Origin of the sequence: Nocardioides sp. CER19, from assembly GCF_029846275.1 — a bacterium.
Lineage (GTDB): Bacteria > Actinomycetota > Actinomycetes > Propionibacteriales > Nocardioidaceae > Nocardioides.
Genome location: NZ_JARVWS010000003.1, coordinates 169498 through 283574, shown reverse-complemented (window position 1 = coordinate 283574; position 114077 = coordinate 169498). Strand labels below are relative to the sequence as shown.

At 70.7% G+C, this 114077-nt stretch carries 108 protein-coding genes (2 of these 108 only partly in view); 58 read left to right on the top strand and 50 right to left on the bottom strand.

Going from position 1 to position 114077, the window contains the following annotated elements:
* Positions 1-73: the beginning of a LysE family translocator gene (locus QDS12_RS16860; RefSeq protein WP_279881060.1), read on the bottom strand. Its footprint begins 560 nt before the window's first position; the window shows 73 of its 633 coding nt (coding positions 1-73); its start codon is at positions 71-73; its stop codon lies off the left edge, out of view.
* A gap of 97 nt (positions 74-170) precedes the next feature.
* Here QDS12_RS16860 and QDS12_RS16855 point away from each other — a divergent pair, with 97 nt between their 5' ends.
* Positions 171-482, top strand: coding sequence for an Lrp/AsnC family transcriptional regulator (locus QDS12_RS16855; RefSeq protein WP_279881058.1), 312 nt, complete (start codon positions 171-173; stop codon positions 480-482).
* Between the two features lie 9 nt (positions 483-491).
* Positions 492-626 carry a hypothetical protein gene (locus QDS12_RS16850; RefSeq protein WP_279881056.1) on the top strand — a complete coding sequence of 45 codons (135 nt, stop codon included), beginning with the start codon at positions 492-494 and terminating at the stop codon, positions 624-626.
* Between the two features lie 7 nt (positions 627-633).
* Here QDS12_RS16850 and QDS12_RS16845 read toward each other — a convergent pair whose 3' ends face one another.
* Positions 634-1197, bottom strand: coding sequence for a dienelactone hydrolase family protein (locus QDS12_RS16845; RefSeq protein ID WP_279881054.1), 564 nt, complete (start codon positions 1195-1197; stop codon positions 634-636).
* 87 nt (positions 1198-1284) lie between these two features.
* Here QDS12_RS16845 and arfB point away from each other — a divergent pair, with 87 nt between their 5' ends.
* On the top strand, positions 1285-1740 hold the full coding sequence (arfB, locus tag QDS12_RS16840) for an alternative ribosome rescue aminoacyl-tRNA hydrolase ArfB (RefSeq protein WP_279881052.1): 456 nt from the start codon (positions 1285-1287) through the stop codon (positions 1738-1740).
* Between the two features lie 15 nt (positions 1741-1755).
* On the opposite strand, the gene QDS12_RS16835 is transcribed toward arfB, so the two are convergent.
* Entirely contained in the window at positions 1756-3024 is a 1269-nt protein-coding gene (locus QDS12_RS16835; protein ID WP_279881050.1) for an MFS transporter, read from the bottom strand.
* A gap of 58 nt (positions 3025-3082) precedes the next feature.
* On the opposite strand from QDS12_RS16835, the gene QDS12_RS16830 reads away from it, so the two are divergent.
* Both QDS12_RS16830 and QDS12_RS16825 read left to right on the top strand, forming a co-directional pair.
* Positions 3083-3661, top strand: a complete 579-nt coding sequence (locus QDS12_RS16830; protein WP_279881048.1) for a helix-turn-helix domain-containing protein — start codon at positions 3083-3085, stop codon at positions 3659-3661.
* A 72-nt stretch (positions 3662-3733) separates the two neighbouring features.
* Positions 3734-4300, top strand: a complete 567-nt coding sequence (locus QDS12_RS16825) for a YbhB/YbcL family Raf kinase inhibitor-like protein (protein WP_279881046.1) — start codon at positions 3734-3736, stop codon at positions 4298-4300.
* Here QDS12_RS16825 and QDS12_RS16820 read toward each other — a convergent pair.
* Entirely contained in the window at positions 4293-5957 is a 1665-nt protein-coding gene (locus tag QDS12_RS16820) for an acyl-CoA dehydrogenase family protein (RefSeq protein WP_279881044.1), read from the bottom strand. The two genes, QDS12_RS16825 and QDS12_RS16820, sit on opposite strands and share 8 nt — an antisense overlap.
* Positions 5958-5974: 17 nt before the next feature.
* Here QDS12_RS16820 and QDS12_RS16815 point away from each other — a divergent pair, with 17 nt between their 5' ends.
* Positions 5975-7090: a potassium channel family protein gene (locus QDS12_RS16815; protein ID WP_279881042.1), complete on the top strand. Its 1116-nt coding sequence runs from the start codon at positions 5975-5977 to the stop codon at positions 7088-7090.
* A 167-nt stretch (positions 7091-7257) separates the two neighbouring features.
* Here QDS12_RS16815 and QDS12_RS16810 read toward each other — a convergent pair whose 3' ends face one another.
* A complete protein-coding gene (locus QDS12_RS16810; RefSeq protein WP_279881040.1) occupies positions 7258-7533 on the bottom strand; it encodes a DUF3263 domain-containing protein in 276 nt (91 codons plus the stop codon).
* A gap of 207 nt (positions 7534-7740) precedes the next feature.
* On the opposite strand from QDS12_RS16810, the gene QDS12_RS16805 reads away from it, so the two are divergent.
* On the top strand, positions 7741-10065 hold the full coding sequence (locus QDS12_RS16805) for a M4 family metallopeptidase (protein ID WP_279881038.1): 2325 nt from the start codon (positions 7741-7743) through the stop codon (positions 10063-10065).
* A gap of 92 nt (positions 10066-10157) precedes the next feature.
* On the opposite strand, the gene QDS12_RS16800 is transcribed toward QDS12_RS16805, so the two are convergent.
* Genes QDS12_RS16800 through QDS12_RS16785 form a run of 4 tightly spaced genes read right to left on the bottom strand, consistent with a single transcriptional unit; the run spans position 10158 to position 13668 of the window.
* Complete coding sequence (locus tag QDS12_RS16800; protein WP_279881036.1) at positions 10158-11516, bottom strand: aminotransferase class V-fold PLP-dependent enzyme; 1359 nt, start codon at positions 11514-11516, stop codon at positions 10158-10160.
* 56 nt (positions 11517-11572) lie between these two features.
* Positions 11573-12340: a type I methionyl aminopeptidase gene (gene map / locus QDS12_RS16795; protein WP_279881034.1), complete on the bottom strand. Its 768-nt coding sequence runs from the start codon at positions 12338-12340 to the stop codon at positions 11573-11575.
* A 57-nt stretch (positions 12341-12397) separates the two neighbouring features.
* Positions 12398-12973, bottom strand: a complete 576-nt coding sequence (locus QDS12_RS16790; RefSeq protein ID WP_279881032.1) for a LemA family protein — start codon at positions 12971-12973, stop codon at positions 12398-12400.
* Positions 12970-13668 carry a DUF3137 domain-containing protein gene (locus QDS12_RS16785; protein ID WP_279881029.1) on the bottom strand — a complete coding sequence of 233 codons (699 nt, stop codon included), beginning with the start codon at positions 13666-13668 and terminating at the stop codon, positions 12970-12972. The genes QDS12_RS16790 and QDS12_RS16785 overlap by 4 nt, the downstream gene beginning before the upstream one ends.
* Before the next feature lie 222 nt (positions 13669-13890).
* Between QDS12_RS16785 and QDS12_RS16780 the strand changes: the two genes are divergently transcribed.
* From QDS12_RS16780 to QDS12_RS16755, 6 genes are all read left to right on the top strand, one after another.
* Positions 13891-15372 carry a recombinase family protein gene (locus tag QDS12_RS16780; RefSeq protein ID WP_279881027.1) on the top strand — a complete coding sequence of 494 codons (1482 nt, stop codon included), beginning with the start codon at positions 13891-13893 and terminating at the stop codon, positions 15370-15372.
* A gap of 3 nt (positions 15373-15375) precedes the next feature.
* Complete coding sequence (locus QDS12_RS16775) at positions 15376-16170, top strand: hypothetical protein (RefSeq protein WP_279881025.1); 795 nt, start codon at positions 15376-15378, stop codon at positions 16168-16170.
* Between the two features lie 87 nt (positions 16171-16257).
* On the top strand, positions 16258-17265 hold the full coding sequence (locus QDS12_RS16770) for a DNA polymerase (protein WP_279881023.1): 1008 nt from the start codon (positions 16258-16260) through the stop codon (positions 17263-17265).
* 312 nt (positions 17266-17577) lie between these two features.
* Complete coding sequence (locus QDS12_RS16765; protein ID WP_279881021.1) at positions 17578-18732, top strand: LAGLIDADG family homing endonuclease; 1155 nt, start codon at positions 17578-17580, stop codon at positions 18730-18732.
* 320 nt (positions 18733-19052) lie between these two features.
* Positions 19053-19682, top strand: a complete 630-nt coding sequence (locus tag QDS12_RS16760; RefSeq protein ID WP_279881018.1) for a hypothetical protein — start codon at positions 19053-19055, stop codon at positions 19680-19682.
* Between the two features lie 73 nt (positions 19683-19755).
* On the top strand, positions 19756-20523 hold the full coding sequence (locus QDS12_RS16755) for a hypothetical protein (RefSeq protein WP_279881015.1): 768 nt from the start codon (positions 19756-19758) through the stop codon (positions 20521-20523).
* A 27-nt stretch (positions 20524-20550) separates the two neighbouring features.
* Here QDS12_RS16755 and QDS12_RS16750 read toward each other — a convergent pair whose 3' ends face one another.
* Entirely contained in the window at positions 20551-20799 is a 249-nt protein-coding gene (locus tag QDS12_RS16750) for a helix-turn-helix transcriptional regulator (RefSeq protein ID WP_279881013.1), read from the bottom strand.
* A 120-nt stretch (positions 20800-20919) separates the two neighbouring features.
* Here QDS12_RS16750 and QDS12_RS16745 point away from each other — a divergent pair, with 120 nt between their 5' ends.
* Positions 20920-21750 carry a hypothetical protein gene (locus tag QDS12_RS16745; RefSeq protein ID WP_279881011.1) on the top strand — a complete coding sequence of 277 codons (831 nt, stop codon included), beginning with the start codon at positions 20920-20922 and terminating at the stop codon, positions 21748-21750.
* Between the two features lie 24 nt (positions 21751-21774).
* On the top strand, positions 21775-22116 hold the full coding sequence (locus QDS12_RS16740) for a hypothetical protein (RefSeq protein ID WP_279881008.1): 342 nt from the start codon (positions 21775-21777) through the stop codon (positions 22114-22116).
* Positions 22117-22205: 89 nt separating this feature from the next.
* Here QDS12_RS16740 and QDS12_RS16735 read toward each other — a convergent pair whose 3' ends face one another.
* The 4 genes from QDS12_RS16735 to QDS12_RS16720 form a co-directional block, all read right to left on the bottom strand.
* Complete coding sequence (locus QDS12_RS16735; RefSeq protein WP_279881005.1) at positions 22206-22976, bottom strand: hypothetical protein; 771 nt, start codon at positions 22974-22976, stop codon at positions 22206-22208.
* Between the two features lie 4 nt (positions 22977-22980).
* Entirely contained in the window at positions 22981-27759 is a 4779-nt protein-coding gene (locus QDS12_RS16730; RefSeq protein ID WP_279881003.1) for a type ISP restriction/modification enzyme, read from the bottom strand.
* Positions 27760-28206: 447 nt separating this feature from the next.
* Positions 28207-28878, bottom strand: coding sequence for an MBL fold metallo-hydrolase (locus QDS12_RS16725; protein ID WP_279881001.1), 672 nt, complete (start codon positions 28876-28878; stop codon positions 28207-28209).
* Entirely contained in the window at positions 28875-29582 is a 708-nt protein-coding gene (locus tag QDS12_RS16720) for a maleylpyruvate isomerase family mycothiol-dependent enzyme (RefSeq protein WP_279880999.1), read from the bottom strand. Before QDS12_RS16720 ends, QDS12_RS16725 begins: the two co-directional genes overlap by 4 nt.
* A gap of 113 nt (positions 29583-29695) precedes the next feature.
* Between QDS12_RS16720 and uvrA the strand changes: the two genes are divergently transcribed.
* The 3 genes from uvrA to QDS12_RS16705 all read left to right on the top strand — a co-directional run bounded on the left by uvrA (position 29696) and on the right by QDS12_RS16705 (position 33534).
* The gene (gene uvrA / locus QDS12_RS16715; protein ID WP_279880997.1) at positions 29696-32602 is read left to right on the top strand and encodes an excinuclease ABC subunit UvrA; all 2907 of its coding nucleotides are present in this window, start codon (positions 29696-29698) and stop codon (positions 32600-32602) included.
* Positions 32603-32681: 79 nt separating this feature from the next.
* A complete protein-coding gene (locus tag QDS12_RS16710; RefSeq protein WP_279880995.1) occupies positions 32682-33101 on the top strand; it encodes a Rieske (2Fe-2S) protein in 420 nt (139 codons plus the stop codon).
* A 46-nt stretch (positions 33102-33147) separates the two neighbouring features.
* On the top strand, positions 33148-33534 hold the full coding sequence (locus QDS12_RS16705; protein ID WP_279880993.1) for a VOC family protein: 387 nt from the start codon (positions 33148-33150) through the stop codon (positions 33532-33534).
* Positions 33535-33537: 3 nt separating this feature from the next.
* Here QDS12_RS16705 and QDS12_RS16700 read toward each other — a convergent pair whose 3' ends face one another.
* Positions 33538-34833, bottom strand: coding sequence for a pyridine nucleotide-disulfide oxidoreductase (locus QDS12_RS16700; protein ID WP_279880991.1), 1296 nt, complete (start codon positions 34831-34833; stop codon positions 33538-33540).
* Between the two features lie 117 nt (positions 34834-34950).
* On the opposite strand from QDS12_RS16700, the gene uvrC reads away from it, so the two are divergent.
* The 3 genes from uvrC to yvcK are packed head-to-tail and all read left to right on the top strand — an operon-like array spanning position 34951 to position 38774.
* Positions 34951-36930: an excinuclease ABC subunit UvrC gene (uvrC, locus tag QDS12_RS16695; protein ID WP_279880989.1), complete on the top strand. Its 1980-nt coding sequence runs from the start codon at positions 34951-34953 to the stop codon at positions 36928-36930.
* The gene (rapZ, locus tag QDS12_RS16690) at positions 36931-37803 is read left to right on the top strand and encodes an RNase adapter RapZ (RefSeq protein ID WP_279880987.1); all 873 of its coding nucleotides are present in this window, start codon (positions 36931-36933) and stop codon (positions 37801-37803) included. It abuts the gene before it with no gap.
* Positions 37800-38774, top strand: a complete 975-nt coding sequence (gene yvcK, locus QDS12_RS16685; RefSeq protein ID WP_279880985.1) for a uridine diphosphate-N-acetylglucosamine-binding protein YvcK — start codon at positions 37800-37802, stop codon at positions 38772-38774. Before rapZ ends, yvcK begins: the two co-directional genes overlap by 4 nt.
* Here yvcK and QDS12_RS16680 read toward each other — a convergent pair.
* A complete protein-coding gene (locus QDS12_RS16680; protein WP_279880983.1) occupies positions 38761-39567 on the bottom strand; it encodes a GNAT family N-acetyltransferase in 807 nt (268 codons plus the stop codon). The two genes, yvcK and QDS12_RS16680, sit on opposite strands and share 14 nt — an antisense overlap.
* An 80-nt stretch (positions 39568-39647) precedes the next feature.
* Between QDS12_RS16680 and whiA the strand changes: the two genes are divergently transcribed.
* The 6 genes from whiA to QDS12_RS16650 all read left to right on the top strand — a co-directional run bounded on the left by whiA (position 39648) and on the right by QDS12_RS16650 (position 44408).
* Positions 39648-40631 (top strand): DNA-binding protein WhiA, encoded by a 984-nt coding sequence (gene whiA, locus QDS12_RS16675; protein ID WP_279880980.1) that lies wholly within the window; start codon positions 39648-39650, stop codon positions 40629-40631.
* A gap of 145 nt (positions 40632-40776) precedes the next feature.
* Entirely contained in the window at positions 40777-41775 is a 999-nt protein-coding gene (gene gap, locus QDS12_RS16670; RefSeq protein ID WP_279880978.1) for a type I glyceraldehyde-3-phosphate dehydrogenase, read from the top strand.
* A gap of 1 nt (position 41776) precedes the next feature.
* Complete coding sequence (locus tag QDS12_RS16665; protein WP_279880976.1) at positions 41777-42967, top strand: phosphoglycerate kinase; 1191 nt, start codon at positions 41777-41779, stop codon at positions 42965-42967.
* Entirely contained in the window at positions 42967-43764 is a 798-nt protein-coding gene (tpiA, locus tag QDS12_RS16660) for a triose-phosphate isomerase (protein ID WP_279880974.1), read from the top strand. Before QDS12_RS16665 ends, tpiA begins: the two co-directional genes overlap by 1 nt.
* A 33-nt stretch (positions 43765-43797) precedes the next feature.
* A complete protein-coding gene (gene secG / locus QDS12_RS16655) occupies positions 43798-44028 on the top strand; it encodes a preprotein translocase subunit SecG (protein WP_279882186.1) in 231 nt (76 codons plus the stop codon).
* Positions 44029-44048: 20 nt separating this feature from the next.
* The gene (locus QDS12_RS16650; RefSeq protein WP_279880971.1) at positions 44049-44408 is read left to right on the top strand and encodes an RNA polymerase-binding protein RbpA; all 360 of its coding nucleotides are present in this window, start codon (positions 44049-44051) and stop codon (positions 44406-44408) included.
* A gap of 60 nt (positions 44409-44468) precedes the next feature.
* Here QDS12_RS16650 and QDS12_RS16645 read toward each other — a convergent pair whose 3' ends face one another.
* From QDS12_RS16645 to tkt, 7 genes are all read right to left on the bottom strand, one after another.
* A complete protein-coding gene (locus QDS12_RS16645) occupies positions 44469-44711 on the bottom strand; it encodes a hypothetical protein (protein ID WP_279880969.1) in 243 nt (80 codons plus the stop codon).
* A gap of 204 nt (positions 44712-44915) precedes the next feature.
* Positions 44916-45647: a 6-phosphogluconolactonase gene (gene pgl, locus QDS12_RS16640; RefSeq protein ID WP_279880967.1), complete on the bottom strand. Its 732-nt coding sequence runs from the start codon at positions 45645-45647 to the stop codon at positions 44916-44918.
* Positions 45644-46573, bottom strand: coding sequence for a glucose-6-phosphate dehydrogenase assembly protein OpcA (locus QDS12_RS16635; protein WP_279880965.1), 930 nt, complete (start codon positions 46571-46573; stop codon positions 45644-45646). The genes pgl and QDS12_RS16635 overlap by 4 nt, the downstream gene beginning before the upstream one ends.
* Positions 46570-48102: a glucose-6-phosphate dehydrogenase gene (gene zwf / locus QDS12_RS16630; RefSeq protein ID WP_279880963.1), complete on the bottom strand. Its 1533-nt coding sequence runs from the start codon at positions 48100-48102 to the stop codon at positions 46570-46572. Before zwf ends, QDS12_RS16635 begins: the two co-directional genes overlap by 4 nt.
* Before the next feature lie 7 nt (positions 48103-48109).
* Positions 48110-49777, bottom strand: a complete 1668-nt coding sequence (pgi, locus tag QDS12_RS16625) for a glucose-6-phosphate isomerase (RefSeq protein ID WP_279880961.1) — start codon at positions 49775-49777, stop codon at positions 48110-48112.
* Positions 49774-50892 carry a transaldolase gene (tal, locus tag QDS12_RS16620; RefSeq protein WP_279880958.1) on the bottom strand — a complete coding sequence of 373 codons (1119 nt, stop codon included), beginning with the start codon at positions 50890-50892 and terminating at the stop codon, positions 49774-49776. Before tal ends, pgi begins: the two co-directional genes overlap by 4 nt.
* Before the next feature lie 44 nt (positions 50893-50936).
* Positions 50937-53045, bottom strand: a complete 2109-nt coding sequence (gene tkt / locus QDS12_RS16615) for a transketolase (protein ID WP_279880955.1) — start codon at positions 53043-53045, stop codon at positions 50937-50939.
* A 78-nt stretch (positions 53046-53123) separates the two neighbouring features.
* On the opposite strand from tkt, the gene QDS12_RS16610 reads away from it, so the two are divergent.
* The gene (locus QDS12_RS16610) at positions 53124-54068 is read left to right on the top strand and encodes a heme o synthase (protein ID WP_279880952.1); all 945 of its coding nucleotides are present in this window, start codon (positions 53124-53126) and stop codon (positions 54066-54068) included.
* Between the two features lie 235 nt (positions 54069-54303).
* Here the strand turns inward: QDS12_RS16610 and QDS12_RS16605 are convergent, their stop codons facing one another.
* The 4 genes from QDS12_RS16605 to QDS12_RS16590 all read right to left on the bottom strand — a co-directional run bounded on the left by QDS12_RS16605 (position 54304) and on the right by QDS12_RS16590 (position 59379).
* On the bottom strand, positions 54304-55185 hold the full coding sequence (locus QDS12_RS16605; protein WP_279880950.1) for a COX15/CtaA family protein: 882 nt from the start codon (positions 55183-55185) through the stop codon (positions 54304-54306).
* 2 nt (positions 55186-55187) lie between these two features.
* Positions 55188-55967: an ABC transporter permease gene (locus QDS12_RS16600; protein ID WP_279880947.1), complete on the bottom strand. Its 780-nt coding sequence runs from the start codon at positions 55965-55967 to the stop codon at positions 55188-55190.
* Positions 55964-56860, bottom strand: a complete 897-nt coding sequence (locus QDS12_RS16595) for an ABC transporter ATP-binding protein (protein ID WP_347882192.1) — start codon at positions 56858-56860, stop codon at positions 55964-55966. The genes QDS12_RS16600 and QDS12_RS16595 overlap by 4 nt, the downstream gene beginning before the upstream one ends.
* 158 nt (positions 56861-57018) lie before the next feature.
* On the bottom strand, positions 57019-59379 hold the full coding sequence (locus QDS12_RS16590; protein WP_279880908.1) for a xanthine dehydrogenase family protein molybdopterin-binding subunit: 2361 nt from the start codon (positions 59377-59379) through the stop codon (positions 57019-57021).
* 180 nt (positions 59380-59559) lie between these two features.
* Here QDS12_RS16590 and QDS12_RS16585 point away from each other — a divergent pair, with 180 nt between their 5' ends.
* The 7 genes from QDS12_RS16585 to QDS12_RS16555 are packed head-to-tail and all read left to right on the top strand — an operon-like array spanning position 59560 to position 65823.
* On the top strand, positions 59560-60309 hold the full coding sequence (locus QDS12_RS16585; RefSeq protein ID WP_279880905.1) for a transcriptional regulator: 750 nt from the start codon (positions 59560-59562) through the stop codon (positions 60307-60309).
* Positions 60306-61724, top strand: coding sequence for a Fe-S cluster assembly protein SufB (gene sufB, locus QDS12_RS16580; protein ID WP_279880902.1), 1419 nt, complete (start codon positions 60306-60308; stop codon positions 61722-61724). Before QDS12_RS16585 ends, sufB begins: the two co-directional genes overlap by 4 nt.
* Positions 61721-62935 (top strand): Fe-S cluster assembly protein SufD, encoded by a 1215-nt coding sequence (sufD, locus tag QDS12_RS16575; RefSeq protein ID WP_279880900.1) that lies wholly within the window; start codon positions 61721-61723, stop codon positions 62933-62935. The genes sufB and sufD overlap by 4 nt, the downstream gene beginning before the upstream one ends.
* The gene (gene sufC, locus QDS12_RS16570; RefSeq protein WP_279880898.1) at positions 62932-63690 is read left to right on the top strand and encodes a Fe-S cluster assembly ATPase SufC; all 759 of its coding nucleotides are present in this window, start codon (positions 62932-62934) and stop codon (positions 63688-63690) included. Before sufD ends, sufC begins: the two co-directional genes overlap by 4 nt.
* Before the next feature lie 41 nt (positions 63691-63731).
* Positions 63732-65012, top strand: coding sequence for a cysteine desulfurase (locus tag QDS12_RS16565; RefSeq protein WP_279882184.1), 1281 nt, complete (start codon positions 63732-63734; stop codon positions 65010-65012).
* Positions 65012-65479, top strand: a complete 468-nt coding sequence (gene sufU, locus QDS12_RS16560; RefSeq protein ID WP_279880897.1) for a Fe-S cluster assembly sulfur transfer protein SufU — start codon at positions 65012-65014, stop codon at positions 65477-65479. Before QDS12_RS16565 ends, sufU begins: the two co-directional genes overlap by 1 nt.
* Entirely contained in the window at positions 65479-65823 is a 345-nt protein-coding gene (locus tag QDS12_RS16555) for a metal-sulfur cluster assembly factor (protein WP_279880896.1), read from the top strand. The genes sufU and QDS12_RS16555 overlap by 1 nt, the downstream gene beginning before the upstream one ends.
* A gap of 3 nt (positions 65824-65826) precedes the next feature.
* Here QDS12_RS16555 and QDS12_RS16550 read toward each other — a convergent pair whose 3' ends face one another.
* Positions 65827-66648 (bottom strand): hypothetical protein, encoded by an 822-nt coding sequence (locus tag QDS12_RS16550; RefSeq protein WP_279880894.1) that lies wholly within the window; start codon positions 66646-66648, stop codon positions 65827-65829.
* Positions 66649-66752: 104 nt separating this feature from the next.
* On the opposite strand from QDS12_RS16550, the gene QDS12_RS16545 reads away from it, so the two are divergent.
* Positions 66753-67640, top strand: a complete 888-nt coding sequence (locus tag QDS12_RS16545; RefSeq protein ID WP_279882182.1) for an ABC transporter ATP-binding protein — start codon at positions 66753-66755, stop codon at positions 67638-67640.
* Complete coding sequence (locus QDS12_RS16540) at positions 67637-69199, top strand: hypothetical protein (RefSeq protein WP_279880893.1); 1563 nt, start codon at positions 67637-67639, stop codon at positions 69197-69199. The genes QDS12_RS16545 and QDS12_RS16540 overlap by 4 nt, the downstream gene beginning before the upstream one ends.
* A gap of 83 nt (positions 69200-69282) precedes the next feature.
* On the opposite strand, the gene QDS12_RS16535 is transcribed toward QDS12_RS16540, so the two are convergent.
* Positions 69283-70434, bottom strand: a complete 1152-nt coding sequence (locus QDS12_RS16535) for a glycoside hydrolase family 6 protein (RefSeq protein WP_279880891.1) — start codon at positions 70432-70434, stop codon at positions 69283-69285.
* Between the two features lie 102 nt (positions 70435-70536).
* Here QDS12_RS16535 and QDS12_RS16530 point away from each other — a divergent pair, with 102 nt between their 5' ends.
* Positions 70537-71442, top strand: coding sequence for a phosphotransferase (locus QDS12_RS16530; protein ID WP_279880889.1), 906 nt, complete (start codon positions 70537-70539; stop codon positions 71440-71442).
* Between the two features lie 50 nt (positions 71443-71492).
* On the opposite strand, the gene QDS12_RS16525 is transcribed toward QDS12_RS16530, so the two are convergent.
* On the bottom strand, positions 71493-72452 hold the full coding sequence (locus QDS12_RS16525; protein ID WP_279880887.1) for a neutral zinc metallopeptidase: 960 nt from the start codon (positions 72450-72452) through the stop codon (positions 71493-71495).
* A 69-nt stretch (positions 72453-72521) separates the two neighbouring features.
* Between QDS12_RS16525 and QDS12_RS16520 the strand changes: the two genes are divergently transcribed.
* On the top strand, positions 72522-74120 hold the full coding sequence (locus tag QDS12_RS16520) for an ABC-F family ATP-binding cassette domain-containing protein (protein WP_279880886.1): 1599 nt from the start codon (positions 72522-72524) through the stop codon (positions 74118-74120).
* A 44-nt stretch (positions 74121-74164) separates the two neighbouring features.
* Positions 74165-74602 carry a hypothetical protein gene (locus QDS12_RS16515; RefSeq protein ID WP_279880884.1) on the top strand — a complete coding sequence of 146 codons (438 nt, stop codon included), beginning with the start codon at positions 74165-74167 and terminating at the stop codon, positions 74600-74602.
* Here the strand turns inward: QDS12_RS16515 and QDS12_RS16510 are convergent.
* Positions 74550-75755: an MFS transporter gene (locus tag QDS12_RS16510; protein ID WP_279880881.1), complete on the bottom strand. Its 1206-nt coding sequence runs from the start codon at positions 75753-75755 to the stop codon at positions 74550-74552. The two genes, QDS12_RS16515 and QDS12_RS16510, sit on opposite strands and share 53 nt — an antisense overlap.
* A 50-nt stretch (positions 75756-75805) precedes the next feature.
* Here QDS12_RS16510 and QDS12_RS16505 point away from each other — a divergent pair, with 50 nt between their 5' ends.
* Positions 75806-76363, top strand: coding sequence for a hypothetical protein (locus tag QDS12_RS16505; RefSeq protein ID WP_279880879.1), 558 nt, complete (start codon positions 75806-75808; stop codon positions 76361-76363).
* Positions 76364-76381: 18 nt separating this feature from the next.
* On the top strand, positions 76382-78259 hold the full coding sequence (locus QDS12_RS16500) for an ABC transporter ATP-binding protein (RefSeq protein ID WP_279880876.1): 1878 nt from the start codon (positions 76382-76384) through the stop codon (positions 78257-78259).
* Between the two features lie 18 nt (positions 78260-78277).
* Here the strand turns inward: QDS12_RS16500 and QDS12_RS16495 are convergent, their stop codons facing one another.
* On the bottom strand, positions 78278-79141 hold the full coding sequence (locus tag QDS12_RS16495; RefSeq protein ID WP_279880874.1) for an SURF1 family protein: 864 nt from the start codon (positions 79139-79141) through the stop codon (positions 78278-78280).
* A gap of 72 nt (positions 79142-79213) precedes the next feature.
* Here QDS12_RS16495 and moaA point away from each other — a divergent pair, with 72 nt between their 5' ends.
* Complete coding sequence (gene moaA / locus QDS12_RS16490) at positions 79214-80200, top strand: GTP 3',8-cyclase MoaA (protein ID WP_279882180.1); 987 nt, start codon at positions 79214-79216, stop codon at positions 80198-80200.
* 11 nt (positions 80201-80211) lie between these two features.
* On the opposite strand, the gene QDS12_RS16485 is transcribed toward moaA, so the two are convergent.
* Both QDS12_RS16485 and QDS12_RS16480 read right to left on the bottom strand, forming a co-directional pair.
* Complete coding sequence (locus QDS12_RS16485) at positions 80212-80427, bottom strand: acetone carboxylase (RefSeq protein ID WP_279880871.1); 216 nt, start codon at positions 80425-80427, stop codon at positions 80212-80214.
* Entirely contained in the window at positions 80424-80750 is a 327-nt protein-coding gene (locus QDS12_RS16480) for a DUF3099 domain-containing protein (protein ID WP_279880869.1), read from the bottom strand. The genes QDS12_RS16485 and QDS12_RS16480 overlap by 4 nt, the downstream gene beginning before the upstream one ends.
* 55 nt (positions 80751-80805) lie before the next feature.
* Between QDS12_RS16480 and QDS12_RS16475 the strand changes: the two genes are divergently transcribed.
* Genes QDS12_RS16475 through QDS12_RS16460 form a run of 4 tightly spaced genes read left to right on the top strand, consistent with a single transcriptional unit; the run spans position 80806 to position 83094 of the window.
* Entirely contained in the window at positions 80806-81018 is a 213-nt protein-coding gene (locus tag QDS12_RS16475; RefSeq protein WP_279880867.1) for a dodecin, read from the top strand.
* Positions 81019-81074: 56 nt separating this feature from the next.
* Positions 81075-81800, top strand: a complete 726-nt coding sequence (gene fabG, locus QDS12_RS16470; protein WP_279880865.1) for a 3-oxoacyl-ACP reductase FabG — start codon at positions 81075-81077, stop codon at positions 81798-81800.
* Between the two features lie 3 nt (positions 81801-81803).
* The gene (gene fabI, locus QDS12_RS16465) at positions 81804-82574 is read left to right on the top strand and encodes an enoyl-ACP reductase FabI (RefSeq protein ID WP_279880862.1); all 771 of its coding nucleotides are present in this window, start codon (positions 81804-81806) and stop codon (positions 82572-82574) included.
* A 25-nt stretch (positions 82575-82599) separates the two neighbouring features.
* Complete coding sequence (locus tag QDS12_RS16460) at positions 82600-83094, top strand: histidine phosphatase family protein (protein ID WP_279880860.1); 495 nt, start codon at positions 82600-82602, stop codon at positions 83092-83094.
* A 24-nt stretch (positions 83095-83118) separates the two neighbouring features.
* Here QDS12_RS16460 and QDS12_RS16455 read toward each other — a convergent pair whose 3' ends face one another.
* Positions 83119-83718, bottom strand: a complete 600-nt coding sequence (locus QDS12_RS16455) for a TetR family transcriptional regulator (protein WP_279880858.1) — start codon at positions 83716-83718, stop codon at positions 83119-83121.
* A gap of 108 nt (positions 83719-83826) precedes the next feature.
* Here QDS12_RS16455 and QDS12_RS16450 point away from each other — a divergent pair, with 108 nt between their 5' ends.
* A complete protein-coding gene (locus tag QDS12_RS16450; protein ID WP_279880856.1) occupies positions 83827-85257 on the top strand; it encodes an MFS transporter in 1431 nt (476 codons plus the stop codon).
* Positions 85258-85411: 154 nt separating this feature from the next.
* Here the strand turns inward: QDS12_RS16450 and serB are convergent, their stop codons facing one another.
* Together serB and QDS12_RS16440 are read right to left on the bottom strand one after the other, a co-directional pair.
* Positions 85412-86620 (bottom strand): phosphoserine phosphatase SerB, encoded by a 1209-nt coding sequence (serB, locus tag QDS12_RS16445; protein WP_279880854.1) that lies wholly within the window; start codon positions 86618-86620, stop codon positions 85412-85414.
* Positions 86621-86633: 13 nt separating this feature from the next.
* Complete coding sequence (locus QDS12_RS16440; RefSeq protein WP_279880852.1) at positions 86634-87419, bottom strand: hypothetical protein; 786 nt, start codon at positions 87417-87419, stop codon at positions 86634-86636.
* 61 nt (positions 87420-87480) lie between these two features.
* Here QDS12_RS16440 and QDS12_RS16435 point away from each other — a divergent pair, with 61 nt between their 5' ends.
* From QDS12_RS16435 to QDS12_RS16420, 4 genes are read left to right on the top strand one after another with little or no spacing between them, the layout of a single operon-like run.
* The gene (locus tag QDS12_RS16435) at positions 87481-88281 is read left to right on the top strand and encodes an ABC transporter ATP-binding protein (protein WP_279880849.1); all 801 of its coding nucleotides are present in this window, start codon (positions 87481-87483) and stop codon (positions 88279-88281) included.
* Between the two features lie 34 nt (positions 88282-88315).
* Positions 88316-88777, top strand: a complete 462-nt coding sequence (locus QDS12_RS16430) for an NfeD family protein (protein ID WP_279880847.1) — start codon at positions 88316-88318, stop codon at positions 88775-88777.
* A 9-nt stretch (positions 88778-88786) separates the two neighbouring features.
* A complete protein-coding gene (locus QDS12_RS16425; RefSeq protein WP_279880845.1) occupies positions 88787-89941 on the top strand; it encodes an SPFH/Band 7/PHB domain protein in 1155 nt (384 codons plus the stop codon).
* Positions 89942-90694, top strand: a complete 753-nt coding sequence (locus tag QDS12_RS16420; protein WP_279880843.1) for a sulfite exporter TauE/SafE family protein — start codon at positions 89942-89944, stop codon at positions 90692-90694.
* Positions 90695-90716: 22 nt separating this feature from the next.
* Here QDS12_RS16420 and QDS12_RS16415 read toward each other — a convergent pair whose 3' ends face one another.
* From QDS12_RS16415 to QDS12_RS16385, 7 genes are all read right to left on the bottom strand, one after another.
* Positions 90717-91709: an alpha/beta hydrolase gene (locus tag QDS12_RS16415; RefSeq protein ID WP_279880842.1), complete on the bottom strand. Its 993-nt coding sequence runs from the start codon at positions 91707-91709 to the stop codon at positions 90717-90719.
* A complete protein-coding gene (locus tag QDS12_RS16410; protein WP_279880841.1) occupies positions 91706-92446 on the bottom strand; it encodes a glycerophosphodiester phosphodiesterase in 741 nt (246 codons plus the stop codon). Before QDS12_RS16410 ends, QDS12_RS16415 begins: the two co-directional genes overlap by 4 nt.
* Positions 92443-93150 (bottom strand): gamma-glutamyl-gamma-aminobutyrate hydrolase family protein, encoded by a 708-nt coding sequence (locus QDS12_RS16405; RefSeq protein ID WP_279880839.1) that lies wholly within the window; start codon positions 93148-93150, stop codon positions 92443-92445. The genes QDS12_RS16410 and QDS12_RS16405 overlap by 4 nt, the downstream gene beginning before the upstream one ends.
* A complete protein-coding gene (locus tag QDS12_RS16400) occupies positions 93150-93926 on the bottom strand; it encodes a 3-oxoacyl-ACP reductase (protein ID WP_279880837.1) in 777 nt (258 codons plus the stop codon). Before QDS12_RS16400 ends, QDS12_RS16405 begins: the two co-directional genes overlap by 1 nt.
* 109 nt (positions 93927-94035) lie before the next feature.
* Positions 94036-95412: an aldehyde dehydrogenase family protein gene (locus tag QDS12_RS16395; RefSeq protein WP_279880835.1), complete on the bottom strand. Its 1377-nt coding sequence runs from the start codon at positions 95410-95412 to the stop codon at positions 94036-94038.
* Complete coding sequence (locus QDS12_RS16390) at positions 95413-96789, bottom strand: glutamine synthetase family protein (RefSeq protein ID WP_279880833.1); 1377 nt, start codon at positions 96787-96789, stop codon at positions 95413-95415.
* Between the two features lie 17 nt (positions 96790-96806).
* Positions 96807-97562 (bottom strand): FCD domain-containing protein, encoded by a 756-nt coding sequence (locus tag QDS12_RS16385; protein WP_279880831.1) that lies wholly within the window; start codon positions 97560-97562, stop codon positions 96807-96809.
* 162 nt (positions 97563-97724) lie between these two features.
* Here QDS12_RS16385 and QDS12_RS16380 point away from each other — a divergent pair, with 162 nt between their 5' ends.
* The 3 genes from QDS12_RS16380 to QDS12_RS16370 are packed head-to-tail and all read left to right on the top strand — an operon-like array spanning position 97725 to position 102629.
* Positions 97725-99344 carry an amino acid permease gene (locus tag QDS12_RS16380; RefSeq protein ID WP_279880828.1) on the top strand — a complete coding sequence of 540 codons (1620 nt, stop codon included), beginning with the start codon at positions 97725-97727 and terminating at the stop codon, positions 99342-99344.
* A 13-nt stretch (positions 99345-99357) separates the two neighbouring features.
* Positions 99358-100263 (top strand): LPS biosynthesis choline kinase, encoded by a 906-nt coding sequence (locus QDS12_RS16375; RefSeq protein ID WP_279880826.1) that lies wholly within the window; start codon positions 99358-99360, stop codon positions 100261-100263.
* Entirely contained in the window at positions 100260-102629 is a 2370-nt protein-coding gene (locus QDS12_RS16370) for an FAD-dependent oxidoreductase (protein WP_279880824.1), read from the top strand. The genes QDS12_RS16375 and QDS12_RS16370 overlap by 4 nt, the downstream gene beginning before the upstream one ends.
* Positions 102630-102636: 7 nt before the next feature.
* Here QDS12_RS16370 and QDS12_RS16365 read toward each other — a convergent pair whose 3' ends face one another.
* From QDS12_RS16365 to QDS12_RS16345, 5 genes are all read right to left on the bottom strand, one after another.
* Positions 102637-103599 carry a carbohydrate ABC transporter permease gene (locus QDS12_RS16365; protein WP_279880822.1) on the bottom strand — a complete coding sequence of 321 codons (963 nt, stop codon included), beginning with the start codon at positions 103597-103599 and terminating at the stop codon, positions 102637-102639.
* Entirely contained in the window at positions 103596-104486 is an 891-nt protein-coding gene (locus QDS12_RS16360) for a sugar ABC transporter permease (protein WP_279880819.1), read from the bottom strand. Before QDS12_RS16360 ends, QDS12_RS16365 begins: the two co-directional genes overlap by 4 nt.
* A 75-nt stretch (positions 104487-104561) precedes the next feature.
* Positions 104562-105938, bottom strand: coding sequence for an extracellular solute-binding protein (locus QDS12_RS16355; protein ID WP_279880817.1), 1377 nt, complete (start codon positions 105936-105938; stop codon positions 104562-104564).
* A gap of 42 nt (positions 105939-105980) precedes the next feature.
* A complete protein-coding gene (locus QDS12_RS16350) occupies positions 105981-107627 on the bottom strand; it encodes a glycoside hydrolase family 13 protein (protein ID WP_279880815.1) in 1647 nt (548 codons plus the stop codon).
* Between the two features lie 104 nt (positions 107628-107731).
* Entirely contained in the window at positions 107732-108769 is a 1038-nt protein-coding gene (locus QDS12_RS16345; protein WP_279880813.1) for a LacI family DNA-binding transcriptional regulator, read from the bottom strand.
* 157 nt (positions 108770-108926) lie between these two features.
* Here QDS12_RS16345 and QDS12_RS16340 point away from each other — a divergent pair, with 157 nt between their 5' ends.
* The 3 genes from QDS12_RS16340 (at position 108927) to QDS12_RS16330 (ending at position 112060) form a co-directional block, all read left to right on the top strand.
* A complete protein-coding gene (locus QDS12_RS16340; RefSeq protein ID WP_279880810.1) occupies positions 108927-110030 on the top strand; it encodes a PP2C family protein-serine/threonine phosphatase in 1104 nt (367 codons plus the stop codon).
* Positions 110031-110174: 144 nt separating this feature from the next.
* Entirely contained in the window at positions 110175-111350 is a 1176-nt protein-coding gene (locus QDS12_RS16335) for an LLM class flavin-dependent oxidoreductase (protein ID WP_279880808.1), read from the top strand.
* Positions 111347-112060 (top strand): FMN reductase, encoded by a 714-nt coding sequence (locus tag QDS12_RS16330; protein ID WP_279880806.1) that lies wholly within the window; start codon positions 111347-111349, stop codon positions 112058-112060. The genes QDS12_RS16335 and QDS12_RS16330 overlap by 4 nt, the downstream gene beginning before the upstream one ends.
* On the opposite strand, the gene QDS12_RS16325 is transcribed toward QDS12_RS16330, so the two are convergent.
* A protein-coding gene (locus tag QDS12_RS16325) for an elongation factor G-like protein EF-G2 (protein WP_279880804.1) crosses the window boundary here: on the bottom strand, positions 112061-114077 show its 3' portion. The gene runs 68 nt beyond the window's last position; only the last 2017 of its 2085 coding nucleotides appear in the window; its start codon lies off the right edge, out of view; the stop codon is at positions 112061-112063.

Here is a 114077-nt window from a genome sequence, read left to right as displayed (position 1 = left end):
CCCAGTCCGGACCGGGCACCATGATCAAGGTGAACGCGACGAGCGCGAACCCGAGCACTGCAGACGCTGGCATCGATCTCCCTCCTTCTTCAGGAAGGTAGGAGAGTTCGGCGAGAATGTGCTGTCCGGATCTGGCTGCGGGCGGGGGGCGCGGTGGAAAGATCATCGCCATGGACCGACTCGATCGCGAGATTCTTGCGCAGCTCCAAGCGGACGGTCGGCTGAGCCTGACCGATCTGGCCGCGCGCGTCGGCCTCACCGTCTCTCCCGCGCACCGCCGGGTGCGCGACCTGGAGCGGTCGGGCACCATCTCCGGCTACCGCGCCATCGTCGACCCGCAGGCGCTCGGCCTCGGCTTCGAGGCACTCATCTTCGTCACGATGCAGCAGGAGGACCACGACACCGTCCGCGCCTTCGAGGAGGCCGTCGCGGCGATCCCCAGCGTGCTGCTCGCCCAGCGCCTCTTCGGCGACCCGGACTAACTGCTGCGCGTGCGAGCCACTGATCTCGCGGCCTACACCCGTCTCTACGACGAGGCGTTGTCCGTCCTCCCGGGCGTCCAGCGGCTCAACTCGACGCTGGTCATGAAGAACATCGTCATCGACCGGCCGTACCCGATCGAGTGACGCGTGCTCAGAGGGGCGCCAGGAACGCGAGGACCCGTTCGGTCGCCCGGCGGGCAGCCTTCTCGTCGTGGTCCGGATGGCCGGCCTCGGCGAACAGGTGGCCCGACCCGGGATAGACGAAGAGCTGAGCGTTCGGCACCTCGGCGACGTACTCGCGCTCGGCCTCCGGCTCGCGGAACGCGTCGACCTCGCCGACGTGCGCCTGCGACCGTACGCCGGCCGGCCACGCGGCCTGCCACCACGAGGGCGCGATCGCGCCGTAGAGGAAGAACGCGCCGCGCGCGCCCGGCCTGCCGATCACCTGCTCGGCCGCCCGGGCCGCGCCCATCGACATCCCGCCGTAGACCAGGTCGTGCGGCATCGCCGACACGATCTCGGCCGCCCTCGCGGCGAGCAGCTCCTCGCGCAGCGTCTGGGCGTAGGCGACACCGTCGTGGACGTCGGTGAACGTGCGGCCGCCGAACAGATCGGGCGTCAGCACGGTGTGCCCGGCCTCGCGCAGGACCTCGGCGAAGGAGCGCACGCCGTCGGTCAGCCCGCAGGTGTGGTGGAAGAGCACGATCTCGGCCACGGCGCCAACCTACGCGCAGCCGGGCCCGTCCGGTGGCGGCCAGACGGGTGGAGGCGTCCGCGGTGAGCCGCGAGATACCGTCGACCCGTGAGCGAGCCCGGGCAGAACCTCGCGGTGCCGGCAGGCCCGGGCCTGCCGTCCGGTGCCACCATCCCGGCAGCGGAGCTCGTCGAGCGCTTCTCGCGGTCCCCCGGACCGGGTGGGCAGTCGGTGAACACCACCGACACCAGGGTCGAGCTCCTCTTCGCCCCGGCGACCTCGACGGCGTTCACCGACGCCCAGCGGGCTCGTCTGCTCCGCAACCTGGCCGGCGTGATGACGCAGGGGCAGGTCTCCGTCGTGGCCTCGGAGCACCGGTCACAGCTCCGCAACCGCATCGCGGCCCGTGACCGCCTGGTCGCGCTCCTGCGGGAGGCGGCGGCACCGCCCCCGCCGCCGCGGCGTCCCACGAAGCCGAGCCGTGCCTCGCAACGCAGGCGCGTCGAGGCGAAGAAGCAGCTCGGACGCACGAAGGCGCTCCGCGGCCGCGTGCGGGACGAGTGAGCGCGGGATCGCGGGTCACGCGCCGCCGACGGTCCCACCGCCGACCGCGACCGGCGCGGGCTGTCGGCGCTCCGAGCCCGCGGGCCGCTCCGGCAGGTCCCGGATCCGGCCGACCGGGCTGAACGGCATCGTGAGGACTGCGGCCACGTGCACGGAGAGCATGACCCCGATCGCGGCGCGGACCCCGATCTGCTGCCCGAGCCAGCCGGCGGTCAGCGCCGACACCGGCATGGCCGCGAACGCGATCGTCTGGTTGATCGTGCTCACTCGACCGAGCAGCTCCTGGGACACGTAGCGCTGCCGCCAGGTCGTCCGGATGACGTTGCTCGCCACGATCGCGGTCTCGCTGACGAGCAGCCCGGCGACCATCCAGCCGAGCCCTGCGCCGCCGGTCGCCAGCGGTACGAGCAGGATGGAGCACGAGGCGAGCTGCAGGAGCATGTCGCCCCGCGCCGAGCCCACGCGGCGGGCGATGCTCGGGCCCAGGAGGGCGCCGATCACGCCTCCGAGCCCGATGATCGCGAGCACGACTCCGATGGTCGCATCGCCGGCGCCGACGTCGTCGACGAGGAAGAGCACCTGCAGAGTGGTCAGCCCGGTGAGGCCGAAGTTGGCGGCCAGCGCGAGGAACGGGAAGTAGCGCAGGATCGGGTCGCTGCCGACGACGCGCAGCCCGACCCGGATGCGGCGCAGGAACGGCTCGCGGCCGTCGTCGGCGCCCGCCCGAGGCTTCAGGCGCGCGAGGCAGGCCGCCGAGACGAGGAAGCTGACGGCGTCCAGCACGATCCCGCCGGCGGCGGTCACCGCGGCCGCGAGGCCGCCGGCGAGGCCGGGACCTGCGATCTGGCTGGCGGACTCGGTGGCGAACAGCCGCGAGTTGGCCGCGCCGAGCTCGTCGGGGTCGACCACGCGGGTGATCAGTCGGGGAAGCGCGCCGCGGAAGACGACCGAGCAGCACCCGATCACGAAGGCGACCGTGACGAGCCCCGGGACCGTCAACGCGTCGCCCGCGGCGAGGAACGGGACGCTCGCCGCGGCGAGCGCGGCCACCAGGTCCGCCACGAGCATCGTCGCCCGCGGCGGCAGCTGGTCGACCAGCGCACCGGCCGGCAAACCGAGGAGCAGCCATGGCAACCAGCTCGCCGCGGTGAGCAGGCCCATGGCGCCGGGCCCCGCCTCGAGCTGGGTGGCGGCGACCAGGGGCAGGAGGACGCCGGTCGTCGCCGTACCGACGAGGCTGACCGCCTCGCCGGTCCAGAAGAGCCGGAACTGGGTGGAGCGCATGCCGACACGCTAAGATCCGCAAATCGAGTTGCGCAACTGTATTTGCTAGAGTCGGACCATGCGTGACGGTGGGCCCGGCGACGTCCGGCAGATCGATGACGTCCGCGCGCTCGCGGCGCTCGGCAACCCGGACCGGGTCCGGCTGCTGGACGCGCTGGCCGTGGGCGGCCCGGCCTCCACGTCGGCGCTCGCCGACGCGCTGGACCTGGCGACCGGCAGCATCTCCCACCACCTCAAGGTGCTGAGCGAGGCGGGCCTGGTGAGACCGGCGGCGGCCGACGACGCCGACCGGCGCGTACGTCGCTGGGAGCTGGCGTCACGCGGCACGCGGTGGAACCCCGGACAGTTCCGCGGGCAGCCGGCGGAGGAGGCGGCGGTGGTCTCGGCGCAGGGTGTCTACCTGGCGCGCCAGTTCGACCAGGCACGAGCCTTCCTGGAGCAGCAGGAGCCGCCCTGGGACGACGCCGCCTACGCCGGCCACTTCTGGCTTCGGCTCACGCCCGACGAGCTGGTCGAGCTCGGCCGAGAGCTCAACGACCTGCTGCTGCGCTGGCGGCGCCGGGAGGTCCCGGACGACGGTGGGGAGCAGCGGACGACCGTCCTCGCGATCGCCCGGGCGTTCCCGGCCGAACCCTGACGACCGCTGACGACCGCTGACGACCGCTGACGACACCTGACGACCCCTGACGAGCGAGAAGGAGCACAGACCATGCCCGCCAACCCCCTCGGGCGCGCGCTGCGCAACCGGCGCGCCGGCCACCACACGCTCGCCTGGACGCGTGCGGACCTGCAAGCCCCGGAGAGCTTCACGCTGACCAGCCCGGCCTTCGACCACGGCGCCCCCATCCCCGGCCGCTACCAGGGCAGGATCTTCGGCCCGAACATCTCGCCGCCCCTCGACTGGACGGCGCCGCCCGCCGGCACGCAGGAGCTCCTGCTCGTCGTGCAGGACCCGGACGTCCCGCTGCGGAGGCCCGCCACCCACGCGCTCGCGGCGGGGATCGACCCGGCACTGGGCGGCCTCCCCGAGAACGGGCTGGCCGACCCCAGCCCGGTCCGCGGACTGCGGCACGGCAAGGGCGCCCTCGGGCGTCGGGGCTGGGCCGGGCCCATGCCCGTCCGCTCCCACGGACCGCACTCCTACGTCTTCCAGCTCTTCGCCTCCGACCAGCCGCTCGACCTGCCCGAGCGCTTCACCCTGGCGCAGGCCCGCGACGCCCTGGCCGGACACGTCGTCGCGCGCGCCCGGCTCGAGGGCACCTACGAGATCAGCTAGCGACGAGCGGAGTCGTCCGGGCCACGATCGCGGCCAGGTCGCCGCCGTCGAGGGCGCCGTACGTCCCGTCGTGGGCGGACCCCAGGCGCGAGGCGCAGAACACGTCGGAGACCGCTGCCGGTGCGTGGCGGACCAGCAGGGAGCCCTGCAGCACCGCGGCCATCCGCCCGGCCAGGCGGCGCGCCGAGAGCTCCATGGCGTCGGGGGACAGCGAGCCGAGCATGGACAGCAGCGAGTCGATGGCGGCGTCGAGCCGCGGATCGGCGCCGCGGGCGCGGCCGACCTCGGTGAGATAGGCGTCGAGCACCTCGGGCTCCCGCGACAGCGCGCGCAGCACGTCGAGCGCGTTGACGTTGCCCGACCCCTCCCAGACGGAGTTGAGGGGCGCCTCCCGGTAGAGGAGCGGCAGGCCGGACTCCTCGACGTAGCCGTTGCCGCCGAGGCACTCGAGCGCCTCCGCGACCAGTCCGGGCGTGCGCTTGCAGACCCAGAACTTGGCCAGCGGCAGCCCGATCCGTCGCAGCGCTGCCTCGTGGGGGTCGGAGAGCCGGTCGACGGCGGATGCCAGCCGCAGGGCGAGGGCGGTGGCGGCCTCCGACTCGACGGCCAGGTCGGCGACCACGTTCTGCATGAGCGGCTTGTCGGCCAGCAGTCCGCCGAAGGCCGAGCGGTGCGCCACGTGCCACGAGGCCTCGGCGACAGCCCGTCGCATCAGCGAGGCGGACCCCAGCACGCAGTCGAGCCGGGTGGCCGCGACCATCTCGATGATCGTGCGCACGCCACGGCCCTCGTCACCGAGCCGTAACACGATCGTCCCGTCGAACTCCAGCTCCGAGGACGCGTTGGACCGGTTGCCCAGCTTGTCCTTGAGTCGCACCACGTCGAGGCGGTTGCGGGTGCCGTCGGGCAGGACGCGGGGGAGGACGAAGCAGGTCAGCCCGCCCGGCGCCTGGGCGAGCACGAGGAAGACGTCGTTCATCGGCGCGGACGTGAACCACTTGTGCCCGTGCAGGGTGTAGGTGCCGTCGGTCGACGTCGGGCGGGCCTCGGTGATGTTGGCCCGAACGTCGGACCCGCCCTGCTTCTCGGTCATGCCCATGCCGGCGAGGGCACCCAGCTTCTCCTGCGCCGGCCGTACGCCGGGGTCGTAACGGCGCGAGGCCAGCAGCGGGGTCCACTCCTTGGCGAGCGCGTCGTCGGCGCGCAGCGCCGGGACGGCGGCGTAGGTCATCGAGATCGGGCAGCCGTGCCCCGGCTCGGTCTGGGACCAGGCGAAGAAGCCGGCGGCGCGGCGCACGTGGGCGTGCGGGTCGCCCTCTGCCTGCTGCTCCCAGGGGGAGGCCGCCAAGCCGTAGCCGACGGCCCGCTCCATCAGCCAGTGCCACGACGGGTGGAAGGCGACCTCGTCGATCCGGTGGCCGTAGCGGTCGTAGGGGGTGAGCACCGGCTCGTGCTGGTTCGCCAGCATGCCCTGCTCGCGCGCCTCGACGGAGCCGGCCTCGAAGCCGAGCGGCACGAGCGACTCGAGCGTCTCGTCGGAGGCGTGCCGGACGACCGCCTCGGACAGCGCGAGATCGGCCGTGACGACGTTGTGGCCGGCCAGCAGCGGGGCTTGGTTGAGGACGGTGCGGATGCCTCCGCGAGATGGCGCGGTCATGCCACTACCGTAGTGGCGTGCCCGACGATCAACGCGCCGACGCCGCCTGGAGAGGCTCGGTCGACGACGCACCCGGCGCCGGTCGCGTGGCGCTCCCCGAACACGTCCGCTCGCCCTGGTGGCACCTGAGCCGCCGGATGCTGTTCGCCCTCGGGATCCTCGTGTTCGTCGTGGCCATCGTCTACATCGACCACGCGTCCTACCGCGACGCCAACGGCGACGACCTCAGCCTCATCGACGCGATCTACTACACGACCGTCACGCTGAGCACGACCGGCTACGGCGACATCGCGCCGGCGTCCGACCACGCCCGTCTGATCAACGCGTTCATCATCACCCCGGCTCGCATCGCCTTCCTCGCGCTGTTGATCGGCACGACCATCGAGGTGCTGGCCAGCCGGGGTCGGGAGCAGATGCGGGTCGCCCGCTGGAGGAAGAAGATGAGTCATCACGTCGTCGTCGTCGGCTACGGCACCAAGGGGCGCAGTGCCGTCGACACGCTGCTCAACAACGGGCTCCGGCGCGAGGCGATCGTCGTCGTCGACCCCAGCAAGGGGGCTCTCGAGGACGCCCACGCGGACGGCCTGGCCGTCGTCACCGGCAACGCGACGCGCCGCGACGTCCTCAACCGCGCCGGGGTCGCGACCGCCGACCAGGTCATCATCACCACCGACCGCGACGACACCAACGTGCTCACCACGCTGACCGTGCGTCAGCTCAACCCGGAGGCCTGGATCGTCACGGCGGCCCGCGAGCAGGAGAACGCGCCGCTGATGAAGCAGTCCGGCGCCAACTCGGTGATCACGTCCTCGGACGCGGTCGGCCGCCTGCTCGGCCTCTCGTCGCTGTCGCCGACGCTCGGCTCCGTGATGGAGGACCTCCTCACGTACGGCGAGGGCCTGGAGGTCGCCGAGCGCGACCTGCTCGTCAGCGAGGTCGGCAAGCAGCCCCAGCAGCTGCCCGACCAGGTGATCGCGGTCGTCCGGGACGAGCGGGTGTTCCGCTACTTCGACCCGGTCGTCACCCAGCTCGCGCGCGGAGACCGGCTGATCGTCGTCCGGCCCGCGAAGGAGCTCCCGTGGGCGCCGCGGCCGGGGACCCACAACGAGGAGCTGGCGTCCGAGGAGTCCTGAAAATAGCACTGAACCGCTGGCGTCTCGGGTCACCAGCGGCTCAGTGAGTAGGACTCTAGCCGTCGGGCGAGCCCTCCCCAAGCGGATTCCCCTGAGATTTGGCCAAGATGGCTCAGATGGGGTATCCGCATAGCCCGAACGGACTACGCGGTCGGCAAAATCGGTGGTCAGCCGTCGCCGAGGCGACGGGCCGAGCGGGCGCGCCGCCGGGTGGCTCGCTGCCGCCGCAGCCGACGCACCAGGAGCGGGTCGTGCTCGAGCGCGTCCGGGTCGTCGATGATCTCCGCGAGGGCGACGTAGTAGTCGGCGGTCGTGACCCCGAACCGGTCGCGGATGGCGTCGTCCTTGCCGCCGGCGTGCGACCACCACGAGCGCTCGAACGCCAGGACCTCGGCCTGGCGCGAGACGAGCCCACCGGCGGGGTCGCTGACGTGGTCGGTCATGCTCCCAGTCTCCCAGCCGCAGATCAGGAGCCTCGTCCCGGGGTCGGCGCCCCGGGGGCGTTCTCCACTTCTGCAGGTTGTCGCAATGCACATCTCTGGTGATGAGCGCCATTGACCGGAGGATCTTGCCGAGAAGACAGTTCCCGAGGGCCCGAACCCGGGCCGGACTCTCGGGGGCCTCCGGGCCCCGGTTCAAAGGGGTACTTCGTGAAACATCGCGTCGCATCGGGCCTGACTCTGGCCCTCGTCTCAGCGGCCTGGCTGGCGCCCACAGGCGTCCACGCCGCTCCTGCCACGGCGGCAGCCACCTCCGCCGACCACGCCCCGTCCGCTGCCGGCAAGTCCGGCGACCACGGCCGCTCCGCCGCCGCCCAGGGCGCCGGCAACTTCGTCGCCACGCGGCCCGGCCGGCTCCACCTGGCAAAGGACGACGTAGCCCGTCAGGGCGCCGTCTACACGTCGCACGGGCTCAACTACGTGTCCTACGGGCGGACCTACCACGGGCTCGACGTGGTCGGCGGCGACTTCGTCGTGGCCACCGACGACGCAGGCAAGGTGGTCTCCACGTCCGTCGCCCAGACGGCGCCCACGAAGCTCTCCTCGCTGTCCCCGACGGTGTCGCAGTCGGCGGCCCGCCAGACGTCGGCCGGCCAGGTGAAGAACGCCTCGCTGGGGGACACCCGCCTCGTCGTCTTCCAGGACGAGTCGGCCTCCCACCTCGCCTACGAGACGATCGCCACCGGCACCCGGAACGGCGAGCCGTCGCGGCTCTCCGTCTACGTCGACGCCCACAGCGGCAAGGTCGTCGGCACGAAGGAGCACGTCCTGCACGGCACCGGGTCGGGCACCTACAACGGGCCGAAGCCGGTCACGTTCGGCACGTCGGGCTCGGGGTCGTCGTACTCGATGAAGGACCCCAACGCGACGAACCTCAGCTGTCAGAACGCCGCCAACAACACCACCTACACCCAGACCGTCGACACCGGTTGGGGCGGCGGCGCGGCCACCGACCGGGAGACCGCCTGCGTCGACGCGCTGTTCGCGGCCGACAAGGAGATCGCCATGCTGTCGGCCTGGGACGGCCGCAGCGGGCCGGACGGCAGCGGCGGCGCCTGGCCGATCCGCATCGGCGACCAGGAGGAGAACGCCTACTACGACGGCACTCAGGTGCAGGTCGGATATGACGACAGCGGCGCCTGGATCTCGTCCATCGACGTGGTCGCCCACGAGATGGGCCACGGGGTCGACGACCACACGCCGGGCGGCATCTCCGGCGGTGGCACCCAGGAGTTCGTCGCCGACACGTTCGGCGCCGCGACCGAGTGGTACGCCAACGAGGCCGCGCCTTACGACACCCCCGACTTCACCGTCGGCGAGGAGGTCAACCTGGGCGGCGCCCCGATCCGCTACATGTACAACCCGTCCCTGGCCGGCGACAGCAACTGCTACTCGTCCTCGACCCCGAACGCGGAGGTGCACGCCGCGGCGGGCCCGGGCAACCACTGGTTCTACCTGCTCGCCGAGGGCACCAGCCCGACGGACGGCCAGCCGACCAGCCCGACCTGCAACAGCTCGTCGGTGACCGGCATCGGCATCCAGAAGGCCGAGAAGATCATGTACAACGCGATGCTCCTCAAGACGTCGAGCTCGTCCTACCTGAAGTACCGGACCTGGACGCTCACCGCGGCGAAGAACCTCTACGGCACCAGCACCTGCACCGAGTTCAACGCGGTCAAGGCGGCCTGGAACGCGGTCTCCGTGCCGGCCCAGTCCGGTGAGCCGACCTGCACCGCCGGCGGCGGTACCGGCACGGTCACGGTGACCAACCCGGGCAACAAGACGGGCATCGTCGGGACCGCGATCAGCTCCTTCACGCTGAGCGCGTCGGGCGGGACCGCTCCCTACACCTGGTCCGCCACCGGTCTGCCCGCGGGTGTGACCATCTCGTCGGCCGGCACCGTCTCGGGTACGCCGACCACGGCGGGGACCTACGCGGTCACCGCGTCCGCGACCGACAGCAAGGGCGCGGCCGGCATGACGTCGTTCACGTTCACGGTGAGCGGCAGCGGCGGCGGGACGTCCTGCTCGGGCAACAAGCTGGCCAACCCGGGCTTCGAGTCCGGCACCACCGGCTGGACGACGAGCACCGGTGTGATCGACAGCTCCACCGGCGCCCCGGCGCACACCGGCAGCTACAAGGCGTGGCTGGACGGCTACGGCACCACCCACACGGACACGCTCAGCCAGTCGGTCACCATCCCGGCGGGCTGCTCCGCGACGCTGACGTTCTGGGTCTACATCTCCTCCAACGAGACGACCACCACGACGGCGTACGACAAGCTCACCGTGAAGGCCGGGACGACGACGCTGGCGACCTACTCGAACCTCAACAAGGGGTCCGGCTACGTGCAGAAGTCGATCAGCCTGGCGCCGCAGGCCGGGACGACCTTCACGCTGACGTTCACCGGCACCGAGGACAGCGCACTCTCGACGAGCTTCCTCATCGATGACACGGCGGTCACCCTCAGCTGATTCAGGCTTGACCGTGTGACAAGCAGGCCGGCGGCCGTCCTCACGCAGGGCGGCCGCCGGTCCCTGTCCTGGGCCGACGGGCCGCGCCCGCCTCAGCGCATCGAGTCGAGGATCCCGGCCAGGTCGTCGACACCGGTGAGCGGGTTGACGATGGCGAAGCGGGTGCACACCGTTCCCTGGTGCCGGGTGGGCGTCACGAACGCGCGACCGTCGTCGAGCAGGCGCTTGCTCCAGGCGGCGTAGTCGGCGTCGGCCCAGCCGACTCGCTCGAAGATGAGCACCGACAGGTCGGGCTCGACCAGGAGCCGCACGTGGTCGGCCGCGTCGATGAGGGCCCGGCCGTCCCTCGCGACTGCCAGGGTCCGCTCGACCGCGTCCGTGTAGGCCTGCGTGCCGTGGACGGCCAGCGAGAACCAGAACGGCAGGCCGCGCGCGCGGCGGGTGAGCTGGATGGCGAAGTCGCTCGGGTTCCACTCGCCCTCGACCGTGACCGGGTCGAGGTAGCCGGCCTTCTGCGTGTGCGCCGCACGGGCCAGCACCGGGTCGCGGTAGAGCAGGGCGCAGCAGTCGAACGGCGCGAAGAGCCACTTGTGCGGGTCGACGATGAACGAGTCGGCACGTTCCACGCCCGCATAGAGGTCGCGGACCGAGGGTGCGGCGAGACCGGCGCCGCCGTACGCGCCGTCGACGTGGAACCACCACCCCTGCTCCTCGGCCACGTCGGCGATGCCGGCGAGGTCGTCGACGACGCCGAGGTTGGTGGTGCCCGCCGTGGCGACGACGGCGAAGACCGACTCGCGCTGGGTGTCCGACGACGTGGCGAGCCACTCCCGGATCGCGGCACCGGTCAGCCGCCCGCGCTCGTCGCCCGGGATGAGGACGACGTCGACGTCCATCACCGACTCCAGCGCGTGCTTGACCGAGGAGTGCGTCTCGTCGGTCAGGACGACCGCCCAGCGTGCCGGACGCGACCCGCGGCGGTGCTGCGTCGCCGCGCGCGCGGCGACGAGGGCCGACAGGTTGCCGATCGTGCCGCCCTGCACGAAGACGCCGCCGGCCTCCGCCGGCAGGCCGGCCAGGTCGGCGATCCATCGCAGCGCCTGGTTCTCGGCGAACACGGCTCCCGAGCCCTCGAGCCAGCTGCCGGCGTAGACGCTCGACGCGCCGACCAGCATGTCGAACGCCGCGGCTGCCTTGCTCGGGGCGCCAGGGATGAAAGAGAGGTAGCGCGGGTGGTCGATCGACAGGCAGGCCGGCGCGAGCACGTGCTCCCACAGCCGCATCGCCTCGTCCTGGCCGATGCCCTCGTCGGTCACGGTCTGCCCCGCGGTCTCGAGCAGCTCCTCCGGAGTCAGCGTGTAGTCGAGGGGCGCCTGCATCGCCAGCCGGTCGAGGCACAGGTCGGCGAGGGCGCGGGCCATCCGCTCGGTCGCGTCCGTGTAGAGGTGCATGGCGCGCAGCCTAGAGCCGGCGGTGCGGGTCGCGCGCTTCCTCGCCCCGAGGAGGACTAGTCGCGCGCGGTGAGCACGAGGGGACCGCCGGCGGTGATCGCGATGGTGTGCTCCATGTGCGCGCCGCGGGAGCCGTCGGCGCTGCGCAGCGTCCACCCGTCGGCGTCGGTGTAGATCTCGTCGGTCGTGTGCAGGAACCACGGCTCGATGGCGATCACGAGCCCGGGCTGGAGCTTGAAGCCGCGGCCGGCCCGGCCGTCGTTGGGGACGTGCGGGTCGCCGTGCATGGTCCGGCCGACGCCGTGCCCGCCGAACTGGGTGTTGACCGTCAGCCCCTTGCCGTGCGCGACGGCGGCGATGGCGGCCGAGATGTCGCCGATCCGGTTGCCGGCCTGCGCGGCGCCGATGCCGGCCTCCAGCGCGCGGGTGGTGGTCTCGATGAGGTCGAGGTCCTCCTGGCGCGGCGTACCGACGACGACGCTGAGCGCGGAGTCGGAGACCCAGCCGTCGACGCTGGCGGCGAAGTCCACGCTCAGCAGGTCGCCGTCCTGGAGGCGGTAGTCGAACGGGAGACCGTGCAGCACGGCGTCGTTGACGCTCGTGCAGAGCACCTTGCCGAACGGCATCGCGCCGAAGCTGGGGTGGTAGTCGATGTAGCAGGACTCCGCGCCGCGGTCCTTGATCATCTGGTGGGCGAGCTCGTCGAGCTCGAGCAGGTTGACGCCCACGTCCGCCTTGTCCTTGAGGGCGGTGAGTACGTCGGCCACGAACCGGCCGGCCGGCTTCATCTGCTCGATCTGGGTGGGGGTGCGGAGCTCGATCACACTGCGGAGCCTACGGTCTCGCCCGCGGGGCGGCCGAAACGGTCTGCGCGGCCGCCGTCAGCTCGGGTCGACGGTCGGCGCCACGCGGACTGCGGGGTCGCGAAGCTCGAAGAAGTCACGGCGGGCGAAACCGAAGGCCCGGCCGACGAGGTTGCTCGGGAACACGGCCAGGCGCGTGTTGTAGGCCCGCACGTTGCCGTTGTAGAAGCGCCGGGCGGCGGCGATCCGGTCCTCGGTGATCGTGAGCTCGTCCTGGAGCGCGAGGAAGCTCCGGCTCGCCTTGAGGTCGGGATAGGCCTCGGCCGTCGCCAGTACGTCGGTCACCGCTCCGCCGAGCACGCCCTCGTAGGCCCCGCGGTTCCGCGGGGCGTCGCGCCGGTGGGCCTCGGCCTCGGTGCGGGCGCGGGTGACCGCCTCGAGGACGGCGCGCTCGTGGGCGGCGTACCCCTGGACCGTGGCGACGAGGTTGGGGATGAGGTCGTGACGACGGGTCAGCTCGACGTCGGTCTGTCCCCACGACTCGTCGATGAGCGTGCGCTGACGGGCGAACCGGTTGTAGCTGACGGCGAGGGAGCCCAGGGCGAGTGCGATCAGGCCGACGGCGGCGACCAGCGCCACCTGGCCGGTGCTCACGCCGTGCCCCGGAGGTCGCGCCAGACGAACTCGGGGACGCGGTCGAGGATGCCGGCCAGGACGCCGGCACGTGTCTCGATCGTCGTGAGCTCGTTGCTGCCCGGTTCGGCCGACACCACCCAGTGGCCGGTGCTGCGCCACTCGAGGTCCCGGTGGCCGAGGAGGTACTCCATCATCTGCGGGTGCAGGACGTCCGAGGCGAACTTCCGGTCGTCGGCGTTCACCGTGAACGCGCGGTTGAAGTCCTCGGACTCGAGCTCGATGTCGCGTCCGGTGAGCCGCCCGAAGAAGCGTCCGACAACGCCCTCGGGCGACACGCTGAGGCGGGGGAACGCGGCGCCGACGTCGACCGCCATGACCGCGAACCGGTGGGACTGCTCGCGGGTGGAGGTGTGGCCCTGGCCGTCGGTGCTGGTCTCCGTCGTGTGGTAGACGTAGTCGAACGTCACCCAGCGCCGCTGGCCGATCGCCCCCTGGATGACGTCACGGGCCTGCCGGTCGTGACCGCGTCCGAAGGGTGCGCCGTCGAACACCTCGGTCCAGCGGTCGTCGCGCTCCGTGTGCGTCCAGCCCTTCGCGGCGACGAGGGCGGCGATGGCCTCGCGGCGCCGCTTCGCCGACAGGTACGACGCCACCGCGATGAGCGCGACGAGGGCGAGGCCGACCACGATGATCAGCGGGAGGGCTGCGGACACGGCCGGAGCCTAACCTCGTCCGCGCCCCGGCGGGGGCGACTCGCTGCTGGTCGACGACGGTCCGGCTCACCAGCCCCGTTCGCGCCACTCGCCGAGGTGCGGCCGCTCGGCGCCGAGGGTGGAGTCGTTGCCGTGGCGGGATTGCGTTTTAGGCACTTTCGCCTCCCAAAGCCGTACGACAAATAGGACCAGCATCCGGCTGGCCTAGCAGGAGGAGGCCACATGGCAACGGTACAGAAGCGCGGCGGCGTCTACATCCGCATGTCACAGAGCAAGGGCGAGATGAAGATCGAGCAGCAGGAGCAGCAGTCGAGGGCACTGGCGAGGAGCCACGGCATCGAGGTGACGCAGGTATACGTGGACGACGGCATCAGTGCGTCGTACTTCAAGGACCGACCCGGCTGGGCCCAGATGCTGACGGACGTGCAGGCAGGCAACCTCGACGTGCTGCTGGCGCAGAGTGAGGATCGCTTCACCCGCCAGGTGGGGGAGAAGGAATCCCTGATGATCGCCTGTGTCACCTCGGGCGTCACGTGGCTGACCGTGAACGACGGACAGGTGGACCCGGCAACGGCTGACGGGGAGTTCTTCTCCACGCTCCGGGCGGGGCTGGCCCGGATGGAGTCGCGCAGGAAGGCCGAGCGGCAGCGCCAGGCCAACGACCTGCTGGTGCAGAAGGGCATGCCGTTGCTGGGCGGGCGTCGCCCCTTCGGCTACAAGGAGGACAAGATGACACTCCACTCGGTCGAGGCACCGATGATCGCGAGGGCTTACGAAGACCTGATCAGCGGCAGGCGGACCCTGTCCCGGATCCGGACTGACTGGAACGCCGCCAAGGTCCCCACCGTTCGAGGCAACCCCTGGGACCTACCGAAAGTGGAGAAGGTGCTCAGGAGGCCCAAGAACGCCGGATTCGTGCAACAGCGAGGGGGATACGACCCTGAGCACCGAGGCCGATGGGAGGCCATCGTGGACGAGGCGACCTATCTCGCCGCGCTGGCGATCCTCGATGACCCGCGGCGTCGGCTCTCGAAGGTGAGGGAGGCGAAGCACCTGTGCTCGTCCATTGCGCGATGCGGGTCGTGTGGAACGACCATGCGCGTCGCTGGCATGAGCAAGGCGGGTGACGCCGCGTACCGCTGTGGCGTCCACGATGGAGCGGCTCACAAAGAGCAGGGAGTCCGGCACACGTCCATCAGGTGCGCAGACCTTGATCGAGTTGTCACAGAGGCCGTTCTGAGCGCCGTGCTGATGTCACCGGGGGATTCCGTGCCTGACACTGACTCCGCCCGCCTGAGGGCCCTCCACGGCGCGTTGCGGGACGTTCACGAGCACATGGCCAACCTGGTCGGTCTGGTGCGCTCCAGGACCTTTTCCCTGGCGGAGGTTGCGGCGGAGAAGGCGACGCTGACCGCTGAGGCCGACTCAATCGAAGCCGAGATTGCCAACATCAAGCAGCGGAACGCCCGTGCCGCCCTGATGGTCGAGGCGCAGGCCGAACTCTGGCGCGCGGGCGCTCCCTCGTTCACCGAGGCGGCGCAGGTCAGGAAGCAGATTCGCGACAAGTTCCGCGCCCTGGACCTCGGGGCCCGCAGGGCGCTCGTGCGCGGGTTGCTAACCGTCAGCGTCCATCCCGGTCGGGGCGACAGCCGTGTGGAGATTCGTCACTTGGTCGCCACCGTCCTCAACGGCGACGAGGACTGAGCGATGTCTGATCAAGGACTGTCCTCCGGCGACGTGGACGCGCTTCTCGGGACCGTGTGGGGAGCGCACTGTCTTGAGTACAAGGGATCGAATCTTCCCCTCACAATCTCCTTCCCCACGAGGTGCCCGAGGGCGGCTGGACAGCCCGATCACCTGAACCTTGATACGGGGGAACTTCGACCCCCCAGGTGCAAGGCCAACCTCTGCCCCTACTGCGTAAGGGTGAACCGCTGGAGGACGTGCCGCGCCGTAGGCGCCTCGTGTCCGACCGCGTTTCTGACCTTCACGCTGGTGGGCGACGAGTGGCCCGTGATCCAGCGCCGGATGAACAAGTTGATCGAGCGGCTGCGGAACGAGGGTTACAACTACGAGTGGGCGTGGAAGGTGGAGTGCTTCTGGATCAGCGTCAAACGCCCTTGGGGGATGGTGACGAAACACCGCCACCATGTCCACGCCTTCCTCCACGGGGAATCTGTTCCGGATGAGGCGACCTTGGGTGCGGGGGCGGAGCGCGTCGGGTTCGGGTCGGAGTTTCGGTTTTTCCTTCTGACGGACAAGCCTGAGTACGCGGCGCGCTACCTCTGGCCGTGGGACAAGAAGATCATGGAATTTCACGCGCTGAACTTGGGTCACAACCTGCACGTCAACGGTGGTCGCCTGGTCCACCAGTCGCGCAACTTTTGGCGCTACAACGGTGAGCGGATGACGAGCATGGATGCCGTCTTGAAGGCAGAGCGCACCGACTTTGAACGCAGGCGAGCGGCCTCGTCAGCGGGCGTTAGGAGGCCGGTCGCGTAGCACGTTGGGGCTGGCGAGTACGCCTCGCCAGCCCCAACGTGCGATGCCTCGGGCGGGCGACGATTGCCGCCGCCCGGCAAGCCCGAGTTGGAGAGCCTGTTCCCCGGCGCGAGGAAGAAGGACCTGGACGCCCTCCGGTTCTCGGTGCTCGACATGTTCGATCCGAAGGTGCGCGACTACGCCTGCGAGGACGCGGTGTGGACCCTGGGGCTCGACAACCTCCCGGCACCGCTGATCCGCTCCACCGGGCGCTCCCTGATCTACCAGATCGAGATGCAGATCATGTTCATCCTCTGCGACATGGAGGACGCCGGTCACGAGGTTGACTGGGAGGCGATCGAGAAGGCGCGGATGCTGGGCGTCCCCTTCGAGGAGGAGATGAAGAACGCCGCCCGCGCCATGCTCTCCAAGATGGCGGGGGAGGACCTGTCGTCCCTGAACCTCGCCTCCACCCCGCAGATGCGCGAGGCCCTGTACACGAAGATCGGGCTCACCACGAACCGCACCACCGCCAAGGGCGAACTGAGCACCGACGCCCAAGCCCTGGAGGCACTGTCCAAGGAGCACCCGGCAGTCAAGAAGGTCCTGGAGGTCCGCGAGGTCCACAACCTCACCGCGAGGCAGGGGAAGTGGCTCAAGGAGTACGCGGGCATGCACGACAACCGCGTCCACGCCTCCTTCAACCAGATGGTCGTGCCCTCAGGCCGGTTCAGCGCCAACGACCCGGCGATCCAGCAACTCCCGAAGGACTGGCGCTGGAGCATCTTCCCCAAGGTTGACCCCTGGAACGACGACCACTGGGCGCACGTCCGAGAGAACGCGATCCTCGGGAAGCACTACTGGGACGGCAACTTCCGGGACTTTATGATCGCCGCTCCGACGGCAGAACTGACTACTTCACGCGACCCGACACCGGCGCTGCGTCTGCGCACTTGGCCAAGTACGTTCCACGACTGTCTTGAAACTCGACCGTGCAGCGTTCCGTCAGGGTCGTGGACGGCTGACCAGGATCATCACCGCCCTGCGCCAAGAGCGACTCCAAATCGGTTGGGCGATCTTCGGGAGCGGTGGTGTGCCCAGGTATCGCGACGGTGATCAGCATGAGCGTGCAGGTGGTGCTTGCGCCCTTCGACGGGGTGGGCACCGGGCCACATGATGCTGCTTTGTCCTGGAGCGCGACGGGCAGAGGCAGGATGGGGAGTACCACGGCAAGGACGGACGCGGCCAACCGCTCACTGCTGATCCTCGGCGGCTCCGGGCTTGACGCGCATCCGACGAGCAGCGGAATGAGCACCACGCTGGCAGCGCGCCACCGATGCTTCATCTCGGCAGGGTGCCATGGAGGCGACAGTGCTGCAATGAATTGGGAGCGCGGGCTGGACCGTGGCACCTGCCGATACTCCCGCTGTGACGATCAACTTTGGGACACCGAGAAGTGGCCTGGCCGCCGATGAGAGAGTTCTGACCCCGGACGGCTGGACCCTGGTGGGTGACCTCGTCGTCGGAGACTTTGTGATGGGATCGGCGGGATGGCCAGTTGAGGTCACCGGCGTTGTTCGCCTTGGTAGTCAGCCCGCGTACCGGGTGCGGTCAGGGGACGGCTACCTCGACTGTGGTGACGAGCACCCATGGATGGTGGCGAACAAGAACACCAAAAACGCAAAATGGGTGACGAGGAGCCTCCGGGACTTGCTGGTCTCCGGCCTGCGGCAGAGCAGTCGGGCGTCGAAGTACGCCCAGCCGAAGTACCGCCTGCCTGCTCGCCCGGTGGTGCAGTACGGCGAGCAGCACGGCTCGTTGCCGATCGACGCCTATGTGCTTGGCTTGCTCCTCGGGGACGGCAGTTTCAGGCACCCATGGGCCACGTCTTACGGGTCAACCGACAGGGCGCTGCTTGAAGCGGTGAGGACCGAGGCCACGCGGCTCGGCTGCTCCATCCAGTCGGAGAAGGAGACCCACGAGAACTTCTGGGTCTTCTACGCAGCAAGCGGCCAGAAGTACGCCCCGAACCTGCTCACTCGGGCCGTCCGCGAACTCGGACTGTGGGGTCATCGGGACCGCGACAAGTTCGTGCCCGAGCGTTACCTCCTCGCCTCCCCTGCCGACCGCCTTGCGATGCTTCACGGGTTGCTCGACACAGACGGCAACGTCTTGGCGTCCGGCGCGGAGTTCCGCGTGGTCTCCGAGCAATTGGCGCGCGACGTTCAGGACCTGGCCCGGTCCTTGGGCGGATTCGCCTCTTACACGACCCGGACTCCTGACGACTCGGGGTTCGGCGGCAAGCAGTTGATTCACCACATCTACCTCCGGCTCCCGATCGGCGTCCCGACCTTTCGCCTTGCCCGCAAGGAGGAAGTCCGGAAGGAGCGCAAGTACGCCGCGCCGCCGACCCTTCAGTCCGCCGAGTACCTCGGGCTGCGGGAGTTGGTGAGTATGGCGGTGGCAGCCGAGGACGGGTTATTCATCGCCGGGGACAGCCTGCTAACTCGGGGCGACTGCGACCCCACTGCGGCCACTCCGGCCTTCTCCTGGATCGAGCCGCGTGCCGCGCTGGCCGGGTGAGCGAGCCAGACGTCCGTGAACCCGTGGAGGGCCGTGATTCTGAGAACGTCAATTTGAAACGGGTATAGAGACGCTCTCCGGGCTCCTCCGGCATGTTTACAACTGTCAGCACGGGCTGTACGAAACCGACCGTTTTCGCACCTACTACGTCTGCTGTGGCAAGCGCTCGGCTCAGGGCCTAGATACCCCGCCCACTTGGGTCGTCCGCAGCGTCGGTTCTCACCACATCCCGGTACATCTTCTGTCGAGGCCTCGGCCCCTCGTGGGCAATTCCATAGGCTCGCGCGCGGGCAGCGATCGGGCGAGAGGGACGGGTTACCTTGGACGTGTTCCCACTGTTGGCGTTCCTCGGCGTGACGGTTTACGCGGTGTGGCTCTGCGCGGGCTCGATCAGCGGCCTGCTTGTTGTGCTTCCCTCACTGATCGTGTGGGTGAGGTGGCTCGGTTCGATGCTCAACTTTCTCCCCGGACGTGACCGTGAGCGTCCACCACACCAGGCCTTGTTCGAGACACACCGACCTAGCAAGACCATCACCGCCATAGGGGACAAGTTCGACGTGGCGTGGCTGCGGGACGCGGGCAAGTCAGTGACTACTTGGATCGATGCAAGCGACGCTCGTACTTCCTTGGTTCTCGACGCGGGCGTCGTCCTGGCTGGCGTGGCCGCCCTGGTTGTCGTGGGACGGGCCTTGAGCGAGCGCCTGCAGGCGGTCTCCTTCACTACGCTCGCCGCGCTTTGGGTTGGAGTGGCGCTCGTGGCCGAGGCTGGCGGAGACGCGTGGCCCGCAATTTTGCTGATCGGTGCCGTCCTCGTCATCGTCCGCGTCGTCGCCGGACTCCTGCGCGGCTATGTCCTCGCCCGCAATCTGACGATGGTTGGCCTCCTCGTCGGATGGGCGCTTGTGATGTTCCCCTTCGGGATCTTCGTAGTCCTGTTCGGAGAGGCGTAGGGCTGCTGTGCCAGGCGTCTTGATACAGCGGGGCTCGCAGTTCCGCATCCCGGCGGGCACGATCCTGGTCTCGTTGAACGACGAGGGCGACGAAGTCGTTCACCCACTGGTCCCCGAGACGCGCATGGACATGTGGCCCCACTGGCTTCACGAGGCCCTCGACGCGACGGTCGCCGCGCTCGACGCCAACGAGGCGGTCGTGGCGGAGTCGAACGCTCTAGCCCTGGCCGAGGCAGCCGGGAGCCCGGTGGAGGACCACCAGGGGCTTTCGGACCTTCTGGACGTGGAACTCCGGGCGTCGATGCGGGCAATCTCGGCTGCTGCCTTCGCTGTGGACGCGTTCTACGCGTCGGTGCAGGCACGTTCTCCAGATCACCCATCCCGCGAGTTGTGGCGCACGGTCAAGGAGGACGGCAGCCGAACATCTCGACACGCAATCGTGTTCGAGACGCTCCGATACCACCTCAAGGTCCGGAGGCGCGCGGCAAGCCTCTTCCGGCCCTGGATCAAGGAACTGTTCGACTACCGGGGATGGGCCGTCCACGCGAGCGCGAAGTTCCGTGCCGTGGTCCACCGCGTGGATGTAGACCGTGGCGTCGATTGGCACTATGCGGCGTTCCGAGCGGAGAACGCGGTCGCGACGATGGCTCGCGTCATGGCGATGCTCGACTCGCTGATCACGGTGCTCGACCGAGGCTCGGACGAGGTGCGGGACTGGCAGCCGCACGCCCGCGAGCGCCTAGACGAGGCCATCACTCGGTATGACGCCGAGAGCAGGCTGCCGCGCATCCAGTGGCACGGGCGCGCCGGAACAGCCGCACCGGAAGGTGATCCGACATGAGCCTGCCAGGCGACGGTTTGATGCGGTCTACCGTCCGCCGCGCGGCACGAGCAGATCAGCGGGCTCGACGTTGAGCGCCGAGGCGATCTTGGCGATCACCAGCAGGCTGGGGTTTCGCTGGCCGTTCTCTACCTGGCTGACGTAGGACCGATCGAGTTGGGCGCGATCCATCAGTTGCTCCTGGCTCCAGCCGCGCTCGGTGCGCAACTCACGGACGCGTTCCCCGAAGGCTCGAAGAATTGCATTTTCAGAAAACGACAGGCGGCCTTCAGACACTCACCTGACTTTGGACACACCTGGCCTCGACTGCTGTAGACGATCGTCAACATTTGTCGCGTGGCTGTGGTAGATCAGCCACGGACACCTTGAAGTCGAGGTCCGGACAGGGAGATGGGCATGGGGTGGGAGGTCTCGCCGCCGCTGGCGGCAGAACTGGGCGACAACGGCCCCTGGGTCTGGCACCTCAAGGACGCATGGCACGCGTGCACCACAGACGCTCGCGAGGTTCACCGGCCCCGCAAGCCAGCCCTCGGCGTCGCGGACTGGCATGGCCGCTTCATCGCCTACTGGACCCCCATGTTCCAGCCGCTCTTGTTCGGCCTGGGCTGGACGCGCCCCGACGTTGGGCTCGCACGCTGGCGCGACATGGGCTACCCGGCTCTCGACCCGATCCTCAACGCGGCCCTGCGCTGGTGGGGCAAGTCCGGCATCGAGGACTTGCTGGCCTGGGCTGCCATCACAGATGTCTTCATCAAGCAGGCCGAGGTGTTCGGAGAGCAAGTCGGCATGGGATTGACGCAGCAAGGTCGGCTGCCCGACGCCCCGGCCTGGGAGGCTCGCCGCCACGAGCGCCCGTGGAAGGACACCTGGAAGGGCGGGGGCGACCCGTTTCACCTGTGGCACCACGCCGTGCTGCCGCTGGGCCTCGATTGGTCACCCGGCAAGGGGGCGCACCTCGGACAACTCGCTGCTGCGCCGAAGGTCTACGACGTGAGGGTTGGGAGCCAGCAAGGGTCTGTCTTGCTCGCTGACACCTACCCCGGCTGGTACCTGCGGCTGGCACAGAAACCACCGATCACGGACTCGGGGGTTGTGGATGTCGTCCGCAAGCCGGTCGGCTGGCTTGGTGCCTTCAGGAGGTCGCCGGATACGAAACTCTGGCACCGCACAGCGCATGACCTGCACCTGCTCGGCCAGGGCCACGGCCAGTACGCACCCGAGGCATAGCAGCCCCCCAACAGGAGTACGACGATGAGCAACGACTATCGGCCCCAGGTGGGCTTCAACACCGACATGGACGCCGACCAGTGGATGCACACGGATGACCCGGACTCGGTTCGCTGGATCGTGACAGTTGTCGGCAAGAAGACCGGCGACGACTCACCTCGCGTCATCGAGCCGAGGTCTGAGAACTGGCCGTACTTCCCTGCGCGCGGCAACCAGACATTCCTCAGCGCGTGGTCGATTCCAGACTTCACCCAAGGCAAGTGCCACATCGAGATTGACGACGGGGACGGCAACGTTCACCTGGTCGGCACCTGCCCCCACCAACCGGATGGCGCTGTCGCCTCAGCCCCGCTCAACCGCCCCTGAGACGACTTCTCCGACATCAACGATCCAGACGCCCAATTCGCACGCGCACGTCAGTGGCCCCCGCATGCCGCTGTTCGCGCGGATGACGCCTACTCCTCGCCCGCCTCGAACTCGGTGACCTCGCGGACCTCAAGCCCCTTGGAACGGGCGATCCGGTCGAGAAACTTGGTCGAGGTTACGTACCACTCCGAGCCGCCCCGCTGCGTCCTGCCGCCCGCGTGGTCAGCGTCTCGCAACCAGCCGTGGAAGTCGCGCTCCGCCGCTGCCGACTCCTCGACGGGGTAGATGCGAAGCAGAATCGGGTCCTCGGGCAGCGCGGTCAGCCTGCCCTGCGACGAGGCCCGGTAGTAGGCGTCCCTGGAGGAGTGCCCGACCTTCAGCAGGGTCCGTCCCGTCTCGGGGTCGTACGGGTACCGCAGGTAGTGCGGCAGCGTGTAGACGTAGATGCCGGGGGTCCCAGCAGCCTCCGCCGCCTTCGTCGCTTCGACGGCCTCCGCGACTTCCTCGCTCTGCGCTTCCCGGTCCGCCGCGCGCGACGCGATCAGCACCTCCTGGGCGATCAGGTCGTCGCGCAACTGGGGGCTCAGATCGAGATTCTTGAGCCATGCGCGGACCCTGCGGCCAGCAGACTGCGCCACGCTAGGCGCGGTAGGTACCTCACCGTCTCTGAGTACGCGCACTAGCATGCGGTAGATCGAGACCCACCCGGTCGTCGCAGTGCCCTCGGCTTCCGCCATCTGCTGGGGCGTGAGGCCTTGCTTCTCGTACTGCCACAGACGACCGAGCACGGTGTCGTCGGCTTCGAGAAGGCGCTCGACCTCAGCCCTGCGGTCGTAAGGCTGCGGCACGTCTACGGTCACGAACTCACGCCCCCTCGATGATGTCGAGCGGCGGCAAGGCGTCCACGATCTTGTTGGTCTCGACGGAGACCGTGACGACGCGCGCGAGCAGGTCGAGGATGTAGCGCGGGTCTCCGACCTCCCGAGACCAGTCGTTGGGATCGTTGATGATCTTGGAAGCCTTGTCGGTCTTCACGTAATAGCGGTCGATGATCCACTCGATGGCGGACCTGGAGCCGAGCATGTATCGGTAGGCGTCCTCGGGGATGCCGCGCAGCGTGATGCGGTCGTTGTAATGGATGACGGAGCGGTCGGAGCGCTCGCCAGCGGCCTTCTGGGCGGCACTCGGCTTGCCGAAGGACATCTTCTTGCCGCCGACCGCGAAGAAGTCGTAGGCATCGCCGGTCGGCTGGGTGTCGAGCCCCTCCAGCGGGTAGGGCGTCACGGACTCGTAGCGGAGGTGGAGGCTCGACAATGCACGGCCTGCGGCCACGTAGGCCTCGAAGGCGCGGACCATCGGGATGCGTGGGAGCAACTTCTTGAGGTCAGCGGCGTAGGTCTCCCGGTACGACGGAGAGTGAAGCAGGCCGTAGGTGTAGAAGAAGATGTCGTCCTTGGTGACTGCTTCGTCCGGATACGCGGCCTGGAACCGCTTGAGCGCCTCATCCCTGACATTGTCGAACCTTTGGTAGCCGTCCGTCTGGTTGCCGCCTCCGGTGAGGTCGAGCATGCCGGGTTCAGCCACCCTTTCGTATCTCCAGCGGGCGAAGAACTGGCCGCTGCTCGAACCCCAGAAGGCGAGATCGACGGGCACGCTTGAGGCGAAGAGGCTGAAGGGACGATCGGAACCCGTGCCGGTGAGGTAGAAGCCGTGATTGAACGTCTTCGCGGCTGGATACGTCCGGCGGAGCACGCCAGGCCTGTGAATCCACCAGACATCTGAATACAAGCGTGTCTTCTCGAAGGGCCGGTACTGGACCACACGAGGCTCAGCCTTTGCCAACTCGATCCGCTCGCCTCGGGCCAACTTGGCGTCGAGCGATGAGGACCACTTGATGGCGGCGGGGTCGTCTGAGCGCCTGCCCGCGAGGGCCTGTCCATAGGACTCGACGGCTTTCGTCATGTGTTCGCGAAGCCTTGCGGAAGACGCGTTGTAGACCCATGCATCGCGGTTCGTCTGCACGCCTGGACCGAACTCTGAAAAGACGCGTTCTCCATCGCCGGCGAGGGCTAGGAACCGCCCGAAATCGTCGCGCCGTTGGTTGAGCCAGTCGCCATGCTCGTCGGGCACGATCGCTGACGAGGCGAGCCCATAGACGCTCGCCGCCTGCGAGACCTTCTCCAACTTCTGTTCTCTTGTGAGGTAGTCCCCCACATCCGTGTAGTGGATGGTCGCCTCGCCAGCCTTTGCGTTGTCCTTGACGAGGACAGTGATGGCAACGGTCGCGCGGCTACCACCGCCGAAAATCTTGCCGCCCTCCTTCCGAGACTGCTCGCCTGCGGTGCGCTGGTTGCCGCGCAGGTTGTAGATGTAGATGGAGGCGAACTCTTCTGCGAGTGTTGTCCTCAGACCGTCAGCCGTATTCGAGTCGATGAATCCGCCGTTGGTTACGAACGCGATGACGCCTCGATCTTTGATCCTGAGGGTCGCCCATTTGATGGCGCGGATGTAGGAATCGTAGAGCGAATTCTTGTTGGTGGCGGTGGAACGTTCGGCGTAGGTGTTCCGGATTTCTTCGTCCAGCGACGGGTACTTCTCGTTCGCGTTGTTGTCGTTGGCCGAGTCCTGACCAGAGGAGTAGGGCGGGTTGCCGACGATGACGGTGATCGGCAACTTCTTGAGTGCTTCGAGGCGGGCGTTGTTCTCAGGGAACACGTCCAGGTCGGGCCGGTCGTCTGGCTCCCAGGACTGGAATGTGTCAGTCAGGATGAGGCCGGGGAAGTCCTTGGGTTCTCCGGTCAGGTCCGCGTACGTGGTCTCGATGTTCACCGCAGCGATGTAGTAGGCCAGGAGCAGAATCTCGTTGGCGTGCAGTTCGTTGGCGTACTTGCGAGCCAAGTCGTGAGACTCGATGAGACCGGACTGCAAGAGCCGGACCATGAAGGTGCCGGTGCCGGTGAAGCCGTCGAGGATGTGGACACCTTCGTCGGTGAGCCCCTGCCCGAACTCAGCACGGAGAACGTCGTCGGCGGACTTGAGGATGAAGTCCACGATCTCGACCGGGGTGTAGACGATGCCCAACTTGTCCACGGTCTTCTTGAAGGCTGTGGCGAAGAACTTGTCGTACAACTCGATGAGGATGCGCTGCTTGCCCTCGGCATTGTTCACACCCTCGACGCGTCGCCGGACCGAGGCGTAGAAGGTCTCCAAGGTGGCGTTCTCGGAGTCGAGGTTGTGCTCATCCAGGGAGGCCAGCATCAACTCCATGGTCTGGGCGACGGGGTTGTTCGCGGCAAAGTTGTAGCCCGAGAAGAGGGCGTCGAAGATTGGGCGGGTGACGAGGTGCTGGGCGAGCATCTCGATCGCCTCGTCGCGGGTGATGTTGTCATTCAGGTTGCCGCGCAGGCCGTCGAGGAAGACGGCGAACTCCTTGGCGGGGTTGGAGTCCTCGTTCGCGAGAAGGCCGTTGATGCGGGTGATGTGGGCCTGGGCGATGTCGGAGACATCCTTGGCCCAGGTCTCCCAGTAGCGTCGCTCTCCGACCTTCTGGACGATCCGGGCGTACATGGCGTCGCGGAAGCCGTCGAAGGCGTAGTCGATGGACAACTGCTCAGACTCGGGCTGCCGCTGCTGGTCGGCGTCCGCGCCGGGGAACTCGACCTCCGGGCGCGGGGTGACGTTGTCGATGACGAGCCGGTCGGTCTTGCGCTTGTTCAACTCGATCTGGTTGATCATCGCGTGGAAGCGGTCGTCGTGGGACCGCAGCGCCTGGAGGACCTGCCAGACGACGCGGTAGCGCTCGTTGTCCTTCAGAGCCTCCTCCGGGGCGATCCCGGAGGGCACGACGATCGGCAAAATGATGTAGCCGAGTTCCTTGCCAGGGGCCTTGCGCATGACGCGGCCCACCGACTGCACCACATCGACCTGTGAGCCGCGCGGGGTCAAGAACATGACCGCATCGAGCGCGGGCACATCCACGCCCTCGGAGAGGCATCGGGCGTTGGTGAGGATGCGGCACACGTCGTCGGGCGTGGACTCCTTGAGCCACGCCAGGTGGGTGTTGCGCTCGTGGATGCCCATCGTGCCATCCACGTGCGCGGCCTCCACGCGGAGGCGGTTGGTCGGTCCACTCTCGTGCTCGTCCTGCAAGGCCCGGTCCACGAGCACCGGGAAGGACTGGGCGGCGGTCTTGGACGCCTTGATGTCCTTGGCGAAGGCGACGGCGGTCTTCATCGACTTGAGGTTGCCGCCCTCAGCATCCTGGTCGGCGGTGCCGTAGTGCTTGGCGAGGCCGTTCCAGCAGCCGATCAACTTGGCGGCGTCACCGAGGGCAATCTCCCCACCTGTCGCCATGGCGTTCTGGAAGTTCTCGGCCACGTACTCCTCGTCCACTGCGAGGACGAGGACCTTGTAGTCGGTGAGTAGGTCGGCCTCGACGGCGTCCCCGAAGCCGAGTCGGTGGAACTCCGGGCCGTAGACGGTCTCATCGGCCATGTCGGCAAGGATGGCCTCGGCCTCGGTCGCCTTGCGCTTGACTTCCTCACCGAAGACGCGGGGTGTGGCGGTCATGTAGAGGCGCTTCTGGGCGGCGAGGTAGGCGTCGTCGTGGACCTTCACGAACGCCGACTCGTCGCCGCCTGCGAGAGTGACGCCGGTGGTGCGGTGTGCCTCGTCGCAGATGACCAGGTCGAACTCGGTCAGCCCGAGTTCCTGGGCCTGGTGGATCACGTCGATGGACTGGTAGGTCGAGAAGACGACCGTCATCCGCTCGGTGGCGTGCTTGCCAACGTTCATCCGCGCGACCAGGGTCGGCGCGTCAGTCGTCGCGGGCTCGGCCAGGTCGATGACGGAGATGTCGGCGTCGTCGGTGTTGGTCTGGCGACCGACCCGCACGTCGGAGCAGACCGCGAACGGGCGAATCTCGACCTCGGTGTTGGCCATCCACTCCCGGAGGCTCTGCGAGAGCAGTTGGATGCTGGGCACCAGGAACAGAACCGTGCCGCCTGGGCCGACCAGTTCCTCCGCGATCTTGAGCGAGGTGTAGGTCTTGCCGGTGCCGCAGGCCATGATCAACTTGCCGCGCTCCTGGGCGCGGAAGCCGTCGAAGACATCGATAAGGGCTGACTGCTGGTGGGGGCGGAGGGCCTTCTTGCCCGTGGAGACGAGCACCTCGGGGGTTGCCCAGGAGTACTGGGACCAGTCGAAGGCCGACTCCTCTAGCCAGGCGATGTCGATCCGCTGAACCGGCACGGCCTGGTGGGCCAGGGTGTCGGTGGCGTTGGGGGACCAGGACTTGGCGGTGTCGAAGATGTAGCGGCGTGTGAACTCCTTGCCGCCAGAGGCGGAGAGGAAGGAGTCGATGTCGCCCTTGGAGACGGTCGCTCCGGGTGCGTAGAACTTGCACTGGACCGCCGCGTAGCCGTCCTCGTCCCGCAGGGCGGCCACGAGGTCGATGCCGGTGTCTGGGCGACCCTGGCGCCCCTCCCACTCGGTCCACAGCCACACGTCGGAGAACCGAGCAGCCCACTCGGGGTCGTTGAGTAGGTAGGTCTTGATGAGACGCTCGAACTTGTCGCCCTTGTCGCGCTCATCGAGGGCCTGCGCACGGAGGTCGCCAAGCACCTCGTAGATCGTCACTGACACCCAGCGGATTTTGCCCTAAGCGCCGGTCCGCCTGGGTAAGAAGGGCAGATTGCCCCCGGTGGGCGCGCCGTCGCCCAGCACCAGCGTTCCGTGACTAGCAGTCGCAGATCGTCAGGAAACACTCCGGGCACACGAGCGGTGCCGGTGCCGGATCGCCTCCACAACGCAGGCATGGACGCCAGCCCGCGACGCCTTGCTCAATGGCATCTGTGCGAGTCCAGCCACTCGGTCCGTGATGTAGCCACTCCCATCTCTGACCGCTTGTGAGGTCGAACTCCAGCATCGCTTCGCGCGCCGCGTCGTCTGAGTCGCGAAGCGCAGGGCACCCCAGAGTCGAGTGGTAGATGCCCGAGACGTTCCACCGTTCCGCGAAGGCGACGCGGGTCGCTGCAACTGCCCAAACCGACCTCCGAGCCGACGAGGTCGGGTGAGCAAGATACGTGGCCACTACCAGCCTCGCTCGCGCCACTCGGCTAAGTGGGGACGTTCCACACCTAGAGAACTATCATTCCCGTGACCGGGGTAGAACCAGGTGTCGTCCGGCAGCCGCTGGAAGATCCGTTCCTCCACGTCGTTGATGAGCTGCTCGAACGCCCCCATGTCGCCGAAGGTGTTGCCGACGCCGCCGGGGAACAGCGAGTCGCCGGTGAACAGGTGTGGGGGGCCGGCCGGGTCGGTGTAGAGCAGGCAGATCGAGCCGGGCGTGTGCCCACGCACGGCGATCACCTCGAGCTCCGACTCGCCCACGGCGATCCGGTCGCCCTGCGTGACCGCGCGGGTGATCGGTACGCCGGTCTGCTCGGTGATGGCGGCGGCGTCGGGCTCGCCGGCGATCGTCGCCGCACCGGTCGCGCCGACGACGTCGGCGAGGGCTCGGTGGTGGTCCCAGTGCTGGTGCGTGGTGATGACGGCGTCGAGGCCGGAGGCGCCGATCCAGGGGACCAGGCGATCGGGCTCCGCCGCCGCGTCGATGAGCACCTGCGCGCCGGTGTGCCGGCAGCGCAGCAGGTAGCAGTTGTTGGACATCTTGGGGTCCACGGCGACCTTGTGGATCGTCAGGTGGAGCAGGTCCCGGCCGTCGTAGAGGCCGCCCGGCCTGACCACTCCGGTGTAGCTCACATCGCCTCGATTCCCGGCAGCACGCCGTCGTCGCTGGTGGGCCCGGCCGTCCCTGGGTACGGCGGCCGCCCGGTCGTCCACCACGCGAGCTCGTGACCCAGCCCGGTCACGGTCGGTCCCGGCGTACCGATCTCCCACGACTCGCCGAGGTCGCTCGCCACGGCCAGGACGCCCGGACCGTGCCAGTGGCCGGCCTCGTGGTCGAGGAGCACCCGGGTGAACTCCTCCGGCCAGTCGGCCGGCGCGTAGCCCGCCCCGAGGTCCGCGTGGTGGATCTCGACCTCGCGCAGCCGCATCGACGCGACGGCCCCGGCCGGGAAGAGGAGGCCCGACCCCGGCGTGCGCTCGATCCTCGTGCCGGCCAGCTCCTCGGGCAGCGCCGTGATCGCTGCCGCCAGCCGGGTCACCGAGGCCATCACCCGGTCGCGGATCTCCTCGGGCGCCTCCGCGCCGAGCTTGTCGATGTCGGCGTCGCGGTCCTCGCCCGAGCGGTACATCGTCACGGGCTCGCCCTCGATGACACCGACGAGACCCCCCGTCAGGGCCTCGGCGTTGAGGGCCAGGTGGGCGACGACATGCGCGACGGTCCACTCGGGGAGCAGGCTGGGTCGGCGCCACGCATCGCCCGGCAGGGAATCAACGGTGCGCACCAGGCGCTGAGAGGCAGTGCGGAGAAGTTCCGCGGTCGGTGTGGGGTGGCTCACGGGGACCATCCTGGCACCCGCACCACCGTGGTGGCTCCTGCTACCATGGCGAACACCTGTTCGACTCTGCGGGAGTCTGCGAGCAGGGTCCAATCATCACGAAGAGGAGCGGCGTGGCCGACCAGCTGATCATCCGGGGCGCTCGGGAGCACAACCTGAAGGACGTCTCCCTCGACCTGCCACGCGATGCGCTGATCGTGTTCACCGGTCTCTCCGGGTCCGGCAAGTCCAGCCTCGCGTTCGACACCATCTTCGCCGAGGGTCAGCGACGCTACGTCGAGTCGCTGTCGGCGTACGCCCGCCAGTTCCTGGGCCAGATGGACAAGCCCGACGTCGACTTCATCGAGGGCCTCAGCCCGGCGGTGTCGATCGACCAGAAGTCGACGTCCAAGAACCCGCGCTCGACGGTCGGCACGATCACCGAGGTCTACGACTACCTCCGTCTTCTCTACGCGCGCGCGGGGCGCCCGCACTGCCCGACCTGCGGCGCGCCGATCGAGCGGCAGACGCCGCAGCAGATCGTCGACCGGATCCTCGCGCTCGAGGAGGGCAAGCGGTTCCAGGTGCTGGCGCCGGTCATCCGCGGCCGCAAGGGCGAGTACGTCGACCTGTTCGCGCAGCTCCAGAGCCAGGGCTACTCCCGAGCGCGCGTCGACGGCGAGACCCACACGCTCGACACACCGCCGAAGCTCGACAAGCAGAAGAAGCACACGATCGAGGTGGTCATCGACCGGCTCCAGGTGAAGGAGTCGTCGAAGCGTCGCCTCACCGACTCGGTCGAGACGGCGCTCGAGCTCGCGGGCGGTCTCGTGCTCATCGACTTCGTCGACGACAAGACCGAGCTGAAGTTCTCCGAGAAGATGTCGTGCCCCAACGACCACGTCATCGACACCGACGACCTCGAGCCCCGCTCGTTCTCCTTCAACAGCCCGTTCGGCGCCTGCCCGGCCTGCCACGGCCTCGGCACCCGGATGGAGGTCGACCCGGAGCTCGTCATCCCCAACCCCCAGGCGACGCTGGGGGAGGGTGCCATCCAGCCGTGGAGCCATGCCCACATCTCCGACTACTTCCTGCGCCTCCTCGGCGCGCTGGGCAAGGAGATCGGGTTCGACCTCAACACGCCGTGGGAGGACCTGTCGGCGAAGGCGCAGAAGACGATCCTCGACGGCCACGTCCGCCGGGTCCACGTCGTCACCACCAACCGCTACGGCCGCCAGCGGGCCTACGACGCGGAGTTCGAGGGCGTCCGCTCCTACGTCGAGCGCCGGCACCGCGAGGCGGAGTCCGACACCAGCCGTGAGCGGTTCGAGGGCTTCATGCGCGAGGTGCCCTGCCCGACCTGTGCCGGCAGCCGGCTCAAGCCGGTGTCGATGGCGGTCACGCTCGGCGCCAAGGACCCTGTCACGGGGGTGGCCGGCAAGAACATCGCCGAGGTCTGCGCGCTGCCGATCGACGAGGCGTCGGCCTACCTGCGGACGGTCCAGCTCAGCGTCCGCGAGAAGCAGATCGCCGAGAGGGTCCTCAAGGAGATCCAGGAGCGGCTCCAGTTCCTGCTCGACGTCGGCCTCGACTACCTCTCGCTGGACCGCCCCTCGGGCTCGCTGTCCGGCGGCGAGGCGCAGCGCATCCGGCTCGCGACGCAGATCGGTGCCGGCCTGGTCGGCGTCCTCTACGTGCTCGACGAGCCGTCGATCGGCCTGCACCAACGCGACAACGCCAAGCTGATCGAGACCCTGGTGCGGCTCAAGGAGCTCGGCAACACGCTCATCGTCGTCGAGCACGACGAGGACACCATCCGGGTCGCCGACTGGGTCGTCGACATCGGTCCGGGCGCCGGCGAGCACGGCGGCCACGTCGTGCACAGCGGCACGGTCAAGGAGCTCTACGAGAACGAGAAGTCGATGACCGGCCAGTTCCTGGCCGGCAAGCGCGAGATCCCGGTACCCGCCGTACGCCGCCCGACGACGAAGGGCCGCGAGCTCAAGGTGCTCGGCGCCAAGGAGAACAACCTCAAGGACATCGACGTCTCCTTCCCCCTCGGCGTCTTCCTGGCCGTCACCGGCGTGTCCGGCTCCGGCAAGTCGACCCTGGTCAACGACATCCTCTACACGTCGCTGGCCAAGCAGATCTACAACGCCAGGACCATCCCCGGCCGGCACCGCACGATCACCGGTCTCGAGCACGTCGACAAGGTCATCCACGTCGACCAGAGCCCGATCGGGCGTACGCCGCGGTCCAACCCGGCGACCTACACCGGCGTGTTCGACCACGTCCGCAAGCTGTTCGCCTCGACGCCCGAGGCGAAGATGCGCGGCTACCAGCAGGGCCGGTTCTCGTTCAACGTCAAGGGCGGTCGCTGCGAGGCGTGCGCCGGCGACGGCACGATCAAGATCGAGATGAACTTCCTGCCGGACGTCTACGTGCCGTGCGAGGTCTGCCACGGGCAGCGCTACAACCGCGAGACGCTCGAGGTGCACTACAAGGGCAAGAACATCGGCGAGGTCCTCGACATGCCGATCGAGGAGGCGGTCGACTTCTTCGCCGCCGTCCCGGCGATCGCCCGGCACCTCAACACGCTGCTCGAGGTCGGACTGGGCTACGTCCGGCTGGGCCAGCCGGCGACCACGCTCTCCGGCGGCGAGGCGCAGCGGGTCAAGCTGGCGAGCGAGCTGCAGAAGCGCTCCACCGGCCGCACCGTCTACGTGCTGGACGAGCCGACGACCGGCCTCCACTTCGAGGACATCCGCAAGCTGCTCGGCGTGCTCTCCAGCCTGGTCGACAAGGGCAACACCGTCCTCGTCATCGAGCACAACCTCGACGTCATCAAGACGGCCGACTGGATCATCGACATGGGTCCCGAGGGCGGCAACAAGGGCGGCACGGTCGTCATCGAGGGCACGCCGGAGGAGGTGGCCGCGCACTCCGAGTCGCACACGGGCCGCTTCCTCAAGCCGCTGCTCGACGGTCGCGAGGCGGCCGCGTCGAAGCCGGTGCGGCGGCGGGCCAAGAAGGCCAGCTGAACCCGCCACGGCGCACAGCCGTGACACAGGCGGGCGGACTAGGCTCGCCGCGATCGACGACCACCGACCAGGAGACCCGATGTCCGACCAGCTCAGCCGACGTACGACCCTCGCCGGAGCGGCCGGGCTCACGGTGGGACTGCCGGTGCTCGCCGCCTGCGGCGGCGGGGGCGGTGGGTCCAGCGCGAGCGAGACGCCCCGCACGAAGACCGGGACGGTGGTCGGTCCGACCAACGACGTCCCGGTCGGTGGCGGCAAGATCTACGGCGACCTCAACCTCGTCGTGACGCAGCCTGAGTCGGGCACGTTCAAGGCCTTCAGCGCGACCTGCACGCACCAGGGCTGCCAGGTGGGGTCGGTGAGCAAGGGCACCATCGACTGCCCGTGCCACCTCAGCAAGTTCTCGATCGACGACGGGTCGGTTGAAGGCGGACCGGCGTCGCGGCCGCTTCCGAAGGTCGCGATCACCGTGGCGAACGGGCAGATCACCGTCGCCTGAGTGCGTACGGGCACGTAGATTCGTTGCGTCTGCCAGGAGGTGACGGATGCGGATCCATGTGACGAGTGTGCTGGTCGACGACCAGCGCAAGGCGTTCGACTTCTACACCCGGACGCTGGGCTTCCTCCCGAAGACCAACGTGCCGGTCGGCGACTACGCGTGGTTGACGGTCGTCGCGCCGGAGGACCCCGACGGGGTAGAGCTGCTGCTGGAGCCGGACGGGCATCCCGCGGTCCGGCCCTACAAGGAGGCCCTGGTCGCCGACGGAATCCCGTTCACGTCGTTCGCGGTGCCCGACGTGCGCGCCGAGCGGGAGCGGCTCGGTGGGCTGGGGGTGCGGTTCGTGCAGGAGCCGCTCGATGCCGGTGGCGTGACGACAGCCGTCTTCGACGACACGTGCGGCAACCTCATCCAGATCGTGCAGATCGGCTGACGCTCAGCGGTTCGCGGCCGGCGCCGCGGTCGCCAGCCACGCCTCGTCGCGCGGCGAGCGGCGCCGGTCGAGCCGCGCGTCGAGCAGGACCCGCGCCTCCTCCCACCGGTCGGCCCGGAGCAGCGCGGCGATCCGGGCCTCCTCGACGACCTCGCGCTGGGCGTCGGAGCCGCCCAGCCGACGTACGTCCTGGGCGAGGGCGGCGAGCCCCGCGGCCGCCTCGGCGTGTCGGCCGCCCGCCATCAGCCGGAGCGCGCGGGCCAGGGGAGCCACCACCTCGCGCTGGGTCGGGTGGTCGTGGCGCGCCGCCCAGGCCGCGAGCCGGTCGAGCGCAACGGTGTCGCCGACGGCGAGCTGGGCCACGGCCACGTGCAGCGCGAGGAACGGCGTGGGCGGCCGTTCCAGCGTCTCGGGCGCGGTGGCGCCGATGACGTCGGCCGCGTCCGGCACGCCGGTCGCCCCGGGGGTGAGGGCCCAGCGGAAGAGCAGTGACCCCGAGTCGACCAGCGCCCGACAGCCACGCGCGCCGTCCGGCTGGAGCTGCGTCTCGTAGCGACGGCGTACCGCGTCGAGGTCGCCGAGCGACAGCTCGTGGAGCGCGGCGTGCCAGGAGAAGTGGGAGAGCGAGTCGGTGCTCGCACCGTCGCCCACGACCCAGCGATCCATCCAGGCGAGGCCCGCCGCGTGGTCGCCGGTCTCGTAGTGGGCGTGGGCCCGGGCGTGGGCGGAGTGCCCGGCGGCCGGCTCGACGGCCAGCGACGCCACGGAGAGGTCCATCGCCTCGTCGAACCGGCCCTGCTCCTGGCGCATGAAGGCCAGCAGGCCGGAGAACCACCAGTCGTCGCCGTAGGACGGGCGACATCGCTCGACGATCGCCCACGCCTCCTCAGGGACCTCGGTGACCCCCGCGAAGGCGATGGTCGGCACGGCCGAGGAGAGGAGCAGCGCGTCGAGCGGGTACGCCGCCAGGTGCGCGACCAGCGGGCGAGAGTCGCCCTCGAGGTGGGCGCCGATGGCGTGGACGTGGCTGCGCTCGCGCTCGGTGGCGCGGTGGGCGTGGAGCGCCGCCGCCTGCATGCGGGCCTGCACGTCGATCGGCACGCTCATCTCGTGACCGAGGAGCGCGAGGGCAGCGTGTCCCAGGGCGAAGGTCGGGTCGTGCGCGATGGACTCGGCGAGGTGGTCCGAGGCCCCCGTCCGGAGGCAGAGCAGATCGAGGAGCCCGCGGCTGTAGGCCGCCGCCGCCGCGTCGCTCGTCGTCAGTGCGTAGCCATAGGGGTCGCGCTTCACCTGAACCATACTAACTTAGTAGAGATAGGGTTGGGGCAGCCCGAGCGCCGTGTCTCTCCTGGCAGGGTCATCCATGTCGGCGGCCGGGTCAACCGGGTTGTCCGACCCTCGCCGTAGGGTTGGGGCGTGCCTGATCCGAGGAGCTACCGACCCCGGCCCGGGGACATCCCGACGCAGCCAGGCGTCTACCGCTTCCGCGACCCGAAGGGTCGGGTCATCTACGTCGGCAAGGCGATCAACCTGCGGGCGCGGCTCTCCAACTACTTCCAGCCCATCGGCAGCCTCCACCCGCGCACGGCGACGATGGTCACGACCGCCGCCAGCGTCGAGTGGACGGTCGTCAACACCGAGGTCGAGGCGCTCCAGCTGGAGTACTCCTGGATCAAGGAGTTCGACCCGCGGTTCAACGTGAAGTACCGCGACGACAAGTCCTACCCGTGGCTGGCCGTCACCGTCTCCGACGAGTTCCCGAGAGTCATGGTCGGGCGCGGCGCCAAGCGCAAGGGCACCCGCTACTTCGGTCCCTACAGCCACGCCTGGGCGATCCGGGAAACCGTGGACGTGCTGCTCCGGGTCTTCCCGATGCGCTCCTGCAGCAACGGAGTCTTCAAGCGCAGCCAGCAGGTCGGCCGCCCGTGCCTGCTCGGCTACATCGACAAGTGCAGCGCCCCCTGCGTCGGCAACATCAGCGCCGAGGACCACCGCCAGATCGTCGACGACTTCTGCGACTTCATGGGCGGCCACACGTCGGGGTTCGTCCGGCGCATCCAGAAGGAGATGTACGCCGCCAGCGAGGCGCTCGAGTTCGAGCGGGCCGCCCGGCTGCGCGACGACCTCGGCGCCCTGGAGCGTGCCCTCGAGAAGCAGGCGGTCGTGCTCGGCGACGGTGCCGACGCCGACGTGATCGCCCTGGCCGAGGACCCGCTCGAGGTCGCTGTGCAGGTCTTCCACGTGCGCGGCGGCCGGATCCGCGGCCAGCGCGGGTGGGTCGCCGACCGCATGGACGAGGGGGAGACCGACAAGCTGGTCGAGGACTTCCTGCTCCAGCTCTACGCCGGTGACCCCGACTCGATCCCGCGCGAGGTGCTGGTGCCGGCCCTCCCGCCCGAGGCCGAGGTGGTCGAGGAGCTGCTCTCCGACCTCCGTGGCAGCCGGGTCCAGGTGCGGGTCCCGCAGCGCGGCGACAAGAAGACGCTGCTCGAGACGGTGGCCCGCAACGCGGGCCAGACGCTGGCGCTGCACAAGACCAAGCGGGCTTCCGACCTCACCACGCGCAACCAGGCGCTCGAGGAGCTCCGAGAGGCGCTCGAGCTGCCAGAGGCGCCGCTGCGGATCGAGTGCTACGACATCTCCCACCTGCAGGGCTCCGAGATCGTCGCGTCGATGGTGGTGTTCGAGGACGGCCTTGCCCGCAAGTCGGAGTACCGCCGGTTCGTGATCCGCGGCCAGCAGGGCTCCGACGACGTCCGCGCGATGCACGAGGTGATCACGCGCCGGTTCCGACGGCTGCTCGACGAGCAGGCCACCTCGACCGAGGTCAACCCTTCGACCGGCTCAGGACCAGCGACGGAGCGCGGTCCGATGCTGGTCGACCCGGAGACGGGCCGGCCGCGGAAGTTCGCCTACGCACCCGGCCTGGTGGTCGTCGACGGTGGCGCGCCGCAGGTGGCGGCCGCCGTACGCGCCCTCGACGAGCTGGGGATCGACGACGTCCCGGTGTGCGGTCTCGCGAAGCGCCTGGAGGAGGTGTGGATGCCCGGGCAGGCCGACCCGGTCATCCTGCCGCGCTCGTCCGAGGGGCTCTACCTGCTGCAGCGCGTCCGCGACGAGGCGCACCGGTTCGCGATCACCCACCACCGCTCGCGCCGCTCGAAGTCGATGGTCGAGAGCGTGCTGGACGACGTGCCCGGGCTGGGGGAGGTGCGCCGCAAGACCCTGCTCAAGCACTTCGGCTCGCTCCGCAAGCTGCGCGCGGCCAGCGCCGACGAGATCGGCGCGGTTCCGGGCATCGGACCGACGACCGCTGCTGCGATCAAGTCGGCCGTCGAGAAGAATGGCGGCGGCGTGGCCGTGAACACGGCTACCGGAGAAGTCGAGGAGACCTGAGTGGCGGAGCAGCAGGCCGGCGAGCTCGTCGTCGTGACGGGCATGACCGGGGCGGGGCGGAGCACGGCCGCCAAGGAGCTCGAGGATCTCGGGTTCTTCGTCATCGACAACCTCCCCCCGTCGCTGTTGCCCGACGTGGTCCGGCTCGTCGACGACAGCCGCGGTCGGCAGCAGCCGATCGCCGTCGTCGTCGACGTACGGTCCGGGTCGTTCTTCGACGAGATCGGGCGCGCGCTCGTCCACGAGGGCACCGGCCGCAAGGCCACGCTGGTGTTCCTCGACGCCAACGACGAGGTCCTCGTACGCCGCCAGGAGGCCGCTCGGCGCCCGCACCCGCTGCAGGGCAGCGGCCGCCTGCTCGACGGCCTCGAGCGCGAGCGGGTCGCGCTGGCGGACCTGCGCGCCAACTCCGACCTCGTCATCGACACCTCCAACCTCAACGTCCACCAGCTCACCGACCGCATCGCCGAGGCGTTCGGGACGCCTGACACGACCCGGCTGCGGGTGACCGTCGTCAGCTTCGGCTTCAAGTACGGGATCCCGATCGACGCCGACTTCGTCGCCGACATGCGCTTCCTGCCCAACCCGCACTGGGTCCCCGAGCTGCGCCCCGGCAACGGCCGCGACAACCCCGAGGTGTCCGCCTACGTCTACAGCCGGCCGGGCGCCCAGGAGTTCCTCGCCGGCTACGTCCCGGTCCTGGCGGGCGTCGCGGAGGGCTACCTGCGCGAGGGCAAGCGCTTCATGCGAGTCGCGCTCGGCTGCACGGGCGGCAAGCACCGCAGCGTCGCCATGGCCGAGGAGATCGCGCGCCGGCTCCAGGACCGCGGCCTGGTCGCCCGCGCTCTCCACCGCGACCTGGGGCGCGAATGACGGAGCGGGAGGACCGCGCCCAGTCCGTCGTCGCCTTCGGTGGCGGCCACGGTCTGCACGCGTCGCTGTCAGCGCTGCGGCTGCTCGTCGACGACCTCACCGTCGACGAGCTGACCGCCGTCGTCACCGTCGCCGACAACGGGGGCTCGTCGGGCCGGCTGCGCCGTGAGTTCGACGTGCTGCCGCCGGGCGACCTGCGGATGGCGCTCGCCGCGCTCTGCGCCACCGACGACTGGGGGACGACCTGGGCCGAGGTGCTCCAGCACCGGTTCGCCGGTGAGGGCGAGATGAACGGCCACAACCTCGGCAACCTCCTCATCGTCGGCCTGTGGGAGCTGCTCGGCGACAACGTCGCGGCCTTGGACCTGGTCGGCAGGCTCCTCGGCGCCAAGGGGCGCGTCATGCCGATGGCGCTGGTCCCGATGGACATCACCGCCCAGGTGCGCGGGCTGGCGCCCGGTGACCCCGACGCGCTGGTCGCCGTGCGCGGCCAGGTGGAGGTCGCCACCACGGACGGCGTCATCGACTCCATCGCCCTCGTCCCGGAGGACCCGCCCGCGGCGCCGGTCGCCCTCGAGGCGATCGGCGGCGCCGACTGGATCTTCATCGGGCCGGGTTCCTGGTTCACATCGGTCATGCCGCACCTGATGGTGCCCGCGCTGCGTGGCGCGCTCGCGACGACGCCGGCCCGGGTCGTCGTGGTCCTCAACCTCGCCGAGCAGGCGGGGGAGACGCCCGGCTTCGGACCGGCCGACCACCTCGCCGTACTGCTCAGCCACGCGCCGGACCTCCGCGTCGACGCGGTCCTGGCCGACCGGTCATCGGTCGGCGAGGGCCTCGACGAGCTGCGGGAGGCGGTGCACGCCTGCGGCGCGCGGTTGGTGCTGGGCGACGTGAGCGTCGGCGACGGGACCCCGCGGCACGACCCGGAGAAGCTCGCCCGGGCCTACGCCGAGATCATGGCCGGCTGACCCGCCGGTCCGGCTGGTGCAGCTGGGTCTGCCGCTCCGTCTCGGCGAAGCCGACCGATCGGTAGATGCGGATGGCGACGTAGTCGGGGTCGGCGACCATCACGAGGGTCTCGACGTCGAGCTCGGCCAGTCCCCACCGGCTCGTCTCGTGGACGAGCGTCCCGGCGAGCCCGCGTCCTCGGAAGGCGGGGTCGGTCTCGACGCTCTGGAAGCGCGCCGATCCCTCGCCGGCGCGGAAGAGCCCGAGACTGCTGACCAGGCGGCCGTCGACGAAGGCACCCCACCAGGCTCCGTGGCCCGCCTGGGTCAGCGCACGGTCGGTGCGGGCCTTGCTGCTCATGAACGCGAGGTACTCGTCGGCCGGGTGGTCCTCGTTGCACCGGGCCGCGAGGGCGACCCGCTGCTGCCAGTCCTCGTCGCTCGCCAGAGGCCGGTACGTCGCGTCGGCGTTCGGCCGCGGCGGGGCCTGCGTCGCCCGGGCGGTCATGACGGCGGCGACGTCGAGCGAGAGCCCGGCCGCCACCAGTGGTGCGAGTGCGTCGGGGTCGCTCGTGGGGCCGTCGACGCCGATGGCCCGGTGGGTGCTGTCGGGGAACGTGGCGTCGACGTCGGCGAGCAGCACCGGCACGTCCGCGGCGGCCGGCGGACGGTCCAGCAGGAGGAAGTTCCCCCAGTGGAACGTGGGGTTGTGGGGTGTGCGCACGACCAGCCGATCGCCCCGATCCTCGACGACCGATCCGCCGAGCTCCAGGAGGGCGAGGTCGGTCCGATACGCAATCGACTGCACGTCCACGTGGCGCACACTACTTTTCGCATGTCGGGGGTCCACCCACGGCTGTGAGGTTGATTGACGAGCGTGAAAGGATCGCGTTCATGGCGATGACGGGACAGGTCAAGGCGGAGCTCTCCGCCACCCAGATCACGAAGACCTGTTGCCGCAAGGCCGAGGTGGCGTCGACGCTGCGCTTCGCCGGTGGTCTCCACATCGTCAACGGACGCATCGTCGTCGAGGCCGAGCTCGACACCGGCGCCGCCGCGCGTCGGCTGCGCCGCGACATCGCCGACGTCTACGGCCACTCGGCCGAGGTGACGATCGTGCAGGCGAACGGCATCCGCAAGGGCAGCCGCTACATCGTCCGGGTGACCCGCGACGGCGAGGCGCTGGCCCGGCAGACCGGACTGCTCGACCAGCGCGGCCGGCCCGTGCGCGGTCTGCCGCCCGCGGTCGTGGCAGGGGCGGCCTGCGACGCCGTGGCCGCGTGGCGCGGTGCCTTCCTCGCCCACGGGTCCCTCACCGAGCCGGGACGCTCCTCGTCGCTGGAGGTGACCTGCCCCGGCTCGGAGGCGGCCCTCGCCCTCGTCGGTGTCGCTCGCCGGCTCGGCATCCAGGCCAAGGCCCGCGAGGTCCGGGGCGTCGACCGCGTCGTCATCCGTGACGGCGACGCCATCGGCCAGCTGCTCACCCGCCTCGGCGCCCACGAGTCGCTGATGGCGTGGGAGGAGCGGCGGATGCGGCGCGAGGTGCGCGCCACCGCCAACCGGCTCGCCAACTTCGACGACGCCAACCTGCGCCGGTCCGCCCGTGCCGCCGTCGCCGCCGGCGCGCGCGTCGAGCGGGCGCTCGAGATCCTCGGCGACGAGATCCCCGACCACCTGCGCCAGGCCGGCAGCCTCCGCCTCGAGCACAAGCAGGCGTCTCTCGAGGAGCTCGGCCAGCTCCACGACCCGGCGCTCACCAAGGACGCGATCGCCGGCCGGATCCGGCGGCTGCTCGCCATGGCCGACAAGCGGGCGGAGGAGCTGGGCATCCCCGACACCGAGGCGGTGCTCACCCCCGACATGCTGGCCGACGACTGAGCGTCCGACCTCCTAAGGCGTCGTTGGATCGTCACCAGCGACCGGGTCCCGAGACCGCCGATCCGACTACCGGCAGGTAGTGGGTAGGGTCGTGACGTCCGTTTCGACGGCGTGACTAAACGCGCCTCAGACTCCAGGAGTAGCAGTGACCGTTCGGGTAGGCATCAACGGCTTCGGCCGCATCGGCCGTAACTTCTTCCGCGCCGTGCGCGCGTCCGGCCTCGACATCGAGATCGTCGGGATCAACGACCTCACCAACAACGCGACCCTCGCGCACCTGCTCACGTTCGACACGATCCTCGGTCGCCTCGACGCCGACGTGCAGGCCACCTCCGACGCGATCATCGTCGGCGGCCAGGAGATCAAGGCGTTCGAGGAGCGCGACCCGGCCGCGCTCAAGTGGGCCGACCTCGGCGTCGACGTCGTCGTCGAGTCGACTGGCTTCTTCACGGACGCCACCAAGGCGCGCGCGCACGTCGACGGCGGCGGCGCGAAGAAGGTCATCATCTCGGCGCCGGCGAGCAACGAGGACGCCACGATCGTGATGGGCGTCAACGAGGGGATCTACGACCCCGAGCAGCACACCGTCATCTCCAACGCCTCCTGCACCACCAACTGCCTCGCGCCGATGGCGAAGGCGCTCAACGACGGCATCGGCATCAACAAGGGCCTGATGACCACGGTGCACGCCTACACGGCCGACCAGAACCTGCAGGACAACATCCACAAGGACCTGCGCCGCGCCCGCGCCGCCGCGCTCAACGTCGTCCCGACCTCGACCGGTGCTGCCAAGGCGATCGGCCTGGTCCTCCCGGAGCTCAAGGGCAAGCTCGACGGCTACGCCCTGCGCGTCCCGGTCCCCACCGGCTCGCTCACCGACCTCTCCTTCGAGGCCTCCCGCGAGACCTCGGTCGACGAGATCAACGAGATCGTGAAGGCGGCCGCCGACGGCCGGATCCTCCGCTACTCCACCGACCCGATCGTGTCCTCGGACATCGTGACCGACCCGGCGTCGTGCATCTTCGACGCGCCGCTCACCAAGGTGATCGGCAACCAGGTGAAGGTCGCGGGCTGGTACGACAACGAGTGGGGCTACTCCAACCGCCTCGCCGACCTGATCGACTACGTCGGCAAGACGCTCTGAGGTGGGGGACTACGCGAACCTCGGGGACGTCGCCGGCAGGCGCGTCCTCGTCAGGTCCGACCTGAACGTCCCGCTCAAGGACGGCGCCATCACCGATGACGGCCGGATCCGGGCCTCCGTGCCCACCATCCGCGCGCTGGCCGAGGCCGGCGCGCGGGTGGTGGTCACCGCCCACCTGGGCCGTCCCGACGGTGCCCCCGACCCGAAGTACTCGCTGGCACCGGTCGCGGTGCGCCTCGGTGAGCTGCTCGGAGCGCCGGTCGCCTTCGCGACCGACACCGTCGGCGCCTCGGCGCACGAGACGGTGAGCGGGCTGGCGGACGGCCAGGTGGCGCTCCTCGAGAACGTCAGGTTCAACGCCGGCGAGACCTCGAAGGACGACGCAGTCCGCGGCGCGTTCGCCGACGAGCTCGCCTCGCTGGCGGACGCCTTCGTCTCCGACGGCTTCGGGGTCGTGCACCGCAAGCAGGCCTCCGTCTACGACGTCGCTCAGCGGCTGCCGCACGCGATGGGCGGCCTCGTCGCTGCCGAGATCGACGTGCTGCGCCGGCTGACCGCGACGCCGGAGCGGCCCTACGTGGTCGTGCTCGGTGGCTCGAAGGTGTCCGACAAGCTGGGCGTCATCGACAACCTCCTCGGCAAGGCCGACAAGCTGCTCATCGGTGGCGGCATGGTCTTCACCTTCCTCAAGGCGCAGGGCCACGAGGTCGGCAAGAGCCTCCTCGAGGAGGACCAGATCGAGACGGTGCTCGGGTACCTCCAGCGCGCGGAGCAGTCCGGCGTGGAGATCCTGCTGCCGACCGACATCGTCGTCGCCGACAGCTTCGGCGACGAGGCGTCGGCGCGGGTGGTTGCGGCGACCGAGATCCCGGCCGAGGCGCTCGGGCTCGACATCGGCCCCGAGTCCGGGGCGGCGTTCGCCGACGCGGTCCGCCCGGCGAGGACCGTCTTCTGGAACGGCCCGATGGGGGTCTTCGAGCAGCCCGCCTTCGCGGAGGGCACCCGTGCGGTGGCGCAGGCGCTCACCGAGATCGACGGTCTGTCGGTCGTCGGCGGGGGCGACTCGGCGGCCGCCGTACGCGCGCTCGGGTTCGACGAGGCGGCGTTCGGGCACATCTCCACCGGTGGCGGCGCCAGCCTGGAGTACCTCGAGGGCAAGGAGCTCCCCGGCATCACGGTGCTGGAGGGCTGATGACGAACCCCCAGCGCACCCCGCTCATCGCGGGGAACTGGAAGATGAACCTCAACCACCAGGAAGCGGTGGTGCTGGTCCAGAAGCTGGCGTGGACGCTGTCGGACAAGCGGCACGACTTCAGCAAGGTCGAGGTCGCGGTCTTCCCGCCCTACACCGACATCCGGTCCGTCCAGACGCTGGTCGACGGCGACCGGCTGCCCATCAAGTACGGCGCCCAGAACGTGTCCAACCACGACGACGGGGCCTACACCGGCGAGATCTCAGGCTCGATGCTGGCCAAGCTGGGGTGCAGCTATGCGATCGTCGGACACTCGGAGCGCCGCGAGAACTACGGCGAGACCGACGAGTGGGTGGCGCTCAAGGCCCGCCAGGCGTTCAAGCACGGGCTGACCCCGATCGTGTGCGTCGGCGAGGGGCTCCACATCCGGCAGGAGGGGGAGCAGATCCGCTACACCACCGACCAGGTGACCCGCTCGCTCGACGGCCTGACCAGCGAGCAGGTGGCGAACCTGGTGCTGGCCTACGAGCCCATCTGGGCGATCGGCACCGGCGAGGTCGCCACCCCCGAAGACGCGCAGGAGGTCTGCGCCGGGATCCGGACCCAGGTGCGTGAGGCCCACGGCGACGTGGCCGCCGACACCGTCCGGATCCTCTACGGCGGTTCGGTCAAGGCCAACAACGTCGCGGCGATCATGGCGCAGGCGGATGTCGACGGTGCGCTGGTCGGTGGCGCGAGCCTGCAGGCCGACGAGTTTGCGGGAATCTGCCGGTTCTATGCCATGCCGATGCTCTGAGCATCACCCGACGTGACGTAGGATCCCCACGTGCTGGAAACGCTCTTCACCATCATCCTGGTCATCGCGAGTGCGCTGATGATCCTGCTGGTCCTTCTCCACAAGGGCCGTGGCGGCGGTCTCTCGGACATGTTCGGCGGTGGTGTCTCCAGCTCGCTCGGGGGGTCCTCCATCGCCGAACGGAACCTGGACAGGCTGACGGTCGGCATCGGCGTCATCTGGTTCGCCTGTGTCATCGCGCTCGGCCTGCTCAAGGCCTACTGAGAAATCCGAAAGGGACGAACGTGGCTGGTGGTGGCAACGCGATCCGGGGAAGCCGGGTCGGTGCCGGTCCGATGGGTGAGGCCGAGCGGGGCGAGGCAGCTCCGCGCAAGGCGGTCATCTACTTCTGCGCGCACGAGCACCGGTCGGTGGTGACGTTCGCTGTCGAGGCGACGGCCCCCGACTCGTGGGACTGCCCCAAGTGCGGTCTGCCCGCGAGCCTCGACTCGGACAACCCGCCGCCGGCGCCGAAGATCGAGCCCTACAAGACGCACCTCGCCTATGTGAAGGAGCGGCGCACCGACGCGGAGGCCGAGGTCATCCTCGACGAGGCGATCCAGCTCCTGCGCTCGCGTCGGAAGTCCGGCGACATCATCTTCTGACGAGTCAGACGACGACACCGGGGCCGCCATCCCTTCGGGGTGGCGGCCCCGGTGCGTTCGTCAGGACACGAGGCGGACGGTCTGCTCGGCGGTACGCCGCTCGGCCCGGTCGGCCTCGATGGCGCGCCGGATCCGGTCGAGGCCGACCGAGAGCGGGATCGAGGCGCGCAGGTCGGCGGCGTACTCCGCCAGGACGTCCCTGACCGCCGGCGAGGCCCACTCGCAGGTGTCGATCCGTTCCATCCGCTGCGCCGTGATCGCGGCCGCGATCTGTGCGTCCTGGCCGGTGCCGTGGGTGCTCACTGCTCAGTCCTCGAGTCGTCGGTGACGTGCCGACCGCTGTCGGCGTCCCCTCTTCGATCGCCCGGGACCGGCTGGGGCTGAGCAGGTCTCCGAGAAACCGCCCGGGCCGGTCGGGCCGAGTGGTCGGTCCGAGCCCCGCTGCACGTCGCCGGGGTGGCCCGGACGGGCCATGACCGGTAGGCGGACCTGAGGGTGACGTACCCGTCAGAGGGCCGAGGCGGACTCCCGGTCGAGGAACCAGATGGTCTCCTCACGGCCCGTGACACCGGCCGCCGGGATCTCGTGGGGGTCACGGCCGCCCAGGGCGCCGGCGACGGCCTCGGCCTTGCCACTCCCGGAGACCAGGAACCACACCGACGTCGACTTGTTGAGCCGCGGAAGGGTCAGGCTGATCCGCTCCGGCGGCGGCTTGGGCGAGCCTGTCACGCCGACCGTCGTACGGTCCGACACGTCGAGCTGGTCGAAGCCCGGGAAGAGGGAGGCGATGTGTCCGTCGGGGCCGATGCCGAGCATGAGGATGTCGAACAGCTCGGGACCGTGCTCGTGGAGCTCCGCCTCGTAGGCCTCGGCGCCTTCGTCGGTGTCGACGACGTCGGCGGTCGACGGCATGGCGTGGACGCGGTGCGCGGGTACGCCGACCTCGTCGATGAACGCGGCACGCGCCTGTCCCACGTTGCGGTCGGCGGAGTCGGGGGCGACGAACCGCTCGTCGCCGAACCACAGCTCCACGGCGCCCCAGTCGACGCCGGACTCCGGAGACAGCCGGGCGACCTCGCGGTGGATGGTCTCGGCGATCGAGCCCCCGGTGAGCACGATGTGGGGAACGTCGCCGGCCGCCTGGCGGTCGGCGATCCGGCTGAGCAGCTCGCCGGCCACGGCCGTGGAGAGCGCGGCGGCGTCCTCGTGCACCTCGACGCGGGCGTCGTTCTGGGTCATCGTGCCTTCTTCCTGGTGGGGCGCGCGGAGGGGTTGGCGAGTCGCCGCGCGGTGGCGGCGTAGACGTCGTCCTCGTCGAGGCGGCGCAGCTCCTCGGCGAGCAGCTCCGGAACGTCGCGTCGCTTGAGGGCGATCGGACGGTCCGGCCGATTGGGGGTCGTGAAGGTCGCGAGGCGGCCGTCCGGGCGCGAGATGCGGATCGGGCCGGCCTTGGTGTCGAGCGTGACCTGGGTGATCCCCGGCCCGTCGGAGACGTGCCGGGCGACCGCGACCTTGAGGCGGTCCTCGAGCCACGCGCCGAGCAGGTCGGCGCTCGGGTTGCCGCGCTCGGCGGAGACCGAGGCGCCGGTGACCTTGAGCGGGTGCTGGTCGAGCGCCGCTGCCAGCAGGGCGCGCCACGGGGTGAGCCGGGTCCACGCGAGGTCCGTGTTGCCGGGCGCGTGCGCCGCGCACAGCTCGGCGAGGACCCGTGACTTGTTGCGGGCCACCGCGGCGCTGTCGGTGATCCGGCGCTGCGCGAGGCGCCCCAGCGGGTCGGCCGCCGGGTCGGGCGGCGCGTCGTGCGGCCACCAGACGACGACGGGGGAGTCCGGCAGCAGCAGCGGGAGCACGACGGACTCCGGGTGCTTCGCGACTTCGCCGGTGAGCGTGATGAGCGCCGTCTCGCCGCCCCAGCCACCGCCGATCCCGACGGACGCGCTCACCGAGCCACGCCCGCGCTTGTCGCCGAGCACGACCGCGAGGACGCGGGCGGGATGCTCGCGGGACGCCTGCCGGGTCTGGTCGAGCGCGACGTCGGCGTACTCGTCCTCGACGATGATGACGAGCGTCAGCACCATGCCCATGGCCGGCGAGCCCGCGTTGCGGCGGGCCCGCACGAGCGCGGCCGCGATCCCGGCCGCGTTGGTCTGCTCGATCGCGATCACGGGCGCCTCCAGGCGCGACCGTCGCGCTCCAGCATCTGGTCGGCGGAGTCGGGTCCCCAGCCACCGGAGGCGTACTCGTCGGGGCCGCGGCCGGACGCGTCACGCTCCGCCCAGTGGTCGAGCACGGGGTCGAGGATGCGCCAGGACAGCTCGACCTCCTCGTGGCGCGGGAAGAGCGGCGGGTCGCCGAGCAGCACGTCCAGGATGAGGCGTTCGTAGGCCTCCGGCGAGGACTCCGTGAAGGACCCGCCGTAGGCGAAGTCCATGTTGACGTCGCGGATCTCCATGGCCGTCCCGGGCACCTTCGAGCCGAAGCGGGTCGTGATCCCCTCGTCGGGCTGGATCCGGATGACCAGGGCGTTCTGGGTGAGCTCGGCGGTCGAGGTCGCAGCGAACGGCAGGTGCGGCGCGGCCTTGAAGACGACCGCCACCTCGGTCACGCGTCGGCCGAGGCGCTTGCCGGTGCGCAGGTAGAACGGGACGCCCGCCCAGCGCCGCGTGTCGATGCCGAGCTTCACGGCGGCGAACGTCTCGGTAGTCGACCGCCGGTCGATGCCCTCCTCCTCGCGGAAGCCGATGACCTTCTCGCCACCGGCCCAGCCCGCGGCGTACTGCCCGCGCGCGGTGTGGCGCGACAGGTCCCGGGGGAGGACGACCGACGAGAGCACCTTCTGCTTCTCGATGCGCAGCGCGGCGGCGTCGAACGAGGTCGGCTCCTCCATCGCGACCAGCGCCATCAGCTGGAGGAGATGGTTCTGGATGACGTCGCGTGCGGCGCCGATGCCGTCGTAGTAGCCGGCCCGTCCGCCGATCCCGACGTCCTCGGCCATCGTGATCTGGACGTGGTCGACGTAGTTGTTGTTCCAGATCGGCTCGAACATCGTGTTGGCGAACCGGAACGCCAGGATGTTCTGGACCGTCTCCTTGCCCAGGTAGTGGTCGATCCGGAAGACCGAGGCGTCGGGGAAGGCGGTGTCGAGGACGCGGTTGAGCTCCTGGGCGGAGGCGAGGTCGTGGCCGAAGGGCTTCTCGACGACCACGCGCCGCCACGAGTCCGAGGCCGGGTCGGCCAGGCCGTGCTCCTTGAGCTGGCCGACGACGTCGCCGAAGAACCGTGGCGGGATGGCCAGGTAGAACGCGTGGTTGCCGCCGGTGCCGCGGACCTGGTCCAGCTCGTCGATCGTGCGACGGAGCCTCTCGAAGGCGACGTCGTCGTCGAAGTCACCCGGGATGAAGCGGAACCCCTCGGACAGCTGCCGCCAAACCTCCTCGCGGAACTCCGTGCGCGCGTGCGCCTTCACCGCGTCGTGGACCACCTGGGCGAAGTCCTGGTCGGCCCACTCGCGGCGCGCGAACCCGGTGAGGGCGAACCCGGGCGGCAGCAGCCCACGGTTGGCGAGGTCGTAGATCGCCGGCATGACCTTCTTGCGCGAGAGGTCTCCGGTGACGCCGAACAGCACGAGCCCGCAGGGGCCGGCGATGCGGGGGAGCCGGCGGTCCTGCGGGACCCGCAGCGGATTCGGGGTCACCGTGGGCTCACCGTCGATGAGCGCGGTAGTAGTCGATCAGCGCCCGTGTGGACGGGTCCTGCTGGGCGGCCACCTCGGCGTCGCCGGCGATGGCGGGACTGATCTGCACGGCGAGCTGCTTGCCGAGCTCGACGCCCCACTGGTCGAAGCTGTCGATGCCCCACACCACGCCCTGCGTGAACGTGATGTGCTCGTAGAGCGCGATCAGCTGGCCGAGCACCGACGGGGTCAGGTCGGCCGCGACGATCGACGCGGTCGGCCGGTTGCCGGTGAACACCCGCGCCGGCACGATCGCCTCGGCCGTTCCCTCGGCCCGCACCTCGTCAGCGGTCTTCCCGAACGCGAGCGCACGCGTCTGCGCGAGGAAGTTGGCGAGGAACAGCTCGTGGACGTCGGTCTCGCCGTCCCGCAGCGGGTAGGCGGGGTTCGCGAACGCGATGAAGTCCGCCGGGATCAGCCGGGTGCTCTGATGGATCAGCTGGTAGAACGCGTGCTGGCCGTTGGTGCCGGGCTCGCCCCAGAACACCTCACCGGTCTCCGTGGTGACGGGCGTGCCGTCCCAGCGGACGCCCTTGCCGTTGGACTCCATCGTCAGCTGCTGGAGGTAGGCCGGGAAGCGGTGCAGCAGCTGCGAGTACGGCAGCACCGCGTGCGTCTGCGCGCCCAGGAAGTCGGCGTACCAGATGTTGAGGAGACCCATCAGCGCCGGCACGTTGGACGCGGTGTCGGTCGTGCGGAAGTGCTCGTCCATCGCGTGCATGCCGGCGAGGAACTCGGCGAACCGCTCGGGGCCGATCGCGACGACCAGCGAGGTGCCGATCGCCGAGTCGACCGAGTAGCGTCCGCCGACCCAGTCCCAGAAGCCGAATGCGTTGGCGGGGTCGATCCCGAAGTCGGCCACCTTGTCGAGAGCGGTGGAGACGGCGACGAAGTGCTTCTCGATCGCTGCCTTCTCGTCCACCCCCGACCCGAGCTGCTCGAGCAGCCAGGCCTTGCAGAGCCGGGCGTTCGTGAGCGTCTCCAGCGTGCCGAACGTCTTGCTGGACACGATGAAGAGCGTGCTCTCCGGGTCCAGCCCGGCCAGCGTGGTGGCCGCGTCGGTCGGGTCGATGTTGCTGATGAACCGGCACTCGATCTCGGCGTGCCGGTAGGGCGCCAGCGCCTCGTAGGCCATCACCGGACCGAGGTCGGACCCGCCGATGCCGATGTTGACGACTGTCCGGATGCGCTGGCCGGTGACGCCCGTCCACGCGCCGGAACGGACCCGCTCCGCGAAGTCGTAGACGCGCCGGAGCACCTCGTGGACCTCGGGTACGACGTCGGTGCCGTCGACCACCAGCGAGGCGTCGGCCGGCAGTCGGAGCGCCGTGTGCAGGACGGCGCGGTCCTCGGTCACGTTCACGTGGTCGCCCCGGAACATCGCGTCGCGACGCTCAGCGAGGCCGACCTCCTCGCTCAGCGCCACGAGCGCGGCGAGGACGTCGGCATCGACCAGGCCCTTCGACAGGTCGACGTGGAGGTCGGCGGCGTCGAAGGTGAGCCGCTCGGCGCGGCCCGGGTCGGCGGCGAACCAGCCGCGCAGGTCGGGGGAGAACCCCTCGGCCAGCGCGGCCAGTCGTTGCCAGGCGTCAGTCGTCGTCGGGTCGACCGGTCCGGTGGTGGCCGTAGCCGTCACGCGCCGGCCGCCTGCGCCATCTGCCCCTTGACGGTGTCGAGCAGCTCGATCCAGGACGCCTTGAACTTGTCGACGCCCTCGGTCTCGAGGGTGAGGAAGACGTCGTCGAGGTCGACGCCCGCGGCGGCGATCTGGTCGAAGACGGCCTGCGCCTCGGCGGCCCGGCCGGTGACCTGGTCGCCCTGGAGCTCGCCGTGGTCGCCGAAGGCGTCCAGCGTCTTCTCGGGCATCGTGTTGACGGTGTCGGCGACGACGAGATCGGTCACGTAGAGCGTGTCCGGGTACGCCGGGTTCTTCACGCCGGTGGACGCCCACAGCGGCCGCTGCGCGTTGGCGCCGGCCGCCGCGAGAACCTGCCAGCGCTCGGACGAGAAGACCTCCTGGAAGGCGGCGTAGGCGAGCCGGGCGTTCGCGACGGCGGACTTGCCGCGCAGCGCCAGCGCCTCGTCGCTGCCGAGCTTCTCCAGGCGCGCGTCGATCTCGGTGTCGACGCGGCTGACGAAGAACGACGCGACCGAGCGGATGGTGGACAGGTCGATGCCCGCCTCCTTGGCCTGCTCGAGACCGCTGAGGTAGGCGTCCATGACCTGGCGGTAGCGCTCGGTCGAGAAGATCAGCGTCACGTTGACGCTGATGCCCTCGGCGATCGCCGCGGTGATCGCCGGCAGACCCTCGAGGGTGGCCGGGATCTTGATGAGGACGTTCGGCCGGTCGACGGCCGCCCACAGCGCCTTCGCGCTGTCGATGGTCGCCTGGGTCTCGTTGGCGAGCGTGGGCTCGACCTCGATCGAGACGCGGCCGTCGTCCTTGGTCGACTCGGCGACCGGCGCGAGGATGTCGCAGGCGTTGCGGACGTCCTCCGTGGTCAGCTCGAAGATGACCTTGTCGACGTCGGCGCCGTCGCCGACGAGGCGACGGACCTGGTCGTCGTAGCGCTCACCGTTGGCGATGGCGGCGGCGAAGATCGTCGGGTTGGTCGTGACACCGACCACCGACTTCTCCTTGACGAGGTCGGCCAGGTTGCCGGTCTCGATCCGCTCACGGGACAGGTCGTCGAGCCAGATGGACACGCCGGCGTCGGCCAGCGCCTTGAGACGATCGCTCTGAGTACTCACAGTTTCTCCTTCGAATCGCGAGTAGAACGCGGTTGCCGGTTGCCTTATGCCTGCTTCGCCACGGCGTCGATGCTGTCCTTGGCCGCCTGGGCGACGGCGTCGGGGGTGAAGCCGAACTCCTTGAAGACGCGAGCGGCGTCGGCGGAGGCGCCGTAGTGCTCGATGCTGACCATGCGGCCGGCGTCGCCGACGTACTCGCGCCAGCCCTGGCGGATGCCGGCCTCGACGCTGACGCGTGCCTTGACGGTCGGCGGGAGGACCTCGTCGCGGTAGGCCTGGGTCTGCTGCTCGAACCACTCGATCGACGGCATCGAGACGACGCGGGCGTTGATGCCGTCCGCCTTGAGCTGCTCACGCGCCTTGACCGCGAGCTGCAGCTCCGAGCCGGTGCCGATGAGGATGACGTCGGGCTGGCCGCCGTCGGCCTCGATGAGGACGTAGCCGCCCTTGCCGACGTTCTCGGTGGTGGCGAAGCCCTGCTCGCCGCGGGGGAAGGTCGGCATCGCCTGACGGCTCAGCACGAAGCCGGCGGGGCGGTCGGAGTTCTTCAGGATCTGGTGCCACGCAGCCGCGACCTCGTTGGCATCACCCGGCCGGACGATGTCGAGGCCCGGGATCCCGCGCAGGGCCCACAGGTGCTCGATCGGCTGGTGGGTCGGGCCGTCCTCGCCGAGCCCGATGGAGTCGTGGGTCCAGATGTAGATGACCGGCGCCTGCATCAGCGAGGCCACGCGGACCGAGCCGCGCATGTAGTCCGAGAAGGTGAGGAAGGTGCCGCCGAAGACGCGGGTGCCGCCGTGGACGGCGATGCCGTTCATGATCGCGCCCATGCCGTGCTCGCGGATGCCGAAGTGGAGCACGCGGCCCTCGAGCGGGTCGCCGTCCCAGAGGTTCGTGGAGCGGTCCTTCGGGATGAAGGACTTGGCGCCCTCGATGGTGGTGTTGTTGGACTCGGCCAGGTCGGCCGAGCCACCCCACAGCTCGGGCATCAGGTCGGCGACGGCGTTGAGCGTCTTGCCGAACGCGGCCCGCGTCGCGATGCCCTTCTCGTCGGCGTCGAACGTCGGCAGGGCCGCCTCGAGGCCTTCCGGTACGGCGCGGGTGCGCATCCGGTGGAGGATCTGGGCCCGGTCGGCGTTGGCGCCGGCCCAGGCGGCGTACTGCTTCTCCCAGTCGGCCTCCCAGGCCTTGCCCCGCTCCAGCAGGCCGCGGGTGTGGGAGAGGACGTCCTCGGGGACCTCGAAGTGCTGCTCGGGGTCGAAGCCGAGGATCTTCTTGGTGGCGGCGACCTCGTCGGCGCCGAGTGCCGAGCCGTGCGCCTTGCCGGTGCCCTGGGCGTTGGGGGCCGGCCAGGCGATGACGGTGCGCAGGACGATGATCGACGGCTTGTCGGTCTCGGCCTCGGCGGCCTTGATGGCCTCGAAGAGGGCGGGCACGTCCTCCTGGTAGGTCGTCGCGTCGTGCGTCCAGTCGACAGTCTGGACGTGCCAGCCGTAGGCCTCGTAGCGCTTGGCGACGTCCTCGGTGAACGCCACGTCGGTGTCGCCCTCGATGGAGATCCGGTTGGCGTCGTAGATGACCGTGAGGTTGCCGAGCCGCTGGGTGCCGGCGATGCTCGACGCCTCGCCGCTGACGCCCTCCTCGAGGTCGCCGTCGGAGGCGATCGCGTAGACGTGGTGGGCGAAGATCGAGTCGTCCTCGGACGAGGTCGGGTCGAGGAGGCCGCGCTCACGACGGGCGGCCATCGCCATGCCGACGGCGTTGCCGACGCCCTGGCCCAGCGGGCCGGTGGTCACCTCGACGCCGGCGGTGTGGCCGTACTCCGGGTGGCCCGGGGTCTTCGAGCCCCACGTGCGGAGGCTCTTGAGGTCCTCGAGCTCGAGGCCGAAGCCACCCAGGTAGAGCTGGATGTAGAGCGTGATCGAGCTGTGGCCGGCGCTCAGCACGAAGCGGTCGCGGGCCATCCAGTCGGGGTTGGCCGGGTTGTGGCGCATCACCTTCTGGAACAGCAGGTAGGCGGCGGGCGCGAGACTCATCGCGGTGCCCGGATGGCCGTTGCCGACCTTCTGGACGGCGTCCATCGCCAACACGCGGATCGTGTCGACCGCCTTGTCGTCGATATCGGTCCACTCGAGCTCGGTGGTGGTGTTCACTGGCTTCCTCTCGCGATCGTGCACTCGGCCCACACGGCCATTTCCGAGCCTACTCATGCCCGGGTTTAGACTCGCCACGTGACCTATGTCGACGAGCAGGTTCCCCGCGTCCAACGCCAGGAAACCGCTCGGGCGACCATGCGGGACGTGGTGGCCGCGTACGTCGGCCTCACGAAGCCCCGGGTCATCGAGCTCCTCCTACTGACGACCGTACCCGTGATGTTCTTCGCCGCGCGCGGCGTCCCGTCCCTCGGGCTGGTCCTGGCCACCGTCGTCGGCGGCACCCTGTCGGCCGGGTCGGCCTCGGTCTTCAACTGCGTCTACGACCGCGACATCGACGAGCAGATGCGTCGCACGCGTCGCCGCGCGCTGCCGCGGCACATCGTGTCGCCTGCCGCGGCCCTGGTCTTCGGAACCGTGCTCGGCATCGTGTCGACGGTCGTCCTGTGGGCGTTCGTGAACCCGCTCTCCGCGGTGCTCTCGGTGACCGCCAACGCGTTCTACGTCTTCGTCTACACGATGCTGCTCAAGCGTCGTACCGCCCAGAACATCGTCTGGGGCGGCATCGCCGGCTGCTTCCCGGCGCTCATCGGCTGGACGGCCGTCACCGACTCGCTGGCCTGGGCCCCCGTCGTCCTCTTCGGCGTGGTGTTCTTCTGGACCCCGCCGCACACTTGGGCGCTCGCCCTCCGCTACCGCGAGGACTACGCCAACGTCGACGTCCCGATGCTGCCGGTCGTGAAGCCGGCCCGCGTCGTCGCGTGGCAGATCGTCGCCTACTCGTGGGTGATGGTCGCGACCTCGCTGCTGCTCTGGCCGGTCGCCGGCACGGGTGTGTTCTACACCGTCTGCGCCGTCGTCCTCGGCGCGATCTTCCTCGTCCAGGCGCACCGGATGCTCGCCCGAGCCCGCGGGACCGAGGACCTGTCCGTCATCCGGCCGATGCACCTGTTCCACAGCAGCAACCTCTACCTCTCGCTGCTGTTCGTCGCGGTCGCGCTCGATCCGCTGATCTCGCGCTGAGCCTGCTACCGGTTCGCTGGCCTCCGGGCTGATCGGCCCGGCCTCGGGAGCGCCGGTCGTCGCCGCGCCCGCGGCGCCGGGTGATGGAGGGTGGGGCGCCTTTCCCCAACTGTCACGGTGACACGTGGGGGATCGGGTGACCCTTGCGAAGGGTCACTGGTGCCGCGAAGGGTCACGGTGACGCTTTGCGGGTGTCACCCGCGCACCCGCCCCGCGCCGGTCGGGGTCGTTGCCGTCAGGCGGCGACGGGCTGCCGCACGCGCAGCAGGACCCAGGTGACGGCGGCGGAGATGACGGCGGCGCCGAGCATGTGGAAGCCGACGAGGACGATCGGCAGGTTGGTGAAGTACTGCACGAAGCCGATCGCGCTCTGGGACACCTGGACCGCGAGGAGCACCAGGACCGCCTGGACGGTGCCGCGCGGGGCCCGCAGGGCGAGCGCGGTGAACAGCAGACCGACGGTCAGCCCGACGAACAGGAAGACCACGTCGGCGTGGAGCTGTGACATCTGCAGCGGCGACAGGCCGTTGCGGGGGCTGTGGGCGTCGCCGGCGTGGGGACCCGAGCCGGTCACGACCGTGCCGACATAGAGGACCAGCCAGGCTGCCGCGAAGTTGGCCCAGGCGAGCCACACGACCGGCCCGCGCTCGACGGGTACGTCGGCGTGGTCGATGCGCCACAGGAAGAGGACCGCCAGCCCGATGATCGCCATCGAGCACAGGAGGTGGAAGGAGACGACCCATGGGTTGAGGTCGGTGAGCACGGTGATGCCGCCGATGACCGCCTGGGCCGGAATGCCGAGCGCCATCCAGAGAGACAGCAGGCGCAGGTCGCGCCGCTTGGTCTGCCACGCGGCGACGAGCGTCGCGATCGCCACCGCCGTCAGCACGAACGTGAGCGTGCGGTTGCCGAACTCGATGGCCGAGTGCACGTTGAGGTTGCCGTGCGGCGTCATCGACTGGTCGGTGCAGCGCGGCCACGTCGGGCAGCCCAGGCCCGAGCCGGTGAGCCGGACGGCGCCGCCGGTGACGACGAGCACGGCGTTGGCGACGAGCGTCGCCCAGCCCAGCGGCCGGACGAGACCCGGTCCGACGAGTCGGGCGGTGGTGGTCGACATGGTCATTCCCACGTGAAGGTCCTAGCGGTGAGGGCCGAGCCGACCACGGCCCAGCCGAGAAGCACGCCCAGGTCGCGCCAGGCGACGTCGCCGTGGAGGAAGGCCGTGCGGACGGCCTCCCCGAGCGCGCCGGAGGGCAGCCACTGGGCGAAGGAGCCGAAGCCGCCGTACGCCGAGGCCGGGAGCACGACGGCTCCGCCGGCGAGCAGCAGCAGGTAGATCAGGTTGGCGGCGGCGAGGGTCGCCTCCGCGCGGAGGACGCCGGCGACGAAGAGGCCGAGCGAGGCGAAGGCGGCGGTACCCAGCACGACCGCGAGCAGGAAGCCGACCGCCCCGGGCTCGGGTGACCAGCCGAGCAGCTGGCCCACGCCGCCGATGACGAAGAGCTGGACCAGCTCGACGAGGACGAGCGCCAGCACCTTGCCGGCGAGGAGGCCCAGGCGGGGCAGCGGTGAGGCGCCGAGCCGCTTGATGACGCCGTAACGGCGCTCGAACCCGGTCGCGATCGCCAGCGAGGTGAACGACGTCGACATGATCGCCAGCGCGAGAACGCCCGGCGTGAAGATGTCGACGAGCGGGTAGTCCTCGTGGAGGTCGAGGTGCTGGCCGCCCTTGACGCCGGCGATCAGAACGATCACCGGGATGACGACGGCCAGCAGCAGCTGCTCGCCGTTGCGCAGCATCAGCCGCGCCTCCATCGACGCCTGGGCGAGCACCTGCCGGTGGAGCGGCGCGCTCCCGGGCTGCGGGGTGAAGGTGCCGGTGGTGATCGGGGTGGTCATGGCTGCAGCTCCCGTCCGGTCAGCTCGAGGAAGACGTCCTCCAGGCTGCGCCGGCCCAGCGTCAGCGACTCGGGCAGCACGCCCTGCTCCTCGCACCAGCGCGACACCCGGGCCAGGGTCGTGCTGTCGGCCGGGCCGGCGACGAGCAGGCTGCGCTCGTCGAGCTGGGTCACCTCGGTGCTGTCGCCGAGCGCCGAGCGCAGGGAGTCCGGCGCGCCTGCGGGGAACGGGCGGGTCACCACCAGCCGGATCGTCGCGGAGGCGCCGCCGCGGGTGAGCTCGAGCGGCGTGCCGGAGGCGATCATCCGGCCGTGGTCGATGATGTGCACCCGGTCGGCCAGCTGCTCGGCCTCCTCGAGGTAGTGCGTGGTGAGCACGACGGTGACGCCGTCCGCGCGCAGCTCGCGCAGCAGCTCCCACGTCGTACGACGGGCGGCCGGGTCCATCCCCGCGGTGGGCTCGTCGACGAAGACGATCTCGGGACGCCCGACCAGCGCCATCGCGAGGCCCAGCCGCTGCTGCTGGCCCCCCGAGAGCCGGCGGTACGGCGTCCGGCCGCACTCCTCGAGGCCGAGCCGTTCGGACAGCATGCCGACGTCGAGCGGGTGCGCGTGCAGCCGGGAGACGTGGCGCAGCATCTCCATCGCGCGTACGCCGCTCCAGGCGCCCTGGCCCTGCAGCATGACGCCGATCCGGGGGAGCAGCTCGCGGCGGTCGGCGATCGGGTCCAGCCCGAGGACGCGGACGCGTCCTGAGTGGGGCTTGCGGTAGCCCTCGCAGGTCTCCAGCGTGGTGGTCTTGCCGGCCCCGTTGGGGCCGAGCACGGCGGTGATCGAGCCGCGGTCGACGGAGAGCGAGAGCCCGTCGACGGCGGTCTTCTCGCCGTAGCGCATCACCAGGCCATCGACCTCGACGGCAGAGGATCGAGCGTCGGGCACCTGGGAAGTGTAGGAAGCGCGCGGTCGAAGCCCGGAATCGGGCCGTCGTGAGACGGGTCTCGATGCGCTCGCTGGCGCTCGCCGCTCGACCGGCGAAGGTCCGCCGACTGCCTCTAGACCTCCGCGCTCTCCCTGACCGATCCACCCTCCGAGTCGGACGGGATCGTGTCGAACGCGGCCGGCGGCTCGCGCCACGGGTCGGGCAGCGTGCCCGCGCGGGCCTGCTCGACGGCGCGCCAGACGCGCTCCGGCGTGCACGGCATGTCGAGGTGGCGCACGCCCAGGTGCGAGAGGGCGTCGACGACCGCGTTCTGCACGGCAGGCGTCGAGCCGATCGTGGCCGACTCGCCGATGCCCTTCGCCCCGAGCGGGTTCAGCGGTGTCGGTGTCTCGGTCGTGGAGACCTCGAACGCGATGGCGTCGGCCGCCGTCGGCATCGTGTAGTCGGCGAACGTCGCCGTGAGTGGGTTGCCCTCCTCGTCGTAGACGAACTGCTCCCACAGCGCCTGGGACATGCCTTGCAGCGTGCCGCCGTGCTGCTGCCCCTCGACGAGGAGCGGGTTGAGCACGCGACCGCAGTCGTCGACGGCGACGTGGCGCACGGGTGTGACGACACCTGTCTCGGTGTCGACCTCCACGATCGAGACGTGGCAGCCGAAGGGGAACGTGGCCTCGTCGGAGGAGAAGTCGTCGGTGTCGGCGAGCGGAACGCCCTGCGCGGAAGCCTCGGCCGCCACCTCGGCCCAACCGACGGCCGCGTCCGGCACGCCGCGCACCGCGAACCCGCCGTCCACGACCTCGAGGTCGGCACCGCTCGCCTCCAGCATCCGGGCGGCGACCTCCAGCGCGCGGTCGAGGACCTTGCCCGCGGCCCGCCCGACGGCGCTGCCGCCGAGCTGGAGCGACCGGGACCCGCCCGTCCCGCCGCCGCTGCGCACCCGCGCGGTGTCGGACTGGACGAAGCTGATCCGGTCCATCGGGATGCCGAGCCGGTCGGAGACGATCATCGCGAACGACGTCGCGTGCCCCTGGCCGTGCGCCGAGGTCCCGGCGGTCACGGTGGCGCTGCCGTCGGCGTGCACCTCGACGGACCCGAACTCGGTGCCCGCGAAGCCGGTGATCTCGACGTACGTCGCCATCCCGATGCCGAGCTGACGGACGTCGCCGGCCTCCCGGCGCCGGCGCTGCTCGGCTCGGGCGGCGTCGATGTCGGCGATGCGCAACGCCTCGCGCAGCGGGAGGTCGAAGTCGCCGACGTCGTAGCGTGCGCCGGTGACGGTCCGGAACGGGAAGGCGTCCTTGGGGACGAGGTTGCGCCGCCGGATCTCCTCGGGCTCGAGGCCCAGCTCGTCGGCGGCCACGTCCATGAGTCGCTCGATCAGGGCGGCCGCCTCGGGCCGGCCGGCGCCGCGGAACGCGCCGACGGGCGCGGTGTTGGTGAGCGAGGCGATCGCCGCGTAGGTGATCTTCGGGATCTCGTAGACGCCCTGGGCCATGAGGTAGGACCCGCCGAGGGGGAAGGTGCCGCCGAAGCCGCCGTAGGCGCCGCAGTCCCCGACCAGCCGCAGCCGCATCCCGAGGATCCGGCCGTCGTCGTCGAGCCCGAGCTCGGCGTACTGCACCTGGCCGCGCCCGTGCATGGAGATCATCGACTCGCTGCGCGTCTCCGCCCATTTGACCGGGCGCCCGGCCTTCTGTGCGGCGGCGACCACGGCGGCGTGCTCACAGTTCGCGCCGGCCTTGCCGCCGAACGCCCCGCCCACGTGCGGCGCGATCAGGCGGACCCGCTCAGGCGGCAGGCCGGCGAACTCGGCGATCTGGTCGCGGGCCATGTGCGGCTGCTGGGTCGTGAGCCAGACCGACAGGTCATGGGTGCCGTCGCCGGGCCGGACCAGGATGGCGTGGCCCTCCATCGGAGCGGTCGCCACGCGCTGGTTCTCGATCCGGACCCGCACCACGCGGGCACCAGCCGGCCACGGCGCGCTCTGGTCGTCGTCCTTGCGGGAGGCGGCCACGTTGGTGCCGAGCTCCTCGAACTGCAACGGGGCGCCGTCGGCCAGCGCCGCTTCCATGTCCACGACCGCGGGAAGCGGGTCGTAGTCGACGTCGACCAGCTCGGCGGCGTCGACCGCCTGGGCGCGGGACTCGGCGACGACCAGGGCGACGGCCTGGCCGACGTAGCGCACCCGGTCGAGGGCGAGCGGCGGCTGCACGAGGCGCTGGTCGGCGATCGCGAAGGGCCGCAGCGTCCGACCGCCCAGGTCGTCGCCGGTCAGCACCGCGACGACACCGGGGGCCGCGGCCGCTGCGCCGGTGTCGACCGACGCGAGGCGGGCGTGGGCGAACGGACTGCGGACGAAGACGGCGTGCAGCAGGTCGGGCCCCTGCACGTTGTCGACGAACGTCGACCGACCGACGAGCAGGTCCGGGTCCTCGACCCGGCGCACGACGGTCCCCAGCAGCGATCCCGGCATGATCGGTTCCTGTCTCCCGAGCGATGGACGGCGAGTGGCGTGGCTCACGACGAACCTAGCCGCACCGTGGCGGGACCGGACAACCCCTCCGGTTGGCCTCGACGTGACGTCGCTCGCACGCCTGATGGGTAAGGGTCACCTTGCTTGAACCGTCTCCGGCAATAACGGCACACTGGTGTTGTGAAAATCGACGAGACGCCCGACAGGCGCACGCGTGAGCGTGTCGCCCGGTCGATCCTCGTCAACGGGCCGTCCACGGCGGCCGACCTCGCCGAGCGGCTGCAGCTGACGCCCGCGGCCGTCCGGCGCCACCTCGACCAGCTGGCCGAGGAGGGCGCGGTCGAGGCGCGCGAGCCGCGTCCGGGCGCCCACCGTGGACGCGGCCGCCCGGCCAAGGTGTTCGTGCTCACCGAGCAGGGGCGCGAGACCAAGTTCGACCAGCAGTACGACGACCTGGCGGTCTCCGCGCTGCGCTTCGTCGCCGAGACGGCGGGCGAGGCGGGTGTGCGGGAATTCGCGCAGCGTCGGGCCGCGTTCATCAAGAAGGGCGTCGAGTCGGTCTGCGCGGCCGACCCGTCGCTCTCGCCGGCGCAGGCGCTGGCCCGGGTCTTCTCCGACGCGGGCTACGCGGCCAGCGTCAGGGAGCTTCCGGTCGTCAACGGGCAGCACGTGGAGCAGCTGTGCCAGCAGCACTGCCCGGTGTCCCACGTGGCCCACGAGTTCCCGCAGCTGTGCGAGGCCGAGACCGCGGCGATCAGCCAGGTCCTCGGCACCCACGTGCAGCGGCTGGCGACCATCGCCCACGGTGACGGGGTGTGCACGACCTGCATCCCGGACGCCGCGGTGGTCTCGACAGGCTCGACCAGCGCGCACACAGGCGCAAGCGACAACACGAGCAACACGAGGAAGAAGGAGCAGGTCACCGCATGACCTCGATCGAAGAGCTCAACCCGGAGCTGAAGGGCATCGGGCGCTACGAGTTCGGCTGGGCCGATCCCGACGTCGCCGGTTCCTCCGCACAGCGCGGTCTCAACGAGGCCGTCGTCCGCGACATCTCCGGCAAGAAGAGCGAGCCGCAGTGGATGCTCGACCTCCGTCTGAAGGGCCTCAAGCTCTTCGGGCGCAAGCCGATGCCGACGTGGGGCTCCGACCTGTCGGCGATCGACTTCGACAACATCAAGTACTTCGTCCGCTCCACGGAGAAGCAGGCGGCCTCGTGGGACGACCTCCCCGAGGACATCAAGAACACCTACGACAAGCTCGGCATCCCGGAGGCGGAGAAGCAGCGCCTCGTCGCGGGCGTCGCCGCGCAGTACGAGTCCGAGGTCGTCTACCACCAGATCCGCGAGGACCTGGAGGAGCAGGGCGTCATCTTCCTCGACACCGACACCGCGCTCCGTGAGCACGAGGACCTCTTCAAGGAGTACTTCGGCACGGTGATCCCGGTCGGCGACAACAAGTTCGCCGCGCTCAACACCTCCGTGTGGTCGGGCGGCTCGTTCATCTACGTGCCCAAGGGCGTCCACGTCGACATCCCGCTGCAGGCCTACTTCCGGATCAACACCGAGAACATGGGCCAGTTCGAGCGGACCCTGATCATCGCCGACGAGGGCTCCTACGTGCACTACGTCGAGGGCTGCACCGCGCCGATCTACTCGTCAGACTCGCTGCACTCCGCGGTCGTCGAGATCATCGTCAAGAAGAACGCCCGCGTGCGCTACACGACCATCCAGAACTGGTCCAACAACGTCTACAACCTCGTGACCAAGCGCGCGACCTGCGAGGCCGGCGCCACCATGGAGTGGGTCGACGGCAACATCGGCTCCAAGGTCACGATGAAGTACCCCGCCGTCTACCTCATGGGCGAGCACGCGAAGGGCGAGACGCTCTCCATCGCCTTCGCCGGCGAGGGCCAGCACCAGGACGCCGGCGCCAAGATGGTCCACGCCGCCCCGCACACCTCCAGCTCGATCCTGAGCAAGTCGGTGGCCCGCGGCGGTGGCCGGACGTCGTACCGCGGCCTGATCCAGGTCAACGAGGGCGCCCACGGCTCGAAGTCCAACGTGCTGTGCGACGCGCTGCTCGTCGACCAGATCAGCCGGTCCGACACCTATCCCTACGTCGACATCCGCGAGGACGACGTGTCGATGGGCCACGAGGCGTCGGTCTCCAAGGTCTCCGACGACCAGCTCTTCTACCTCATGTCCCGCGGCATGGCCGAGGACGAGGCGATGGCGATGATCGTGCGCGGCTTCGTCGAGCCGATCGCCAAGGAGCTGCCCATGGAGTACGCCCTCGAGCTGAACCGCCTCATCGAGCTGCAGATGGAAGGAGCCGTCGGGTGACGGTGACAGAGAGCACCCTCGACAGCATCAAGGACTCGCTCGAGCTCGAGAAGGTCGAGAGCCACCTCCACCCGGAGGGATCGTTCCTCGTCGAGGACCACGTGGTCCCGACCGGCCGTGAGGAGATCTGGCGGTTCACGCCGCTCGGTCGCCTCAAGGGCCTGCACCAGGACGTGGCGTTCGCCGACGGCGCGTGCAAGGTCGAGGTCGAGGCGGCGGACGGGGTCACCGTGACCACGGTGGCGCCCGACGACGCCGTGCGCGGCAGCAGCGGTCTGGTGCCGACCGACCGCGTCTCCGCCCGGGCGTGGGCCTCGGTCAGTGGCGCCACCGTCGTCCGCATCCCCACCGACACGGTGGTCGAGGGCGCGACGATCGTGCGCCACCACGGCACCGGCACGGAGACCCCCGGCGCCGGCCACGCGGTGATCGTCGCCGAGAAGTTCTCCAAGTCGACGGTGGTGCTCGCGTTCGACGGCTCGGCGGTGGTCGCGGACAACATCGAGATCGTCGTCGAGGACGGTGCCGAGCTGACGGTCGTCTCGCTGCAGGACTGGGCCGACGACGCCGTGCACCTCTCCACCCAGCACGCCAACGTCGGCCGTGACGCGACCCTCAAGCACGTGTCGGTGAGCTTCGGTGGCGACGTCGTGCGCCACGACCTCTCCGCCGAGTACTCCGGGCCCGGTGGCTCCGTCGAGGCTCTCGGCCTCTACTTCGCCGACGCCGGACAGCACATCGAGCACCGCCTGTTCGTCGACCACACCGCGCCGAAGACGAAGTCGCACGTGGTCTACAAGGGCGCGCTGCAGGGCGACGGCGCCCACACCGTGTGGATCGGCAACGTCCTGATCCGCAAGGTCGCCGAGGGCATCGAGACCTACGAGGAGAACCGCAACCTCGTGCTCACCGACGGCTGCCAGGCCGACTCGGTCCCCAACCTGGAGATCGAGACCGGCGAGATCGAGGGCGCCGGCCACGCGTCGGCGACCGGCCGGTTCGACGACGAGCAGCTGTTCTACCTGCGCTCGCGTGGCATCCCGGACGCCGAGGCGCGGCGTCTGGTCGTGCACGGCTTCTTCTACGACCTCATCCGCAAGATCGACGTACCCGAGCTCGAGGCCAAGCTGACCGAGACGGTCGAGGTCGAGCTCTCCAAGAACATCAGCGCCCTGACCGGCAACACCCAGAATGGAGCCCCGACCGCATGAGCACCCTCGAGATCAAGGACCTCAAGGTCTCCGTCGAGACCGAGGACGGCCCCAAGGAGATCCTGAAGGGCGTCACGCTCACCATCGGTGACAACGAGACCCACGCCATCATGGGCCCGAACGGCTCGGGCAAGTCGACGCTCGCCTACTCGATCGCCGGCCACCCGAAGTACACGATCACCGGCGGCAGCGTCACCCTCGACGGCGAGGACCTCCTCGGCATGACCGTGGACGAGCGTGCGCGCGCCGGCCTGTTCCTCGCGATGCAGTACCCCGTCGAGGTGCCGGGCGTCTCGGTCGCGAACTTCCTGCGCACCGCGAAGACTGCGATCGACGGCGAGGCGCCCAAGCTGCGCCACTGGGTCAAGGACGTCAACAGCGCGCTGGAGAAGATGGACCTCGACCCGTCCTTCTCCCAGCGGTCGGTCAACGAGGGCTTCTCCGGCGGCGAGAAGAAGCGCCACGAGATGGCCCAGCTCGCCCTGCTCGACCCGAAGGTCGCGATCCTCGACGAGACCGACTCGGGTCTCGACATCGACGCGCTCAAGATCGTCTCCGAGGGCATCAACTCGTTCCGCGGGGGCGAGGACAAGGGCGTCCTGCTGATCACGCACTACACGCGGATCCTGCGCTACGTGAAGCCCGACCACGTCCACGTCTTCGTCGACGGTCGGGTGGCCGAGTCCGGCGGCCCCGAGCTCGCCGAGGAGCTCGAGGCCAACGGCTACGACCGGTTCACCAAGGCCGCGGTCTGATCATGGTCGCGACAGGTCCGACCAGCGGACGCCTCCCCGGACTGCTGCCCGAGCTCGAGGTGGTCCGCAAGGACTTCCCGATCCTCGAGCGCACGGTCCACGACGGGCTGCCGCTGATCTACCTCGACAGCGCCAACACGTCGCAGAAGCCGCAGATCGTGATCGACACGATGGTCGACCACCTCGAGCGGCACAACGCGAACGTCGCGCGGGCGATGCACGCCCTCGGCGCCGAGTCGACCGAGGCGTTCGAGAGCGCCCGCGACGTCGTCGCCGGGTTCATCGGCGCGCCCGAGCGCGACGAGGTGATCTTCACCAAGAACGCGTCCGAGGCGCTCAACCTGGTCGCCAACACGCTGGCGTGGGCGCGCCCGTCGACGAGCTCGGGGGTCGACCTGTCGATCGGTGAGGGCGACGTCGTCGTCACCACCGAGATGGAGCACCACTCCAACATCGTGCCGTGGCAGCTGCTGACCGAGCGCAAGGGCGCGACGCTGCGCTGGTTCGGGCTGACCGACGACGGCCGGCTCGACCTGTCGAACGTGGACGAGCTGATCACCGAGCACACCAAGGTCGTCACGCTGACCTGGGTGTCCAACATGCTCGGCACGATCAACCCGATCGCCGATATCACCCGCAAGGCGCACGCGGTCGGCGCGCTCGTGGTCGTCGACGCCTCCCAGGCGGCGCCGCAGCTCCCGATCGACCTGGCGTCCATGGCGCCGGAGGAGCGGCCTGACTTCGTGGCCTTCACCGGCCACAAGACGGTCGGTCCGACCGGCATCGGCGTGCTCTGGGGCCGGCGCGAGGTCCTCGAGCAGCTGCCCCCGTTCCTCGGCGGCGGCGAGATGATCGAGACCGTCCGCATGGAGCGGTCGACGTACGCCGGGATCCCGCACAAGTTCGAGGCGGGCACCCCGCCGATCGTCGAGGCCGTCGGCCTCGGTGCGGCGCTGACCTACCTCGGACACCTCGGCATGGACGCGATCCACGCCCACGAGCAGGCGATCACCCGCTACGCGCTCGAGGGGCTGGGCACGATCAAGGGCCTGACCGTCCTCGGACCGCTGGACGCCGCGCAGCGCGGTGGGGCGATCTCGTTCGAGCTCGAGGGTGTCCACCCGCACGACATCGCGCAGGTCGTCGACTCCCGCGGCGTCGCGATCCGGGCCGGCCACCACTGCGCCAAGCCGGCGCACGCGCGGTTCGGCGTGCAGAGCTCGAGCCGGATGTCGTCGTACCTCTACACGACGCCGGCCGAGATCGACGCGCTGGTCGAGGCACTGGAATACACGCGTTCCTACTTCCGGTTGGACGGGTGATGAGCACTCAGGCCGACCTGGACGCGATGTACCAGGAGATCATCCTGGACCACTACAAGCACCCCCACCACAAGGGTCTGCGCGACCCGTTCGAGGCGGAGGTGCACCACGTCAACCCCACCTGCGGCGACGAGGTCACCCTGCGGGTGCACCTGGCCGACGGGGTCGTGGAGGACGTGTCCTACGACGCCGTCGGCTGCTCGATCTCGCAGGCGTCGGCGTCGGTGCTGACCGACCTCGTGATCGGCAAGAGCGTCGACGACGCGATGGCCGTCCACGCCGACTTCCTGACCCTCATGCAGGGCAAGGGCACCGTCGAGCCGGACGAGGACGTCCTCGAGGACGGCATCGCCTTCGCCGGCGTCGCCAAGTTCCCCGCGCGCGTGAAGTGCGCCCTGCTCAGCTGGATGGCCTGGAAGGACGCGACCGCCCAGTCGCTGGACGCGTCGGGCACGGAGGAGAAGTGATGACTGAGATGAACGTGACCGTCGCGGACGGTGCGACCCTGTCGGTCGACGACGTGACCGAGGCGATGAAGGACGTCGTCGACCCCGAGCTGGGGATCAACGTCGTCGACCTCGGCCTCGTCTACGGCGTGCACATCGGTGAGTCGTCCGACGTCGTCATCGACATGACGCTCACCTCGGCGGCCTGCCCGCTGACCGACCTGATCCAGGACCAGACCAACCAGGCCCTCGAGGGCATGGTCAACGACGTCGCGATCAACTGGGTCTGGATGCCGCCGTGGGGTCCCGACAAGATCACGCCCGACGGCCGCGAGCAGCTGCGGGCGCTCGGCTTCAACGTCTGAGCCTCACCGTCCGAGCGTCGGCGCGGGCAGCGGCGGCGTGAACGTGAGCGGCACGCTCGGACCGTGGTCGGCTTCCTCGTCGTCGGGCCAGGTCGCCGACGCGCGATAGGTCGCGCCGTCGAGGTCCAGCGTCACGTCGTAGGTGTAGGGCCCGGCAGCGAGCCCGCTGATGTCGGGGTGCTCCAGGCGGAAGCCGACGGAGCCTCGCTGGAAGCAGCCCGGACGCTCCTCGTCCCGCGGAGGCTGGAAGCGCACGGTCGTCCCGGCGGCATCGCGGACGCTCACCGACGCGGTCGCGCGCTGCGGCGTCTCCGCGAGCGAGTCCAGGAACAGCTCGAGGCCGTAGGTGTCGAGCCGGAACGTGTGCGGGTCGAGCCGGGTGGCTGTCACCGTCGTACGCCGCGGGCAGTCGGAGTTGGTGTCGACGAACGTCGCCTCGATCCGCCAGCCCGGCCGAGCGAACCAGAGCGTCACGGAGGGCGGGTTGCCGATGTCGGGGACCGAGGGCAGCAGCTCCGGCGAGCCGTCCGCGCATCCCTTGGCGTAACAGAACGTCCACGGCCTGAGGGACAGCTGCCGACCGGGGGCGGCCACCACGATGGCCGGGACGCGCCACCCGCCGCCTGGGCCGCCGACGTCGTAGACCGTCGGGACGTTCGGAGCGGGGATGCGCGCGTCCGGGGCGACGTACGTGCCCGAGGAGGTGTGGGGTGTCGGGCCGCCGTCCCCACCGGAAGAGGTGGCGGCGACGAGGGCGGCGCCGACCGCGATCGCGGCGACCGCCGCCGCGGAGCCGAGTGCCCAGATCCCGTGTCGCAGTGTCATGACCCTTCTGACGCGGGAGGCAGCGGTTTGGATCCGCGCCCGCGCGGCCGGCCCGGCGCGGGTCGTGGGAGCTCGGCCGCCACTAGCCTGAGCTCGTGAGCGGGATGGTGGCGGAGGCGCACGACCTCGTCAAGACGTTCGGCGCGTTCCGCGCACTCGACGGGCTCGACCTGGCGGTGGGCGCCGGCGAGGTGCACGGCTTCCTCGGCCCCAACGGGGCCGGCAAGTCCACGACCATCCGCATCCTGCTCGGCCTGATGCGGGCGAGCGGGGGAGAGGCCCGGCTCTTCGACGCCGACCCGTGGCGCGACGCGGCTGCCCTGCACCGCCGGCTGGCCTACGTCCCGGGCGATGTGTCCCTGTGGCCCAACCTCAGCGGCGGGGAGACCGTCGACCTGCTGCTGCGGATGCGCGGCGCGGACCCGCGCACGTCCCGGCGCGACGAGCTCCTCGAGCGCTTCTCGCTCGATCCGACGAAGAAGGGGCGCGCCTACTCCAAGGGCAACCGGCAGAAGGTCGCGCTCGTCGCCGCGTTCGCTGCCGACGCCGAGCTCCTCATCCTCGACGAGCCCACCAGCGGCCTCGACCCGCTCATGGAGCAGGTGTTCAACGACTGCGTCGCCGAGGCCACCGACCGGGGCGCCACCGTGCTGCTGTCCAGCCACATCCTCAGCGAGGTCGAGCGGCTGGCCGACCGGGTCACGATCATCCGCGAGGGCCGGACGGTCGAGACCGGCACCCTCGCGGCCCTGCGCCACCTGCACCGCAGCAAGGTGACCGCCACGGTGGCGGGCAGCGTCCCGGACCTCACCGTCCTGGCCGGCGTACACGACGTCGCCGTCGAGGGCCCGCAAGTCACCTGCACCGTCGACCCGGACGGACTGGCGGGCGTGCTCGCCGCCCTCACGGCGGCCGGGGTGACCGCGCTGACCAGCACGCCGCCCAGCCTCGAGGAGCTCTTCCTCGACGCCTATCGCACTCCGGCCCGATGACCTCTCGCACCGGCGCGGGCCTGCTGCTGCGCCAGAACCTCACCCGCGACAGGGTCATCGTGCCGGTCTGGCTGCTGGTGCTCGCGGCCCTCTGCCTGGTCTCGGCGGCGGCGACGCCGGGCCTCTACGACACCGACGCCGACCGGGTGAGGGCCGCCCAGGCGATCAACGACAGCCCCGCGATCGTCGCGCTCTACGGCCCGATCCTCGACGTCCACAGCATCGGCGAGCTGTCGATGACGAAGATGACCGTCCTCTACGCGGTGTTCGGCGCGATCCTCTTCGTCGTGCTCGTGCGCCGGCACACCCGCGTGGAGGAGGAGAGCGGCCGCACCGAGCTGGTCGGTGGTACGGCGGTCGGCCGTGACGCGCCGCTCGCCGCCGCTGTGGCGGAGGCGGTGCTGGTGGCCCTGCTGCTCGGCGTGCTCATCGCCCTGGCCAACATCGCCGGTGGCCTCGACCCGGTCGGGTCGATCGCCTTCGGCCTCGTCTGGCTCGGCACGGGCCTGGTCGCGACCGGGATCGCGGCGGTGTGCTGCCAGCTCTCGGCGAGCGCCCGCACCTGCGCCGCCGCGGCCGCCGGAGTGCTCGGGGCGCTCTTCGTCCTGCGGGCGGCGGGGGATGCGGCGAGCGCGACGTGGCTGAGCTCGCTCTCGCCGTTCGGGTGGAACACGCAGGCTCGGGCGTGGTCGGGCACCCGCTGGTGGGTGCTGCTCCTCTACCCGCTGCTCGCCGGGGCGCTCGTCGCCGTGGCGCAGCACCTGCGCGGCCGGCGCGACGTCGGCGCGGGCCTGCTCGCCGCGCGACCTGGACCGGCCAGCGGCTCGCCCCGGCTGCGCGACGCGGTCTCGCTGACCCTGCGCGTGCAGGGCGCCGCGCTCGTCGTCTGGACCGGCGCCGTCGCGGTCCTCGGGCTGCTCTTCGGCGTCATCGCCCCCGGGCTCGACGACCTGCTCGACTCCGGGACCGCCCAGGAGCTCATCGACCGGCTCGGCGGCGAGATGCTCGCGGCCGTGCTGTCGATGATCGCGATCGTCGTCAGCTGCTTCGCGATCTCGGTCGTGAGCCACGCCGGGAGCGACGAGACCGGCGGCCGGGCGGAGGTGGTCCTCGCGACGGCCACGTCCCGCGCCCGGTGGCTCGCGGCAGCGCTGGTCGTCGCGCTGGTCGGCTCGTTGTGGCTGCTGCTCGTCACCGGCGTGACGCTGTGGATCGGCTACGCGACCGCCGGTGGCCCGTCGCCCGGGGACCTGGTCACCGCTGCCCTCGGCTGGTCACCGGCCGTCTGGGTCGTCGTCGGCCTGGCCGCTCTGCTGCTCGCCCTCCGCGGGTCGTGGGCGGTGCTCGGCTGGGCGTGGCCGGTGTTGTTCCTGACGCTGACGATCGTCGGCGAGCTCGTCGGCTTCCCGGACTGGCTGACCGGGCTGTCGCCGTACTCCCACGTGCCCGCGATGCCAGCCGAGCCGTGGCGGTGGGCGCCGGAGGTCGGCCTCACCGCCGTGGCGGCTGTCCTGATCGCCGGCGCCTGGCTGCGGTTCCGGGAGCGGGACATCGGGTGACGGTCTCGGGGCGGTGAGTGGTGAACCGTTCCGGTGGCCTGGTTCGGTTGCTGGCCCACCGCCCGCGCGCGGGACGGCGCAGCTCAATACAGCGCCGCGAACGGGGTGAACTGTGCGGCGGGGAGAGCCTTGGCGCGCTGGTACGGCGACGCCTGGTTGTACATCCACGGCCGGGTCAGCCAGACGTAGGCGTCCACGTTGCGCCGGGCCGTCCGGGTGAGCGCCGGGGTCAGCCCGAGCGTCCGCACGTACGTCGACCGCGCGACCTGCCAGGTGGGCGGCACCCCGAGGGCGTTGCACAGGGTGGTCTGCGCGGCCGTGCAGTTGCGCGAGTTGTCGTAGCCGGACGTGCCGAAGCGGGCCGCCCACTGGCCGTAGGTGTAGCCGCGGCCGCTGTCGGCGGTGTCGATGACGAAGTGCTTCCCGCTGATGCCGCGCTTGGCCAGCGCGCTCACGATCGCGGCGCCGTGGGCGATGTCGGCCGCCGTCTTCGTGTAGTGGGTGATGCCGAGGCTGAAGCCGCGCGTGAACGCGATCCCGGACCGCTTCAGCAGCCCTGCCGCCTGGGCGGGGGAGAGCCAGTCGGAGGCACCGGCGTCGAGGTAGACGGCGGCGCGGTGGTTGTGGTCGTGGAAGTACTTGGCGGCGTACCTCGCGAGACCCTGCCGGACCCGGGGGTCGCGGACACCGTCGGAGCCGCCGTTCGTCGTGATCGCCAGGTCGGGCTCGAGGGCGACGAGCACGCGCGAGCCGCCGATCCCGGCGGAGACCCGCTGGATCCACGTCCTGTAGCGAGCCTGCTCGTCGGCCGTCAGCGGCGTGTGCCGGGAGCCCTCGCCCCGCGGCCAGATCCCGAACACGGCGAGCGTGACGAGCTTGCCGGGATCGCTGGTCGGGTTCACGGTCCGCAGGTAGTCGGGGACCTTGGTGGGCGCGTAGGAGTTGTTGATGGTCAGCCACAGCGCCGACGGCTGCAGCGCCTCCCGGCCCAGGTAGACGCGTTCGGCGCCCGTGGCGGCGAGGTAGTCGGTGTAGAGACCGTGCCCGTTCTCCCAGAAGCCGTTGTTGACGGCCCACGTCCCGCCGGCGAGGGGGTTGGTCCGGTTCGCGGCGTACGCACCGCCCGCGAACGCCTTCGGCGCCGGCAGCGGCAGCCGGGAGCCGTCCGCGTGCGCCGTGGGCGTCAGGGCCGTGCCCGCCACCGCCACCATCGCCGTGGCGACGAGTCCTGCCATCCTCCGAGTGATCCTCACGCGGCGTCCTATCGGCGGGCGACGCCGCGACGTTAAGGCTCCGGTTGCGCGCTTGTGAGCGTCCCATCGGCTAGCGTCCGCAGCATGTGGGAGCCCGAGCCGGGGTGGCTCGCCCTGCCTGGCGGCAGCGGCGTGTCGACGGTCGGCGTCTGGCGCACTGTCGTGGGCGACAGCGCGGTCGCCGTCAAGCGGGTCGCCGCGCCCGACGAGTACGACCCGGCCGAGCTCCGGGATCCGCGGCACTTCGCCTACTGGCGGCGCGCGGCGGACGTGGCGACGTACGGGCTGGTCGACGCCACCCCCGGTCTGCGGGCGCCCCGCACCTCCGTCGAGGAGGACTCGGACGGTCTGACGATCGTGCAGGACTGGGTCGAGGACGCCGCCAACAGCGGCCTGTTCGTCGCCCACGCGATGGGCCGCTTCGCCGGCGCCGAGCTGGGCCACGTCCGCTGGCTCGCCCGCCACCAGCTCCGCGACCGGCTGGCCCGCGTCGAGCGCCGGGGCGGCTGGACCACCCTGAGCCGTACGACGGCCAGCGACATCGCCGACGCGCTCTGGCGCAAGCGTGCTCGACTGCTCGGCGAGCTCGACGCCCTGCCGCAGGTGGCCCAGCACGGCGACCCCGTGCCGGGGAACCTGCTCGGCCGCGACGGCGACGACCTGGTCGCCGTGGACTGGGGCTCGCTGGGCTACGGGCCGGTCGGCGGCGACCTCGGCTACTACATGCTCATGGCCCGCGAGGAGTTCGAGCCGCTGCTCGACGCCTACCTGCTCGGGCTCCCACCCGACCTGGCCACCCGTGCGCAGGCGACGCTGGGTGCCCGGATCACGGCCGTCTACACCGTCTTCACCCGGGCCGACTGGGCGCTCGCCCGCGTGGCGGGTGGCGAGGGTGCCCTCGCGGCGAAGTTCCGCCACCCGTCCGTCGCGCCGCACCTGCGCGCGCTGCAGCGCCAGACTGACGCCGTGACCGCGCTCCTGGATCGCTAGGTCTCTCCCCGCCGGCCGACCCTCGGGCCGTCGCTCGACCGGTGAACGGGTCAGACCGCGCCCGGCGCGAACGTGTCGCACGCGTTGACGTCGTTGCCGGACGCCATGCCCGTCTTGAACCACTTCACCCGCTGCGCCGACGAGCCGTGCGTCCACTTCTCCGGGTTCACACCGCCGCTCATGCGCTTCTCGATGTAGTCGTCGCCGACGGCCGTCGCCGCACCGATCGCGTCGGTGATGTCGCTCTCGGACAGGTCGGAGATGAGCACGTTGCCGTCCTGGTCGGGCGTGGTCTGGGCGGCCTGCGCCCACATCCCCGCGAAGCAGTCGGCCTGCAGCTCCAGCTTGACCGAGTCGCTCTTCGGCCCCTGCTGGGTGCGGACCTGGCCCATGATGCCGAGCAGGTTCTGGATGTGGTGCCCATACTCGTGGGCGATCACGTAGGCCCGCACGAACGGCGCGTCCTTGCCGCCCAGCTGGCCCTCGAGCATGTCGCGGTAGAACGACGTGTCGAGGTAGATCGTCTGGTCCGTGGGGCAGTAGAACGGCCCGACGTCGGTGGTCGCGTTCCCGCAGCCGCCCGTGCTGACGGCGCCGGTGAACGTGTGGACGCCGGTCTCCGGCCGGAACTGGCCACCGAGCTCGTTGCCCCAGTAGTCGTAGAGCGAGTTCTCGACCGCCACGAGCGCGCAGTCGGCGTTGTTGTTGGCGTCCTCACCGCTCTTGCAGCTCGCGTAGCGCTCGGTACCACCCTGCTCGGTGCTGAACCGGCTGGCGTCGAGGGTGCTGCCGCTCGCGCTTCCCAGGATGCTCCCGAGGTCGGGCCCGACGCCGGTGCACTGGCCGAGGATGACCAGCACGAGCACCACCACGATGCCGCCGGCTCCCATCTTGCCGGTCGGCAGCGAGACGCCGCCCCCGCCCAGGCCGCCGCCACCGAGACCGCCGCCCGACCCGCCGACGTCGCGGGTACGGCTGGTGTCCAGCCGCGCCTTCGGGTTGAAGCGCATCCGAGAACCTCCTGCTCAACGCTGTGAACTTCGAGCCTCGGTACCCCGCGCCCTAGACTATCGACCCTGATGATCACCGCCCACCAACTCGAAGTCCGCGTCGGTGCCAGGCTCCTGATGGAGGACGTCAGCTTCCGGGTCGGACCGGGCGACAAGGTCGGTCTCGTCGGTCGCAACGGCGCCGGCAAGACGACGCTCACCAAGGTCCTGGCCGGCGACCTGCTCCCGGCCAACGGGCACGTCACCCGCACGGGCGACATCGGCTACCTCCCGCAGGATCCCCGTGTCGGCGACCCCGAGGTCCTGGTCCGCGACCGGATCCTGTCCGCGCGCGGTCTCGACGACGCCGTACGCCGGATGCGGGCTGCCGAGCAGGAGATGGGCTCGGACGACCCGAACGTGCGCGAGAAGGCGATGCGCCGCTACCAGCGGGCCCACGACGAGCTCGATGCCGGCGGCGGCTACGCCGCGGAGGCCGAAGCGCTGCAGATGGCCCAGTCCCTGGGCATCCCGGACCGGCTGATGGACCAGCAGCTCAAGACGCTGTCCGGCGGTCAGCGCCGCCGCGTCGAGCTGGCGCGGATCCTGTTCTCCGGCAACGAGGTGCTCATCCTCGACGAGCCGACCAACCACCTCGACGCCGACTCGATCCTCTGGCTGCGCGACTGGATGAAAGCCTTCAAGGGTGGCTTCATCGTCATCAGCCACGACAACGCGCTGCTCGCCGAGACCGTCAACAAGGTCTTCCACCTCGACGCCAACCGGTCGGTCATCGACGTCTACAACATGGGCTGGAAGAACTACCTGACCCAGCGAGAGACCGACGAGGCCCGTCGCAAGCGTGAGCTGATGAACGCCCAGAACAAGGCGAAGACGCTCACCGACCAGGCCAACAAGATGCGCGCCAAGGCGTCGAAGGCCAGCGCCGCCCAGCAGATGCTCAAGCGCGCCGAGAAGCTGATGTCGGGCGTGGAGGGGGAGCGGCAGGCCGACAAGGTCGCCGCCATCAAGTTCCCGTCGCCGGCGCCATGCGGCCGGACGCCGCTCACCGCCAAGGGCCTCTCCAAGTCGTACGGCGCCCTCGAGGTCTTCACCGCCGTCGACCTGGCGATCGACAAGGGCTCGCGGGTCGTGATCCTCGGGCTCAACGGTGCGGGCAAGACGACCATGCTGCGGATCCTCGCCGGCGTCGACCAGCCCGACACCGGCATGGTCGTGCCCGGCCACGGGCTGAAGATCGGCTACTACGCCCAGGAGCACGAGACCCTCGACGTCGGGCGCTCGGTGCTCGACAACATGCAGTCGTCGGCCCCGCAGCTCACCGACACCGAGGCCCGGACGGTGCTGGGCGCGTTCCTGTTCAGCGGCGACGACGTCCACAAGCCGGCCGCCGTCCTGTCCGGCGGCGAGAAGACCCGGCTCGCGCTCGCCTCCCTCGTCGTCAGCGCCGCCAACGTGCTGCTGCTCGACGAGCCGACCAACAACCTCGACCCGGCGTCGCGCGAGGAGGTCCTCAACGCGATCCGTCGCTACGAGGGCGCGATCATCCTCGTCACCCACGACGAGGGTGCGGTCGAGGCGCTCGAGCCGGACCGGGTGCTGATCCTGCCCGACGGCGTCGAGGACCTCTGGAACCAGTCCTACGCCGAGCTGGTCTCCCTGGCCTGATCCGCCGTTCGACCGGACCCGGCGGTTGCCTATCCTGGGTAGCGATGTCCACGACAGACGACTACTGCGAGCTGTGCGACCTCCCGCGGTCCCAGTGCATCCACGGACGACCCGCTCCCGTCGACCCTCCCGCCCCGGCGAAGACGCCCCGCCAGCCCCGACCGCGTGCGGCCGCGGCGCCGGCCCGCGTCGGCGTCACGAAGAAGGCCGTGTCCCACCGCTGGACGTCGCCCGAGGTGCTGAGCCCCATCGTCGTCGAGGTGCTCCAGGAGGCCGGCGGCGAGCTGCCGGCCGACGACCTCCTGAGTGAGGTCCGAGAGATCATCGGCGATCGGCTGCGCCCGGGCGACGAGGAGCTGACGCCCGCCGGCGAGCTGCGCTGGCACTACGCCGCTCGCCGCGCCCGGCAGTCGCTCATCGGCGAGGGGGTCATGGTCGCCGGCCGTCCGGGGATCTGGCGGCTCGGTCAGCCTGAGGACTGACCTCCTCCGCGGAGCGTGCCCGACGGGATGCCACGGCGACCAGCGCCAGCGCCACCGCCGCGAGGGCGAGGGCGGCCGGGACCACCGCGAGGGCGGCGGTCAACGACGTGGTGTCTGCCAGCGTGCCCACCGTGAGCGGTGCGAGCAGCCCGGCCAGTGCGGTGGCGACCACCGCGCGGCCGCTGGCCAGCGCCGAGCGCCCCGGCACGAGCCCGACCGTCACGGCCAGTCCCAACGGGAACAGGTTGCCGATCCCGGTCCCGACCAGCAGCAGGCCCACGACCGCTTGGACAGGGGATCTCGCCGGCCACAGCACGGCGAACCCGACCGCGGCGAGGACCAGCGCGCCCGCGAGCAGCCGCGGCGGCAGATGGCGCCGGGTGAGGGCGCTGCCCAGCGTGCGGCCGAGCACGAAGCCCGCGAAGTAGGCCGACATCAGCGAGACCGCCGTGTCGGACGAGACATCGGCCGCTGTCTCCACGAAGCTCGAGCCCCACGAGGTGACGCACCACTCGGCGGCCGTCGTGCAGAAGAGCATCGCGGTGGCCAGCCACACCACCACGGGCAGCCGACCGGCCGCCTTCTCGGGCGGGGCCGGCGCCTCGACCGCCAGACGCCGGTCGCGCCACCACGCGACCGTGGGGACGAGGAGCGAGGCGAGCACGGCGGCGCGCCAGCCGGCACCGATGAGGGCCGCCAGCGACAGCGCACCGGTCAGCACGACGTACGCGACGGCGGCCGCGACGTTGGCCTCGGTCAGCGCGACCGCACGGCGCTCGCCGTGGTGGTCGGCGAGCAGCGCCTGCACGGTGGCGAGCAGGAGTCCGCCGCCGACGCCCATCACGAGGACCGACCCGACGGTCGCCGCCGCGACCCGGCCCACGGTCAGCCCGACGGCGCCGGCGGCCATGCAGCCCGCGGCTGACCAGAGGAGCCGGCGCCGTCCGATCCGCGTCTCGACGCGGGCCGAGACGACCCCCGCGAGGGTGCTGCCGGCGGCGAACGCGGCCACGTGCAGTCCGCCGACCGCATAGCTCATGTGCAGCTCGTCGCGCAGGTGCGGGATGACCAGCCCGGGCGTCGCCTGCAGGAAGGCGAACCACGCGAGCAGGACGTAGGCGACCCACGTCAGTCGGTCGCGCCGGAAGCCCACCCGTCGAATCTAGCGAGCGCCGGGCCGGAGGCGGGTGGGTACCGCACCCTGTGCATCCGCTCTCGAGCATCTCCGAGCAGGCCTTCGCCGGCGTGGCGCGTGCCCGGCACGCCCGCGCCCTGCATCCCCGCGGGACCGTCGTCAGGGCGACCTGGACGATCGAGGACCCGGCGAGCGTGCTGGCCGGTGTCCTCGGCACCGGTCCGCAGGCGGCCGTCGTGCGGCTCTCCCGCGGGTTGGGGCTGCCGCGCCCGCTGCCCGACGTACGCGGGATCGCGATCCGGCTCGACGTCGCGGGGCGGACGGTCGACCTGCTGCTCAGCGGGACCGCGCACCGCATGAGCACCCTGCTGCCGTATCGCCGCCGGAGCGCCCTGGTGCTCGTCGGCGTACGACGGCGGCCCGACGGCGGCTTCCTCATCCGGGAGCGGCGCCCGCTGCGTCCCGGCCGCACGGTCGGCCGGCTCGACGTCGACGGACCGGTCGGGGACCGTCCGACGCCGTTCGACCCCTACCGCCACCGGCTCCCCGGGTTCCGTCCTGTCCGGTTCCTCTCCCGGGTCCGGGAGGCCGCCTACGCCGGGTCCCGGCGCGGGCGCTCTGGCTGAGCCCCGGATACTGGTCCCATGTCAGGCAATCTGGGGATGGGCGGCGTCTACCGGAACCTGCGCTCGGACCGGCAGGTGCTGGACCGGCGTCTCGAGCGGGGGACCGTCCGTCGGGTCTTCGCGTTCGCCCGCCCGCACCGCCGGCTGATCACCGGCTTCCTGGCCCTCACCGTCGTCGACGCAGGCCTGGTCGTCGTCACGCCGCTGCTGACCAAGCGCGTCGTCGACGAGGGCATCCTCGGGCACGACCTCTCCCTGGTGGTCTGGCTGGCGGTGGCGATGGCGGTCGTCGCGCTGGTGGACGCCGGAATCGGCGTCGCGAGCGGGCTGCTCTCCTCGCGGATCGGGGAGGGGCTGATCTACGACCTGCGCAGGAACGTCTTCGCCCACGTCCAGCGGCAGTCGCTCGCGTTCTTCACGCGGACCCAGACCGGCGCCCTGGTGTCGCGGCTCAACAACGACGTGATCGGGGCCCAGCGGGCCTTCACCTCGACGCTGTCCAACGTGGTGGCATCGCTCATCTCGGTCGTCGTCGTGGGCATCACGATGCTGACGCTGAGCTGGCAGGTCACGTTGCTGTGCCTGTTGCTCTTCCCGGTGCTCCTCGCGACCTCGCGGGTCGTCAGCAACCGGCTGGCCGGGCTCACCCGAGCGCAGATGGACGGCAACGCCGCCCTCGGCAACGCGATGACCGAGCGGTTCAGCGTCGGCGGCGCGCTGCTGATGAAGCTCTTCGGCCGGCGCGAGGAGGAGGACGCCCAGTTCGCCGCTCGCGCCGCCGTCGTCCGCGACGCCGGCATCCGCATCGCGCTCCTGACCCGCATCTTCACGATGGCGATGACGGCTGTCCCCGCGCTCGCCACCGCGCTGGTCTACGGCGTGGGCGGCTGGCTGGTGATCGAGGGGCACTTCAGCCTCGGCACCCTGACCGCGCTGGGGCTCCTGCTGCTGCGCCTGCTCGGGCCCCTGCAGTCGCTCTCCAACGTCCGGATCGACGTGATGACCGCGCTCGTCAGCTTCGAGCGCGTCTTCGAGGTGCTCGACCTCCCGTCGGCGATCCAGGAACGGCCCGACGCCGTGGCGTTGCCGTCCGGCGCGGCCCGCGTCGAGTTCGACCACGTCGCGTTCAGCTACCCGCGAGCGGAGGAGGTGTCGCTCGCGTCGCTCGAGGTCGTGGCGCGGGTCGAGGCACGCCCCAGCGGGCCGGTGCTGACCGACATCAGCTTCACCGCCGAGCCCGGACAGATGGTCGCGCTCGTCGGGCCGTCCGGCGCTGGCAAGACCACGATCACCCACCTGGTCGCGCGACTCTACGACGTGGGCGCCGGCGCGGTCCGGGTCGGCGGTCACGACGTCCGCGACGTCACGCTGCAGTCGCTGGAGGACGTCGTCGGCTACGTCACCCAGGACGCGCACATGTTCCACGACACCATCCGGACCAACCTCCTCTACGCGCGACCCGACGCCTCCGAGCAGGACGTGTGGGACGCGCTCGAGGCGGCGCAGATCGCCGCGCTCGTGTCCGCGCTCCCCGCCGGCCTTGACACCGTGGTGGGGGACCGGGGCTACCGGCTGTCCGGCGGTGAGCGGCAGCGGTTGGCGATCGCGCGCCTGCTGCTCAAGGCTCCGGCGATCGTCGTCCTCGACGAGGCCACCGCGCACCTCGACAGCGAGTCCGAGGCGGCCGTGCAGCGGGCTCTCGACGCGGCGCTCGCCGACCGGACCTCGCTCGTCATCGCGCACCGCCTGTCGACGGTGCGGGGCGCCGACCAGATCCTCGTCGTCGAGGGCGGCACCGTGGTCGAGCGCGGGACGCACGACGAGCTGCTGGCCTCCGGAGGCCTCTACCGAGAGCTCTACCGCACCCAGTTCCTCCGCGAGCCCGCCACCGGTTGAGGCGGCGTCGACCCGGGCTCAGTCCCGCCCGGCGCGCTCCTTCTCGTACGCCGCCTTGTAGGCCTCGCGGACGGCCTGCTTCCGGCTCGACTTGGCCGCGCGGGCGTTGCTGCGGTCCTGCTTGGCGCGGCGCCGGTCGGCGGCCAGCTCGTCGCCCTTGCCGGTGCGCCACTCGTCGTAGAGCAGGTAGAAGAAGCCGAAGACCGCGAGGATCCCGAAGAACCACCACTGCAGCCCGTAGAAGAAGTGCGGGCCGTTGCCGAGATCGGGGAGCGACATCGGCTCCAGCGCCTGCGCCGGCTTCGGGTCCTCGCTGTGGAGGGCCAGCCAGCCGCCGTACACGGGCGTGCCGATGGCGGCCCCGACGGTGCGCGAGGAGAGGGCGCGGGTGGAGAGGTCGTCGACGCGGGTGCTGCTGCCGGAGCCGTCGACCCGGACGTAGCCGGTGATCGTCACCCGCCCGGACGGCGGCGCCGGGACGTCGGGCCGCTTGTCGTCGGCGTCGGTCTGCAGGAAGCCGCGGTCGACGACGACCGCGTTACCGGCGTCGGTCACGAGCGGGACCACGACGTCGACGCCGGGGGCGCCGTCGTCGTCGGAGCGGTAGCGCCAGGTGATCGTGTGCGCGGTGTCGTAAGTGCCGGTCACGGTGACCAGCCGCCACTCGTCGTCCTTGGCGGCGCCCATGCCGACCGTGAGGACGTCGTCGATGGGGTCGGCGGAGCGGATCTCGTTGGTCTCGACGATCCGGTTGTCCGCCTTGCGATCGTGGAGCCGGTGGAACTGCCACTGCCCGAGCCACCAGGTCCCCCAGGCGACCACGACGACCGCGAGCGCGAACAGCGCCCAGCGGCGACTCAGGAGGAACCGCAACGACCGCACCCGACGAAGGCTAATCCCGCTTCGTCGGAACCCCACACCCGCGGGGCCTCCACCTAGGATGGTGTGGTGGAGATGACACCGCTTGCCGACCGCTTCGGTCGTGTCGCGACCGACCTGCGCGTGTCGCTGACCGACCGCTGCAACCTGCGCTGCGAGTACTGCATGCCCGCCGAGGGGCTCGACTGGCTTCCCACCGAGGACGTCCTCTCCGACGACGAGGTGGTCCGGCTGGTCACCATCGGCGTCGAGCGGCTCGGCATCCGCGAGGTGCGGTTCACCGGCGGCGAGCCGTTGGTCCGGCGCGGCCTGGTCGGCATCGTGGCGCGCACCCACGCGCTCGGTGTCGAGACGTCGCTGACGACCAACGGCCTCGGCCTGGCGCGTACGGCGGCCGCGCTGGCCGATGCGGGTCTGGACCGGGTCAACGTGAGCATCGACAGCATCCGCCCCGAGACGTTCGCGGCGGTGACTCGGCGCGACCGGCTCCGCGACGTGGTCGAGGGCCTGGCCGCGGCCCAGGACGCCGGGCTCGGCCCCGTGAAGCTCAACGCGGTGCTGCTGCGCGGCGTCAACGACGGCCAGGCACCCGAGCTGCTCCGCTGGGCGATCGAGCACGGCTACCAGCTGCGGTTCATCGAGCAGATGCCGCTCGACGCGCAGCACGGCTGGTCCCGGGCCGAGATGGTGACGGCCGACGAGATCCAGCGGCTGCTGGAGAAGGAGTTCGTCCTCGAGCCTGCCGAGGAGCCCCGTGGCAGCGCGCCCGCTGAGCTGTTCACGGTCGACGGCGGCCCGGCGACGGTCGGCATCATCGCCTCGGTGTCACGGCCCTTCTGCGGTGACTGTGACCGCGTGCGGCTGACCGCCGACGGCCAGGTCCGCAACTGCCTCTTCGCCCGCGAGGAGTCCGACCTGCGGGCCGCGATGCGCTCCGGCGCCTCCGACGAGGAGCTGGCGCAGCGGTGGGTCACCGCGATGGCCGGCAAGCGGGCCGGGCACGGCATCGACGACCCGACCTTCCTGCAGCCCGACCGGCCGATGTCGGCGATCGGCGGCTGAGGAGCCAGCACCTAGCCGGCGGGCTCGTGGGGCTGGGTGCTCTTCAGGAACCCGCGGGCGCCGAGGAAGTCGCTCAACGACGCCCGGTGCTCGTCGCACGCCAGCCAGATCTTGCGCCGGTCGGGAGTGTGGATCTTGGGGTTGTTCCAGAGCAGCTGCCACGTGGCGGGCGCCTGGCAGCCCTTCGCCGAGCACAGGTCGAGCTCGGTCTTGTCGCCCAGCGTCACAGCTGGCCTCGCGGGGCGTCGTCGTCCTGGCCCGGCAGCTCGCGGCGGTAGCCGCCGTCGAGGAGGGAGAAGTCCTCGCCCCTGGTGTGGGCGGCGTTCGCGCCGACCACCGCGACGTACGGCAGGACGATCGCGCCGACGATCAGCAGCGGCCACAGCCAGTTGATCCCGTTGGCGCCCGCGACGACGGCGCCGAGGAAGCACACGACGCGGATCGACATCGAGATCAGGTAGTGCCGCTGGCGAACGCTGATGTCGTGCTCGTGGCTCTCGGCGGCGGTCGTGATCCGGATGGCCTCGTCGCGGTGTCTGACCCTGGCCATGGGACCACTCTACGTCGCTAGGGTGATGTGACCGTCATCACCCCAGGAGGCATCCATGGCCAACCACACCTACCGGCTCACCGAGGTCGTCGGCAGCTCCCCGGAGAGCATCGAGGCAGCCATCCGCAACGCGATCGAGCGGGCGTCGAAGACGCTACGCAACCTCGACTGGTTCGAGGTGACCCAGGTCCGCGGCCAGGTCGAGGACGGGCGGGTCGAGCACTTCCAGGTCGGCCTCAAGGTCGGCTTCCGGCTCGAGGAGGAGTGAGGCGCGCCGCGCCGCTCATTGTGCGTACTTAGCGGTAATCACTACGTTCGGGCAGCGTGAGCGGAGCAAGTGCAGCAGAGAGGGAGCCCCGGTCCGTCCTCGTGACCGGTGGCAACCGCGGCATCGGGCGTGCCGTCGCCGAGGCGTTCCTCGCCGCCGGCGACAAGGTGGCCGTGACGACCCGGAGTGGGGGAGCGCCCGAGGGCGCGCTCGACGTCAGGTGCGACGTCACCGACCCGGAGCAGGTGGAGGCGGCGTACGCCGAGATCGAGGCCGCGCACGGTCCGGTGGAGGTGCTGGTCGCGAACGCCGGGATCACCAACGACACCCTGATCCTGCGGATGTCCGAGGACGACTGGTCGTCGGTCATCGACACCAACCTCACCGGTTCCTACCGGCTGGCCAAGCGCGCCGCCAAGGGCATGCTGCGCCTGCGACGGGGCCGGATCATCTTCGTCTCCAGCGTCGTCGGGCTCCTTGGCAGCGCCGGGCAGACCAACTACGCCGCGTCCAAGGCCGGCCTCGTCGGGCTGGCCAGGTCGCTGGCGCGCGAGCTCGGCAGCCGCGGCATCACCGCGAACGTCGTCGCGCCCGGCTTCGTCGAGACCGACATGACCGGTGTGCTCACCGACGACCAGAAGAGCGCCATCAAGGCCCAGGTTCCGCTGGGCCGCTACGCGAGCGTCGACGAGATCGCCGGCGCCATCACCTGGCTCGCGGACGCGGGCTACGTCACCGGGGCCGTCATCCCGGTCGACGGCGGACTGGGAATGGGGCACTGACAGATGGGTCTCCTCGATGGAAAGCGGATCCTCGTCGCGGGCGTGACGATGGACAGCTCGATCGGCTTCGCGACCGCGAAGGTCGCGCAGGAGCAGGGCGCCACGGTGCTCATCTCCAACTTCGGGCGCGCGCTGTCGATCACGAAGCGGATCGCGAAGCGGCTGCCGCAGGAGGCGCCGGTGCTCGAGCTCGACGTCACCGACCCCGACCACCTCGCCGGCCTCGCCGACCAGGTCCGGGAGCACGTCGACGGCCTGGATGGCGTCGTCCACTCGATCGCCTACGGCAACCCCGAGACGCTGCTCGGCGGCAAGTTCCTCGACGGCCCGTGGCCCGATGTCGCACAGGCGGTCCAGGTCTCGGCCTACTCGCTGATGAGCCTCACCCAGGCCGCCCGCCCGCTGCTCACGCCGGGGTCGGGCGTCGTCGGGCTGACGTTCGACGCCACGGTCGCGTGGCCGGCGTACGACTGGATGGGCGTGGCGAAGGCCGGCCTGGAGTCGTGTGCCCGCTACCTGGCCCGCGACCTCGGCCCGCACCGCATCCGCGTCAACCTGGTCTCTGCAGGCCCGCTGCGCACGCTCGCGGCCAAGGCGATCCCGGGCTTCTCGGACCTCGAGGACATGTGGACCACCCGGGCGCCGCTCGGCTGGGACAACACCGACCAGGAGCCGACGGCCCGCGCTGTGTGCGCGCTGCTGTCCGACTTCTTCCCCGCCACGACGGGCGAGATCGTCCACGTGGACGGCGGCTTCCACGCGATGGGCGCCTGACCGGCGGGGCACTAGGCTCCGGAGCGTGACCCGGGTTCTCGTCATCGTCCGCCACGCCAAGGCCGAGGCCTACGGCGCCACCGACCACGAGCGTCCGTTGACCGAACGCGGCATCACCGCGGCCGCGCAGGCCGGCACCTGGCTGGCCGGGCGCGGGGTGACCCCCGACCGGGCGGTCGTGTCGGACGCCGTGCGGACCCGGCAGACGTGGGAGGCGATGGCGGCCGAGGCCGGCTGGACGCTGGAGCCGGAGCTCGACAGCTCCCTCTACGAGGCGGACGCCGAGACCGCCCTCGACGTCATCCGCGGGCTCGAGGACGACGTCACCACCACTGTCGTGGTCGGGCACAACCCGACCATGGCCTACCTCGCCCAGGTGCTCGATGTCGAGGGAGCCTCCCAGCTCGCGGCGACGGGCTTCCCGACCGCCGCCGTCGCGGTGTTCGAGTACGACGGCCCGTGGGCCGACCTCGCCGAGGCGAGCACGCGGCTCGTCGACGTGCACGTCGAGCACGGCTGAGCGCTCTCGCGACGGCCCGAGCGCTCAGGAGAGCGGCGCGACGGCTCCCATCGCCTCGTCGACGAGCCGGCTGAGGTCGGCGTCCTCGTGCTCGGCCCAGTGGTCCTGGGCGGACTCGAGGCACTCCAGGGCGCTGCGGGTGAGCGCCTCGGCGCGGAGCGCGACGTAGTCGTCGCCACCGGCGAGCCGGGCGGCGACCACCGGCGTGAGCAGGGCTGTCCAGCGGCGGCGCCATTCCTCGACGGTCGCGCGGACGGCCGGCTCGTCGCGCAGCATCAGCTGGAGCCGCCGGGAGCGGTCGGGCTGGCCGAGCTGCTTGTCGACGATGACCTGGAACGCTGCGCGCAGGGCGGTCCAGGGCCGTTCGTCCGCCGGCCGCGCGTCCAGGACCGCGAGCAGCTCGGCGCCCGACTCGACCATGCGGGAGAGGACGAGGTCGTCCTTGCTGGCGAAGTAGCGGAAGAACGTCCGGCGCGACATCCCGGACGCGCCGGCGATCCGGTCGACGGTGGTGGCCTCGAAGCCGTGCTCGGAGAAGAGCAGCCAGGCCTGGCGCTGCACCTCGGCCCGCACCGCCTCCCGCGCGTGGTCGCGCAGGGTGGGGGTGAGGTCGGGGTCGCTCATCGCGCTCACCCTACGCCCTCCGGCACGCGAAGCCAAGAGTGGCACTCGGTGTCACGAAACGTCTAGCATGGGCGCTGATCCCACGGCAGACCTTCGAGAGGAACACTCATGCAGCACGAGCCGTCCGGCGTCAGCGACGCCGAGATCGCCTCGCACACCAGTCCGGGCCGTGCCCGCCTGGAGCTCTTCGTCGTCGGCCTCGGCGCCCTGGTCGTCTCGTTGGCCCAGTCCCTCCTCATCCCCGTCCTGGGTGAGCTGCCGGGCGACCTGCACACCTCGTCGAGCACCGTCAGCTGGCTGCTGACCTCGACGCTGCTCGTCGCCGCCGTGTCGGTGCCGATCATGGGCCGGCTGGGCGACATGTTCGGCAAGCGGCTGCTGCTGCTCGTCGCGATCGGCGCGCTGGTCGTCGGCTCGCTGCTGACGGCCGTGACGAGCAACATCCCGCTCCTGATCACGGGCCGGGCCATCCAGGGCGCGTCGGCCGCCGCGATCCCTCTGGGCATCAGCCTGCTCGCCGGCCTGCTGCCGCGCGAGCGCGTCGGGTCGGCCGTCGCGCTCATCAGCGCGATGCTCGGCGTCGGCGGCGCGCTCGGACTGCCGCTCGCCGGGTTCGTCGCCGAGCACGCCGACTTCCACGCCCTGTTCTGGATCACGGCCGGCGTCGGCCTGGTCGCGTTCATCGGCATCCTCACGATCGTTCCCGAGTCGCCGAACCGCAGCGGCGGTCGCGTCGACATCGTGGGCGCGGTCATCCTCGCCGCCGGCCTCGTCTGCCTGCTGCTCCCGCTGAGCGAGAGCTCGAGCTGGGGCTGGGACTCGGCGAAGGTCTGGGTCCTGCTCGCGATCGCCGTCGCCCTCATCGTGCTGTTCGGCTGGTCGCAGACCCGGATCAGGGAGCCGCTCGTCGACCTCAAGGCGCTGCGCCGCAAGCCGATCGTCCTGGCGAACCTCGCCTCCATTCTCTTCGGCTTCGCCCTCTTCGCGTCGTTCATCGGCACGGCGGCGTACGTCGAGGCGCCCGAGCAGACCGGCTACGGGTTCGGCTCGAGCCTGCTCGTCGGTGGCCTCGCCATGCTGCCCGGCGGTCTCATGATGCTGGTGTTCTCGCCGGTCGCGGCCAAGCTCATCACGCAGCGCGGCGGTCCGCAGACCCTCGCGCTCGGCGCGCTGATCGTCGCCGTCGGCTTCCTCGCCCGCATCTCGGTCCACGACCACCTGTGGCAGGTGATCGTCGGCTCGACGATCATCGGGATCGGCACCGGCATCGGGTACGCCGCCCTGCCGTCGATCATCAACGCCCACACGCCGGTCCACGAGCTCGCGGCGGCCAACGGCCTCAACTCGCTGTTCCGGAGCCTCGGCAGCTCGCTGGCCTCCGCCATCGGTGGCAGCCTGCTGGCCGGCAGCGTCGTGCACCTCGGTGCCTTCGAGCTGCCCTCGCTGACCGCCTACCGCGAGCTGTTCGCGCTTTGCGGCGCGGCCGCCGTGCTCGCTGCCGTCGTTGCCCTCGGCATCCCGCACCGCCGGACCGCCTGAGGGCTCCGGTCGCGACTGTTCGTCGAGGTATGCAGGCCGGTGATCACTTCCCGGGCGGAGCTCCGCACGGGAAGTGCCCACTCGGCTGCATACCTCGACGAACATCCAGCCGCGGCCCGCACCACCGACCCGCCACCGGCCCGGGGTATCAGGCTCAGACCGGGGGAGCCGGGGTCACGATCCCGGCCTCGGCGTCGGCGGCCTCGATCTCGTCGCGGCTGATGCCGAGCAGATACATGATCGTGTCGAGGTAGGGCACGTTGACGGCGGTGTGAGCCTGGGAGCGCACGACCGGCTTGGCGTTGTAGGCGACGCCGAGCCCGGCTGCCGAGAGCATGTCGAGGTCGTTGGCGCCGTCGCCGATGGCGACGGTCGCGGTGTCCGGGATGCCGAGCTCGGCGGCGAACTCCCGCAGCGCCCGCGCCTTGCCGGCCCGGTCGACGACGTCGCCGACGATGTTGCCGGTGATCACGCCGTCGACGATCTCCAGCTCGTTGGCCCGCTGGTAGTGGATGCCGAGGTCGGTCGCCAGCCGTGACGTGATCTGGCTGAACCCGCCGGAGACGATCGCGAACCGGTAGCCCAGCCGACGCAGGGTCCTGACCATCGTGCGGGCCCCGGGGTTGAGGTGGATGGAGTCGTAGACCTCGTGGATGGCCGACGCGGGCACACCCTTGAGCAGGGCGACCCGGGCCCGCAGCGACTCCTCGAAGTCGATCTCGCCGCGCATCGCCCGCTCGGTCACGGCGGCGACCTCGGCCTCGCAGCCGGCGTGGGCCGCCAGCATCTCGATGACCTCGCCCTGGATGAGGGTGGAGTCGACGTCCATCACGATCAGCCGCATCCCGTGGCGGGTCATGTTGGCAGGCTGCACCGCGATGTCGACGCCCTCCTCGGCGGCGGCCTGCGCCAGGGCGACCCGCAGCCCGTCGGGGTCGGTACCGGAGACGGCGAGCTCGATCGCCGTGACCGGATAGCTGGCCAGCCGCTGGATCCGGTCGATGTTGGCGCCCGAGTCGGCGATCCGCCCGGCGACGGCGGCCATCGCGACGGCCTGCAGCGGGGCGCCGATCACCGTCACGTGGGCCCGGTGCAGCTTCGTGGTGTTGTCGCCGGTGCCGCGCACGACCTCGACCTGCATGCCCAGCTCGTCGGCGGTCTGCGAGACCGCGTCGCGCAGCGCCACCTCGTCGGCGGGGACCGTGACGAGCACGCCGAGCACGAGCCGGCGGCGCAGCACGATCTGCTCGAGGTCGAGGACCTCGACGCCGGCCTCGGCGAGGCGACCGAAGATGGCCCGTGTGACGCCCGGGCGGTCGCGCCCGGTGAGGGTGATGAGCAGGGAGTCGGGGCGCTGTTCCATGGCGCGGATCAGCCTAGTGGCTGTCGGGCCACGCCTCGGGCGAGCCCGCGGCGACGAGAGCGTGCCGCGCGGCTCGGTCGAGGGGGAGGAGCGCGTCGCGCCGCGCCGAGATCTCGTACGCCGACACGGCACCCCCGTCGTCCTCGAGCGCGATGTCGACGATCTCGGCCGCCTGCAGCGCGCGGGCCGCGAGCTCGGCGCACCTGCTCGGAACGCCGGGCGGAGGCGTGACGTGCGGCCGGTGGCGCAGGTTCATGAGCCGGTCGGCCACCTCCGGCCGCCAGCGGGCCACGTCGAGGTCGGCGAGCGCGTCCGCCGCGCTGGGCAGCTCGCGGCGCAGCGTCCGGTCGGCCTCGCCGATGTCAGGGAGCTGCCGGCGCTCGGCCCGGTGCGCGTGCCACGTGACGGCCGCCCCGACGCGGACGGGCACGAGCCCGATCCACGCGCCGGACACCACGACGGCCTCGCCGGCCTCCAGCGCAGCGGCATTGAAGGGCGGCGGTCCACCGAGCCCGACGAGGTCACCCTCGACGGGCAGCGCGACGCCGAAGCCGGTCGCGCCCTCGGCCCTGATCCGGGCCAGACCGGCGAGCAGGGACTCGGCTGCGTCCTGTCCGAGGCCGAGCGCGTCGAGACCGCCCACGACGTGCGTGGCGTCGTCGCCGATCACCGCGTCGAGGAGCAGGTCGGTCACCACGTGCCCGCGCAGCCAGGCGGTCGCCCACCAGGCCGTGCGCAGCGCGAGCGGCAGGCCGTCGCCGACCTGCTCGACACGCTGCTCCACACGCCGTTCCGTCACGGTCCGTGAGTCTAGGAGGGTCCCCGTGAGCGCGCCGAGAGCGGTCGCTAGGCTGCGGGCCATGTCTGCCGTCCTCGAGTTCCGCGACGTCACGGTCCGCCGCGGCCAGTCGGTGCTGGTGGACGGCATCGACTGGGTCGTCGAGGAGGACGAGCGCTGGGTCGTGCTCGGCCCGAACGGCGCCGGCAAGACGACCCTCATGCAGATCGCGTCCACGCAGATGCACCCGTCCTCGGGGACCGCGAAGATCCTCGGTGCCCAGATGGGACGCGTCGACGTCTTCGAGCTGCGGCCGCGGATCGGCCTCACCAGCGCCGCGCTCGCCGAGCGGATCCCGCGGGCCGAGCGGGTCCGCGACGTGGTCGTCTCGGCGTCGTACGGCGTCCTCGGCCGCTGGCGGGAGGAGTACGAGGACCTCGATCACGAGCGTGCCCAGGGCCTGCTCGTCGAGATCGGGATCGCGCACCTCGGCGACCGCACGTTCGGGACCCTCTCGGAGGGCGAGCGCAAGCGCGTCCAGATCGCCCGTGCCCTCATGGTCGACCCCGAGGTGCTGCTCCTGGACGAGCCGGCCGCCGGCCTCGACCTGGGAGGGCGGGAGGACCTCGTCTCGACCCTCTCGATGCTGGCCTACGACCCGGACTCGCCGGCCACGGTGCTCATCTCCCACCACGTCGAGGAGATCCCGCCGGGCTTCACCCACGTGATGATGCTGCGGCAGGGCAAGGTGGTCGCCGCCGGGCTCCTCGAGGAGGAGCTCAACGAGGTGAACCTGTCGGCCACGTTCGGCATGCCGTTGTCGCTGTGGCACGAGGACGGCCGCTGGGCGGCCCGCCGACGCACGCGTCGCGCGACATTCTGACCCGATCCGTGTTTTCCGCCACTAGAGTCGAATTATGGAGTGGCTGGGCGACAACACGTGGGCGGTCTGGCTGGGTCTTGCCGCCCTGCTCACGATCCTCGAGCTGACCAGCCTCGACCTGATCCTGGAGATGCTGGCCATCGGCGCCCTCGCCGGCATGGTGACGTCGTTCGCGACCGACTCCGTCGTCGCCCAGATCCTCGTCGCGGTCGTGGCGTCGATCGGGATGCTGGCCGTCGTACGCCCCGGTCTGACGCGGCGGCTGCACAGCGGCCCCGACCTGGTGCTCGGCCCGGCCACGCTCATCGGCAAGCAGGCCATCACGCCCGTGCGGCTGAGTGCCCACCAGGGTGGTCAGCTGAAGATCGACGGCGAGCTGTGGACGGCCAAGCCCTATGACGAGACGTTGGTCATCGAGCCGGGGGAGACCGTCGAGGTCCTGCAGATCCGAGGGGCGACGGCGTACGTCCACCCTGTTCCCACGTTGGAGAGCTGAGGAGTCACTGTGGTTGTGCTCATCCTGTTGGCACTGATCGTGCTGTTCGTGATCGTGCTGCTGGCCAAGACCGTGAAGATCATCCCGCAGGCTCGGGCGGGGATCGTCGAGCGGTTCGGGAAGTACAAGGAGACGCTGACCCCGGGGCTCAACATCATCGTCCCGTTCATCGACAACATGCGCTACCTCGCCGACCTGCGCGAGCAGGTGGTCACGTTCCCTCCCCAGCCGGTGATCACCGAGGACAACCTGACGGTCTCGATCGACACGGTCATCTACTTCCAGGTCAACGACCCGGTCGCGGCGACCTACGAGATCGCGAACTACATCCAGGCGGTCGAGCAGCTCACCATGACGACGCTGCGCAACATCGTCGGCGGCATGGACCTCGAGGAGACGCTGACCAGCCGCGAGCAGATCAACTCGGGCCTGGCCGCGGTGCTCGACGAGGCGACCGGCCGCTGGGGCATCAAGGTCAAGCGCGTCGAGATCAAGAGCATCGACCCGCCGGTCTCCATCAAGGACGCGATGGAGAAGCAGATGCGCGCCGACCGCGACAAGCGTGCCCTCATCCTCACGGCCGAGGGCCAGCGGCAGTCGGCCATCCTCACCGCCGAGGGCAACAAGCAGTCCGCGATCCTCAACGCCGAGGGCGACCGCGAGGCACGCATCCTGCGGGCGCAGGCGGACCGGGAGGCGCAGATCCTGCAGGCCCAGGGCGAGGGGCAGGCCATCCAGACCGTCTTCCAGGCGATCCACGACGGCGCACCCGACCAGTCGCTGCTGGCCTACCAGTACCTCCAGATGCTCCCCAAGATCGCCGAGGGCGACGCCAACAAGGTCTGGATCGTGCCGAGCGAGATCGGCAAGGCCCTCGAGGGCCTCGGCTCGACGCTGTCCGACATGAAGGGCATCCCGCTCAACAGCGGCGGCCCGGTGCGGCGCGTCGACCCCGGGCACGTGGAGGAGGTCGGAGGCGGCGCCGACCGCGCCCTCTCCGAGGCCGACGCGGCCGTCCAGGAGGCCATCGCCGAGGCGAACGCGAGCATCACCGCGGGCGGCGCGCGGATCCCGGGCGCCGACGCCGAGCCGCCGACCGTCGAGCCGCCGACCGTCGAGCCGCCCACCACCGAGCCGCCGATCGACCCGTCCGCGACCGACTGAGTGGGGCCGCTGGAGGCCCTTGCCATCCTGATCGCCGGCCTCGGGGCCGGGACCATCAACGCGGTCGTCGGCTCGGGCACCCTGCTGACGTTCCCGACGCTCCTGGCGTTCGGGTTCCCGCCGGTCACGGCGAACGTGTCCAACACGATCGGGCTCGTCCCGGGCTCGGTCGCGGGGGCGTGGGGCTACCGCCGTGAGCTGGCGGGGCAGCGCCGCCGCGCCCTGCGCCTCGGTCTGGCGTCGCTGCTCGGGGGCGCGGCCGGCGGCGTGCTGCTGCTGGTGCTGCCCGAGCACGCCTTCGAGACGATCGTGCCCGTCCTCATCGCGCTCGGGGTGCTGCTGGTCATCTTCGGGCCGCGGATCTCGGCCTGGGTCGCGAAGCGGCACGGCGACGGCGGCGGTGAGCACTGGTGGGTGTGGCCCGCCGTGCTCGCCACGGGTGTGTACGGCGGCTACTTCGGCGCCGCGCAGGGTGTGCTGCTCATGGCGGCGCTCGGCATCGGGGTGGCGGACACCCTGCAGCGGCTGAACGCGACGAAGAACGTCCTCGCCGCGATCGTCAACGGAGTGGCCGGCCTGATCTTCACGCTGGTGGCCGACGTCGACTGGCGCGTTGTCGCCCTCATCGCGATCGGCTCCGTCATGGGCGGCCTGCTCGGGGCCTTCGTCGGTCGGCGCCTGCCGCCGCAGGTGCTGCGGGGCGTGATCGTGGTCGTCGGCGTGGTGGCACTGGTGGCCCTGCTGGCCAAGTGACCCGCCGCCCGGTCCCGGATCGTCAGTCGCGCTCGCCGGGGGTCGACGGGCCGTCCACGTAGGCGGTCATCCAGGTGTCGATCTCGCGGTAGGCCCGCTCACGCACCTCGGGGCGGGAGAGCACGACGTCGTGGCGCGCGCCCGGGACGGCGACATAGGTGACGTGGTTGCCGACCGAGCTCGCCCACTGGCGGATCTGCTTGACGTCGAGCACGAGGTCGGCGTTGTGCGCGGCGTCGTCCAGGAGGACCGCCCAGCGCGTCTGGTCCGACGAGAGGACGAGCACCGGCGCCGGCACGTCCAGGCCGGCGTGCAGCAGGGCGTGGCCGCTGCGGATGGCGCGCAGCCAGCCGGCGTAGACCGGGAACGAGGTCAGCGGCTTGAGCTGTAGGTCGAAGTCCCACTCGCCGGCGTGGTCGCGGTGCAGGCTGCGCGCGTAGACGCCGCTGACGTGCCGCTTGATGTGGAACTTGGGCAGCCGCGCCCCGAGCTGGTTGATCACCGGCGTCCCGACGACGCGCACGAGCGTCGACCCCTGCATGTCGAACCAGGGTGAGTTGAGGACCATGCCGATGAGCTCGGGCGGCCTCCGGGCATCGGCCCAGAGCGGCGTCGTCAGGCCGCCGGTCGAGTGGGCGGTCACGACGACGCGGTCGTGCCCGTCGCGCCCGGTGATCAGCGTCCAGGCCGCGTCGAGCTCCTCGTGGTAGGTCGCCAGGTCGGTGACGTAGTTCGGCGTCTGGTGTTTGAGCAACGAGCGGCCGTACTTGCGCAGGTCGAGCGCGTAGAAGTCGTAACCGCGCTCGGTCCACCACTCGGCGAGCCCGGTCTGGAAGAAGTAGTCCGAGAAGCCGTGCACGTGCAGCACCGCGCGCGTGGTGGTCACGGCAGCGGGCCGCTTCACGAGCGTCGCGACGACCTGGCCCTCGTCGTCGTCGGCGAGCTGGATGGTCTCGGCTGTGTACGGCGCCCCGAGGACGTCCTCGATGGCGTCGGCGTCGTGCTTGGTGCTCATGGGGCCATTCTGTCAGCCCCGCGGCGCGCCCGGATCGCGAGCGCACGAGCCGGATGGTTCGTCGTGACGAGCCATGCCCGACCGGGCCGCAGCCAGTAGCGCAGCAGGAGGGGGTGGTCGGGCGTCCACACCAGCAGGTCGAGGCCGCGGCGCCGGGCGAGCCGGCGGAGGGTGAAGAACGCCAGCGCGTAGTGGGCCGCGATCACGTCGGCCCGCGACGAGGCGACCTTCGGCCAGGCGAAGAGCTCGGCCCACCGCTGCCGGGCCTGCTCCCGCAGCGGCTTCCCCGCGACCGTGCCGCCGATCGAGATGCCGACCTTGAGATCGACACCCTCGGCGTCCGCCCACTCCCGCAGGGCGCGCGCTGAGCGCACCCGCCCGGTGGTCGCCACGTGCGGTCCAGGACCCAGCACTGCGAGGGCCTGGCGGACGGCGTCGATCTCGGCGCCTCCGTCGCGGCTGCCGAACTTGAGGTCGAGATGTGCCCGTGCGGGGCCGAGCGCACCCAGCAGCACGTCGTAGCGCACCGGGTCGGCGGTCACGGTGCCCGACTCCGGGTCGTCGTGGAGCACGACGAGCGAGCCGTCGGCGCGCCGCTGCACGTCGAGCTCGACGTAGTCGACCCCCTCCGCCACGGCGAGCTCGACGGCCTGCAAGGTGTTCTCGTTGGTCGTCTCGTGCCCCGCGCCGCCCCGGTGGGCGCTGATCAGGACGCGGCGCGGGATCCGGCGGCTCACCGGGCCGAGTATGCCCGAGCGGCCTCGACCAGGCCCCGTAGCAGCCCGACGTCCGCAGCGGTCTCGGGGTGCCACTGCACCGCCACGCAGAACCGCTCGGACGTCGCCTCCATCGCCTCGAGGGTGCCGTCCGCGGCCGTGGCGGCGGCCCGGAAGCCGGGCGCGTCCCGCACCGACTGGTGGTGGTGGCAGGCGACCGTCACCTTGTCGCCGACCAGCGCCGCGAGCCGGCTCCCCGGGTCGGTCGCGACGCTCGTCGTGCCGAACGCGTCGCCGCCGGGGGAGTGCTCGTCGTGCCCGACGAGGTCGGGCGTGTGCTGGTCGAGCGTGCCGCCGGCGCGGACGGCCATCAGCTGCATCCCGCGGCACACGCCGAGCACCGGCAGTCCGGCGGCGTCCGCGGCGTCGAGCAGCGCCAGCTCCCAGGCGTCGCGGTCGGGCCGCCAGGCCGACGTACGCGGGTGGGGGGCGGCGCCGTAGCGGGCCGGGTCGACGTCGGCGCCACCGGAGACGACCAGCCCGTCGAGCCGGGCGACGACCGCCTCCGCGGCGTCGGCAGCCGCGACCGGCGGCAGCAGCAGCGGTACGCCGCCCACCGCCTCGACCGCGCCGGCGTACTGCGCCGGGAGCAGGTCCGCGCGCTGGTGCCAGACACCCCACGCGGCCTGCTCCCGGTAGGTGGTCAGCCCGATGACGGGGAGCATCAGAGCGGGGTGACGTAGGCGCCGGAGATGCCGCCGTCGACCAGGAAGGTGTTCGCGGTCATGAAGGAGGAGTCGTCCGAGGCCAGGAACAGCACCGCCGAGGCCATCTCCTCGGGCTCGCCGAAGCGGCCCATCGGGATGTGCACCAGCCGGCGCGCCGCCCGCTCCGGGTCCTTGGCGAAAAGCTCCTGCAGCAGCGGAGTGTTGACCGGGCCGGGGCACAGCGCGTTGACCCGAACGCCCTCGCGGGCGAACTGCACGCCGAGCTCGCGCGTCATCGACAGCACGCCGCCCTTCGAGGCCGAGTAGGAGATCTGCGACGTGGCCGCGCCCATCACCGCGACGAACGACGCCGTGTTGATGATGGAGCCCTTGCCCTGCTCGAGCATGTAGGGAAGAGCCGCCTTGCAGCACAGGTACACGCTGGTCAGGTTGACCTCCTGCACCTTGCGCCACGCCTCGAGGTCGGTGGTGAGGATCGAGTCGTCGTCGGGCGGGCTGATGCCCGCGTTGTTGAACGCGATGTCGACCGAGCCGTAGGTGTCCTTCGCGGTCTTGAAGAGCGCGTCGACCTCCTCCTTGCTGGTGACGTCGACGTGGACGTAGGTGACGACGTCGGGGCCGAGCTCACCGACCAGCGCCTTGCCCGCCTCGTCGGCGATGTCGCCGATGACGACCCGGGCGCCCTCGTCGACGAAGCGCCGCACGGTCGCCAGCCCGATGCCCGAGCAGCCGCCGGTGACGACGGCGACCTTGTCCTGGATCCTGCCTGTCACTGGTGTTCCTTCCTGTGGAGGTTTCGAGGCTCGTCGCTGGCCCCCTCGCACCTCGACCACCGGACGCGGGTTGAGGTGCGAGCGGAGCGAGCCTCGAAACCTCCGGGTTCTAGTGGGCGATGAAGACGTTCTTCTCCTCGGTGAACGCGTAGGGCGCGTCGGGGCCGAGCTCCCGGCCGAGGCCGGACTGCTTGAAGCCGCCGAACGGGGTCCAGTAGCGCACCGAGGAGTGGGAGTTGACGCTGAGGTTGCCGGCCTGGACGCCGCGAGCGACGCGCAGGCCGCGGCCGAGGTCGTTGGTGAAGATCGAGCCGGACAGGCCGTACTCGGTGTCGTTGGCCTTGGCCAAGGCGTCGGCCTCGTCGTCGAACGGCATCACGGCGACGACCGGCCCGAAGACCTCCTCCCGCCAGATCGGCGCCATCGGGTCCTCCAGCGCGACGACGGTCGGCGGCACCCAGAAGCCCGGGCCGCCCGGGGCCGAGCCCGCGACGGCCACGTCGACGCCGGCCAGGTAGCCGGTGACCCGCTCCTTCTGGGTCGCCGAGATGAGCGGACCCATCTCGCTGGCCTCGTCGGCCGGGTCGAGGACCCGCATGCCGGTCACGGCCGGCTCGAGGAGCGCGACGAAGTCGTCGTAGGCACTGCGCTCGACGAGGATCCGCGAGCGGGCGCAGCAGTCCTGCCCGGCGTTGTCGAAGACGGCGTACGGCGCCGAGGCGGCCGCCGCCTTGAGGTCGGCGTCGGCGAAGATGATGTTGGAGGACTTGCCGCCCAGCTCGAGCGTCACGTTCTTCACCTGCTCGGCGCAGCCGGCCATGATCCGCTTCCCGACGGCGGTGGACCCGGTGAAGCAGATCTTCCGGACCAGCGGGTGGGTCACGAACCGCTCGCCGACCACGGTCCCGGCGCCCGGGACGACCGTCAGGACGTGCTCCGGCAAGCCGGCCTCGAGGGCCAGCTCACCGATCCGGATCGCCGTGAGCGGGGTCAGCTCAGCCGGCTTGAGCACGACGGTGTTGCCCGCGGCGAGCGCCGGCGCGAAGCCCCAGGCGGCGATCGGCATGGGGAAGTTCCAGGGCACGATGATGCCGACCACGCCGAGCGGCTCGTGGAACGTGACGTCCAAGCCGCCCGGGACCGGGATCTGCTTGCCGCTCATCCGCTCCGGAGCGCCGCTGTAGTAGTTGAGCAGGTCGCGGACGTTGCCGGCCTCCCAGCGGGCGTTGCCCCAGGTGTGGCCGGCGTTGCGGACCTCGAGCTCGGCCAGCTCGTCGATGTGCGCGTCGACGACCGCCGCGAAGCGTCTGAGCAGCCGCGCCCGCTCGCCGGGAGCGACGGCCTTCCAGGAGTGGAACGCCTCGTGGGCGGCCTCGATCGCGGCGTCGGCGTCGTCGACGGAGGCGAGCGGTACGTCGACGATCGGTTGCTCCGTCGCCGGGTTGACGACGGTGTGCGTGCCGCCGGTCGAGCTTGTGGAGAGCATCTACATCCTTTCGAAGCCGCGGCGCAGCTCCCAGTCGGTGACGGCGGCGTTGTAGGCGGCGAGCTCGACGTCGGCCATGTTGACGTAGTGGTCGACGACCTCGTCGCCGAAGGTCTTCCGGGCGACCTCGGACGCGGCGAACAGGTCGCGCGCGGCGCCGAGGGTGTTCGGCACCTTCGGCAGGCCCGACGTGTAGGCGTTGCCGACCAGTGCCTCGGGGAGCGGCAGCTCCTCCTCGATCCCGTGCAGGCCGCCGGCGATCATCGCGGCCAGCGCGAGGTAGGGGTTCACGTCGGCGCCGGGGACGCGGTTCTCCATCCGCGCACCGGACCCGTGCCCGACGAGCCGCACTGCGCAGGTGCGGTTGTCCTCGCCCCACGCGATCGTGGTGGGTGCGAAGGAGCCGTCGGCGAAGCGCTTGTAGGAGTTGACGTTGGGTGCGTAGAGGAGCGTGAAGTCGGCCATCGTCGCGAGCACCCCGGCGACGAAGTGGTCGTAGAGCTCGGTGCGCGTGCCTTCGCGGCCGGCGCCGTCCCAGAACACCAGCGACCCGTCCTCGCCGCGCAGGGAGAGGTGGATGTGGCAGGAGCTGCCCTCGCGCTGGTTGTACTTCGCCATGAACGTGATCGCCCGGCCCTGCTGGGCGGCGATCTCCTTGGCGGCGTTCTTGTAGACGACATGGTTGTCAGCGGTGGTGAGTGCGTCGGCGTAGAGGAAGCCGATCTCGTGCTGGCCGAGGTTGCACTCGCCCTTCGCGCCCTCGACGTCGAGCCCTGCGTCGTACATGTGGTTGCGGATCGCCCGGAGCAGGCCCTCGACCCGCGTCGTGCCGAGGATCGAGTAGTCGACGTTGTAGCTGTTGACCGGGGTCAGGTCGCGGTAGCCGGCGTTCCACGCCTGCTCGTAGGTGTTGTCGAACGCGATGAACTCCAGCTCGGTGCCGGCCAGGGCGGTCCAGCCGCGCGCCGACACCCGCTCCAGCTGCTTGGCGAGGATGCCGCGCGGCGACTGCAGCACCGGCGTGTGGTCGGGCCACACGAGGTCGCACTGCACCATGACGGTGCCGGGGAGGTGGGTCAGCCGGCGGACGGTCCGCTCGTCGAGGACGAATTCCATGTCGCCGTACCCGCGGTCCCAGGAGGAGATGGCGTAGCCGTCGACGGTGTTCATGTCGACGTCGACGGCGAGCAGGTAGTTGCACCCCTCGGTGCCGTGCTCGACGACGTGGTCGGCGAAGTAGCGGGCGTGCAGGCGCTTGCCCTGCAGCCGCCCCTGCATGTCGGTGAACGCGACGATGACGGTGTCGATCGCACCGGTGGAGACGTCGGTGAGCAGCTCGCTCATCGACAGGTGCCGGTCGTTGCGAGGTGTGGGCACGGCGCTCCTAGGGGTCGTCAGGTGAGCAGGCCGCGCAGGAGCGCGGCCGTGTCGTCGCAGTGCTGCTCCATCGCCCGCCGGGCCCGGTCGGGGCGCCCGTCGAGGATGGCGTGTACGACGGCCGCGTGCTGGTCGTCGGAGTGGGCGATGTTGGTCTCGAGCTGGGGGATGGCGAGCAGCATCTCGTGCAGCGTCGCCTGGACGGAGGTCACCGACTCGATGACGCGGTGCGACCCGGTCAGCGCCGCGATCGTCAGGTGGAACCGGGAGTCGGACTGGCGGTACTGCGCGGGCTTCGTCGCCGCCGCGACCTCCTGGTGCGAGGCGAGCAGCTGGGCCCGCGCCATGTCGTCCAGGCCCGCCTCGGCCACCATCGCCGCCGCGCCGGGCTCGATGATCCGGCGGAACGCGAGGGCGTCGAGCCAGTCGGCGCGCTGGTCGGGCGTGGTCCGGGCGGCGGCCCGCGCCGACGGCGTGGGGGGCTTGAGGATGACGACCGTCCCGCCCCCGCGTCCGCGGCTCGTCTGCACGAGCCCGGCCTGGCGCAGGGCCGCCATCGCCTCCCGCAGCGTGGCCCGCGAGACGCCGAGCTGGGTGGCCAGCTCGCGCTCGGGCGGCAGCGTGGTGCCGAGCGGGTAGACACCGAGCCGGATCGCGGTCGCGACCTGCTCGACGCAGGCCTCGAACGCGTGGTGGCCCCTCACTGGACGCAGCAAGGTTGCCGGCAGGGCCGCCGGCAGCGCCACCGCAGAGGTCTCGGGGGCGGGGGTCATGGCCGTCAGTCTGTTCCGAGAGCGGGGGAGCGTCAACGACCCCCGCCGCATTTATGGTCTGAGTTCATACCAAATTTGCAGCGACCTGTTTACACCCCTGTCCCGCAGGTCTAGCGTCCGTTGCCAACTCGGTGCGACCCCACTGACTCGCAGGAGATGCGCATGCCTGAAGGACATGAAACAGTCTCGCTCGAGGACGAGGCCCATCTCGCCAAGCTGGGCTACAAGCAGGAGCTGGCCCGGTCGTGGTCCGGCTTCTCGAACTTCGCGATCTCGTTCTCGATCATCTCGATCCTGGCCGGTTGCCTCACGAACTACACCGCGGCCATCAACAACGGCGGTCCGTCGGCGGTCGCCTGGACCTGGCCGATCCTCAGCGTCTTCATCCTCATCGTCGGCTTCACGATGTCGGAGCTGGTGTCGGCGTTCCCGACCTCGGGCGGCATCTACTGGTGGGCGTCGAAGCTCGGCGGCCCGAAGGCCGGCTTCTACACCGGCTGGCTCAACTGGATCGGCCTGGTCGCGGTCAGCGCCGGCGTCGCCTACGGCTGCGCGACGTTCATCGACCTGACGATCAGCACGTTCTCGTCGTCGTACGCCGGCAGCTACTCGCTGACCCGGGTCTTCATCACGTTCCTGATCGTGCTGGCGGCGGGCGCGATCCTCAACATCTTCAGCGGCCACCTGATGGCGATCATGAACAACGTCTCGGTGTGGTGGCACGTCATCGGCGCCACCGCGATCGTGATCATCCTGATCGTCGTCCCCGACCAGCACCTCAGCTTCTCGCAGGTCTTCACCGATCGGTTCAACAACTCGGGGTTCAACGACGGCAAGACCACCGGCGGGCTGTTCTGGTTCATGATCCTGCCGTTCTCGTTCCTGCTGACGCAGTACACGATCACGGGGTTCGACGCCTCCGCCCACCTCTCCGAGGAGACCGCGGGCGCCGCGAAGGGCGCGGCCAAGGGCATCTGGCAGTCGATCTTCTACTCGGCCGTCGGTGGCTACATCCTGCTGCTCGCCGTCACGTTCGCGATCCCGCACACCTCGGGCGGCGACCCGGACTACGCGGGTGTCGGCGGCGGTGGCGTCGGCTACCTGTTCAACACGGCGATGGGCAGCCACTGGGCCGGCCTCGTGCTCTTCATCTCGGCGTCGGCGCAGTTCTTCTGCGCGACCTCGTGCCTGACGTCGGCGTCCCGCATGACGTTCGCGTTCAGCCGCGACCGCGCCCTGCCCGGCTCGGGGTTCCTGCGCCGGCTCACGTCGACCCGGGTGCCCGCCAACGCGGTGATCACGGTCGCGGTGCTGGCCGCGATCCTGACCCTGCCGGCGCTGATCAAGGTCAACATCGGCACCGCCGACGCTCCCATCATCGTGCCGACCGCGTTCTTCGCGGTCACCTCGATCGCCGTCGAGGGCCTGTACCTCTCCTTCGCGATCCCGATCTTCCTGCGCTGGCGGCACGGCGACTCGTTCGAGGTCGGCTCGTGGAACAACGGTCGGAAGTACAAGTGGATGAACATCGTCGCGGTCGTCGAGATCATCGTCGTCGCTCTCTACCTGATGCTGCCGACCGTGCCCGGCGGGGTGCCGTTCCGGGACGGCTTCGCTTGGAAGTTCGTCAACTACACGCCGATCGTCACGCTCGGTGCGCTGATCCTGCTGACGATCTGGTGGCAGGTGTCGGTGAAGCACTGGTTCAAGGGGCCGATCAGCACCATCGACGAGCCCGAGCCGCCGGTCGAGCCGCCGCTCTCGCCGGAGCCGGCCGTCTGACGCCGGCCGCCTGATGCCGATCGCGCTGGACCGCCTCGCCGTGCTGGCGGGGCGGTCCTGGCGGGTCTCCCCGCTGCCCGGCGGCCTGACCAACACCAACCTCCGGATCACGACCGACGACGGCGCCGACCCGCCGCTCGACCTGGTCGCCCGGTGCTCGCAGGCCGGGGCCGAGCTCCTCGGGATCGACCGCGACGCCGAGTGGGCCAACACGGCCGCCGCCGCGGCGGCCGGCGTCGCGGCGCCCGTCGTGGAGTACCGGCCCGACCTGGGCGTGCTCGTCATCGAGTACCTCGACGCCGCGGCGCTCACCGACGACTCGTTCGCGGACGAGGCGGTGCTGCGGCGAGCCGCGACGGCGGTACGGCGCCTGCACGCCGGGCCGAGGTTCATCGACGACTTCGACATGTTCGCGCGCCAGGCGGCGTACGTCCGGACGATCAAGGAGCGCGGCTTCGCCCTGCCCGCTGGGTATGCGTCCTACGGCGACGCCTGGGAGCAGGTACGCCGGGCCCTGACCGCGTCCCCCCGCCCGACGGTGCCGTGCAACAACGATCTGCTGGCCGCGAACTTCCTCGACGACGGGGAGCGGGTCTGGCTCATCGACTACGAGTACTCCGGCAACAACGACGCCTGCTTCGAGCTCGGCAACACGGCGACCGAGTGCGGCTTCACCCCGGAGCAGACCGAGGCCTGGGTCGAGGCCTACTTCGGCTCGCCCACGGCCGCCGACCTGGCCCGAGTGCGGCTGCAGGTGCTCTGCAGCTGCTACGGGTGGTCGCTGTGGGGATTCATCCAGGCAGCGGCGTCCCCGATCGAGTTCGACTTCTGGGAGTGGGGGATGGAGCGATACGACAAGGCGCGGGCGATCTTCGGCTCGGCGCAGTTCCCACGACTGCTGGCGGAGGCGGCGCAGTGACTCTTCGAGACGCCTCGTCCCTCGGCACCTCAGGGCAGGTGCTGCCCGAGCGCGCCCGCGTCGTGATCGTGGGCGGCGGGATCGTCGGTTGCTCGGTCGCCTACCACCTGACCCGCCTCGGGTGGACCGACGTGCTGCTGTTCGAGCAGGGCCGGCTGTCGTCGGGAACGACCTGGCACGCCGCCGGCCTCGTCGGCCCGCTGCGGGCCAGCGAGAGCGGGACGGCGCTGGTGAGCTACTCGGCCGAGCTCTACGCCTCGCTGGAGGCCGAGACCGGGCTGGCGACCGGCTACCGCAACGTCGGTGGGCTGGTCGTCGCCCGTACGCCGGACCGGATGGTGCAGCTCGCCCGCACGGCGGCCAACGGGGCCGCCTACGGGCTGGAGGCGGAGCTGGTCACCCCCGCGCGCGCCCGGGAGCTGTTTCCGCCGATGCGGGTCGATGACCTGCTGGGGGCGCTGTGGTTGCCGGGCGACGGCAAGGTCAACCCGTCCGACGTGACCCAGTCGCTCGCGAAGGGGGCCCGCCAGCGGGGTGCGCGCATCGTGGAGAAGGTGCGCGTGCTCGGTCTCGATACGCGCGCTGGCGCTCGCTCCTCGACCAGCGAGGCCACGCGGGTGACCGGGGTGCGGACCGACCGGGGCGACGTCGAGGCGGAGGTCGTCGTCCTCTGCGCCGGGCAGTGGTCGAAGGCCCTGGGCGACGCGGTCGGTGTCACGGTCCCGCTGCACTCGGCGGAACACTTCTACGTCGTCACCGAGCAGGTCGACGGGACGCACCCGGACCTCCCGATCATGCGCGACCAGGACGGCTGGACCTACTTCAAGGAGGAGGTCGGCGGGCTCGTCGTCGGCGGGTTCGAGCCCGACGCGAAGCCGTGGGTGGCGCCGGACCAGATCCCCTACCCGTTCGAGTTCCAGCTGCTGGACGAGGACTGGGAGCACTTCTCCGTCCTGATGGAGCAGGCCGTGCTGCGCATCCCCGCGCTGGAGCACACCGGGATCCGGAAGTTCTACAACGGGCCGGAGTCGTTCACGCCGGACAACCAGTTCCTCCTGGGGGAGACGCCCGAGGTCGCCGGGCTGTTCGTCGCCTGCGGGTTCAACTCGGTCGGGATCGCGTCGGCGGGCGGTGCCGGGAAGGCGCTCGCCGAGTGGGTCGTCGCCGGGTCGCCCCAGCAGGACCTGGTCGCGGTCGACGTACGCCGGTTCGGGCCGTGGCAGAACGACGTGACCTTCCTGCGACGGCGCGTGGTCGAGACCCTGGGGTTGCACTACGCGGTGCCGTGGCCGAACCGCGAGTTCGAGACGGCCCGCCCCCAGCGGACCTCGCCGCTCCACCGCACGCTCGCAGGGAAGGGCGCCCTCTTCGGGTCGCGCAACGGCTGGGAGCGCCCGCTGGTCTTCGGTCCGGAGTCGCTTGACTACTCCTGGGACAAGCCGTCCTGGCTGCCCGCCTGCGTCGCGGAGCAGCGCGCCTGCCGGAGCGGGGCGGCGGTCTTCGACGAGACGTCGTTCAGCAAGTACCTCGTGAGCGGCGCCGCCGCGCTGGCCGGGCTCGAGTGGGTGTGCGCCAACGACGTGGACGTGCCGGTCGGCGTGTCCGTCTACACGCCGTGGCTGGGCGAACGCGGCGGCTACGAGGCCGACGTGACGGTGACGCGGCTGGCCGACGAGGAGTTCCTCGTCGTCTCGTCGGCGGCGACGACGTACCGCGACCTCGACCACCTGCGCCGCCACCTGCCGGCGGGAGCGCTGGTGCGGGACGTGACCGACGACTACGCCGTCATCGGCGTGTTCGGGCCCGACGCGGCCGTGCCCGATGGGCTGCCGGACGGCACGATCGTGCTCCGCTCCGCCTACTCCCACCCGGTCGGCTGGGAGCTGTTCGTGCCGAACGCCGACGCCTTGCCGGTCTACGAGAAGGTGGTCGCGGCGGGGGCCGTCGACGCCGGCTACCAGACGATCGACGCGCTGCGCACCGAGCTCGGGCGGCGCGTCTACGGCCGCGAGCTCACCCCCGACGTGACGCCGCGCGAGGCGGGCCTGTCGTTCGCGCTGTCGAGGACGAAGGACTTCCTCGGGCGGGAGGCGGCGGCACGCCCGCCGGCGCGCCGCTACCTCTCCGTCGTCGTCGAGGACCCCGACGTCATGCTCTGGGGCGGCGAGCTGCTGCTCGCCGACCGGCGCCCGGCCGGTCAGGTCACCTCCGCGGCGTGGAGCGCGGCGGTCGGCGCGGCCGTCGGCCTGGGCTACGTGAAGGGGTGGCCGGTCACCGAGGAGACCCTCGCGGGCTCCGCATGGACCGTCGACGTCGCGGGGTCCCTGGTTCCGGTGCGGCTCTCGCTGCGCGCGCCCGTGCGCTGAGGCGCGTTCAGCCCTTCACCGCCCCCTCGAGACCGCCGCGCAGGAACATCCTCTGGAACACGAGGAAGAACGCGATCGGCACGATGCAGGAGATCAGCAGCGCCGCGAGGAGCACGTCGAGCTCGGTGACGTTGGCCAACCGGGGGAGCCGCACGGACAGCGGCTGCTTCGCCGGGTCGGGGAGCACCACGAGCGGCCAGATGAAGTCCTTCCACGCGGCCAGCACCGCGAACACCGACACGACACCGAGGACCGGCTTCGACATCGGCAGCACGATGCTGAAGAACAGCCGGAAGTCACCGCAGCCGTCGACCCGGGCGGCGTCGATGATCTCGCGCGGCAGGTTGTCGAAGAACCGCTTCACGATCGCCACGTTGAACGCGCTCGCACCGGCCGGGAGGAACGCGCCCCAGTAGGTGTTGACGAGCGAGACGTGCAGCAGCGGGACGTCCAGCGCGGTGAGGTAGAGCGGCACCAGCAGCACGACGGCGGGGACGAACATGGTGCCCAGCACCAGACCGTAGAGCAGCCGGCTCCCGGGCGGGCGCAGCACCGACAGGACGTAGCCGCCGGTGACGGCGACCAGCATCTGCACCGCCCACGACCCGATCGCGATGACCACGGTGTTGGCGAAGTAGCGCTCGAGGTCGATGTCGACCCAGGCGGTGCGCAGGTTCGCCCAGTCGATGCCGTGCGGCCACAGCGCGATCGGGTCGCGCAGCGTGTCCTGTGTCGGGGTGACGGCCGACTTGGCCAGCCACAGGATCGGCCCGAGCGCGACGACCACGAGGAGGACCAGGAGGCCGCCGGAGACGAGCGCTCTGACGACGCGGGCGCCCGGCACCCGGCGGTCGTACGCCGAGCTGATGCCGCGCGACTCCGGCTCCGCGGTTCGTCCGCGGCGCCGGCGTACGGGCGCGGAGGCGGGTGCGGCCGGCTCCTGCGGTACGGGCACCGGAACCGCGCTCACGACGCCCACCTCCGCGTGACCCGGAAGTAGACGAGGGACAGGCAGGCGAGGAACGCCGCCAGCATCAGGCTGAGGGCGGTCGCCTTGCCATAGTCGCCGCCGGTCGTGTTCTGGAAGGCGTAGTTGTAGACGAGCAGCAGCACGGTGAGGGTCGCGTTGTCGGGTCCGCCGTCGGTGAACAGGTAGGGCTCGAGGAAGACCTGCGCCGTCCCGATGATCTGCAGGATGAGGGTGATCAGCATGACGCCGCGCAGGTGGGGAAGCGTGACGTGCCAGATCTTGCGCAGCACGCCCGCGCCGTCGACCTCCGCCGCGTCGTAGAGCTCCGGGGGCACCGAGACCAGCGCGGCCAGGTAGATGATCACGGTGCCGCCCGCCGCCGCCCAGGTCGCCTCGAGCACCAGCGACGGCATCGCCCAGCTCCTGTCCTCGAGCCAGGGGACCGGTCCGAGGCCGACCCAGCCGAGCACGGTGTTGAACAGCCCGGTCGGCTCGGCGTCGTAGAAGATCCGCCAGAGCAGGACGGCGACGGCCGGGGGGATCACGACGGGCAGATAGGCGAGCAGCGTGTAGAGGCCGCGCGCGCGGCGCACGTCGCTCATGATCACGGCGAGCACCAGCGGCACCGGATAGCCGATGACGAGCGCGAGCAGCGCGAACCAAACCGTGTTCTGCACGGCGGTGGCGAGCAGCGGGTCCTGCAGGACCGCGCGGAAGTTGTCGAGGCCGACGAACTCGGGAGCGGTGACCAGGTTGGTCTGCTGCAGGCTCATCACGACCGAACGCACGATCGGCCACCAGGAGAACAGGCCGAAGACCAGCAGCATCGGCAGGAGGAACAGCACCGGTGCGGCGGCTCGGCGCAGCGGCGCCAGCAGAGCAGTCATCGTCGCCTTTCGGATCGGGAGGGTGCCGGGCCGGCCGTCGGAGGAGGGCCGGCCCGGCATCCGGGGGGAGGAGGGTCAGCTGGCGTCGAGGAGCTGCTGCGCCTTCTTGTCGGCGTCGGCGAGCAGGCCGTCGATGTCGGCGTGCTCGTCGGTGAGCACCTTCTGGACCACGGCGTCGAGCACTCCGTAGACCGCCTGCGTCTGCGAGGCGGGCTCGGGGATGAGGGTCTGCTGGAAGACGCCGTCGGTGAAGGACGTCATCTGGTCGCGCGGCACGTTGACATAGGGCTTCAGCGCGTCCTGGACCTTCTGCCACGTCGCCTCGTCGAAGACGGGCAGCGTCGGCGTCCCGATCGGCTGGTTGCTCGCCTTGAGCACCTCGGCGTCGGCGACGGCCGCCTCCGGGTCGTAGTTCTTCCGCTCGCGGTAGAAGTCGTTCCAGGCGACGGCCGCCTTCTGCTGCGCCGCGCTGGCCTTGGCGTTGACGGCGGCCACGGACCCGCCGCCGAGGATCCCGACCGAGCCGCCGTCGGCGAGCGGCAGCGCGGCCAGGCCATAGCTGCTGGGGTCGACCTGGTTGGTGGTCACGAGCGCGTTGTAGACGTCAGAGCCGGACATGTACATGCCGATCTTCCCTGCCGCGAAGGCCTCGTTGATCGGAGCCCACTCGAAGCTGGTGTTGCTGCCCATCGAGTGGTCGTCCCACCGCATGCTGTGCAGGAGCTCGAGCCCGTGCTTCGTCGCGGCGTTGTCGATCGTGGCCTCGGCGCCGTCATCGGACTCCATGCGGCCGCCGAGCGCGTAGGTGAGCGTCGTGAGCATCCAGCCGCCGGTGTTGTTGGTGGTCATCTGGACGTAACCGGCGGCCCCGGTCTTGTCGGCGATGGCCTTGGCGTCGGCCCTGACCTCGTCCCAGGTCGTCGGTGGCTTGTCGGGATCCAGTCCGGCCTGCTGGAAGAGCTTGCGGTTGTAGTGGAGCCCGACGCCGTAGACGTCGGTGGGCAGGCCGTAGACCTTGCCGTCGGTGCCCTGGGCGGCGGCCAGGACGCTGGGGTTGAAGTCCTGCGCGTAGGGGAGGGCATCGACGTACTCGGTGACGTCGGCGATCTGCTTGCGCTCGGCGAGGCCCTTGGTGTCGGTGAACGGCACCCGGAAGGTGGTGGGCAGCTGGCCGCCGGCCAGCTGGGTGGCGAACGTCTCGGCGTTCCACTCCCACTCCATCGGCTTCACGACGACGTCAGGGTGCTCCTTCATGAACGCCGCGGCCTGCTTCTTGACCGCGTCGATGGTTCCTTGCTCGTCGCCGGGGCGCCAGCCCTCGACGGTGATGGTCACCTTGCCGCTCTTGTCGCTGTCGTCGTCGCTCGACCCGCACGCGGCCAGCAGGAGCGGGCCGGTGAGAGCGACGACGCTCGCCAGCGCGAGGGCGCGGCGCCGTGGGTGGTGGGACATGGTCACTCCTCGATAGGTACGTCTTCGCCGGGTCGGCGGGGATCAGTGCACCGTCAGCCAGACGGTGGTGTCGGCGGGCAGCAGTCCTCCTTCCGTGGGAGCGCTGGCGAGCAGGGCCGTCCAGCCCGCCAGGTCGCCGGCGGCGAGGTCGACGGGTGCGTCGCCGAAGTTCGTGACGCTGACGAACCGTGCGCCGCGGCGGAACGCGATCACGTCCGGTCCGAGCTCGGTCCAGGCGAAGGCGGCGTCGGGGCCGCTCGCCCCCAGCTCGGGGCGTCGGGCGCGGAGCGCCAGGGCCGCACGGTAGAGAGCGAGCATCGAGCCGGGGTCGGCCTCCTGGGCGGCGACGGTGAGCGCTGCCCAGTCCGGGGGCTGCGGGAGCCACGTCTCGACACCCGCCGGGCTGAAGCCGTACGGCGGCTCGGCACCGCTCCACGGCAGTGGCACGCGACAGCCGTCCCGGCCGGGGTCGACCCCGCCGGATCGCGCGTGCATCGGGTCGTCGATGCGGTCCCGCGGGATGTCGGCCTCGGGTAGTCCCAGCTCCTCGCCCTGGTAGAGGTAGTAGGCGCCAGGTAGCGCCATCGCGAGCAGCGCGGCCGCCCGCGCCCGGCGCCGGCCGAGCGCGGGATCGGTGGGGACACCGAAACGCTTGCGCTCGAAGGCGAAGCCGGTCTCCGTTCGTCCGTAGCGGGTGACCGGCCGGGTGACGTCGTGGTTGGAGAGCACCCAGGTCGCCGGCGCCCCGACCCCGTCGTGCAGCTCGAGCGTGTTGCTGATCGACGGGCGCAGGTCAGCGGCTGTCCAGGGCGCGGTCATGAAGTCGAAGTTGAACGCACTGTGCAGGACGCCGGGGCGCAGGTAGCGGGCGAACCGTTCCGCGTCGGGGAGCCAGAGCTCGCCGATGAGGACGCGGTCGGGGCCGTAGGACTCGGCGACCTTGCGCCAGGCGCGGTAGATCTCCTGGAGCTCCTCCCGGTCGACGTACGGGTGCTGGCCGGGAGCGGTCGGCTCCGTGACGTCCGGCAAGCTGGGGTCCTTCGCGAGCAGGGCGGCGGAGTCGATGCGGATGCCGCCCGCCCCCCGGTCGAACCAGAAGCGGAGCACCTCCTCGTGCTCGGTGACCACGTCGGGGTGGTGCCAGTTGAGGTCGGGCTGTCCCGGCGCGAACAGGTGCAGGTACCACTGCTCGGGTTCACCGTCCGGACCGGTCACCCGCGACCACGCGGGGCCGCCGAACTCCGAGACCCACCCGTTGGGCGCCTGCTCGCCGCCGGGACCACGGCCGTCGCGGAACCAGAACCGGTCGCGCTCGGGTGATCCGGGGCCTGCGGCGAGCGCCGACCGGAACCACTCGTGCTGGTCGGAGATGTGGTTGGGGACGACGTCGATGATGGTGCGGATGCCGACGGCGAGCGCGTCCTCGATCAGGCCCTCGGCCTCCGCGAGGTCGCCGAACCGCGGGTCGACGCCGCGGTAGTCCGCGACGTCGTAGCCACCGTCGGCCATCGGCGACGGGTACCACGGCGTGAACCACACGGCGTCGACGCCGAGCGCGGCGAGGTAGGGGAGCCGGCTGCGGACACCGGCCAGGTCGCCCATGCCGTCGCCGTTGCCGTCGGCGAAGCTCCGCGGGTAGACCTGGTAGATCGCCGCTCCACGCCACCAGTCGGGGTCGTCCGAGTTCACGCGGTCCCTGCCTTCCGGTCCTATGACGGTCGTCACACGGTGTGCGACGTGGCCGGAACGCTAGGACGGCTTCCAGGGCGCTGCAAGAACTTCGCAGAACGTAATTAACTTTCAGTTCTTGCGGCTGGAAGGGCTCCGCTTGCAGGCGACGTGGACCTGCGTACGACCAGTTCTGGCTCGAACAGCAGCTCGTCGACGGCTGTCTCCTCCCCGCGGATCTGGGCGAGGAGCGACGACACCGCGGCACGACCCATCGCCTCGATCGGCTGACGCACGGTGGTGAGCGGCGGCTCGACGGAGGACATGAAGGCCGAGTCGTCGTAGCCGATGACCGAGACGTCGTCCGGCACCCGCCGCCCGGCCCTGCGGGCCGCGCGCACGGCGCCGAGGGCGAGGGGGTCGCTCGCGCAGACCAGGCCGGTCGCGCCGCGGGCGAGCAGCGCGGACGCGCCCGACTGGCCGCTCTGCAGCGAGAACTGGCAGTGGACGACGAGGTCGTCGTCGAGCGGAGAGCCGGTGCCGGCGAGCACGGCACGCGCCGCCTCGAGCTTGCGGGTCGACGGTTCGTGGTCGCGCGGCCCGAGGATGAGCCCGATGCGCTCGTGCCCGAGGGAGCGCAGGTGCGCGACCGCCTGCTCTGCGGCGCTCGCGTCGTCGCAGACCACGCGGGGGAACGGCAGCCGGTCGATGCCCGCGTTGATGAGCACGACGGGCAGCTTGCGGCGGGCGATCCGGTCGTAGTGGCTGTGGTCAGCGTCACCCTGGCTGTAGAGGCCGCCGGCGAAGACGATCCCGGCGACCTGCTGCTGCTCCAGCAGCATGTCGACGTAGTTCGGCTCGCCCGCCGGGTCGCTGGTCAGGGTGCACAGCACGGGCGTCAGCCCGTTCTGGGCGAGGAGCGCGACGACGACCTCGGCCAGCGCCGGGAAGATTGGGTTCGAGAGCTCGGGGATCACGAGACCGACCAGCCGGGCCCGCTCGCCGCGCAGCTTGGTCGGCCGCTCGTAGCCGAGCACGTCGAGCGCGGTCAGCACGGTTTCACGGGTGGCGTCGGAGACGCCGGGCTTGCTGTTGAGCACGCGGCTGACCGTCGCCTCGCTCACTCCCGCGCGGGCCGCGACCTCGGCCAGTCGTCGCTTCATGCGCGAAGGCTAGGCGCAGTGTCCTGTCCTGACAATGAGCTGACGTCGCAAGAAAAACGCAACGCCCTGCAAGCAGCGTGCAACTCCCGATGCCGCGGGTCGTCGGCGTTGTGGAGATTGCCCGGCGCCGTCCTGTCCACTGCCCTACGCTGCGCGCATGCTGCAGTCGCGCCTCGGGCGCGGACCTGGCGACCTTGCTCGCCGGTGGCGCACGGGATCGGCCCGGAGCCAACGGCAGGTGCTGGGCGTCCTGCTCGTCGGCCTGCTCGGATGCCTGCTCGTCTCGTGGTTCGCCTACGAATGGCTGCCGATGGGCGCGTTCTTCCTGTGGCCACTGCTCGGGTTGACCCTGCTCCGGTTCCGTCCGCTCTCCGTGCTGACCGGCGCGACGGTCGTCGCCGTGCTCGTCGCCTACGTGCACAACGGCGGCCAGATGCGCCGGCTGGGCGTGGTCGACGTCATCGTCGGTGGCCTGGCGATCGGCATCATGCTGTGGCAGTCCAGCCGGCAGCGCAGCGGGCTTCCCGTGGGCCTGAGCGAAGCCGTCCTCGCCAAGCTGCGCGACCGGCTCCAGCAGCAGGGACGCGTCCCCGTGCTCCCGAGCGGCTGGCGGTGCCAGTCGGCGATGATCGCCGCGGCCGGCACCGGGTACGCCGGGGACTTCCTCGTCGCCGACCTCCGGGACGGACACGTCCTCGAGGTGGTCCTCGTCGACGTCTGCGGCAAGGGCACCGCCGTCGGCCCTCAGGCGCTGCAGTTCGCCGGAGCGCTGGGCGGCCTGATCGGCGCGCTGCCCCCGGAGCGACTCATGCGCGCCGCCAACGCCTTCCTGATGCGCCAGCACAGCGACGACACCTTCTCGACGGCGGTGCACCTCCTCGTCGACCTCGCCGACGGCAGCTACCGCGTGACGAGCGCCGGTCACCCGCCCGCGCTGCGCTGGCAGGCCGCCAAGGAGGAGTGGGTCATCGACAACGCGCGCGGCACCGCGCTCGGGGTCGTCGAGAAGCCGCAGTTCCACGCGAGCAGCGGCGTGCTCGACCCCGGCGACGCGCTCATGTTCTACACCGACGGCGTCATCGAGCGGCGCCGGTCCGACATCGACGCGGGCATCGCGTGGCTCCGTGGCGTTGCGGAGCGGGACGTGCTGAGCCATGGCTTCGACGGGGCGCCGGGGCGGATCCTGGCGCGCGTCGACGACGGCGACGACGATCGGGCGGTGCTCATCCTCAGCCGCTGCCCGGCCGCCGCCCTGGTCTAGAGGCGCTGATCCGCCGCTGATCCGCCGCCGGCCCGGCCGCGCGACCCGGTCGGCGGCGGCGTGGAATACCGTGGGCGGCGTACCGGTTGCAGGGGTAGTTCAGAATTCAACTACCTGGGTCTCCCAGTCCGATAGGAGCACGTGATGCAGTTCGGAATCTTCACGGTCGGAGACGTCACCACCGATCCCACCACCGGCAAGACGCCTACCGAGCACGAGCGGATCAAGGCGACGGTCGCGATCGCGAAGAAGGCGGAGGACATCGGTCTCGACGTCTTCGCGACGGGCGAGCACCACAACCCTCCGTTCATCGCCTCCAACCCCACGGCGACGCTCGCCTACATCGGCGCGCAGACCGAGCGGATCATCCTGTCGACGGCGACCACGCTGATCACGACGACCGACCCCGTGCTGATCGCCGAGGACTACGCCAAGATCCAGCACCTCACCGACGGCCGCGTCGACCTGATGATGGGTCGCGGCAACACCGGGCCGGTCTACCCGTGGTTCGGCAAGGACATCCGGCAGGGCATCAACCTGGCCATCGAGAACTATGCGCTGCTGCGCCGGCTCTGGACCGAGGACGTCGTCGACTGGAACGGCCGGTTCCGTACGCCGCTCCAGGGCTACACGTCGACCCCGCGCCCGCTCGACGGCGTCGCGCCGTTCGTCTGGCACGGGTCGATCCGCAGCCCTGAGATCGCCGAGCAGGCCGCCTACTACGGCGACGGCTTCTTCCACAACCACATCTTCTGGCCGTCCAGCCACACCGAGGCCATGGTGCGCCTCTACCGCCAGCGGTTCGAGCACTACGGCCACGGCACCGCGGACCAGGCGATCGTCGGTCTGGGCGGGCAGTTCTTCATGCGGAAGAACAGCCAGGACGCCTGGAACGAGTTCCGTCCGTACTTCGACAACGCGCCGGTCTACGGCCACGGCCCGTCCCTGGAGGACTTCACCGAGGCGACCCCCCTGACGGTGGGCAGCCCCCAGCAGGTCCTCGAGCGCACGCTCTCGTTCCGCGACTACGTCGGCGACTACCAGCGCCAGCTGTTCCTGCTCGACCACGCCGGCCTGCCGCTCAAGACCGTGCTCGAGCAGCTCGACCTGCTCGGCGAGATCCTGCCGACGATGCGTGCCGAGTTCGACCGCGTGCGCAAGCCCGGCGTACCCGACGCGCCCACCCACGCCTCGCTCGTCGAGAAGGCGGGCGGTGCGAAGGACAGCACCGTCTATGCCGCGGGCGACGCCGCCACCGGCACCACCGACCGCGACCTGGACGACCCGGAGGTCGCCAAGGTCCTCGAGGGGGAACTGTGATCACCCCAGCCGAATCGTCGCTCCGCTCCGGTGCGGCCGGCGACGCCGGGAGGAAGATCGTCGTGATCTCGGCGGGACTCAGCGTCCCGTCGAGCACCCGGCTCCTCGCCGACATGCTCGGCGAGGCGGCCGTGGACGCGATCCACGAGCGCGGCCAGGAGGCCGAGGTCGAGGTGGTCGAGCTGCGGCCGCTGGCCCACGCCCTGGCCGACCACCTGCTCACCGGCTTCCCGACCGGCGAGCTCAAGGCAGCCATCGAGAAGGTACGCCGGGCAGACGGCGTCGTCGCTGTCACGCCGGTCTTCTCGGCGTCGTACTCCGGCCTGTTCAAGACGTTCTTCGACGTCCTCGAGCTCGGCGTGCTCGACGGCAAGCCGGTGGTCGTCGCGGCCACCGCCGGTACCGCCCGGCACTCGCTGGTGCTCGAGCACGCACTGCGCCCGCTGTTCTCCTACCTGCACGCCGTCGTCGTGCCCACCGGAGTCTTCGCGGCCAGCGAGGACTTCGGTGCCGCGGGCGGCGAGCAGGGGACGGGCGACCTCGCCAAGCGGGTCAACCGGGCAGCCAACGAGCTCGCCGCGCTGGTCGCCGGACCCGGCGACGTCCCGCGGCCGGTGGCGCACCGCAAGACGGTCGACGAGGAGTTCGCCAGCCCGACGTCGTTCGAGGACCTGCTCAAGGCCGCGAGCGACGGGCCTCCCGAGTACTGATCAGCCCCGGGCCGGCACCTGCCGCGCCAGCTCTTCGGGCATCGGCTCGTAGTGGGCGAACGCACGGGTGAACGTACCGACGCCCCGGGTCGTCGAGCGCAGGTCGATCGCGTAGCGGATCAGCTCGCGCTGCGGGATGTAGGCGCGGATCTCGGTCCGCTCGTCGTCGGCCGTGTCGGTGCCGAGCAGCCGGGCGCGCCGGGACGAGAGGTCGCTCATCACCTGGCCGACCAGGTCGTCGGGGACGAGGACCGTCACCTCGTCGTAGGGCTCGAGGAGGTTGACGCCGACGCCCTCGGCGGCCTCCCGCAGGGCGAGGGCGCCGGCGCTCTGGAAGGCCATGTCCGAGGAGTCCACGCTGTGCGACTTGCCGTCGACCAGCGTGACGCGCAGGTCGACGACCGGGTAGCCGGCCCGTACGCCGCGGGCCATCTGGGCCGCCACCCCCTTCTCGACGCTGGGGATGAACTGGCGTGGGACGGCGCCGCCCACGACCTTGTCGACGAACTCGAAGCCGCTGCCTTCGGGCAGCGGCTCGACGACGATGTCGCAGATGGCGTACTGCCCGTGGCCGCCGGACTGCTTCACGTGACGGCCGTGGCCCTTCGACGCCCCGCCGAAGCACTCGCGCATCGGCACGATCAGGTCGCGCTGCTCGACGGTGACGCCGTAGCGCGACTGCAGGCGATCGAGCGCGACCTCGGCGTGCGCCTCGCCCATCACCCACACGACCAGCTGACCGGTCTCCGCGTTGTGCTCGACGCGGAGGCTCGGGTCCTCGGCAGTGAGCCGGGCGAGGGCCGACGAGAGCTTGTCCTCGTCGGAGCGGGTCGCCGCCTCCACCGCGATGGGCAGGAGCGGCTCAGGCATCGACCAGGGCCGGAGCACGAGCGGCAGATCGGGAGAGGAGAGCGTGTCGCCGGTCTCGGCGCGCGACAGCCTCGCCACGATGCCGAGGTCGCCGGCGACGACCTGGGTGGCCGGCACCTGCCCGCCTCCGAACGCGTAGGCCAGGGCCCCGACCCGCTCGTCCTCGTCGTGGTCCTCGTGCAGCCCGGCGGCGCCCTCGAATGCGGAGAAGTGGCCCGACACGTGGACGGGCGCGTCCGGGGTGAGCGTCCCAGAGAAGACGCGGACCAGGCTCACCCGGCCCAGGTAGGGGTCGCTGCTCGTGCGCACCACCTCGGCCACGAGCGGGCCGGCCGGGTCACAGGTGATGGACTGAGCCGCCTTGCCCGCGGGGGTGAACACGTCGGGCGGCTGGTGCTCGGGCGGTGACGGGAAGGCCCGCACGCACAGGTCCAGGAGCTCTGGTACGCCGACGCCGGTGATCGAGCAGACCGGGACGACCGGGTGGAACGACGCTCGTGCGATCGCCTTCTCGAGGTCACCGACGAGCACCTTCTCGTCGATCTGCTCGCCGCCGACGTAGCGGTCCATCAGGGTCTCGTCCTCGGACTCCTCGATGACCGCCTCGATGAGCTCACCGCGCCGGGGGTCGGCCTGGATCTCGGCTGAGTCGCCGGTGATGAGCCCGGTGAGCGTCCCTCCGGTGACGACGTAGACGGGGAGGACTCCGGCACCGAAGGCCTCCTGGGCCTCGGCCAGCACCCGGTCGCTGTCGGCGCGCGGGTGGTCGAGCTTGGTGAGGACGACCGCGCGTGGCATCCCGACCTCGCCGCACTCGCGCCACAGCCGCCTGGTGTTGTCGTCGATCCCGTCGTTGGCGGCGATGACGAAGAGCGCGCAGTCCGCGGCGCGGAGCCCGGCCCTGACCTCGCCGATGAAGTCGACGTAGCCGGGCGTGTCGATGAGGTTGACCTTCACGCCGTCGACGACGACCGGCGCGACGGCGAGCGAGATGGAGCGGCCGTGCGCCTGCTCGGCGTCCTCGGTGTCACACACGGTCGTGCCTTCGGCGACGGAGCCGGCACGGACGATCGCGCCCACGTGGGCGAGCAGGGCCTCGACGAGCGAGGTCTTTCCGGACTGGGAGGGCCCGACGAGGACGACGTTG

Excerpts from the sequence above, each read along its gene's own strand:
- QDS12_RS16855 (WP_279881058.1), top strand. The coding sequence starts at position 171 with ATGGACCGACTCGATCGCGAGATTCTTGCGCAGCTCCAAGCGGACGGT.
- QDS12_RS16835 (WP_279881050.1), bottom strand. The coding sequence starts at position 3,024 with ATGCGCTCCACCCAGTTCCGGCTCTTCTGGACCGGCGAGGCGGTCAGC.
- QDS12_RS16830 (WP_279881048.1), top strand. The coding sequence starts at position 3,083 with ATGCGTGACGGTGGGCCCGGCGACGTCCGGCAGATCGATGACGTCCGC.
- QDS12_RS16825 (WP_279881046.1), top strand. The coding sequence starts at position 3,734 with ATGCCCGCCAACCCCCTCGGGCGCGCGCTGCGCAACCGGCGCGCCGGC.
- QDS12_RS16820 (WP_279881044.1), bottom strand. The coding sequence starts at position 5,957 with ATGACCGCGCCATCTCGCGGAGGCATCCGCACCGTCCTCAACCAAGCC.
- QDS12_RS16810 (WP_279881040.1), bottom strand. The coding sequence starts at position 7,533 with ATGACCGACCACGTCAGCGACCCCGCCGGTGGGCTCGTCTCGCGCCAG.
- QDS12_RS16800 (WP_279881036.1), bottom strand. The coding sequence starts at position 11,516 with ATGCACCTCTACACGGACGCGACCGAGCGGATGGCCCGCGCCCTCGCC.
- QDS12_RS16780 (WP_279881027.1), top strand. The coding sequence starts at position 13,891 with ATGGCAACGGTACAGAAGCGCGGCGGCGTCTACATCCGCATGTCACAG.
- QDS12_RS16775 (WP_279881025.1), top strand. The coding sequence starts at position 15,376 with ATGTCTGATCAAGGACTGTCCTCCGGCGACGTGGACGCGCTTCTCGGG.
- QDS12_RS16745 (WP_279881011.1), top strand. The coding sequence starts at position 20,920 with ATGGGGTGGGAGGTCTCGCCGCCGCTGGCGGCAGAACTGGGCGACAAC.
- QDS12_RS16740 (WP_279881008.1), top strand. The coding sequence starts at position 21,775 with ATGAGCAACGACTATCGGCCCCAGGTGGGCTTCAACACCGACATGGAC.
- QDS12_RS16710 (WP_279880995.1), top strand. The coding sequence starts at position 32,682 with ATGTCCGACCAGCTCAGCCGACGTACGACCCTCGCCGGAGCGGCCGGG.
- QDS12_RS16705 (WP_279880993.1), top strand. The coding sequence starts at position 33,148 with ATGCGGATCCATGTGACGAGTGTGCTGGTCGACGACCAGCGCAAGGCG.
- QDS12_RS16700 (WP_279880991.1), bottom strand. The coding sequence starts at position 34,833 with ATGGTTCAGGTGAAGCGCGACCCCTATGGCTACGCACTGACGACGAGC.
- yvcK (WP_279880985.1), top strand. The coding sequence starts at position 37,800 with ATGACGGAGCGGGAGGACCGCGCCCAGTCCGTCGTCGCCTTCGGTGGC.
- whiA (WP_279880980.1), top strand. The coding sequence starts at position 39,648 with ATGGCGATGACGGGACAGGTCAAGGCGGAGCTCTCCGCCACCCAGATC.
- tpiA (WP_279880974.1), top strand. The coding sequence starts at position 42,967 with ATGACGAACCCCCAGCGCACCCCGCTCATCGCGGGGAACTGGAAGATG.
- pgl (WP_279880967.1), bottom strand. The coding sequence starts at position 45,647 with ATGACCCAGAACGACGCCCGCGTCGAGGTGCACGAGGACGCCGCCGCG.
- QDS12_RS16605 (WP_279880950.1), bottom strand. The coding sequence starts at position 55,185 with ATGTCGACCACCACCGCCCGACTCGTCGGACCGGGTCTCGTCCGGCCG.
- QDS12_RS16600 (WP_279880947.1), bottom strand. The coding sequence starts at position 55,967 with ATGACCACCCCGATCACCACCGGCACCTTCACCCCGCAGCCCGGGAGC.
- QDS12_RS16595 (WP_347882192.1), bottom strand. The coding sequence starts at position 56,860 with ATGCGCTACGGCGAGAAGACCGCCGTCGACGGGCTCTCGCTCTCCGTC.
- QDS12_RS16590 (WP_279880908.1), bottom strand. The coding sequence starts at position 59,379 with ATGCCGGGATCGCTGCTGGGGACCGTCGTGCGCCGGGTCGAGGACCCG.
- sufB (WP_279880902.1), top strand. The coding sequence starts at position 60,306 with ATGACCTCGATCGAAGAGCTCAACCCGGAGCTGAAGGGCATCGGGCGC.
- sufC (WP_279880898.1), top strand. The coding sequence starts at position 62,932 with ATGAGCACCCTCGAGATCAAGGACCTCAAGGTCTCCGTCGAGACCGAG.
- sufU (WP_279880897.1), top strand. The coding sequence starts at position 65,012 with ATGAGCACTCAGGCCGACCTGGACGCGATGTACCAGGAGATCATCCTG.
- QDS12_RS16555 (WP_279880896.1), top strand. The coding sequence starts at position 65,479 with ATGACTGAGATGAACGTGACCGTCGCGGACGGTGCGACCCTGTCGGTC.
- QDS12_RS16550 (WP_279880894.1), bottom strand. The coding sequence starts at position 66,648 with ATGACACTGCGACACGGGATCTGGGCACTCGGCTCCGCGGCGGCGGTC.
- QDS12_RS16545 (WP_279882182.1), top strand. The coding sequence starts at position 66,753 with ATGGTGGCGGAGGCGCACGACCTCGTCAAGACGTTCGGCGCGTTCCGC.
- QDS12_RS16540 (WP_279880893.1), top strand. The coding sequence starts at position 67,637 with ATGACCTCTCGCACCGGCGCGGGCCTGCTGCTGCGCCAGAACCTCACC.
- QDS12_RS16535 (WP_279880891.1), bottom strand. The coding sequence starts at position 70,434 with ATGGCAGGACTCGTCGCCACGGCGATGGTGGCGGTGGCGGGCACGGCC.
- QDS12_RS16530 (WP_279880889.1), top strand. The coding sequence starts at position 70,537 with ATGTGGGAGCCCGAGCCGGGGTGGCTCGCCCTGCCTGGCGGCAGCGGC.
- QDS12_RS16525 (WP_279880887.1), bottom strand. The coding sequence starts at position 72,452 with ATGCGCTTCAACCCGAAGGCGCGGCTGGACACCAGCCGTACCCGCGAC.
- QDS12_RS16520 (WP_279880886.1), top strand. The coding sequence starts at position 72,522 with ATGATCACCGCCCACCAACTCGAAGTCCGCGTCGGTGCCAGGCTCCTG.
- QDS12_RS16515 (WP_279880884.1), top strand. The coding sequence starts at position 74,165 with ATGTCCACGACAGACGACTACTGCGAGCTGTGCGACCTCCCGCGGTCC.
- QDS12_RS16500 (WP_279880876.1), top strand. The coding sequence starts at position 76,382 with ATGTCAGGCAATCTGGGGATGGGCGGCGTCTACCGGAACCTGCGCTCG.
- moaA (WP_279882180.1), top strand. The coding sequence starts at position 79,214 with ATGACACCGCTTGCCGACCGCTTCGGTCGTGTCGCGACCGACCTGCGC.
- QDS12_RS16480 (WP_279880869.1), bottom strand. The coding sequence starts at position 80,750 with ATGGCCAGGGTCAGACACCGCGACGAGGCCATCCGGATCACGACCGCC.
- QDS12_RS16475 (WP_279880867.1), top strand. The coding sequence starts at position 80,806 with ATGGCCAACCACACCTACCGGCTCACCGAGGTCGTCGGCAGCTCCCCG.
- fabI (WP_279880862.1), top strand. The coding sequence starts at position 81,804 with ATGGGTCTCCTCGATGGAAAGCGGATCCTCGTCGCGGGCGTGACGATG.
- QDS12_RS16455 (WP_279880858.1), bottom strand. The coding sequence starts at position 83,718 with ATGAGCGACCCCGACCTCACCCCCACCCTGCGCGACCACGCGCGGGAG.
- QDS12_RS16450 (WP_279880856.1), top strand. The coding sequence starts at position 83,827 with ATGCAGCACGAGCCGTCCGGCGTCAGCGACGCCGAGATCGCCTCGCAC.
- serB (WP_279880854.1), bottom strand. The coding sequence starts at position 86,620 with ATGGAACAGCGCCCCGACTCCCTGCTCATCACCCTCACCGGGCGCGAC.
- QDS12_RS16435 (WP_279880849.1), top strand. The coding sequence starts at position 87,481 with ATGTCTGCCGTCCTCGAGTTCCGCGACGTCACGGTCCGCCGCGGCCAG.
- QDS12_RS16430 (WP_279880847.1), top strand. The coding sequence starts at position 88,316 with ATGGAGTGGCTGGGCGACAACACGTGGGCGGTCTGGCTGGGTCTTGCC.
- QDS12_RS16415 (WP_279880842.1), bottom strand. The coding sequence starts at position 91,709 with ATGAGCACCAAGCACGACGCCGACGCCATCGAGGACGTCCTCGGGGCG.
- QDS12_RS16405 (WP_279880839.1), bottom strand. The coding sequence starts at position 93,150 with ATGCTCCCCGTCATCGGGCTGACCACCTACCGGGAGCAGGCCGCGTGG.
- QDS12_RS16395 (WP_279880835.1), bottom strand. The coding sequence starts at position 95,412 with ATGCTCTCCACAAGCTCGACCGGCGGCACGCACACCGTCGTCAACCCG.
- QDS12_RS16385 (WP_279880831.1), bottom strand. The coding sequence starts at position 97,562 with ATGACCCCCGCCCCCGAGACCTCTGCGGTGGCGCTGCCGGCGGCCCTG.
- QDS12_RS16380 (WP_279880828.1), top strand. The coding sequence starts at position 97,725 with ATGCCTGAAGGACATGAAACAGTCTCGCTCGAGGACGAGGCCCATCTC.
- QDS12_RS16375 (WP_279880826.1), top strand. The coding sequence starts at position 99,358 with ATGCCGATCGCGCTGGACCGCCTCGCCGTGCTGGCGGGGCGGTCCTGG.
- QDS12_RS16360 (WP_279880819.1), bottom strand. The coding sequence starts at position 104,486 with ATGACTGCTCTGCTGGCGCCGCTGCGCCGAGCCGCCGCACCGGTGCTG.
- QDS12_RS16355 (WP_279880817.1), bottom strand. The coding sequence starts at position 105,938 with ATGTCCCACCACCCACGGCGCCGCGCCCTCGCGCTGGCGAGCGTCGTC.
- QDS12_RS16345 (WP_279880813.1), bottom strand. The coding sequence starts at position 108,769 with ATGAAGCGACGACTGGCCGAGGTCGCGGCCCGCGCGGGAGTGAGCGAG.
- QDS12_RS16340 (WP_279880810.1), top strand. The coding sequence starts at position 108,927 with ATGCTGCAGTCGCGCCTCGGGCGCGGACCTGGCGACCTTGCTCGCCGG.
- QDS12_RS16335 (WP_279880808.1), top strand. The coding sequence starts at position 110,175 with ATGCAGTTCGGAATCTTCACGGTCGGAGACGTCACCACCGATCCCACC.